At 68.1% G+C, this 115343-nt stretch carries 99 protein-coding genes, 6 tRNA genes and 2 pseudogenes (1 of these 107 running past the window's edge); 49 read left to right on the forward strand and 58 right to left on the reverse strand.

What is annotated here, in order from left to right; translation table 11 throughout:
* The 4 genes and pseudogenes from P3H15_RS21955 to P3H15_RS21970 form a co-directional block, all read left to right on the forward strand.
* A pseudogene (locus P3H15_RS21955) lies at positions 1 to 86 on the forward strand (methylmalonate-semialdehyde dehydrogenase); the annotation flags it as partial.
* A 66-nt stretch (positions 87 to 152) separates the two neighbouring features.
* Positions 153 to 1541, forward strand: a complete 1389-nt coding sequence (locus P3H15_RS21960) for an NAD(P)/FAD-dependent oxidoreductase (protein WP_276139193.1) — start codon at positions 153 to 155, stop codon at positions 1539 to 1541.
* A complete protein-coding gene (locus P3H15_RS21965) occupies positions 1538 to 2521 on the forward strand; it encodes an ROK family protein (RefSeq protein WP_124390122.1) in 984 nt (327 codons plus the stop codon). Before P3H15_RS21960 ends, P3H15_RS21965 begins: the two co-directional genes overlap by 4 nt.
* A gap of 86 nt (positions 2522 to 2607) precedes the next feature.
* On the forward strand, positions 2608 to 2898 hold the full coding sequence (locus tag P3H15_RS21970) for a hypothetical protein (protein WP_276139194.1): 291 nt from the start codon (positions 2608 to 2610) through the stop codon (positions 2896 to 2898).
* Positions 2899 to 2908: 10 nt separating this feature from the next.
* Here the strand turns inward: P3H15_RS21970 and P3H15_RS21975 are convergent, their stop codons facing one another.
* Both P3H15_RS21975 and P3H15_RS21980 read right to left on the reverse strand, forming a co-directional pair.
* Positions 2909 to 5953 carry a protein kinase gene (locus P3H15_RS21975; RefSeq protein ID WP_276139195.1) on the reverse strand — a complete coding sequence of 1015 codons (3045 nt, stop codon included), beginning with the start codon at positions 5951 to 5953 and terminating at the stop codon, positions 2909 to 2911.
* 284 nt (positions 5954 to 6237) lie between these two features.
* Entirely contained in the window at positions 6238 to 7704 is a 1467-nt protein-coding gene (locus P3H15_RS21980) for a sugar porter family MFS transporter (protein WP_276139196.1), read from the reverse strand.
* Between the two features lie 236 nt (positions 7705 to 7940).
* Between P3H15_RS21980 and P3H15_RS21985 the strand changes: the two genes are divergently transcribed.
* On the forward strand, positions 7941 to 8993 hold the full coding sequence (locus P3H15_RS21985) for a LacI family DNA-binding transcriptional regulator (protein ID WP_276139197.1): 1053 nt from the start codon (positions 7941 to 7943) through the stop codon (positions 8991 to 8993).
* 23 nt (positions 8994 to 9016) lie between these two features.
* Here P3H15_RS21985 and P3H15_RS21990 read toward each other — a convergent pair whose 3' ends face one another.
* The 10 genes from P3H15_RS21990 to P3H15_RS22035 all read right to left on the reverse strand — a co-directional run bounded on the left by P3H15_RS21990 (position 9017) and on the right by P3H15_RS22035 (position 19285).
* A complete protein-coding gene (locus P3H15_RS21990; RefSeq protein ID WP_276139198.1) occupies positions 9017 to 9883 on the reverse strand; it encodes a sugar phosphate isomerase/epimerase in 867 nt (288 codons plus the stop codon).
* Positions 9884 to 9962: 79 nt separating this feature from the next.
* Positions 9963 to 11150, reverse strand: a complete 1188-nt coding sequence (locus P3H15_RS21995; RefSeq protein WP_276139199.1) for a phytanoyl-CoA dioxygenase family protein — start codon at positions 11148 to 11150, stop codon at positions 9963 to 9965.
* Positions 11151 to 11230: 80 nt separating this feature from the next.
* A complete protein-coding gene (locus tag P3H15_RS22000) occupies positions 11231 to 12007 on the reverse strand; it encodes a M23 family metallopeptidase (protein WP_276139200.1) in 777 nt (258 codons plus the stop codon).
* 288 nt (positions 12008 to 12295) lie between these two features.
* The gene (locus P3H15_RS22005; protein WP_276139201.1) at positions 12296 to 14230 is read right to left on the reverse strand and encodes a bifunctional sugar phosphate isomerase/epimerase/4-hydroxyphenylpyruvate dioxygenase family protein; all 1935 of its coding nucleotides are present in this window, start codon (positions 14228 to 14230) and stop codon (positions 12296 to 12298) included.
* A gap of 7 nt (positions 14231 to 14237) precedes the next feature.
* Positions 14238 to 14678 carry a type II 3-dehydroquinate dehydratase gene (gene aroQ / locus P3H15_RS22010; RefSeq protein WP_219458877.1) on the reverse strand — a complete coding sequence of 147 codons (441 nt, stop codon included), beginning with the start codon at positions 14676 to 14678 and terminating at the stop codon, positions 14238 to 14240.
* Positions 14679 to 14746: 68 nt separating this feature from the next.
* Positions 14747 to 16027, reverse strand: a complete 1281-nt coding sequence (clpX, locus tag P3H15_RS22015; protein WP_005248181.1) for an ATP-dependent Clp protease ATP-binding subunit ClpX — start codon at positions 16025 to 16027, stop codon at positions 14747 to 14749.
* 241 nt (positions 16028 to 16268) lie between these two features.
* Positions 16269 to 16931, reverse strand: coding sequence for an ATP-dependent Clp protease proteolytic subunit (locus P3H15_RS22020; RefSeq protein WP_012688316.1), 663 nt, complete (start codon positions 16929 to 16931; stop codon positions 16269 to 16271).
* Between the two features lie 48 nt (positions 16932 to 16979).
* The gene (locus P3H15_RS22025) at positions 16980 to 17567 is read right to left on the reverse strand and encodes an ATP-dependent Clp protease proteolytic subunit (RefSeq protein WP_011594411.1); all 588 of its coding nucleotides are present in this window, start codon (positions 17565 to 17567) and stop codon (positions 16980 to 16982) included.
* 184 nt (positions 17568 to 17751) lie between these two features.
* Positions 17752 to 19146 (reverse strand): trigger factor, encoded by a 1395-nt coding sequence (tig, locus tag P3H15_RS22030; RefSeq protein ID WP_276139202.1) that lies wholly within the window; start codon positions 19144 to 19146, stop codon positions 17752 to 17754.
* 62 nt (positions 19147 to 19208) lie between these two features.
* Positions 19209 to 19285: transfer RNA gene (locus tag P3H15_RS22035), tRNA-Pro, on the reverse strand.
* Positions 19286 to 19424: 139 nt separating this feature from the next.
* Here P3H15_RS22035 and P3H15_RS22040 point away from each other — a divergent pair.
* Both P3H15_RS22040 and P3H15_RS22045 read left to right on the forward strand, forming a co-directional pair.
* Positions 19425 to 19498 (forward strand) — tRNA-Gly (locus P3H15_RS22040).
* A 245-nt stretch (positions 19499 to 19743) separates the two neighbouring features.
* The gene (locus tag P3H15_RS22045) at positions 19744 to 20553 is read left to right on the forward strand and encodes a DUF1542 domain-containing protein (protein WP_276139203.1); all 810 of its coding nucleotides are present in this window, start codon (positions 19744 to 19746) and stop codon (positions 20551 to 20553) included.
* Between the two features lie 8 nt (positions 20554 to 20561).
* Here P3H15_RS22045 and P3H15_RS22050 read toward each other — a convergent pair whose 3' ends face one another.
* Both P3H15_RS22050 and P3H15_RS22055 read right to left on the reverse strand, forming a co-directional pair.
* Positions 20562 to 21359 carry an Fpg/Nei family DNA glycosylase gene (locus P3H15_RS22050; RefSeq protein ID WP_276139204.1) on the reverse strand — a complete coding sequence of 266 codons (798 nt, stop codon included), beginning with the start codon at positions 21357 to 21359 and terminating at the stop codon, positions 20562 to 20564.
* 6 nt (positions 21360 to 21365) lie between these two features.
* Positions 21366 to 21839: a ribose-5-phosphate isomerase gene (locus P3H15_RS22055; RefSeq protein WP_005248193.1), complete on the reverse strand. Its 474-nt coding sequence runs from the start codon at positions 21837 to 21839 to the stop codon at positions 21366 to 21368.
* 58 nt (positions 21840 to 21897) lie between these two features.
* Between P3H15_RS22055 and P3H15_RS22060 the strand changes: the two genes are divergently transcribed.
* A complete protein-coding gene (locus P3H15_RS22060) occupies positions 21898 to 22881 on the forward strand; it encodes a M48 family metallopeptidase (RefSeq protein ID WP_276139205.1) in 984 nt (327 codons plus the stop codon).
* 12 nt (positions 22882 to 22893) lie between these two features.
* Here P3H15_RS22060 and P3H15_RS22065 read toward each other — a convergent pair whose 3' ends face one another.
* The gene (locus tag P3H15_RS22065; protein ID WP_276139206.1) at positions 22894 to 23523 is read right to left on the reverse strand and encodes a DsbA family protein; all 630 of its coding nucleotides are present in this window, start codon (positions 23521 to 23523) and stop codon (positions 22894 to 22896) included.
* Positions 23524 to 23650: 127 nt separating this feature from the next.
* Here P3H15_RS22065 and P3H15_RS22070 point away from each other — a divergent pair, with 127 nt between their 5' ends.
* Both P3H15_RS22070 and pepN read left to right on the forward strand, forming a co-directional pair.
* Positions 23651 to 24886, forward strand: coding sequence for an NAD(P)/FAD-dependent oxidoreductase (locus P3H15_RS22070; RefSeq protein ID WP_276139207.1), 1236 nt, complete (start codon positions 23651 to 23653; stop codon positions 24884 to 24886).
* A 72-nt stretch (positions 24887 to 24958) separates the two neighbouring features.
* On the forward strand, positions 24959 to 27538 hold the full coding sequence (gene pepN, locus P3H15_RS22075; protein ID WP_276139208.1) for an aminopeptidase N: 2580 nt from the start codon (positions 24959 to 24961) through the stop codon (positions 27536 to 27538).
* Between the two features lie 21 nt (positions 27539 to 27559).
* Here the strand turns inward: pepN and dinB are convergent, their stop codons facing one another.
* The 4 genes from dinB to P3H15_RS22095 form a co-directional block, all read right to left on the reverse strand.
* Positions 27560 to 28786 (reverse strand): DNA polymerase IV, encoded by a 1227-nt coding sequence (gene dinB / locus P3H15_RS22080; protein ID WP_276139209.1) that lies wholly within the window; start codon positions 28784 to 28786, stop codon positions 27560 to 27562.
* A 130-nt stretch (positions 28787 to 28916) separates the two neighbouring features.
* The gene (locus P3H15_RS22085) at positions 28917 to 29393 is read right to left on the reverse strand and encodes a DUF5130 domain-containing protein (protein ID WP_276139210.1); all 477 of its coding nucleotides are present in this window, start codon (positions 29391 to 29393) and stop codon (positions 28917 to 28919) included.
* On the reverse strand, positions 29380 to 29640 hold the full coding sequence (locus P3H15_RS22090; RefSeq protein WP_012688329.1) for a hypothetical protein: 261 nt from the start codon (positions 29638 to 29640) through the stop codon (positions 29380 to 29382). Before P3H15_RS22090 ends, P3H15_RS22085 begins: the two co-directional genes overlap by 14 nt.
* A gap of 75 nt (positions 29641 to 29715) precedes the next feature.
* Entirely contained in the window at positions 29716 to 30387 is a 672-nt protein-coding gene (locus tag P3H15_RS22095) for an HNH endonuclease (protein ID WP_167372212.1), read from the reverse strand.
* A gap of 140 nt (positions 30388 to 30527) precedes the next feature.
* Here P3H15_RS22095 and P3H15_RS22100 point away from each other — a divergent pair, with 140 nt between their 5' ends.
* A complete protein-coding gene (locus P3H15_RS22100; RefSeq protein WP_043824253.1) occupies positions 30528 to 30923 on the forward strand; it encodes a globin in 396 nt (131 codons plus the stop codon).
* 67 nt (positions 30924 to 30990) lie between these two features.
* Positions 30991 to 32586, forward strand: coding sequence for a glycoside hydrolase family 13 protein (locus P3H15_RS22105; protein WP_276139211.1), 1596 nt, complete (start codon positions 30991 to 30993; stop codon positions 32584 to 32586).
* Between the two features lie 33 nt (positions 32587 to 32619).
* Here the strand turns inward: P3H15_RS22105 and P3H15_RS22110 are convergent, their stop codons facing one another.
* From P3H15_RS22110 to P3H15_RS22140, 7 genes are all read right to left on the reverse strand, one after another.
* The gene (locus tag P3H15_RS22110; protein WP_276139212.1) at positions 32620 to 33306 is read right to left on the reverse strand and encodes a hypothetical protein; all 687 of its coding nucleotides are present in this window, start codon (positions 33304 to 33306) and stop codon (positions 32620 to 32622) included.
* Positions 33299 to 33724 carry a thioesterase family protein gene (locus tag P3H15_RS22115; protein WP_012688334.1) on the reverse strand — a complete coding sequence of 142 codons (426 nt, stop codon included), beginning with the start codon at positions 33722 to 33724 and terminating at the stop codon, positions 33299 to 33301. Before P3H15_RS22115 ends, P3H15_RS22110 begins: the two co-directional genes overlap by 8 nt.
* Positions 33721 to 38622: an NAD-glutamate dehydrogenase gene (locus P3H15_RS22120; RefSeq protein WP_276139213.1), complete on the reverse strand. Its 4902-nt coding sequence runs from the start codon at positions 38620 to 38622 to the stop codon at positions 33721 to 33723. The genes P3H15_RS22115 and P3H15_RS22120 overlap by 4 nt, the downstream gene beginning before the upstream one ends.
* 109 nt (positions 38623 to 38731) lie before the next feature.
* On the reverse strand, positions 38732 to 39154 hold the full coding sequence (locus tag P3H15_RS22125) for a thioesterase family protein (RefSeq protein WP_072947066.1): 423 nt from the start codon (positions 39152 to 39154) through the stop codon (positions 38732 to 38734).
* 4 nt (positions 39155 to 39158) lie between these two features.
* Positions 39159 to 40838 carry an energy-dependent translational throttle protein EttA gene (gene ettA, locus P3H15_RS22130; RefSeq protein ID WP_072947065.1) on the reverse strand — a complete coding sequence of 560 codons (1680 nt, stop codon included), beginning with the start codon at positions 40836 to 40838 and terminating at the stop codon, positions 39159 to 39161.
* Positions 40839 to 40970: 132 nt separating this feature from the next.
* Complete coding sequence (locus P3H15_RS22135) at positions 40971 to 41399, reverse strand: single-stranded DNA-binding protein (RefSeq protein WP_276139214.1); 429 nt, start codon at positions 41397 to 41399, stop codon at positions 40971 to 40973.
* Positions 41400 to 41567: 168 nt separating this feature from the next.
* On the reverse strand, positions 41568 to 43598 hold the full coding sequence (locus P3H15_RS22140) for a cytochrome c oxidase assembly protein (protein WP_276139215.1): 2031 nt from the start codon (positions 43596 to 43598) through the stop codon (positions 41568 to 41570).
* 103 nt (positions 43599 to 43701) lie between these two features.
* Between P3H15_RS22140 and P3H15_RS22145 the strand changes: the two genes are divergently transcribed.
* Entirely contained in the window at positions 43702 to 44079 is a 378-nt protein-coding gene (locus tag P3H15_RS22145) for a DUF4345 family protein (protein WP_276139216.1), read from the forward strand.
* 57 nt (positions 44080 to 44136) lie between these two features.
* Positions 44137 to 44209, forward strand: a tRNA-Arg gene (locus tag P3H15_RS22150).
* 87 nt (positions 44210 to 44296) lie between these two features.
* Here the strand turns inward: P3H15_RS22150 and P3H15_RS22155 are convergent.
* The 4 genes from P3H15_RS22155 to P3H15_RS22170 form a co-directional block, all read right to left on the reverse strand.
* Positions 44297 to 44884 (reverse strand): hypothetical protein, encoded by a 588-nt coding sequence (locus P3H15_RS22155; RefSeq protein WP_276139217.1) that lies wholly within the window; start codon positions 44882 to 44884, stop codon positions 44297 to 44299.
* A 19-nt stretch (positions 44885 to 44903) separates the two neighbouring features.
* Entirely contained in the window at positions 44904 to 45728 is an 825-nt protein-coding gene (locus P3H15_RS22160) for an alpha/beta fold hydrolase (protein WP_276139218.1), read from the reverse strand.
* 230 nt (positions 45729 to 45958) lie between these two features.
* Positions 45959 to 46522, reverse strand: coding sequence for a PaaI family thioesterase (locus P3H15_RS22165; RefSeq protein WP_276139219.1), 564 nt, complete (start codon positions 46520 to 46522; stop codon positions 45959 to 45961).
* The gene (locus P3H15_RS22170) at positions 46522 to 47238 is read right to left on the reverse strand and encodes an SDR family oxidoreductase (protein WP_276139220.1); all 717 of its coding nucleotides are present in this window, start codon (positions 47236 to 47238) and stop codon (positions 46522 to 46524) included. Before P3H15_RS22170 ends, P3H15_RS22165 begins: the two co-directional genes overlap by 1 nt.
* Positions 47239 to 47325: 87 nt before the next feature.
* Here P3H15_RS22170 and P3H15_RS22175 point away from each other — a divergent pair, with 87 nt between their 5' ends.
* Together P3H15_RS22175 and gdhA are read left to right on the forward strand one after the other, a co-directional pair.
* Positions 47326 to 47829, forward strand: a complete 504-nt coding sequence (locus P3H15_RS22175) for a helix-turn-helix domain-containing protein (RefSeq protein WP_276139221.1) — start codon at positions 47326 to 47328, stop codon at positions 47827 to 47829.
* A 101-nt stretch (positions 47830 to 47930) separates the two neighbouring features.
* A complete protein-coding gene (gene gdhA, locus P3H15_RS22180; RefSeq protein WP_276139222.1) occupies positions 47931 to 49274 on the forward strand; it encodes an NADP-specific glutamate dehydrogenase in 1344 nt (447 codons plus the stop codon).
* 59 nt (positions 49275 to 49333) lie between these two features.
* Here gdhA and P3H15_RS22185 read toward each other — a convergent pair whose 3' ends face one another.
* The 3 genes from P3H15_RS22185 to P3H15_RS22195 are packed head-to-tail and all read right to left on the reverse strand — an operon-like array spanning position 49334 to position 51868.
* A complete protein-coding gene (locus tag P3H15_RS22185; protein ID WP_276139223.1) occupies positions 49334 to 49543 on the reverse strand; it encodes a hypothetical protein in 210 nt (69 codons plus the stop codon).
* 12 nt (positions 49544 to 49555) lie between these two features.
* Positions 49556 to 50728 carry an acyl-CoA desaturase gene (locus P3H15_RS22190; protein WP_276139224.1) on the reverse strand — a complete coding sequence of 391 codons (1173 nt, stop codon included), beginning with the start codon at positions 50726 to 50728 and terminating at the stop codon, positions 49556 to 49558.
* Positions 50729 to 50758: 30 nt separating this feature from the next.
* Complete coding sequence (locus P3H15_RS22195; RefSeq protein ID WP_276139225.1) at positions 50759 to 51868, reverse strand: ferredoxin reductase; 1110 nt, start codon at positions 51866 to 51868, stop codon at positions 50759 to 50761.
* A gap of 118 nt (positions 51869 to 51986) precedes the next feature.
* Between P3H15_RS22195 and P3H15_RS22200 the strand changes: the two genes are divergently transcribed.
* The 3 genes from P3H15_RS22200 to P3H15_RS22210 all read left to right on the forward strand — a co-directional run bounded on the left by P3H15_RS22200 (position 51987) and on the right by P3H15_RS22210 (position 54225).
* Positions 51987 to 52697, forward strand: a complete 711-nt coding sequence (locus P3H15_RS22200) for a TetR family transcriptional regulator (protein WP_276139270.1) — start codon at positions 51987 to 51989, stop codon at positions 52695 to 52697.
* A gap of 23 nt (positions 52698 to 52720) precedes the next feature.
* A complete protein-coding gene (locus P3H15_RS22205; RefSeq protein ID WP_276139226.1) occupies positions 52721 to 53569 on the forward strand; it encodes an alpha/beta fold hydrolase in 849 nt (282 codons plus the stop codon).
* A gap of 77 nt (positions 53570 to 53646) precedes the next feature.
* The gene (locus tag P3H15_RS22210) at positions 53647 to 54225 is read left to right on the forward strand and encodes a DUF4203 domain-containing protein (protein ID WP_276139227.1); all 579 of its coding nucleotides are present in this window, start codon (positions 53647 to 53649) and stop codon (positions 54223 to 54225) included.
* Here P3H15_RS22210 and P3H15_RS22215 read toward each other — a convergent pair.
* A complete protein-coding gene (locus P3H15_RS22215; protein WP_276139228.1) occupies positions 54222 to 55547 on the reverse strand; it encodes an MFS transporter in 1326 nt (441 codons plus the stop codon). The two genes, P3H15_RS22210 and P3H15_RS22215, sit on opposite strands and share 4 nt — an antisense overlap.
* A 127-nt stretch (positions 55548 to 55674) precedes the next feature.
* Between P3H15_RS22215 and P3H15_RS22220 the strand changes: the two genes are divergently transcribed.
* From P3H15_RS22220 to cmrA, 3 genes are read left to right on the forward strand one after another with little or no spacing between them, the layout of a single operon-like run.
* Positions 55675 to 56208, forward strand: coding sequence for a PadR family transcriptional regulator (locus P3H15_RS22220; protein WP_276139229.1), 534 nt, complete (start codon positions 55675 to 55677; stop codon positions 56206 to 56208).
* Between the two features lie 13 nt (positions 56209 to 56221).
* The gene (locus P3H15_RS22225) at positions 56222 to 58246 is read left to right on the forward strand and encodes an NADPH-dependent 2,4-dienoyl-CoA reductase (protein ID WP_276139230.1); all 2025 of its coding nucleotides are present in this window, start codon (positions 56222 to 56224) and stop codon (positions 58244 to 58246) included.
* 18 nt (positions 58247 to 58264) lie between these two features.
* On the forward strand, positions 58265 to 59068 hold the full coding sequence (cmrA, locus tag P3H15_RS22230; protein ID WP_095865085.1) for a mycolate reductase: 804 nt from the start codon (positions 58265 to 58267) through the stop codon (positions 59066 to 59068).
* On the opposite strand, the gene P3H15_RS22235 is transcribed toward cmrA, so the two are convergent.
* A complete protein-coding gene (locus P3H15_RS22235; protein WP_276139231.1) occupies positions 59069 to 60805 on the reverse strand; it encodes a helicase HerA-like domain-containing protein in 1737 nt (578 codons plus the stop codon).
* An 85-nt stretch (positions 60806 to 60890) separates the two neighbouring features.
* Here P3H15_RS22235 and orn point away from each other — a divergent pair, with 85 nt between their 5' ends.
* Both orn and P3H15_RS22245 read left to right on the forward strand, forming a co-directional pair.
* The gene (gene orn, locus P3H15_RS22240) at positions 60891 to 61490 is read left to right on the forward strand and encodes an oligoribonuclease (RefSeq protein ID WP_276139271.1); all 600 of its coding nucleotides are present in this window, start codon (positions 60891 to 60893) and stop codon (positions 61488 to 61490) included.
* Positions 61491 to 61575: 85 nt separating this feature from the next.
* Positions 61576 to 61651, forward strand: a tRNA-His gene (locus tag P3H15_RS22245).
* 63 nt (positions 61652 to 61714) lie between these two features.
* Here the strand turns inward: P3H15_RS22245 and P3H15_RS22250 are convergent.
* The gene (locus tag P3H15_RS22250) at positions 61715 to 62953 is read right to left on the reverse strand and encodes an Ig-like domain-containing protein (RefSeq protein ID WP_276139232.1); all 1239 of its coding nucleotides are present in this window, start codon (positions 62951 to 62953) and stop codon (positions 61715 to 61717) included.
* 289 nt (positions 62954 to 63242) lie between these two features.
* On the opposite strand from P3H15_RS22250, the gene P3H15_RS22255 reads away from it, so the two are divergent.
* Positions 63243 to 63315: transfer RNA gene (locus P3H15_RS22255), tRNA-Lys, on the forward strand.
* A 156-nt stretch (positions 63316 to 63471) separates the two neighbouring features.
* Here P3H15_RS22255 and P3H15_RS22260 read toward each other — a convergent pair.
* Positions 63472 to 63693: a DUF3618 domain-containing protein gene (locus P3H15_RS22260; protein ID WP_206010578.1), complete on the reverse strand. Its 222-nt coding sequence runs from the start codon at positions 63691 to 63693 to the stop codon at positions 63472 to 63474.
* A 176-nt stretch (positions 63694 to 63869) separates the two neighbouring features.
* Between P3H15_RS22260 and bcp the strand changes: the two genes are divergently transcribed.
* On the forward strand, positions 63870 to 64343 hold the full coding sequence (gene bcp, locus P3H15_RS22265) for a thioredoxin-dependent thiol peroxidase (RefSeq protein ID WP_276139233.1): 474 nt from the start codon (positions 63870 to 63872) through the stop codon (positions 64341 to 64343).
* A gap of 26 nt (positions 64344 to 64369) precedes the next feature.
* Here bcp and P3H15_RS22270 read toward each other — a convergent pair whose 3' ends face one another.
* Entirely contained in the window at positions 64370 to 65125 is a 756-nt protein-coding gene (locus tag P3H15_RS22270; protein ID WP_276139234.1) for a TetR/AcrR family transcriptional regulator, read from the reverse strand.
* 59 nt (positions 65126 to 65184) lie between these two features.
* On the opposite strand from P3H15_RS22270, the gene P3H15_RS22275 reads away from it, so the two are divergent.
* The 3 genes from P3H15_RS22275 to P3H15_RS22285 all read left to right on the forward strand — a co-directional run bounded on the left by P3H15_RS22275 (position 65185) and on the right by P3H15_RS22285 (position 67703).
* A complete protein-coding gene (locus tag P3H15_RS22275) occupies positions 65185 to 66165 on the forward strand; it encodes an ATP-binding cassette domain-containing protein (protein ID WP_276139235.1) in 981 nt (326 codons plus the stop codon).
* Positions 66162 to 66932, forward strand: coding sequence for an ABC transporter permease (locus P3H15_RS22280; protein ID WP_276139236.1), 771 nt, complete (start codon positions 66162 to 66164; stop codon positions 66930 to 66932). Before P3H15_RS22275 ends, P3H15_RS22280 begins: the two co-directional genes overlap by 4 nt.
* Positions 66933 to 67013: 81 nt before the next feature.
* The gene (locus P3H15_RS22285) at positions 67014 to 67703 is read left to right on the forward strand and encodes a TetR family transcriptional regulator (protein WP_012688360.1); all 690 of its coding nucleotides are present in this window, start codon (positions 67014 to 67016) and stop codon (positions 67701 to 67703) included.
* Between the two features lie 68 nt (positions 67704 to 67771).
* Here P3H15_RS22285 and P3H15_RS22290 read toward each other — a convergent pair whose 3' ends face one another.
* Together P3H15_RS22290 and P3H15_RS22295 are read right to left on the reverse strand one after the other, a co-directional pair.
* Positions 67772 to 68164 carry a holo-ACP synthase gene (locus P3H15_RS22290; protein ID WP_009474123.1) on the reverse strand — a complete coding sequence of 131 codons (393 nt, stop codon included), beginning with the start codon at positions 68162 to 68164 and terminating at the stop codon, positions 67772 to 67774.
* A gap of 9 nt (positions 68165 to 68173) precedes the next feature.
* On the reverse strand, positions 68174 to 77497 hold the full coding sequence (locus tag P3H15_RS22295; RefSeq protein WP_276139237.1) for a type I polyketide synthase: 9324 nt from the start codon (positions 77495 to 77497) through the stop codon (positions 68174 to 68176).
* Positions 77498 to 77953: 456 nt separating this feature from the next.
* On the opposite strand from P3H15_RS22295, the gene P3H15_RS22300 reads away from it, so the two are divergent.
* From P3H15_RS22300 to P3H15_RS22320, 5 genes and pseudogenes are all read left to right on the forward strand, one after another.
* Positions 77954 to 78613, forward strand: a complete 660-nt coding sequence (locus P3H15_RS22300) for a hypothetical protein (protein WP_276139238.1) — start codon at positions 77954 to 77956, stop codon at positions 78611 to 78613.
* Positions 78610 to 79023 (forward strand): annotated as a pseudogene (locus P3H15_RS22305) (HNH endonuclease). Before P3H15_RS22300 ends, P3H15_RS22305 begins: the two are co-directional and overlap by 4 nt.
* Positions 79024 to 79070: 47 nt before the next feature.
* Positions 79071 to 79155 (forward strand) — tRNA-Leu (locus tag P3H15_RS22310).
* Between the two features lie 131 nt (positions 79156 to 79286).
* Positions 79287 to 79688 carry a transcriptional regulator gene (locus P3H15_RS22315; RefSeq protein WP_276139239.1) on the forward strand — a complete coding sequence of 134 codons (402 nt, stop codon included), beginning with the start codon at positions 79287 to 79289 and terminating at the stop codon, positions 79686 to 79688.
* Complete coding sequence (locus P3H15_RS22320) at positions 79685 to 80050, forward strand: DUF3817 domain-containing protein (RefSeq protein WP_095864954.1); 366 nt, start codon at positions 79685 to 79687, stop codon at positions 80048 to 80050. The genes P3H15_RS22315 and P3H15_RS22320 overlap by 4 nt, the downstream gene beginning before the upstream one ends.
* A gap of 156 nt (positions 80051 to 80206) precedes the next feature.
* Here the strand turns inward: P3H15_RS22320 and rdgB are convergent, their stop codons facing one another.
* The 11 genes from rdgB to clpS all read right to left on the reverse strand — a co-directional run bounded on the left by rdgB (position 80207) and on the right by clpS (position 88403).
* Positions 80207 to 80824 carry an RdgB/HAM1 family non-canonical purine NTP pyrophosphatase gene (gene rdgB / locus P3H15_RS22325; protein WP_276139240.1) on the reverse strand — a complete coding sequence of 206 codons (618 nt, stop codon included), beginning with the start codon at positions 80822 to 80824 and terminating at the stop codon, positions 80207 to 80209.
* Between the two features lie 4 nt (positions 80825 to 80828).
* Positions 80829 to 81617 (reverse strand): ribonuclease PH, encoded by a 789-nt coding sequence (gene rph / locus P3H15_RS22330; protein ID WP_072947017.1) that lies wholly within the window; start codon positions 81615 to 81617, stop codon positions 80829 to 80831.
* 43 nt (positions 81618 to 81660) lie between these two features.
* Entirely contained in the window at positions 81661 to 82419 is a 759-nt protein-coding gene (locus tag P3H15_RS22335) for a cyclic nucleotide-degrading phosphodiesterase (RefSeq protein WP_276139241.1), read from the reverse strand.
* 122 nt (positions 82420 to 82541) lie between these two features.
* Positions 82542 to 83492 (reverse strand): PLP-dependent cysteine synthase family protein, encoded by a 951-nt coding sequence (locus P3H15_RS22340; protein WP_276139242.1) that lies wholly within the window; start codon positions 83490 to 83492, stop codon positions 82542 to 82544.
* A gap of 342 nt (positions 83493 to 83834) precedes the next feature.
* On the reverse strand, positions 83835 to 84509 hold the full coding sequence (locus P3H15_RS22345) for a rhomboid family intramembrane serine protease (RefSeq protein ID WP_276139243.1): 675 nt from the start codon (positions 84507 to 84509) through the stop codon (positions 83835 to 83837).
* A 19-nt stretch (positions 84510 to 84528) separates the two neighbouring features.
* Positions 84529 to 85491 (reverse strand): PLP-dependent cysteine synthase family protein, encoded by a 963-nt coding sequence (locus P3H15_RS22350; protein WP_276139244.1) that lies wholly within the window; start codon positions 85489 to 85491, stop codon positions 84529 to 84531.
* 8 nt (positions 85492 to 85499) lie between these two features.
* Positions 85500 to 85772 (reverse strand): MoaD/ThiS family protein, encoded by a 273-nt coding sequence (locus tag P3H15_RS22355; protein WP_276139245.1) that lies wholly within the window; start codon positions 85770 to 85772, stop codon positions 85500 to 85502.
* Between the two features lie 61 nt (positions 85773 to 85833).
* The gene (locus tag P3H15_RS22360; protein ID WP_095864953.1) at positions 85834 to 86310 is read right to left on the reverse strand and encodes a Mov34/MPN/PAD-1 family protein; all 477 of its coding nucleotides are present in this window, start codon (positions 86308 to 86310) and stop codon (positions 85834 to 85836) included.
* Between the two features lie 63 nt (positions 86311 to 86373).
* Positions 86374 to 87444: a P1 family peptidase gene (locus tag P3H15_RS22365; protein ID WP_276139246.1), complete on the reverse strand. Its 1071-nt coding sequence runs from the start codon at positions 87442 to 87444 to the stop codon at positions 86374 to 86376.
* Entirely contained in the window at positions 87441 to 88028 is a 588-nt protein-coding gene (locus tag P3H15_RS22370; RefSeq protein ID WP_072947003.1) for a DUF2017 domain-containing protein, read from the reverse strand. Before P3H15_RS22370 ends, P3H15_RS22365 begins: the two co-directional genes overlap by 4 nt.
* Positions 88029 to 88064: 36 nt before the next feature.
* Entirely contained in the window at positions 88065 to 88403 is a 339-nt protein-coding gene (clpS, locus tag P3H15_RS22375) for an ATP-dependent Clp protease adapter ClpS (RefSeq protein WP_072947001.1), read from the reverse strand.
* Between clpS and P3H15_RS22380 the strand changes: the two genes are divergently transcribed.
* Genes P3H15_RS22380 through P3H15_RS22400 form a run of 5 tightly spaced genes read left to right on the forward strand, consistent with a single transcriptional unit; the run spans position 88402 to position 95033 of the window.
* A complete protein-coding gene (locus tag P3H15_RS22380; RefSeq protein WP_276139247.1) occupies positions 88402 to 89781 on the forward strand; it encodes a nicotinate phosphoribosyltransferase in 1380 nt (459 codons plus the stop codon). The two genes, clpS and P3H15_RS22380, sit on opposite strands and share 2 nt — an antisense overlap.
* Positions 89778 to 90410 (forward strand): isochorismatase family protein, encoded by a 633-nt coding sequence (locus tag P3H15_RS22385; protein WP_276139248.1) that lies wholly within the window; start codon positions 89778 to 89780, stop codon positions 90408 to 90410. Before P3H15_RS22380 ends, P3H15_RS22385 begins: the two co-directional genes overlap by 4 nt.
* 9 nt (positions 90411 to 90419) lie before the next feature.
* Complete coding sequence (locus P3H15_RS22390; protein WP_276139249.1) at positions 90420 to 92468, forward strand: ATP-dependent DNA helicase; 2049 nt, start codon at positions 90420 to 90422, stop codon at positions 92466 to 92468.
* 55 nt (positions 92469 to 92523) lie between these two features.
* The gene (locus tag P3H15_RS22395) at positions 92524 to 93444 is read left to right on the forward strand and encodes an ABC transporter ATP-binding protein (protein ID WP_276139250.1); all 921 of its coding nucleotides are present in this window, start codon (positions 92524 to 92526) and stop codon (positions 93442 to 93444) included.
* Complete coding sequence (locus P3H15_RS22400) at positions 93441 to 95033, forward strand: ABC transporter permease (RefSeq protein ID WP_276139251.1); 1593 nt, start codon at positions 93441 to 93443, stop codon at positions 95031 to 95033. The genes P3H15_RS22395 and P3H15_RS22400 overlap by 4 nt, the downstream gene beginning before the upstream one ends.
* Before the next feature lie 40 nt (positions 95034 to 95073).
* Here P3H15_RS22400 and glgP read toward each other — a convergent pair whose 3' ends face one another.
* The gene (gene glgP, locus P3H15_RS22405) at positions 95074 to 97671 is read right to left on the reverse strand and encodes an alpha-glucan family phosphorylase (RefSeq protein WP_276139252.1); all 2598 of its coding nucleotides are present in this window, start codon (positions 97669 to 97671) and stop codon (positions 95074 to 95076) included.
* A 160-nt stretch (positions 97672 to 97831) separates the two neighbouring features.
* Between glgP and P3H15_RS22410 the strand changes: the two genes are divergently transcribed.
* Genes P3H15_RS22410 through P3H15_RS22420 form a run of 3 tightly spaced genes read left to right on the forward strand, consistent with a single transcriptional unit; the run spans position 97832 to position 103516 of the window.
* Positions 97832 to 99850: an alpha-1,4-glucan--maltose-1-phosphate maltosyltransferase gene (locus P3H15_RS22410; protein ID WP_276139253.1), complete on the forward strand. Its 2019-nt coding sequence runs from the start codon at positions 97832 to 97834 to the stop codon at positions 99848 to 99850.
* Positions 99850 to 102048, forward strand: coding sequence for a 1,4-alpha-glucan branching protein GlgB (gene glgB / locus P3H15_RS22415; protein ID WP_276139254.1), 2199 nt, complete (start codon positions 99850 to 99852; stop codon positions 102046 to 102048). The genes P3H15_RS22410 and glgB overlap by 1 nt, the downstream gene beginning before the upstream one ends.
* Positions 102049 to 102094: 46 nt before the next feature.
* Complete coding sequence (locus tag P3H15_RS22420; protein ID WP_276139272.1) at positions 102095 to 103516, forward strand: neutral zinc metallopeptidase; 1422 nt, start codon at positions 102095 to 102097, stop codon at positions 103514 to 103516.
* 12 nt (positions 103517 to 103528) lie between these two features.
* Here P3H15_RS22420 and P3H15_RS22425 read toward each other — a convergent pair whose 3' ends face one another.
* Positions 103529 to 104320 carry an IclR family transcriptional regulator gene (locus tag P3H15_RS22425; protein ID WP_346348795.1) on the reverse strand — a complete coding sequence of 264 codons (792 nt, stop codon included), beginning with the start codon at positions 104318 to 104320 and terminating at the stop codon, positions 103529 to 103531.
* A 51-nt stretch (positions 104321 to 104371) separates the two neighbouring features.
* Here P3H15_RS22425 and P3H15_RS22430 point away from each other — a divergent pair, with 51 nt between their 5' ends.
* The 4 genes from P3H15_RS22430 to P3H15_RS22445 are packed head-to-tail and all read left to right on the forward strand — an operon-like array spanning position 104372 to position 108542.
* Positions 104372 to 105382, forward strand: a complete 1011-nt coding sequence (locus P3H15_RS22430; protein WP_276139256.1) for a 2-dehydro-3-deoxygalactonokinase — start codon at positions 104372 to 104374, stop codon at positions 105380 to 105382.
* Positions 105379 to 106005: a 2-dehydro-3-deoxy-6-phosphogalactonate aldolase gene (locus tag P3H15_RS22435; RefSeq protein WP_276139257.1), complete on the forward strand. Its 627-nt coding sequence runs from the start codon at positions 105379 to 105381 to the stop codon at positions 106003 to 106005. Before P3H15_RS22430 ends, P3H15_RS22435 begins: the two co-directional genes overlap by 4 nt.
* A 54-nt stretch (positions 106006 to 106059) precedes the next feature.
* Entirely contained in the window at positions 106060 to 107208 is a 1149-nt protein-coding gene (gene dgoD / locus P3H15_RS22440) for a galactonate dehydratase (protein WP_276139258.1), read from the forward strand.
* Between the two features lie 20 nt (positions 107209 to 107228).
* Entirely contained in the window at positions 107229 to 108542 is a 1314-nt protein-coding gene (locus P3H15_RS22445; RefSeq protein WP_276139259.1) for an MFS transporter, read from the forward strand.
* Between the two features lie 59 nt (positions 108543 to 108601).
* Here P3H15_RS22445 and P3H15_RS22450 read toward each other — a convergent pair whose 3' ends face one another.
* From P3H15_RS22450 to P3H15_RS22460, 3 genes are all read right to left on the reverse strand, one after another.
* On the reverse strand, positions 108602 to 109519 hold the full coding sequence (locus P3H15_RS22450) for a tetratricopeptide repeat protein (RefSeq protein ID WP_276139260.1): 918 nt from the start codon (positions 109517 to 109519) through the stop codon (positions 108602 to 108604).
* Positions 109520 to 109637: 118 nt separating this feature from the next.
* Positions 109638 to 110009: a DUF3817 domain-containing protein gene (locus P3H15_RS22455; protein ID WP_206012781.1), complete on the reverse strand. Its 372-nt coding sequence runs from the start codon at positions 110007 to 110009 to the stop codon at positions 109638 to 109640.
* A gap of 63 nt (positions 110010 to 110072) precedes the next feature.
* Positions 110073 to 111266 (reverse strand): acetyl-CoA C-acetyltransferase, encoded by a 1194-nt coding sequence (locus P3H15_RS22460; RefSeq protein ID WP_276139261.1) that lies wholly within the window; start codon positions 111264 to 111266, stop codon positions 110073 to 110075.
* Positions 111267 to 111360: 94 nt separating this feature from the next.
* On the opposite strand from P3H15_RS22460, the gene mce reads away from it, so the two are divergent.
* Complete coding sequence (mce, locus tag P3H15_RS22465; RefSeq protein ID WP_276139262.1) at positions 111361 to 111834, forward strand: methylmalonyl-CoA epimerase; 474 nt, start codon at positions 111361 to 111363, stop codon at positions 111832 to 111834.
* 68 nt (positions 111835 to 111902) lie between these two features.
* Positions 111903 to 113003, forward strand: coding sequence for a hypothetical protein (locus P3H15_RS22470; RefSeq protein ID WP_276139263.1), 1101 nt, complete (start codon positions 111903 to 111905; stop codon positions 113001 to 113003).
* On the opposite strand, the gene P3H15_RS22475 is transcribed toward P3H15_RS22470, so the two are convergent.
* Complete coding sequence (locus P3H15_RS22475; RefSeq protein WP_276139264.1) at positions 113000 to 113326, reverse strand: ATP/GTP-binding protein; 327 nt, start codon at positions 113324 to 113326, stop codon at positions 113000 to 113002. The two genes, P3H15_RS22470 and P3H15_RS22475, sit on opposite strands and share 4 nt — an antisense overlap.
* 17 nt (positions 113327 to 113343) lie before the next feature.
* Positions 113344 to 114018: an endonuclease NucS gene (gene nucS, locus P3H15_RS22480; protein WP_043824264.1), complete on the reverse strand. Its 675-nt coding sequence runs from the start codon at positions 114016 to 114018 to the stop codon at positions 113344 to 113346.
* A 36-nt stretch (positions 114019 to 114054) separates the two neighbouring features.
* Here nucS and P3H15_RS22485 point away from each other — a divergent pair, with 36 nt between their 5' ends.
* Positions 114055 to 115343: the 5' portion of an adenylate/guanylate cyclase domain-containing protein gene (locus P3H15_RS22485; protein WP_276139265.1), read on the forward strand. It continues 313 nt past the right edge of the window; the window shows 1289 of its 1602 coding nt (coding positions 1-1289); it begins with the start codon at positions 114055 to 114057; its stop codon lies off the right edge, out of view.

Genomic DNA, 115343 nt, shown 5'->3' on the forward strand with positions numbered 1-115343 from the left:
TCTTCACCCGCGGCAAGGTCGTCACCACCCGCTGGCTCGACCCCAGCCACGGCGGCCTCAACCTCGGATTCCCCCAGAACGCGTAAGTACTGGTTCTCCGCGCCGGACCGTCCGCGGTCCGGCGCGGCGTCCGTACGATCGAAAGGAACTTCATGAGCGACACCTCTCTCGCCCGCCGTCATCGGGTCGTGGTCATCGGATCGGGATTCGGCGGCCTCTTCGCCACCAAGGCCTTGAAACGGACGGACGTTGATGTCACTCTGATCGATCGAACGACGCATCACCTGTTCCAGCCGTTGCTGTACCAGGTGGCGACGGGAATCCTGTCCGAGGGCGAGATCGCACCCGCGACCCGGCTCGTCCTCGAAGACCAGCAGAACGCGTCCGTCCTCATCGGCGGAGTCGAGAAGATCGACGTCGCCGACCGGACCGTCACGTCCACCCACCGTGGCCGCACGACCGTCACCGAGTACGACAGTCTCGTCGTATCGGCGGGCGCCCGCCAATCCTATTTCGGCAACGACCATTTCGCCGAGCACGCACCCGGAATGAAGACGATCGACGACGCCCTCGAGCTGCGCGGCCGCATTCTGGGCGCCTTCGAGAGCGCTGAGGTGAGCACCGATCCCGCCGAGCGGGCGCGCCTGCTGACGTTCGTCGTGGTCGGCGCCGGACCCACCGGAGTCGAAATGGCCGGCGAGATCGCCCAGCTCGCGCATCGCACTCTCGCCGGCGCGTACCGCACCATCGATCCCCGTGACGCGCGCATCATCCTGCTCGACGCGGCGCCCACGGTTCTCCCGCCGTTCGACGACAAGCTGCGCCGGGCGGCCGCGGACACGTTGGAGAATCTCGGGGTCGAGATCCAGTTGGGCGCGATGGTGACCGACGTGGACGACGACGGACTCACCGTCCGCGACCAGGACGGAGCCGAGCGGCGGATCGAGGCCACCTGCAAGATCTGGTCTGCGGGCGTCGCAGCCAGCCCGCTGGGCAGGCAACTCGCCGAACAGACCGGCGCCGGCACCGACCGCGCGGGCCGGGTCCTCGTCGAACCCGACCTCACCCTGCCCGGCCACAGCAACGTCTTCGTCGTCGGGGACATGATGAACCGGGACGGTCTGCCCGGCGTCGCGCAGGTCGCGATCCAGGGCGGCCGCTACGCCGCGCAGCTGATCGCCGCCGAGGTGCGGGCCCACCGGAAGGGTCGCGACAAGCCCGAACGCGCCCCGTTCCGCTACACGGACAAGGGCAGCATGGCGATGATCTCCCGCTTCAATGCGGTCGCGAAGGTCGGCCGCCTCCAACTGACCGGGCTCCTCGCCTGGCTGCTGTGGCTCCTGATCCACCTGGTCTACATCGTCGGATTCAAGAGCCGGCTGGCGACCGCCATGTCCTGGACATGGTCGTTCCTGGGCCGGACCCGGGGACACCTCGCCGTCACGGAACAACAGGTGGTCGCCCGGACCGCGATCAGCCGGCTCGATGCCTGGGAGGATTCCCGGCCGGTACCCGAGGCGGCGACGGCCTCGGGGAGGTGAGTACCGTCGCCTCCGTGCCTGTCTCCGCTCTCACCGTCGGCATCGACGTCGGTGGTACCAGTATCCGGGCCTGCGTGGTCGACGACACCGGCGAGGTGCTCGACTCCGTCCAGGCGCCCACACCGCAATCGGCCAAGGCCCTCGAGGACGCGCTCGACCGTGCCGTTCGCGAACTCGCGGGCCGCCACCCGGTGTCCGCCGTCGGGCTTGCGGTGGCCGGCTTCATCACCCCCGACCTCACCACCGTGCGGTTCGCGCCGCACCTGCCGTGGAAGAACGTGCCGGTCGCCAACGACCTCAGCGAGCGGCTCGGACTGCCGGTGGTCCTCGAACACGACGCGAACGCGGCGGCGTGGGCGGAGCACCGGTTCGGGGCCGCCGCCGGCGGTCGCAATGTGGTGATGGTCGCGATCGGCACCGGCATCGGTGCAGCCCTGCTCATCGACGGGACGCTGTACCGCGGGAGCCACGGAGTCGCTCCCGAACTCGGCCACCTGCAGGTGGTTCCGGGCGGCAGACCCTGCGCCTGCGGCAAGCGCGGGTGCTGGGAACGGTATTGCAGCGGAACAGCACTCGTGGACACGGCCATCGAGCTTCTCGCCGCCGACCCCACGAGTTCGACGATCCTCGCACGCGAAGTGGCGAGCGATCCGGGATCGCTCACGGGCCGCCGGATCGCGAGCGCCGCGCGGGACGGCGACCCGCTGGCCATCCGCACGATGGAGGAGTTCGCACGGTGGCTGGGCGTCGGACTCGCCATGGTCGGTGACGTCTACGACCCCGACCTCGTCGTCATCGCCGGCGGTGTCAGCGGTTCGGCTCCGCTGTTCCTCGACCACGCGCGGGACGTCTACGCCTCTCTCGCAACCGGTTCCGGACACCGCCCCCTCGCCCGCATCCGCGAAACACAACTCGGCGAATCGGCACAGCGCATCGGCGCCGCCACCCTCGCGAGGCTCTCCGCGCCCGTGCGTGCCTGAGGAGTCCCCGGACTCGTCGGGCGTGCACGGGCACGGAGGCCTGAGGCAGGATCGAAGATGAATTCGATGCCGGGGGGTTGAAGACTATGGGGGACAACAGTTCCAGTGCGGCTTTACTCGATGCGACACCACCGGGAATCGTGGCGATCGAGGGGCTGCGGCTGGGCAAAACGATACTGACGCAAGCTCAGTACCGACAAGTGGTAGCGGTGACCGAGTTCTACGACCTCTGCTGCGACGAGCGCCAGGGGGCGACGTTCTCGATGAACGCCACGGCCGACAAGGTGATCCGGTCCGTGGTGATCTCATCATCGATGACGATGTCGAGTCCCGCCGGCCGAAATTGGTGGCAGCGGCCAGGCGCTGGCAGCCATTGACTACGAGCGATCAGGGTGCGTGTTGTTCGTCGAGCGCGTAGTCGACTGCCTCGAGCAGTGTCAGAGTGGCGCCTTCGGCATGGGCGGCGTCGAAGTCCGCCGCGCCGAGGGCTTGCCGCGTATCGTGCTCGCAGTCATCGTGGTGCGCGAGGAGGTTGGGCAGGTAGGCCGAGGAGCTTCCCACCGCGTGGCTGATGTTCTCGGCCGCCCCCATGAGCACTGCGGCACGGTGCGCATTCTGCTCGGCGTTCGCAATCCACGCGAGCGTCTCGAGGCCGGCGGTGACGCCGAGGCGGTCATCCGCGCTCTGGGCGAGCCGAAGCCCGTGCGTGAGGTGGTCGACGGCCCGGGTGTGTTCGTGCCTCTGCCACCAGGCGACTCCCAGCGCCCACTGAGCATAGCCCTGGAGCACTATTTCGCCGCGCGCACGGGTGATATCGAGAACTTCCTCGAAGGACGGGACGGCGCGGTCGAGATCACCACTCCACGCGTAAGCCAGTCCAAGCATCATGACGGCCTCGACCCGGACGGTGAGATCCTCCGGGGCACTCAACGCCGCGGCTGCAACCTCGAGGTGTTCGCACGCGCGGGCTAGATCGCCGCGGAACACGGCGTACGTCCCATCTGCAAGCGTGACATAGGAGTTCATCGCCTCGTCACCGGCCCGCGCCGCGATCGCGCGAGCCTGCTCGACGAGTTCGGCCGCCACAGTGAGGTCACCTTGCAGTTCCGCCAGAACACTGTCGGCGTAGAGAGCCTTGACTCGCTCGAGCGTCTGGCCGTGATCGTGCGCGAGAAGGCGATCCAACCAGTACCGTCCTTCGCCGAACATCGACCGCGCGTTCCAGAACTCCCACAGAGCATTTGCGATCCGCAACCCGGACTCCGCATCCGTTGTCACGCAAGCTTCGAGTGTGTCCCGTAGGTTGGACTGCTCCCGCTCGAGGCGTGAACTCCAATCGAGTTGTCGATCGCTCATCCAGCCGGCCTCTGCCGCGAGGGACAATCGCCGGTACCAATCGAGGTGTCGCTCTCGCAATTCGTCATAACAGCCCGCCTCCTGTGCTTTCTCCCGGCCGTAGTTCCGGAGCGTTTCGAGCAGCCGGAACCGCACCACGGTCTCGGACTCCTCGCGGATCAGGATCGACTTGTCCAGTAACGAGGTGATCACATCGAGCAGGCCGGGCGTGGTGAGGTCGTAGCCGCAGATACTCTCTGCAGCATCGAGTTCGAAGCTGCCCGCGAACACGGAGAGCCTGGACCACACGGTCTGTTCGAGGAGGGTGCACAGGTCGTAGCTCCAGTCCACGCACAGTCGCAGGGTCTGTTGTCTGGTTGGTGCGGTGCGGGCACCGCCGGTCAGCAGCGTCCAGCGGTCGTCGAGGCGCTCGAGGATCTGCTGCGGTGACATCGCCCGCAGCCGTGCTGCGGCCAGTTCGATCGGCAGCGGCATGCCGTCGAGTCGTCGGCAGATGCCGGCCACCGTTTCACGGTTGCCGTCGGTCAGAGCGAACCCCTGCAGGGTGGTTGTGGCGCGCTCGGTGAACAGTCTGACCGCGTCGAAATGTGCCAGATCTCGAAGCGAACACGCTCTACCGGACTCCGGGACGGTCAGTGGGGGTACCCGAAGCACGGTCTCGCCGGCGACGGCCAGAGCCTCCCGGCTTGTCGCAAGGATCCGCAGTTCGCGGCAGCTACGGAGCAGGAGTTCGACCAGGTTCGCAGCGCCGTCCACGACCTGCTCGCAGTTGTCCAACACGAGAAGCAATTGCTGCGCGTCCACGAAGTCGACGATCACGTCCTGCATGGTGCGGCCTGACTGATTTCGTAACCCCAACGCACCGCCCACCACGTCGGGTATCAGGGATCCGTCGCGGAGCTCACCGAGCTCGACCAGCCACACCCCATCGGGAAAACGTGGGCGTGTGTGTGCCGCCACCCGCAGTGCCAGTCGGGTTTTCCCGGCACCCCCGATCCCGGTCAGCGTCGTCAGCCGTGACGTCGCCAGAAGGTTCATCGTGGTCGCGAGTTCGCGGCCGCGGCCGACGAAACTGGTCAACTCCTCGGGAAGGTTGCCTGGTGGATCCGTCCTGGACGGTGCTGTTTTTGCGCGGGACTCTCGAGTGCGCAAGCGCGGACTGTACTCGTCGTGGTTGTCCGGCTGCAAGGTCAGGTCGTCGACCGCGAACCCGAGGACCGTCTGGGCGTATTGGAGTTGTCGGCCGAGCTCGGGAGCCGAGGGGCGGTCCTGCGGATCGGGAGCCATCGCGTGCTCGATGACAACGCTGACGTCCTCTGGGATGCCGTGCTCACGCAGGTCCGGTGCCGGCTGGGTGGTGATCCGCACGAACTGTGCCACCAACTGTTCACCGCTGTGCCGCTCGAACGGGGCGTGAGCGGTGATAGCACAAAAGAGGGTGGCGCCCAGACTGTAGACGTCAGCCGCTGGAGTGGGTGCCCCGCTGGTGAGGACCTCGGGGGCGGTGAACGCTGGGGATGCGGTAATGACACCGCTGGCTGTTTCGAACCCGCCGGCGATGTGCGCGATACCGAAGTCGGACAGTGCCGGTTCCCCGTAGTCGGTGATCAGAACGTTCGAGGGTTTGACGTCGCGGTGCACGACGCCTGCGCGATGCCCGGCGGCGAGCGCGGCGGACAATCTCACCCCGAGTGCCAGCACTTCGTCGACTGGAAGCGGCCCCCGTCGGCGGATGGCGGCATCCAGCGAATCGTTCGCGAAATAGGGCATCACCAGGTAGAGGCGGCCGTTGTCGGTGACGCCGACTTGCAGAATCGTGACGATGTTCGGGTGCCCGGTCAGCCGACCCATGGCGCGCTGCTCCCGCAGAAAGCGTGCGCGATTGTCCTCGTCGAGGTCCGCTGTCAGTACCTTCACGGCCACAACACGGTCCAGATCGGCTTGTCGGCAGCGGTACACCACGCCGAAACCGCCGCGACCTACCTCGACGGCGTTGTCGAAGCCGGCCGATGCCAAATCCACGGGCACCGAGACCTGGATGCCGCGCTGCGTCTCGAATGGGTCGACGCCGGTCATCGGCTACACCGTTACGGCCGGTCCGGTAGTTGACGACGAATCATCGTGCACCTCATCAAGGAGTCGCCGGAGCATCCACAAACAGGAACGCGGACCCGATCGCGGTGTCCGGAGAGATCCCATTTTGCCACCGCTCGGGCAGCACAAGCGATAGGGGCGAACCACAACGCGATCGAGGACCTCCACCACAGGGGTTCGTGCCGGGTCGGACGTCGAAATCGAGTGCTGCTCAGGAGCGGTACCACCACCTGCACGCGGTGGTACCGGCGCGTGAGAACCGTCGATCAGTGGGTGGCGACTGCGGCGGTGTTTCCCGCGGCGGACGTGGCGGGAGTGCCCGCACCGAGGCGGTCCTCCAGCTCTTCGAGGCTGCGGCCCTTGGTTTCCGGGACGAAGCGGTACACGAAGTACACCGACATCAGGTTCACGAGAACGAACAGGCCGAACGTTCCGGTCGATCCGAGAACCGAGTTGAGGATCGGGAAGACGAACGAGATGAACGCATTGGTCGTCCAGAGCACGAACACCGCGATGCCCATCGCGAACCCGCGGATGGCCATCGGGAAGATCTCCGACAGCAGCAACCACACGCAGGTGCCGATGAAGCACTGGACGAACGCGACGAACACCATCATCGCGGCGAGGATGATGTAGCTGCGGCCGGTCGACGAGGGCAGCAGGAACACCAGCGACAGCGCGGCCTGCGAGGACGCCACACCGATGAAACCGGTGAGTAGCATCTTGCGGCGATTCACGAAGCCCAGCAGAACGATTCCGAGGATCGTCATGACTACCGAAGTGACACCGACCGCGATGGTGGCCACCAGGGACGCGCTGACACCCAACCCGCTCTGCTCGAGGATCGTCGGCGCGTAATAGTTGACCGTGTTGATGCCCGTCGCCTGCTGCACGATGGCCAGACCGCAGCCGATCCAGAGGATCCGGCGCATCCAGGGGTAGTCACGCAGGTAGTGGACGGCGCCGCTGGTCTTCGACTTCCGGTCGCGGGCGGCGTGGAAGCTGATGCTGGCGTACTCGTCGGCGGCCTCGGACTCGCTGCGGCTCATTTCGAGGGTCCTGCGGGTTTCGGCGAGGCGGCCCTTCGACGCGTACCAGCGCGGTGAATCCGGGAGCACGAGCATGCCGAGCAGCAGGAGAACCGCCGGCACCGACGCGATGGCCAGCATGTACCGCCACACCGTCGGATCCTCGATCAGGTGATCGAGCAGGGCGTTGATCGAGAAGGCGAGCATCTGACCGGTGACGATCATCAGTTCGTTGATGGTGACCATCCGGCCGCGTCGCTCCACCGGAGCCATCTCGGCCAGGTACAGCGGGCAGGTGACGGCGGCGGCGCCCACACCGAGACCGAGGACGATCCTGGCCAGCACCATGATCTCCACGTTGGGAGCCATCGCACACCCGAGGGCACCGACGAGGAACAGGCCCGCACAGACGAGCAGCGTGCGCTTGCGGCCGAGGGCATCGGACAACCGGCCGCCCAGCAGCGCGCCGACGGCGGCACCCGGGAACAGCAGTGAACTCACGACGGTGGCTTCGCCGACCGCACTGAGGTTCAACTCGTCCTTCATGTAGAGCAGCGCACCGGAGATCACGCCGGTGTCGTAGCCGAACAGCAGGCCTCCGAGCGTGGAGATGACGGTGAGCTTGGTCAGGAAGCGGTTGTGACTGCGCTCGTTACGCCCAGCGCCGCCGCTTCCGCGTGCACTGGCAGCCTTGGTGGTCAACATCAGGTGTGGCCTTTCTGGGAATGCTCACGCATCACGACACGGAAGATCGGTTCACGTGTGTCGATATCGCCCGGGACGCGCTCGGCTCGATGCAGCCGAGAGGCGTACTTTCCTGAACTGAAGCGCTTCACTAACGCGCTTCAGTTGTCTACTATGAGGTGAATCACAGAAGGTGTCAAGGGCTGGGGTCGCGATCCGTGAGAATGTCCCTGACGACGCAACCGAGGGAGATCGAGATGCCCGACGACCGAGCCACCGCGCACGCGGATGCGGAACGGGCACCGGCCGGCCTGCACCGACGCCCCACGATGGCCGATGTCGCGACGCGGGCCGGGGTGTCACGCACCCTCGTGTCACTGATCTTCAGCAACAAACCGGGCGCGTCCGACGAGACCCGGGACCGCGTCCTGCAGGCCGCGGACGAACTCGGCTACCGCCTCGACCGGGCCGCCCGCATGCTCGCCCGCGGCCGCAGCCGCACCCTCGGGGTGCTCATGGACGTCCACCAGACCTTCCAGGCCGACCTGATCGGAACGATCTACGCGGAGGCCGAAGCCGCCGGATACGAGGTCCTGCTGTCCGCGAGCGCACCCACCCGCGACGAGCACAAGGCGATCGAAGCGCTCCTCAGCCACCGGTGCGAGGGCCTGATCCTGCTCGGCCCCCTCTCCACGGCGGACTATCTGCGCACGCTCGCGGACCGGGCCGTGGTCACCGTGGTCGGCCGCGCACTCCCCCACACCGCCGTCGACACCGTGCGGACCGCCGACGCCAAAGGCATCCGGCAGTCCGTGGACCACCTGGTCGAACTCGGACATCACGAGATCGCGCACGTCGACGGCGGCGCGGACCCGGGCTCACCCGAGCGGCGTCGCGCATATCTCGCGGCGATGCGCAGGCACGACCTCTCCGACCACATTCGCGTCATTCCCGGTCAGCACACCGAGGAGGCAGGCGTCGCCGCCGCGAACATCCTGCTGGCCGAGGACCGCCTGCCCACCGCCGTGCTCGCCGGCAACGACCGCTGCGCCATCGGCCTCATGGACGTGTTCACCCGCGCCCACGTCGACGTGCCTGGCGACATCTCTATCATCGGGTACGACGACAGCCACCTGTCGCAGTTGTCGCGGATCGACCTCACCACCGTGCGGCAGGACACGGAGGGCCTGGCACGGCACGCCGTGCAGTTCGCCGTCGGCCGACTCGAGGACGGGGACCTCCACCCGCAGGATTTCGTGATCGACCCCCACCTGATGGTGCGCGGCACGACCGGGCCTGCCCGGTCGTAGCCGCGCCCCGTCGGCACAAGGTCCTACTTCGCGATGCTTTTCAGGAATTCGACGCTTCGGACGACGTCGCGCACGGGACCTTCGCCCTCGGGTTCCGCCGCGAGAATGGTGTCCTGTTCGAGGACGTACAAACCGTCGTAGCCCTGATCCTGTAGCCGCTCGACCACCCCGGCGATGTCCACGTCGCCGGTACCGAGCGGCGTGTACATGCCCTGGGCGACGGCCTCGGTGTAGGTGAGTTCACCCGCCCGGACCCGGCCGAGGAGTGTCGCATCGACATCCTTCAGGTGTGCGTGGGCGATCCGCTCGGGGGCCGTGGAGACCAGGTCGAGCGGGTCGGTGCCGCCGATCAGGAGATGTCCGGTGTCCAGGCACAGCGGGATCGACGAGCCGTCGAGGATGCGGTCCACCTCGACGCGGTTCTCGATCATCGTCCCCACGTGCGGGTGGATCACCGCCCGCAGGCCCCGGTCGGCAGCAGCGGACGACAGCCGGTCGAGATTGCGCAGCAGCGTCTTCCATCCGGAGTCGTCGAGTTCGGGGCGCGAATCGTAACCGACCGCCCCCGTCACCGCCGCCAGGACGATGACCTCCGACCGCGACGCGACGAGCGAATCGAGCGCCCCGCCGATCGCAGCGACCGTGTCGTGATCCGGGTCGTGCAGGAGCACCGGCACGAATCCCCCGACCGCCGTCAGGTCGTACCGGGCGAGGGTGTCCGTCAGCTCGCATGGATCCGAGGGGAGGAATCCGTCCGGACCGAGTTCGGTGGCCGCGAGGCCCGCGTCGCGCATCTCGGTGAGCACCCGATCGGGTTCGAGCTGGTGACCCCAGCCCTCCACCTCACACACTCCCCACGAAATGGGCGCGCCTGCAAGTCGAATCGTCATCGTCGTGTCTCGTCCAATCGCACCGGACGGTGCTGTCGTCGTGAATCCGCGTGTCCGTCGATCACGCCTCGGAGCCCGTTCACGGTTGCCGCCGCGCGGTCTGCGCGGCCAGACGCTCCGCGAGCACCGCCGGATCGACGCTGTCCCGCAACGCTTCCCACACCGTGTCCACCTGGGTGGCCGGCGCGAGACTGTGTACCGGCTGATCGTGGTCGAGGTTGGTGGGGAACGGGTAGCACTCGGCGGTGGCGACGACGGCATTGCGGAGAGTCCGCTCGCTCGCCCCCGCACTCCGCCGGGCCAGCAACGTCGGATACACGGCGTTCGCCATGGCCTCACGGTCCAGCACTTCCATCGCCCGGCCGAACGGCGACGAGATCTGCAGCAGATTGGCCATCCGCCGGATCGACTCCGAACGGTTGTGGCCCGCACCGTGGTAGAGCGCCGGGTTGAAGAACACCGCATCGCCCTTGCGGAGCGGCAACTGGACGTGACGGTCGCGGAAGAACTCGACGAACTCCGGCCGCGCGAACGCCACATAGCCCGCCTCGAACAGCTGCGAGTACGGCAGATACAGGGTGGGTCCGCTCTCGACGGGCATGTCGCAGTGCGCCACCGCGCCCTGCAGCGTCAGCGCCGCCGACATCCGGTGCAGATGCGCCGGATACTCGGTCAGCTCGTGCGAAGGCACGATGCCGAGGTGGTAGTCCCGATGCGGAATCTGCGCGGCGCCACCGGGATTGACCACATTGACCTGGGACGTCACCTGGTACAGCGGCCCCAGCCAGCTCTGGCAGATCAGCGCGAGGATGTCGTTGGCGTAATAGTCGGCGAACACGTCCGGTGCGCCGAGAGCCAGCTTCTGCGCGGCGTTCCAAATGCGGTCGTTGGCGCCCGCCTTGCCGAAGTGGTCACCCACCACATCACCCGACGCATGCTGCTGCGCAATGAGGAGGTCGAACTGTTCGGTGGCACGATCCACCACGGCGGGGTCGCCGAAGGCGTTCTGGAATACCACGATTCCGGGACCGTCGGTGAGCGCGCGCACGAGTTCGGTCTGCACGGCACGGCGGGACTGCGCCTCGCCGAGGTGCGGACTCAGCGATTCGCTGCGGTACACCAGAACGTTCTGCTCCACGGAGTGGGCGAACGGATAGTCGGTCAGATTCGTCGAGCGGTCCACGGAGGCGCGAAACGCGTCGAGGTCGCAGTCCGAGTCGTGGATCCACTCACGCCGGCCGGTCGGCGGAGGAGAAATGAGGGTCATGGAGACAGTCTTGCGGTGATGGAACCGGCAAACAACACCAAAAACCCATCATTTTCACCTCAGCAGGCAGCGAGGTGCCGCTAGCTACCCTGTCCTCCGGGTACGGGGACGCCGCGCGAATTGAGCCAGCCCGCGGGATCGATCTTGGTTCCGTTCGCCGTCCACACCTCGTAGTGCAGGTGCGGACCGGTCGACTGCCCCCGGTTGCCCATGGTGGCGATCTGGTCGCCGGCCCGGACCTGCTGCCCGACCGAGACCAGCGAGGTGTCGATGTGGCCGTACACGCCGACGGTGCCGTCGTCCTGCTGCAGGCGGATCCACAGCCCGAAGCCCGACGCCGGACCGCTCTCGATCACGGTGCCGTTGGTGACGGCCTTGATCGGGGTGCCGATGGAGTTCGCGATGTCGATGCCGTTGTGGTTGGTACCCCAGCGCTGACCGAAGCCGGACGTGAACGTGCCGTCGGCCGGGAACAGGACCGCGGGTCGGCGAGCCGCTTCCTCGGCGGCAGCCTGACGTGCGGCCTGTTCGGCCGCCTCCCGGGCCAGGCGCTCGGTCTCGGCCTTCTGGGCCACCAGCTTCTCGACCTCACGCTGGGCGGCGCGCTGGATCTGCTCGGTGTGGTCGGTGAGTTCCGGGCGTTCGACCTGCAGGAACTGCGGCGGCGGAGTGAGCGACACACCCGCCTCGGTGGATGCGTGCGCCACCTCCCCGGTGGCGGCGGAGGCGATGGCGCCGGACACGAGCAGCGCGGTAGCCGCCAGCGAGGTCGCCACCACGTGCCGGCGGGCGGACTTCGCAGAATGGGTGCGCCGGGCGTGCCGGGCCTGCGGGACGGTGTTCGCGCGTAGAGCCAAGACCACATTCCTCCGTCGAGTTCGTGACTGATAACGAAACGGTCACGGTTTCGACACAGGTTAGTACGTATCGGCCAAAAACCCACGTGCCGCATCGACGCCTGTGTTTGCGGTCGCCGTCTCCGGTGGGATTTTTCGACCTCATCAGTCACATACACCCCGAGAGCGTGCATCGACGACAGTGGTCACGCTCCAGACGTGTCGGACGTCACTGTCACCGCGCTCGACGGAAAGACGACGGCGCCCGTGGTCGTGACCACGGGCGCCGTTATCGGTCGGGTCGGCCGCTCAGCCGGCCGCCCGCAATTGGGCAGCCAGGCGCATCGCGGAGTTCGCGTCCCCGTACCCCTCGTAACCGCCGACGCGTTGCACGACCTCGAAGAACAGGTCGGCGCCCACCGTCTGGGTGAACAGGTGGAAGAACTCGCCGTGGGCGTCGGCGTCGTACATGATGCCGGAACCGCTCATGCGGTCGAGGAGTTCGCGGGCGAGTCCGAAGCGGGCCTCGAGGTCGTCGTAGTAGTTCGGCGAGATGACGAGCGGCTCGAAGCCGTTCGACTGCATGGTCGCCGCGGCGGTGAAGATGTCCGTGCACGCGAACGCGACGTGGCTGATCCCACCGCGCCGGGCCGCGGCGATGTGGGAGCTCCCCGACACCGCACCCGGAACCATGTTCAGCGAGATGCGCAGCGGACGGTCGACGCCGTCGACGCCCGTCTGATCCATCGTCAGCGCCTGACTGCGCATCATCCCGACCGCGTCCGTGACGTCGAGGCCCTCGTGCGGCGCCATCGCGAACACCGAGCGGAGCAGCAGCATGATGCCGTCCCAGTTGTCCGACGGGACGGCGAGCGCCACGTGATCGACCCCGGTGAACACCGGCACCTCGTCCTGCCAGCGCGACTCCGTCGGGTACAGGTCGAACGCCGACTGCCACGACGCGGCGCTGCCCGGACCGCGCAGATCCAGCGACGTCGCATCGGTGATCTTCAGACGCACCACATCCGATTCGGGGGCCGTGTCCACACCGGGCAACAGGACCTCGTGCACCGGGACCTCGAGCGCCGCGGCGCGCTCCCCCCACGCGTCGGGATCACTCGACCGGATGCCGATCTGGGTGAGCACCGGAAGGTGCGCAGGCAGTCCCGGCGCCGTCCACACGGTGCCCGCGGTGGCGTCGACCACGATGGTCATCCGGCCGTGCCGCCACAACTGGAGGTCGTGACTGCGGTGCCGGCCGACCAGGCGGAATCCGATGTGCTGCAACGCCTGCCGGAGGTCGGAATCCTTACCGGGACCGGCGGCGAGCCGGAGCGACACGATGCCTTCGAGCGGTGCGCGCGGCGGCGGCTCGAACAGCGCCAGACCCCGACCGGTGTCCTCACCGTGCTCGGCCTGCACCCGGGCGACCTCCTCCTGGAGGTACAGCAGCGAGCGGTGCGCGTCGGCGGCCGTGCGACCCGTCGACGACTGCCGGAACGTGTCGTTGAAGATCTCCAGCGACCACGGCCCGGTGTATCCGGCCGCCTGGACGTGGGCACCGAACGTGGCGAGATCGAAGTTGCCCTGCCCCGGGAAGTTCCGGTGGTGCCGGCTCCACTGCAGGATGTCCATCGACATCCGGGGCGCATCGGCGAGCTGCAGGAAGAAGATCTTCTCCCCCGGGATGTCACGGATGCCGGACGGGTCGTCGCCGCGGGAGAGGATGTGGAAGCTGTCGAGGCAGGTACCGAGGGCGGGATGGTCGACGTCCTGCACGATCTTCCACGCGTGCCGGTACGTGTTGACGTGCGTGCCCCAGGCCAGCGCCTCGTAGGCGATGCGGAGCCCCCGGCTGTGTGCGTGCTCGGCGAGGGTGTGGAGTTGCTCGGTCAGGCGGGCGTCGTCGCGCACCGCCTCGGGCAGTGGCGACGAGCAGACCAGCAGGGTGTCGCAGCCGAGCTGCTCCATGATGTCGAACTTGCGCTCGGCCCGGATCAGGTTGCGCGCGAACGTCGCGTCGTCGGCCGAATCCAGATCGCGGAACGGCTGATACAGATCGAGGGTGAGCCCGAGATCCGCTGCGCGGGATGCCAATTCACGCGGCGACCACGGCGAGCTCACGAAATCGGGTTCGAACACCTCGAATCCGTCGAACCCGGCTGCCGCGATCGCGGTGACCTTCTCCTCCAGCGATCCACTCAGGGACACCGTGGCAACGCTCGTACGAACCTGTCGTCCCATGGCGCCGTCAGCCCTTGTTGCAGATGAAGTCGACGGCCAGCGAATAGCCGAGGATGCCGAGTCCGGCGATCACTCCCGTGGCGACCCCGGACACGTACGAGTGGTGCCGGAACTCCTCGCGGGCGTGCACGTTGCTGATGTGCACCTCGACGAGGGGCACCTCGAGCGTCACCAGGGCGTCGCGCAGCGCCACCGAAGTGTGCGTGAAACCACCGGGGTTGATCACGACGCCCGACGCCGTGGTGCGGGCCTCGTGCACCCAGTCGATCAGGTGGCCCTCGTGGTTGGACTGTCGCGCGACGATCTCACGTCCCGCCTTCGCGGCGGCGGCGCGGCACAACTCCACGACGTCGTCGAGCGTCTCCCGCCCGTACACCTCGGGCTGCCGTTGCCCCAGCAGGTTCAGGTTGGGGCCGTTGAGAACAAAGATCGGTCCGGGAGCGGTCATCGCGCGCATTACCTCCATTTGTACGAACTAGTGAGTTAGTTCGCACCCAGGATACAGCGCGCTCCCGCCTAGGCGGACTTGTCCCGGCGTTCTCCCCGCTCCGGCTTGCGCGGGACGATGGTCGGGAGCACGTTGTCGTTGACCGTCTCCGCGCTGACCACGACCTTCTCGACGTCGTCCCGGCTCGGGATGTCGTACATGACCGGAAGCAGGACTTCCTCCATGATCGCGCGCAGACCGCGAGCACCGGTGCCGCGGAGGATCGCCTGATCGGCGATGGCCTCGAGCGCGTCCGTGGTGAACTCCAACTCCACGCCATCCATATCGAACAACCGGTTGTACTGCTTGACCAGTGCGTTCTTCGGCTCCGACAGGATCTGGACGAGCGATTCCTTGTCGAGGTTGGTCACCGATGCCACGACAGGGAGACGGCCGATGAACTCGGGGATGAGCCCGAACTTGATCAGGTCTTCCGGCATGACCTCCGCGAAGTGGTCCTGCGTGTCGATCTCCGCCTTCGACCGCACCTCGGCACCGAAACCGATGCCGCGCTTGCCCACGCGATCGGACACGATCCGCTCGAGCCCCGCGAACGCGCCCGCCACGATGAACAGCACGTTCGTCGTGTCGATCTGGATGAACTCCTGATGCGGGTGCTTGCGACCACCCTGCGGCGGCACGCTGGCCTGCGTGCCCTCGAGAATCTTCAGCAGAGCCTGCTGCACACCCTCACCGGACACGTCCCGGGTGATCGACGGATTCTCGCTCTTGCGGGCGATCTTGTCGACCTCGTCGATGTAGATGATGCCGGTCTCGGCGCGCTTGACGTCGTAGTCCGCGGCCTGGATCAGTTTGAGGAGGATGTTCTCGACGTCCTCACCCACGTAGCCGGCCTCGGTGAGTGCCGTCGCATCGGCGATCGCGAAGGGAACGTTGAGCATCTTCGCCAGCGTCTGAGCCAGATACGTCTTGCCGCAGCCCGTCGGGCCGAGCATGAGGATGTTCGACTTCGCCAGCTCGACCGTCTCGCCGCGCGCATCACGGCCCTTGTCGCCGGCCTGGATACGCTTGTAGTGGTTGTAGACCGCGACAGCGAGAGTCCGCTTGGCGGCATCCTGGCCGATCACGTAGTTCTCGAGGAAGTCCCGGATCTCGGCCGGCTTCGGCAGCTCGTCGAGCTTCACCTCGCTGGACTCGGCCAGCTCCTCTTCGATGATCTCGTTGCACAGGTCGATGCACTCGTCGCAGATGTACACCCCAGGCCCAGCAATGAGCTTCTTGACCTGCTTCTGGCTCTTACCGCAGAAAGAGCACTTGAGCAGATCCCCGCCGTCACCGATGCGTGCCATCTCGTCAGGTCCCTACTTCCTTCGTCTACGTGCAACCATCGAACCGATCCCCACGCCGTGCGCGCATCGACCGAAAACGAAAGCCCGTTATGTGACCGTACCCGCAGATCGCGAGCGAGGTCGACTGGTTGTCGGTGATTCGCGCACCGATCTTCGGGGAAAGCCAGCCTTGCCGATCCCGCACCCGGCTCGCGGCAACCACGCCGTCACGGCGTGTCGCCCGAGCCGGGGCGGCAGGAAATCACTTCTGGGCGCTGAGTTTGCGGTACTCGAGCACGTCGTCGATGATTCCGTAGTCCTTGGCCTCGGCGGCCGTGAGGATCTTGTCGCGATCGGTGTCCTTGCGGATCACGTCGGCGTCCTTGCCGGTGTGCTTCGCGAGGGTGGTCTCCATCAGACGACGCATCCGCTCGATCTCGGCGGCCTGGATCTCGAGGTCCGAGACCTGACCCTGGATGCCGCCGGTGGCCGGCTGGTGGATGAGGACACGAGCGTTCGGCAGGGCCAGACGCTTGCCGGGGGTACCCGCCGCGAGCAGCACCGCGGCAGCGGAGGCCGCCTGACCTAGGCACACCGTGGTGATGTCGGCGCGCACGTACTGCATGGTGTCGTAGATCGCCATCAGCGAGGTGAACGAACCACCCGGCGAGTTGATGTACATGGTGATGTCGCGGTCGGGGTCCAGCGACTCGAGAACGAGCAGCTGAGCCATCACGTCGTTGGCCGACGCGTCGTCCACCTGCACACCGAGGAAGATGATGCGCTCCTCGAACAGCTTGTTGTACGGGTTGGACTCCTTCACGCCGTAGCTCGAGTGCTCGATGAACGACGGCAGGATGTAACGCGACTGGGGGCCTGCGGGCGCCTGGCCTCCCAGGCTGCGGGGATCGAACAGGTTGGTCATCAGTTCTCCAAAGGATGTGTGGGAGCGGTCAGTGAGGAAGCCGGGCTGCTACTGCCCGGTCCCGCCCGCCTGCGCCGCGCGGGAGACGACGTGGTCGACGAAACCGTATTCGAGAGCCTGCTGTGCGGTGAACCAGCGGTCGCGATCCGAATCGGCGGTGATCTGCTCGACCGTCTGACCGGTGTGCTCGGCGATCAGCTCGGCCATTTCGCGCTTGGTGTGCGCGAACTGCTCGGCCATGATCGCGATGTCACTGGCGGTACCACCGATTCCGGCGGACGGCTGGTGCATCATGATCCGCGCGTGCGGGAGGGCGTACCGCTTGCCCTTGGCCCCGGCGGAGAGCAGGAACTGGCCCATCGACGCGGCCAGACCCATTCCGAACGTCGCGACGTCGCACTCGGCGAACTGCATCGTGTCGAAGATAGCCATGCCGGCGCTGACCGATCCGCCGGGCGAGTTGATGTAGAGGGAGATGTCCCGGCTGGGATCTTCTGCCGACAGCAGCAGGATCTGGGCGCACAGCTTGTTCGCGATGTCGTCGTCGACCTGGGTACCGAGGAAGATGATGCGCTCGCGCAGCAGGCGCTCGTACACCGAGTCGCTGAGGTTCAACCCAGCGGTGGCTGAAGTCATGGCGGGACTCTGCAAAGTCTCCAGGTGATTGGAAGTCACGGTACCTGCCTTCTCCGTAAATCGTTGATTGCTGACACAGACACTAACGAAGGAGGGCGGCACCGGAGTCCCGGTGCCGCCCTACTTCGCTCAAAGCGGAAAACATCTCACAGCCGAACGCGAGGGAAACACCCCGCGACCAGCATTACTTCTGGTCTTCGCCCTCGGCGGAATCCGACGCGACCTCGTCCGTGGACGCGGTCTCTCCGGCTTCGGCCTCACCGTTGCCGAACAGTTCGGCGGTGTCGACGGCGGCACCCGAGGTGTCGGTGACGGTGGCCTGCTCGACGACACCGGCGAGAGCCTTGCCGCGACGCACGTCGGCGAACACGGCGCCGAGCTGACCGGCCTGCTGGATCTGCTGGATGAACTGCTCCGGCGCCATGCCGTAGCGCTGCGCCTGGAACAGGATGCGCTCGGTGAGCTCGTCCTGGCCGACGGTGACGTCGGAGGCGTCGGCGATGGCGTCCAGCAGGAGCTGGGTCTTCACCGAGCGCTCGGCGCTGTCCTTGGCGTCCTTGTCGAACTCTTCGCGGCTCGTGCCCTGCTCCTCGAGGAGCTTGTTCAGCGCTTCCTCGTCGTGGTCGAGTCCGTGCACGGCGTCGTGCAGCGCAGCGTCGACCTCGGCCTTGACGACGGCCTCGGGCAGCGGGACCTCGACGGTCTCGAGCAGGGTCTCCAGGACCTTGTCGCGGATCTGACCGGCCTGCTCGACCTTGCGGACGCGTCCGACGCGCTCACGCAGGTCGGCCTTCAGCTCGTCGAGGGTGTCGAACTCACTTGCCAGCTGAGCGAACTCGTCGTCCTCGGCAGGCAGCTCGCGCTCCTTGACGGTGCCGACGGTGACGGTGACGACAGCTTCCTTGCCTGCGTGGTCACCGGCGACGAGCGTCGAGGTGAACTCCTTGGACTCGCCGGCCTTGACGCCGACGACGGCCTCGTCGAGGCCCTCGATGAGCTGACCCGAACCGACCTCGTGCGACAGACCGCTCGCGGTGGCCTCGGGAACGGCCTCACCGTCGACGGTGGCCGACAGGTCGATGGAGATGAAGTCTCCGTCCTCGACCGCACGCTCGACACCGGTGAGGGTGCCGAACCGCTGACGCAGCGACAGCAGCTGCTCCTCGACGGCCTCGTCGGTGATCTCGATCGGATCGACGGTGACGCTCAGCTCGCTGTAGTCGGGCAGCGTGATCTCGGGACGGACGTCGACCTCTGCGGTGAACTCCAGGAGTTCACCGTCTTCGATCTTCGTGATCTCGATCTCGGGCTGACCGATCGCCTTCACCGAGGCGCTGGTGACGGCCTCGGAGTAGCGGGACGGGAGTGCGTCGTTGACGACCTGCTCCAGGACGGCGCCACGACCGACACGGGCTTCGAGCAACTTGGCCGGTGCCTTGCCCGGACGGAAGCCGGGGAGACGGATCTGTTGCGCGAGGGCCTTGTAGGCCTTGTCGAAATCAGGCTTGAGCTCCTCGAAGGGCACCTCAACGTTGATACGGACTCGCGTCGGGCTGAGCTGCTCGACGGTGCTCTTCACGGACTGGCTCCTTCGTGTGGTCGTGCTCTTTTACTGTGCGGCAGTTACCTGCCCTGTGGTTCTGGTCGGGGTGACAGGATTTGAACCTGCGACCCTCCGCTCCCAAAGCGGATGCGCTACCAAGCTGCGCTACACCCCGGTCGAAGCCGGCTCTCGCCAACCTCGCGAGGACCCGAGGAAGAATCCTACGGCCCCCCGATTATGAAATCCAAAGCGAGGTTGGGTACAGTCACTCATCGCAGACGACATGCATGGCGATCCCAGGTTGTCGTATGCACGGGGATGTAGCTCAATGGTAGAGCCTCAGTCTTCCAAACTGATTACGCGGGTTCGATTCCCGTCATCCCCTCCACGCAGGAGCGTTCCCACCCCGAGGGAACGCTCCTTTTTCTTGCGCACGGGCGGTCGCGCACATCCGATTCGCTATGACATGCGTCACAGGCGATCGAGCGAACCCCGGCCTCACCCCTCTCCTCCGTTCGCCGAGCGCGTAACCCCGATATCGATCAGTACTCTGGGAGATGTCCGATTTGTCCCCTACTCGTGGATGTTGCAGCCCCCGCAGCCGGCGGTCCGCGAGAACTCCGGAGGCCCACCGTGGAACTGCTACTCATTCTCGTGATCGTGGCGGCGGTCGCCTTCCTGGTGGTGAGGAGCCGCAACAACCGCGCCGGGCAGACCGCGAACCAGCTCGAGGACGCCAAGGCGGACGCCCGCCAGGCCATCGAACGACTCGGCGGACAGGTGTACAGCCTCACCGGCTCCGACACCGCCTCCCAGCAGGCACTGGCCGACGCGTCCGAGCGCTACACGGCGGCGGGCTCCCAGATCGATCAGGCCGCCACCCCCGTCCAGGCACGCCTCGCCAAGCAGACGGCACTCGAAGGCCTCTACTACATCCGTGCCGCCCGGACGGCCATGGGCATGGACCCCGGCCCCGAGATCCCGTCGATCGACGGGCAGAAGTCCGCGGGCGCGGTCACCGAGGACCGTGAGGTCGAGTTCGAAGGCAGGCAGGTCGCGGCGTCACCGAACCCGTCGTCGAAGACACCGAACTATTACCCGGGCGGTCGCGTCGCGGGACGCCCGGTTCCCGCAGGCTGGTACTCGGAGCCGTGGTGGAAGCCCGCCCTCGTCGCGGGCGCGTGGGGCCTCGGTTCGATGTTCCTGTTCTCGGCGATGTTCTCCGGGATGGACGGCGTGGGGTACGACGCGCAGGCCTTCGAGAGCGGCGCGGGCGACGCCTCGCAGGACGGCGGCGGTGACGCGGGCGCAGATGCCGGCGGCGACGGCGGCGACTCCGGTGGCGACATGGGCGGGGACGCCGGTGGCGACGGCGGCGGATTCGACTTCGGTGGCGGCGGAGACGGCGGCGGGTTCGACTTCGGTGGCGGCTTCGACTTCTGACGCGGCCGTCAGGACGGCTGGCAGCTCGGGCACCAGAAGAGGTTGCGGCCCTTCATGACCGAGTGGGCCACCGGGGTGCCGCAGATCCGGCACGGCGATCCCGCCCGCCGGTAGACGTACGTCCGGGGACGGTCCTTCGCATACGCCGGATCGCCGTGATCGTCCTCAGGGCGGACGACGTGCATCTTGCCGCGTCGCACCCCGACTTTCATGAGGGCGACCAGGTCGGCCCACAGCGCGTCCCACTCGTCGCGGGACAGTCCGCGGCCGGGCCGGTCCGGGTCGATGCCGTGCCGGAACAGGACCTCCGCCCGGTACACGTTGCCGACGCCCGCGATCACGGCCTGATCCATGAGCAGCGCCCCGATCGGGGTCTTCGACGCCGAGATGCGGTTCCACGCCTTGTCGGGGTCGGCGTCCTTGCGCAGCGGGTCCGGTCCGAGTCGCGCCTCGATGGCGGCGACCTGCGGCGGGTGGAGAACCTCACACGCCGTCGGTCCGCGCAGGTCGGTGCCGAATTCGGCGCCGACCATCCGCATCCGGACCTGCCCGACCGGCGGTTCCATGGGAACGGCCGCTTCGGTGAACGCTCCGTACAGGCCCAGGTGGACGTGCACGACCAGCCCGGACTCGTAGTGATGCCACAGGTGTTTACCCCAGGCCTCGGACTTGACGAGGACGCGGCCGTCGACGAGGGCCGCGTCCTCGGAGAATCGGCCCTGCGGGCTCAGCACCCGCACCGGCGAACCGGCGAACCGGCGCTGATGTAGCCGGGCCAGCCGGTGCAGGGTGTGACCTTCGGGCAAGGACGATCAGGCCTCGGGCAGGGCCGGCGCGACGCCGGTCTTCTCGAACTCGGACAGGATGTCGATACGGCGCTGGTGGCGCTCCTCGTTCGACCACTCGGCGGCGAGGAACGCGTCCACGATCGCAAGGGACTCCTCGAGGGAGTGCATGCGCCCGCCGAGTCCGATCAGCTGGGCGTTGTTGTGCTGGCGGGCCAGCTGCGCGGTTTCGACGCTCCACGCGAGGGCGCAACGCGCACCCTTCACCTTGTTCGCCGCGATCTGCTCGCCGTTGCCGCTGCCGCCCAGCACGATGCCGAGGCTGCCCTCGTCGGCGACGACACGACGGGCCGTCTCGATGCAGAAGGCGGGGTAGTCGTCGAGGGCGTCGTAGACGTGAGCGCCGCAGTCGACGGTCTCGTGGCCCGCGGCCTTCAGATGTTCGATGATCTCGTTCTTACGTTCGAATCCGGCATGGTCGGCACCCAGGTATACGCGCATGACTGGTGATTCTGTCAGGCGTCCTCGCGAATCGTGCCGGGGCCCCGGGACGCTTATCGTGATCAGCATGTATCCCGACCACGGACAGAACTGGGGACAGGCGTATCCGGGACATCGGCAGGCCCCCGCGCAGCAACAGTGGGGCGGTGGGACGGGGTGGAATCCCCCGGCCCCGTTGCCGGGCCTGATGCCGAACGACAGGCCCGCCCGGCACTCGTGGGAGATCCCGCTGCTCGTGGCCGCGGTCGTCCTCACCGTCGTCGCCTACGTGGCGGCCATCGCGGCGCTGTTCCTCGGGGTGGTGTCCACCTGGGTGCTCATCGTGCTGGTCGCGCCGATCCTCATCGCCGTCGGCCGCGGCCAGCTGTACGGCTCGCAGCAGGTGAACGGGATCAAGATGACGCCCACCCAGTTCCCCGACGGCTACCGGATGGTGGCGGAAGCGGCCGCACGGTTCGGGATGGCCGAGCCGCCCGACGCGTACGTCGTCCTCGGGAACGGCCGGATCAACGCGTTCGCGTCCGGGCACGGCTTCCGCCGCTTCGTCGTCGTGTACAGCGATCTGTTCGAGATCGGCGGCGAGGCCCGCGAGCCCGACGCCCTCGCCTTCATCATCGGCCACGAGGTCGGGCACATCGCCGCCGGCCATGCCTCGTACTGGCGGCAACTGGGACAGTTCGCCGCCAACTACATTCCCGTCGTCGGGTCCGCCCTGTTCCGGTCGATGGAATACACCGCCGACAATCACGGCTTCTGCGTGCGGCCCCAAGGCGCCCGCGGCGCGATGGGTGTGCTCGGCGCGGGCAAGTATCTGGTGAGCGTCGTCGGATTCGACGAACTCGCCGACCGGGCCACCACCGAACGCGGGTTCTTCCCGTGGTTCGTGAATCTGCTGTCGGGACATCCGGTGCTGACCTGGCGCGCCGCCGCCCTGCGGAACCGGACCCGGCACGGCCACCTGTTCGTCAAACCCGGCCAGATCTACCGCGATCCGCTGCAACTGCAGTACGCGGGCGATCCGGCCGGGCCCGTCACTCGGTGACCGGGACGGGACTCAGTCGAACTGAGGGTCCTCGGTGCGGGTGCGCTTGAGTTCGAAGAAGTGCGGGTAACCGGCGAGCGCCACCGCGCCGTCCCACACCTTGCCCGCGTCCTCCCCGCGCGGAATCCGCGACAGCACCGGGCCGAAGAAGGCGACACCGTTGACGTGGATGGTCGGGGTTCCGACGTCCGGTCCGACGGCGTCCATTCCCGCGGCGTGGCTCTCCCGCAGCGCGGCGTCGTACTCGTCGGATTCGGCGGCGTCGGCCAATTCGGACGGCAGCCCCACGTCGGCGAGCGACTTGACGATCACGTCGCCCAGGTCCTTGTTGCCCTCGTTGTGGATGAGCGTGCCCATCGCCGTGTACAGGGGCAGCAGGATCTCGTCGCCGTGCTTCTGTGCTGCCGCGATCAGCACCCGCACCGGCCCCCAGGCCTTGGTCATCAGCTCGCGGTATTCGTCCGACAGATCCCGGCCCTCGTTGAGCACGGCCAGGCTCATCACGTGGAAGTTCGCCTCCAGGTCCCGCACCTGTGTGGCCTCGAGGATCCATCGCGACGTGATCCAGCACCACGGGCAGAGGGGGTCGAACCAGAAATCAGCGACGTCCTTGGTGGTCCCGGTGTTCGTCCCAGCACTCACGTGATGCTCCTTCTCGGTGTTGTACACATTCCCGTCCAGTCAACACCTCGCTGCCGGGAATCCTTCCCGGAGACCCCGCCGACGGCAGTAGGGTCGGAAGTGGTCGACCGGAAGGGAGCATCCTCACATGTCCTCCACTCGCACGTTCGTCGTCGTCGGCGGTGGCCTCGCCGGAGCGAAAACGGCAGAAGCTTTGCGTGACAAGGATTTCGACGGATCGATCATTCTGCTCTCGGAAGAGGAACACCTCCCCTACGAGCGGCCCCCGCTCTCGAAGGAACACTTCGCCGGAAAGAAGGCTCTCGGCGACTTCACCGTCCACCACGGCGACTGGTACCGCGACCATCACGTGGACCTGCGGTACGGCACCACCGCCACCGCCCTCGACCTCGGCGCCCACACGGTGACGCTGCCGGACGGTTCCACGCTCGGGTACGACAAGCTCGCGCTGGCCACGGGTTCGCGCTCACGCCGCCCACCGATCACCGGTTCCGACGCCAAAGGCGTTTACTACCTGCGCACTGTCGACGAATCGGACCGGTTGATCGCCGCGGTCGGCGACGGCAGGCGGCTCGTGGTGATCGGCGCCGGCTGGATCGGTCTCGAAGTGGGAGCCTCCGCCCGGGAGAAGGGCGCCGACGTGACGGTCGTGGAAGCCGCCGAACTCCCGCTCCTCGGCTCGCTCGGCCCCGAGATGGGCACGGTGTTCGCGGAACTGCACCGCGAGCACGGTGTTCAGCTGCATCTCGGAGCCACGGTCGATCAGATCGTCGTCGAGGACGGCAAGGCCACCGGCGTACGACTCGGCGACGGGACGGTCCTGCCCGCCGACGCGGTCCTCGTCGCCGTCGGCGCCGCGCCCAATGTCGAGATCGCGGAACGGGCCGGGCTCGACGTCGACGGCGGAGTTCTCGTCGACGCCGGATTGCAGACCAGTGACCCCGACGTCGTCGCGGTCGGCGACATCGCGGCGCAACTGCATCCGCAACTCGGCACCCGGATCCGGGTCGAGCACTGGGCGAACGCCCTCAACCAGCCGGCGGTCGCCGCCGCGACCATGCTCGGCCAGGAGGCCGAATACACCCGGCTGCCGTACTTCTTCACCGACCAGTTCGACCTGGGCATGGAGTACACCGGGTACGCGCCGTCCGACGGGTACGAGCGGGTCGTGGTGCGCGGCAACCTTCCCGGACGGGAGTTCCTCGCGTTCTGGCTCGACGCGGACAACCATGTCCTCGCCGGCATGAACGTCAACATCTGGGACGCCACCGATCAGATCAAGCAACTGGTGTCCTCGTCCGCCCCGGTCGATCCCGACCGGCTGGCCGACCCCGCGGTGCCGTTGACCGACCTGTCCGGTTAACGCCCCGGGCCCACTCGTGATGGGATGGCAGCATCGAGTACGAGCACCGCCGCCGATCACGAGGAGACCTCTGTGGCCCCACCGAACCTGACCCGCGAACAGGCAGCCGAACGAGCCGGACTGCTGACCGTCGACAACTACCTGATCGAACTCGACCTCACCGACGGGACAGGTCAGCCCGGAGTGGAGACGTTCTCCTCGCGGACGACCGTCACGTTCGGGGCCACCCCCGGCGCGTCCACGTTCGTCGACATCGTCGCTGCGCGTGTGCATTCGGCAACGCTGAACGGCTCCGCCGTCGACGTCGCGGATTACGACGAGTCCACCGGCATCACGCTCACCGGTCTCGCGCAACGCAACGAACTGGTGGTCGAGGCGGACTGCGCGTACTCGCACACCGGCGAAGGTCTGCACCGCTTCGTGGACCCGACCGACGACGCCGTCTACCTGTACTCGCAGTTCGAGACGGCCGACGCCAAGCGCATGTTCGCCTGCTTCGACCAGCCCGACCTGAAGGCGACATTCGACGTGCACGTCACGTCCCCCGCCGACTGGAAGGTGATCTCCAACTCCGCGACCGTCGAGACGGTGGCGGCCGAACCCGGCAGGCACATCTTCCGCACCACACCGAAGATGAGCACCTACCTCGTCGCGCTGATCGCGGGCCCGTACGCGGAGTGGACCGACAACTACTCCGACGAGCACGGCGACATCCCCCTCGCGATCTACTGCCGCGCCTCCCTCGGGCAGCACATGGACGCCGAGCGCCTGTTCACGGAAACCAAGCAGGGCTTCGACTTCTACCACCGCAACTTCGGCACCCCCTACGCGTTCGGGAAGTACGACCAGCTGTTCGTCCCCGAATTCAACGCGGGCGCAATGGAGAACGCCGGCGCCGTGACGTTCCTCGAGGACTACGTATTCCGGTCCAAGGTGACGCGGGCGTCGTACGAACGGCGCGCCGAGACCGTGCTGCACGAGATGGCGCACATGTGGTTCGGCGACCTCGTCACCATGCGCTGGTGGGACGACCTGTGGCTCAACGAGTCCTTCGCGACATTCGCCTCCGTGCTCTGCCAGAGCGAGGCCACCGAATACACCAATGCCTGGACCACGTTCGCCAACGTCGAGAAGTCCTGGGCGTACCGGCAGGATCAGCTGCCGTCCACCCACCCCATCGCCGCCGACATCCCGGACCTCGCCGCCGTCGAGGTGAACTTCGACGGCATCACGTACGCGAAGGGCGCGTCCGTCCTCAAGCAACTCGTCGCGTACGTCGGGCTCGACCCCTTCCTGTCCGGTCTGCGGGACTACTTCCGCGACCACGCCTTCGACAACGCCACGTTCGACGACCTCCTCGGCGCGCTCGAGAAGTCCTCGGGCCGCGACCTGTCCGACTGGGGCACGCAGTGGCTCAAGACGACCGGGCTCAATATCCTGCGTCCCGAATTCGACGTCGACGCGGACGGCAAGTTCACCCGGTTCGCCGTTCTGCAGTCCGGCGCCGCACCGGGTGCCGGTGAGCACCGGGTGCACCGCATCGCGGTCGGCGTGTACGACGACCGGGACGGCAAGCTCGTCCGCACGAAGCGGGTGGAACTCGACGTCGACGCCACCGAACACACCGACGTCACCGAACTCGTCGGTGTCGAACGCGGTCAGCTGATCCTCGTCAACGACGACGACCTCACGTACTGCTCGCTGCGGCTCGACCCCGACTCGCTGGCCGCCGCCATCGAGCGGATCGGCGACATCGAGGAGCCGCTCCCCCGCACCCTGGTGTGGTCGGCGGCGTGGGAGATGACGCGGCAGGCAGAACTCAAGGCGCGGGACTTCGTTGCCCTCGTGCAGCGCGGCATCGGCGCCGAAACCGAGGTCGGCGTGGTCCAGCGACTGCTGATGCAGGCCCAGACCGCGCTGCACAGCTACGCCGAACCCGGGTGGTCCAAGGAACACGGCTGGCCCGATTTCGCGAACCGCCTGCTCGAACTGGCGCGGGAAGCCGAGGCCGGTTCGGATCATCAGCTGGCGTTCGTCAACGCGCTGGCGGGCGCGCAACTGTCGCCGTGGCACACCGAGGTCCTGCAGGAACTGCTGGACGCCGCACCGGAAACGGTCGGGCTGCCGGGGCTCGTCGTCGACACGGATCTGCGCTGGCGTCTCGTCACCGCACTCGCCGGGGCCGGTGAGATCGACGCCGACGGCATCGAGACGCCGTTCATCGACGCCGAAGCCGAACGCGACCCGACCGCGGCAGGGGCCCGCAACGCCGCCGCCGCGGCCACCGTCCGCCCGCAGGCCGCGGTGAAGGAATACGCCTGGAACCGGGTGGTCGGCGACGACTCGGTGCCGAACATCACCGCCCGCTCGATCATCGGCGCGTTTGCCGGTCACGGCCAGTCCGACATCCTCGAGCCGTATGTCGCCCGCTACTTCGCGGACATTCCCGCGGTGTGGGAGCGACGTTCGAGCGAAGTCGCACAGACCGTGGTGGTGGGCCTGTACCCGTCGTGGTCGATCAGCGAGGCGTCCGTGGCGGCAGCCGACGAGTTCCTGGCCGGCGACCGTCCGCCGGCCCTGCGCCGCCTGGTGGTCGAGGGCCGCGCGGGAATCGTCCGTTCGCTCGCGGCCCGGAAGTTCGACGCGAGCTGATCGGTGGCCGATCCTGCCGGCCTAGTCCGGCAGGATCGGCACGGTCACCCCCTGATCCCGGCCCAGCAGGACCGCGCGGGTGACCGCCGAGGAGCCGAACCGGTCGCGGAGGCTGTCGAGCGTGGTGTCGAGCGTGCTGCGCGTGTACGGATCGAACGGCAGCGCCAGTTGCTGCGGGCAGTCGTCCTCGAGGTTGGCCACCGCGACCCCGACGAGGGTGATGCCCTTGCTCTCGATCATCGGCATCGCGTTGCCGAGCAGACCCCGGGCCGTGGTGAGGATCGTCTGCGTCTGCGCCGACGGCTGCGCCAGGGTGTGCGACCGGGTGGCCCGGGTGAAGTCGTCGAACCGCAGCCGCAGCACCACCGTGCGCCCCACCCGCTTGCCTCGACGCAACCGGCCCGTCACCCGGTCGACCAGTGTCACCAGCGCCGCGTCCACGTCCTCTCTCGACGTGGGTCTGCGCCCCAGGGCGTGCTGGGCGCCGACGGATCTCCGTCTGCGTCCCACCTGCACGGGACGGGGATCCCGCGCCCAGGCGAGCGCGTGGAGGTGGTGGCCCGCAGCCGGTCCGACGATGGACACGAGCAACTCTTCCGGATAGTGGGCCAGCCGGCCGACGGTGGCAATCCCCGCGTCGCGGAGCTTGCGCGACGTCACCGCCCCGACTCCCCACAGCCGTTCGACCGGCAGCGGGTGCAGGAATTCGATCTCGCGGTCCGGCGGCACGTGCAGCAGTCCGTCGGGCTTGCCCACCGCGCTGGCGACCTTGGCGAGGAACTTCGTTCTCGCGACGCCGACGGTGATCGGCAGACCCACCTGCTCGCGCACGTCGCGGCGCAGTCGCGCCGCGATGTCGACCGGTGTGCCCGCGATCTTGCGCAGACCCGCGACGTCGAGGAACGCCTCGTCGATCGACAGACCCTCGACCAGCGGTGTCGTGTGCCCGAAGACCTCGAACACGGCCTTGCTCGCCGCCGCGTACGCCGACATCCGCGGGCGCACCACGACGGCGTGCGGACACAGGCGCAACGCCTGCGCACCGCTACTGGCCGTGCGCACCCCGTACGCCTTCGCCTCGTAGCTCGCGGCCAGCACGACACCACCGCCGACGATCACCGGACGACCCCGCAGTGCGGGGTCGTCCCGTTGCTCCACCGAGGCGTAGAACGCGTCGAGGTCGGCGTGCAGGATGGTCGCCTCGGCGCCACTCGAGATGCGCGGGCGCGGCGAATCGGACACGAACATATGTTCGCATCGACCACCGACAGAAAGTCGAGGACGGTTCAGCCCCCTCGGCCGCCGAGACACCGACGGCCCGCCACAGTTCAGCAGGACTGAACGGTGACGGGCCGTGCGGACGCCGATCTGTGCGGATCTACGGCGAGGCGATCGCCGCGCTCATCACGCGGATGGCGCTGACGAGACCGTCGATGAGGTCTCCGTCGCCGAACGACGACACCGCTGCCGTCGCCCCGAGCTGGGCGACCCGGTCGGTGACTCGGTCGGCCACGGCCCGGCCGCTGCGGATCTCGACCGTCCGCTGGTTGGGCGAGACCGCGATGAGGACGGATCGTTCCGCCTCGGGAGTCGTCGGGAAGAGCGCATCGGCGCCCGCCGCGGTGTTCTCACCGAGGTCGCCGACGTACGCGTTGAAGCGCACCTTCGTCTTGCGGGTGCCGTCGGTGAGGGCATCGTCGAGGCGGACGAGTTCGTCCGTCGTGAACGGCAGGTCGTCGGTGAAGGGCTCACCGACGCGGTGCACGCCCGAGATGCGACCGCTGGCGGTCACGACGCTGCCGACGGGCAGATTGTCTGCGGATACGGTCGCGGGGATCAGGTCACCACTTGCCACTTGCCGAGCCTCCAATCAGGTCTTCCGAACCGGCGTGCGCGCCGTGGTGCCCGCCGTGATGACCGTGCGTGGTCACCTCGTCGACGGCACTCCACAGCACCGGCGCATGCGTCCATTCCTCGCCGAGGTGGAACGCGGGCGGCACGGGGCCCGGCGTCTTCTTGCCGACGAACGACATCGCCGCGAAGAAGGCGGTGATCAACGCCGGAATTCCTACGAATATCAGCACTGTCTCGAGAATGCTCACAACGCAAACGGTAGCCCAGAACCGTGCGAAGGGAAGCGTCAGGGCCGAACTTCGCGGAGCGGTCGCGCGGAACGCTCAGGCGGCGCCTTCACCGAGGTAGGGCATCCACGACGGGTGCAGGTCCTTCGTCGACGCCAGCAGTCGCCAATGGGGGCCCGACGGCGGCACCAGGGAGGCCCGGAGCGTCCAGCCGAGTTCGCTGAGCAACTTGTCGGCCTTGCGATGGTTGCAGGGCGCGCAGCAGGCCACGCAGTTCTCCCACGAATGCTCGCCGCCACGACTGCGCGGAACCACGTGATCGACCGTCTCGGCCTTGGACCCGCAGTAGGCGCAGCGGAACCGGTCGCGGTGCATGAGGGCCGCGCGGGTCATCGGAACGCGCGCGCGATATGGGACGCGGACGTAGTTGCGGAGGCGGATCACGGACGGCACCTGAACGGACCACTGCTCGGAGTGGACGACCGGGGCCTGGGGATCCTCGTGGACGGTGTCGGCCTTACCGCAGGTCATCAACACCACGGCACGGCGGGCAGGAAGGGCGGTGAGCGGCTCGTAGGTGACGTTCAGGAGAAGCACCCGGCGCTTGATCCAGAGCGGAACCGCATTCTCGCCCGGGAAAGAAGGCTCGGCGCTGTGCGCGGAGCCTTCGGTGATCACTTGTAAAGCAAACGCCCCTGAAACCCCGGCACTCCGGGCATCAGTGGGCACGAGTTGTCGGTGCGCGCGGGCGCTGTGTCGATTCTTCATGCGACCTCCGGGAGATTGCCACCAAGTGCACCATGAATTGCCTGCGTGCGCACGCCCATTTCCGACAAAAATGCAGGACATTCGGTGAACAGACGGTGACGAAGACGGTTCCCGCCCGCACGTGCACAATGGAAGACGCCATGACTGACGTGCAGCAGACCTTCTATGAGGCGGTGGGCGGAGCGGAGACGTTCCGCAAGCTCACCGCGCGCTTCTACGAGGAAGTCGCCAAGGACGACATCGTCCGGCCCCTCTACCCCGAGGAAGATCTGGGTCCGGCCGAGCGCCGGATGCGGATGTTCCTCGAGCAGTACTGGGGCGGACCGCACACCTATTCGGACGAGCGCGGCCATCCGCGACTGCGGATGCGTCACCACCCGTTCAAGATCGGTCCGATCGAGCGCGACGCGTGGCTGCGGTGCATGCACACGGCGATCGCATCGATCGATTCCGGGACCCTCGACGACGCGCATCGCAAGGCTCTCCGGGAGTACATGGACATGGCCGCGGCGTCGATGGTGAACTCCGCCTTCTGAAGCCGACGCGCGCCGATTACGCCGGTCGAGTCGTGGCGGGGACGATCGTTTGGCACGATGGGCGATTGTGAGCACTCCCGCCGAAACATCCGCCGACGACACACAGCCGGCACCCTGGTGGTCCGACGCCGTCTTCTACCAGATCTATCCCCGCTCGTTCGCCGACGCGAACGGTGACGGTGTCGGCGATCTCCAGGGAGTGCGGGACAAACTCGGCTACCTCGAACTGCTCGGCGTCGACGCCCTCTGGCTGAGCCCGGTCATGCGTTCCCCGATGGCCGATCACGGCTACGACGTGTCCGATCCCCGCGACATCGACCCCTTGTTCGGCGACCTCGAGGTCATGGACGACCTGATCGAGGCGGCGCACGCGCGCCAGATCAAGGTGACGATGGACCTGGTGCCCAATCACACCAGCGTCGAGCACGCGTGGTTCCGCGCCGCCGTGGCGTCGCCGCCGGGCAGCCCGGAACGGAACCGGTACATCTTCCGCGACGGCCGCGGCGAGGACGGCGCGGAGCCGCCGAACAACTGGCCGAGCATCTTCGGCGGACCGGCGTGGACCCGGATCACCGAGGCCGACGGCACGCCCGGCCAGTGGTATCTGCACATCTTCGCGGCGGAACAGCCCGACCTGAACTGGGACAACCCGGAGGTCGTCGAGGATCTCACGAAGACGCTCCGGTTCTGGCTCGACCGCGGTGTCGACGGATTCCGCATCGACGTCGCGCACGGCATGGCGAAGCCGGAAGGTCTGCCGGATCACGACTGGTCCGCCAACGAACTGCTGCACAACGCGGACGACGACCCGCGGTTCGACAACCCCGCCGTCCACGACATCCACCGCGGCATCCGCAAGGTCCTCGACGAGTACCCGGGCACGGTGGCCGTCGGGGAGATCTGGGTCCGCGACAACGAACGCTTCGGCGAGTACATCCGGCCCGACGAACTGCACCTCGGGTTCAACTTCCGGCTGGCGGAGGCCGAGTTCTCGGCGGAGACGGTCCGGGAGGCGATCGAGAACTCCCTGACCGCCGTCGACCAGGTCGGCGGAACCCCCACCTGGACCCTGTCGAACCACGACGTCGAACGGGAGGTCACCCGGTACGGCGGCGGCGAGATCGGCACCGCACGCGCCCGGGCCATGATCCTCGTCGAACTGGCGCTGCCGGGTGCGGCGTTCCTGTACAACGGCGCCGAGCTCGGCCTGCCCAACGTCGTCCTGCCCGATTCGGCGTTGCAGGACCCGGTGTGGGAACGGTCCGGTCACACCGAACGCGGCCGCGACGGATGCCGGGTGCCCGTTCCGTGGGAGGGCACCGAACCGCCGTTCGGGTTCAGCACGGGCGAGCCCTGGCTGCCGATGCCTGCCGAGTGGGCCGGCCTGACCGTCGAGGCGCAGCTCGAGGACGTCACGTCGACGCTCTCGCTGTACCGGGCGGCACTCGAACTGCGCTCGTTCCGTCCGGAGTTCTCCGGTCCCGGAGTCGACTGGTACGGCAGCCCCGAGGGCTGCTTCGCCTTTCGCAGGCGCGGTGGTCTGATCTGCGCCCTGAACGCCACCGAGGCGCCGATCTCGCTGCCGCCCGGCGAGGTGCTGCTCAGCAGCGCGCCGCTCGTCGAGGGGCAGCTTCCGCCGAACGCGGCTGCGTGGCTCATCTGACCCGGACTCACCCAGCTGCGGTGTGCGCCCGGCCTACCGGGCCACCGACAGCGGAATCCCCCCACCGCGGTGCCGGTAGATCGACCCGAACCGGGCGTCCACCCGCAGCCACGAGGCGGTGGCCCGCACCCGGACCAGTTCCGAGGCGTCGATGCGGTCGAGGTCGATGTCGGCGGTCAACCGATCCGAGCCGGCGTGCGGGACGAATCCCATCGCGGTGAGCGCGAACACCACCCGCATCGGGATGCCGACCGTCTGCCCCGCGCCCTCCACCCGCAGGACCTCCTGGTCGAGCAGTGACGCGGGCGGGCCGTGGCTGCTGCCGTGCTCCTGCGCCAGCGCCGCACCGCGCTGCGCGAGGTCGACCAGGACGCGCGCCGGAACGTCGTCGACGTGGACGAAACCCTCCGTCGGAGGCAGGGCGCCCCGCCACGCCGAATCCATCGAGAACCCCGGATCGATGTCGGCTGCGGTCGCCGCTTCGAGCGCGGCGAGCAGTTGGTCACCGGCAGCCGACGTGTCGTCCGGGGTGATCCTCCCCGCGATCGTGCGCACCGCCAGCGCGTCGAAACCGGTTGCCGCCCAGGCCGTCAGACGGCCGGGCCCGCGTTGGCGGAGACGCACCACCGTCGCCTCGTCCAACCGGACCACCCGGGTGAGGAAGGTGGCGAGATCGCCGCGCTCCGTCGCGTCCGGGATCGACAGGACGCGCTCATGCACGCTGCCAGCTCTCCAGGTAACCGCGCTCGACGTCCGTGATCCTGCGGAGCCGCTGAGTGTCGATGTCGAACGCCGCGATCTGCGTCGACGCGATGATGGACGGCGCGACCGAGACGTCGACGCCCTTCGGCCGGACCTCGTAGTTGATCGTGAAATCGACGGCGCGAACCTTCTCGACCCACATCAGCACGTCCAACGGTGAATCGCTGTGCCGAAGCTGTCCGCGGTAACGCACGTGCAGGTCGGCGATGACCGCGCCGTCACGCAACGTGACCGTGGGCCGGTCGTCCTCGAACAGCCAGGGAATCCGCGCCTCCTCCAGCAGCGTCACCATCCGAGCGTGGTTGATGTGCTGGAAGACGTCCATGTCCGACCATCGAACTTCGACCTCCGCGTGAAAGCCCTCGCTCAACGTCATACCTCCGATCGGGTGCCCATACCGCGCACCATGCTGCGTACCTGACGCGCCGCCACCGAGAGCGTCGCGAGGTCAAGGGTCCCAGACTCGAAAATCTCGGTGAGAGCGGACCTCGCCCTGGCCAGCCGGGACGCGTTCGTCGACTCCCAGTCGTCGATCTTCTCCTGCGGGGTCTCGTGAGGTTCGCCACCGAGGAGCACTTCCATCGTGAGCTGGCGCAGCGAACTGTAGAGATCGTCGCGCAACGCGAGGCGGGCCAGCGAATGCCAGCGATCGCCGCGCGCGAGGGTGGACACCGCGCTGAGCAGCCAGTCGACGCCGAGGTGCGCGTCGAGTTCGTAGTACAGCTCGGCAACCTCGTCGATATCGCGCTCGGCGATGTCGGCGATGTCGATGATGTCGAGCAGACAGAACTTGTCCAGAAGCCGGAACACCTCGAACGCCAGATCTTCGGGCGCTCCGCGGACGACCAGCGGCCGCGCCCGCAGCTCCACGTCGGTGAGCTGATGCCCCCGCACGAGCTGCGGGACCTTCGGCGAGAGGGCCCGGAAGTCGGCCGAGTAGCGGGCGATCTCGGCGCCCACCGCGAGAGGCTGAGGCCGATTGGTCAGTAACCAGCGCGACGCCCGGTCGAGAACCCGGCCCGATTCGAGGATCAGGTCGTCCTCGATGTCCGCGGCGATGTTCGCCGACCGGATCCGCGACCACAGGTCGGGCAGTGCAAAGATCTCGGTGACCGCCGCATACGCGCGGATGGCGTCGGTGCTGCTCGCGCCCGCCTCGTCCGCCAGTCGGTACGCGAAGGTGATCCCGCCGTTGTCGATGGTCTCGTTCGCGAGCATCGTCGCCACGATTTGCCTGCGCAGGGGATGCGCCTTGATCGCCGTCCGGAACCGCTTGCGCAGCACCGTCGGGAAGTACCGCGGCAGGCGCGGCGCAAACGTCTCGCTGTCGGGCAGGTCCGTCGCGAGGAGATCGTCCTTGAGCGCCAGCTTCACGTGCGCGGTGAGGGTCGCGAGTTCCGGGGACGTCAGCCCCTGCCCGGCCTGCCTGCGACGGGCGATCTCCTCCTCGGTGGGCAGGGCCTCGAGTTTCCGGTCGAGGCCGCGGCGGGACGCAAGGTGCTCGATCTGGCGGCGGTGCACGCTCAGCATCGGGACCGCGCTCGTCCGGGAGACACCGAGGAGGTTGTTCTGGGCGATGTTGTTCGCGAGAACGAGGTGGGCCACCTCGTCGGTCATCGACGCCAGCAGCGGGTTGCGGTCCTCCCGCGGCAGACCGCCGCTGCTCACCAGCGAGTCCAGCAGGATCTTGATGTTCACCTCGTGATCGGAACAGTCGACGCCCGCGGAGTTGTCGATCGCGTCGGTGTTGATCCGGCCGCCGTTCTGGCTGTACTCGATACGGCCGAGCGCCGTCACCCCCAGGTTGCCGCCCTCACCGACCACCCTGGCCCGCACCTCGTTGCCGTCGACGCGCACGGAGTCGTTGCTCTTGTCGCCCACCATCGCGTTGGTCTCGGTGGACGCCTTGACGTACGTGCCGATGCCGCCGTTCCACAGCAGATCCACCGGGGCACACAGGATCGCCCGGACCAGTTCCGGTGGGGAGAGCTCGGTGACGGTGTCGTCGAGTCCGAGGGCGGCGCGCGCGGCCGCACTGATCGGGACCGATTTGCGGGTCCGGTCCCACACTCCGCCGCCCTCGCTGATGAGGCTGGTGTCGTAGTCGGCCCACGACGACCGGGGCAGCGCGAACATCCGGGACCGCTCATCGAACGACGTCGCGGCGTCGGGATCGGGGTCGAGGAAGACGTGCCGGTGGTCGAACGCCGCCACCAGCCGGATGTGCCTGCTCAGGAGCATGCCGTTCCCGAACACGTCGCCGCTCATGTCGCCGACACCGACCGTCGTGAAGTCCTCCGTCTGGGTGTTTATCCCCATCTCCCGGAAGTGCCGTTTCACGCTCTCCCAGGCGCCGCGGGCGGTGATGCCCATCCCCTTGTGGTCGTAGCCGGCCGACCCACCGGACGCGAACGCGTCGCCGAGCCAGAAGTTGTACTGCTCGGCAACCGAATTGGCGAGGTCGGAGAATTTCGCGGTGCCCTTGTCCGCGGCCACGACGAGGTACCGGTCGTCGCCGTCCCGCCGCACCACCCGGGTGGGAGGCACGATCTCGCCCGACACCTGATCGACGTTGTCGGTGAGATCCAGGAGTCCGGAGATGAACGTGCGGTAGCAGTCCTGGCCCGCCTCGAGCGCGGCGGCACGGTCGGCCGCCGCGTCCCCCGACGGCGTGGGCGGATTCTTGACGACGAAACCGCCCTTCGCCCCGACCGGGACGATCACCGCGTTCTTCACGGCCTGCGCCTTCGCCAATCCCAGGATCTCGGTGCGGAAGTCCTCACGCCGGTCGGACCAGCGCAATCCGCCACGGGCGACGGACCCGAACCGCAGGTGCACACCCTCGACGTCGGGTGAGTACACGAAGATCTCGTACTTCGGCCGGGGCTTCGGCAGTTCCTGGATCGAGGTCGGATCGAGCTTGATCGACAGATGAGCCGGCGGCTCCCCTGTCTCGCCGCTGACGAAGTAGTTGGTGCGCAGCGTCGACTTGATCAGCCCGAACAGACCGCGCAGGATGCGGTCCGCGTCGAGGCTGACCACGGAGTCGATGTACTCCCGCAGACGGGTGTCGAGTTCGGCCACCAGGTCGGGTGAGGGCGTTTCCGGGTCGAACATCGCCTCGAACAATTCGACGAGCGTGTACGCCGACCGGGGATTGGCCAGCGCAACCCCCTCGATGTGGAACTGGCTGTAGGGAAAACCCGCCTGGCGCAGATACTTTGCGTACGCACGCAGGATCACGGCCTGCCGCCACGACACTCCCGCGCGCAGGATCAGTTCGTTGAAGCGGTCGGCCTCCGCCCGCCCGAACCAGACCGCGGTGAACGCGTCCGTGAACCGTTCCTGAAGCTTCGGTTCGGCCGCGGATGCCTCCTCGGCGGCGAGTTCGGCATCGAGGTCGTCCTCCACCGAGGAGCGCAGCAACTCCGCGGGCACCGACAGCCCGAAATCGTAGATCCAGCACGTCAACCCGTCGGGCCGCGGAATCTGGTAGGGCCGTTCGTCGAGCACCTCCACACCCAGGCTCTGCAGCACCGGGAGCACCTGGCTCAGCGAAATACCGTCGCCGCCCACGTAGAGGGTGAACCGCCAGTGCCCGACCTCCGCCCCGCGGTCGCGGTACAGCAGCAGGTCGATGGAGCCGCCTTCGAGCGCCTCGAGCCTCGCGAGGTCCGACAACGCGCGGGTGGCGTCGAAATCCTCCTTGTATCCCTCGGGCAGCACGTCCGCATACCGCTGCGCCAGAATGGGATCCACACCGGCGGTGACCGGCAGGAGGTCCCCGAGGTGGTCGTCCCAGCTGCGGCTCGCCTCGGCCAGCATCGCCTGGACCCGTTCACGGTCGGCGTCCGACAGGTCGAGCCGCGACCCCATCTGTTCGGTGTTCTTGCGAATCGTCACGTGCAGCAACGCCAGATCGGACTCCGTGACACGTGCGGTGTATTCCAAAGTGCCGCCGCCGAATTCCCGCAACAGGATGTCCTGCATGGCGAGCCGGACCCGGGTGGTGTACCGATCCCGGGGCAGGTAGATCAGGCAGGAAACGAACCGTCCGAGAAAGTCCTCACGCACGAACAGGCGCACCTGGCGCCTGAGCCCGATGCTGTGCACGGCGGTCACCGTGTCGAACAGGGTGTCCGCGTCGCTGGAGAACAGTTCGGTGCGCGGGAACGACTGGATGACCTCCAGCATCGCCTGCCCCGAATACGAGTTCAACTGGAACCCGGCCCGGTCGATCACCTTGCGCACCCGGCGGGCGATCACGGGAATGTCGAGGACGTTCTCGTGCAGGGCCGTGACGGTGAAGACGCCGAGGAAGCGGTGCTCACCGGTGATGTTGCCGTTCGCGTCGAGGATGCTCACACCGACGAAGAACGGGTAGACCGAGCGGTGCACGGTCGCGGGGAACGAGCCCTGCGTGAGCACGAGCAGGGGGCGGTCGGGGATCTCGGCGGCAGGCGGCAGACTCAGCGGGCCCTCGGTGACCGTGTCGGAGCGCAGCAGCCCGAGACCGCTGCCCGGCACCACCTGCAGGCTCCGGGTGCCGGAAGCGTCCGGCTCCCCCAGTTCGAATCGCCGGTACCCGAGCGCCGCGTAATTGCCCTGCGACATCCACCGCAGCAGATCGGCGCAGTCCTCCAGGTCGTTCTTCGACACACCTGGACAGGTCGCGGAGGCCTCCAGTTCGTCGGCCAGCGTCCGCTCGAGCTTGCGCATGATGTCGGTGTCCCGGACCACCTGGCGCACGTCGGCGAGGACGGTGCCGACCTCCTTCTCGAGCGTGTCGAGAACCGCGGAGTCGGCACGCGGATCGAGTTGGACGTGGATCCACGACTCGGACACACCGTCCTCGCCGGCATCCTTGGCCTTGTCGCCCACGAGGATTCCGCGCAGTGCGCCGATCGGATCACGCCGCACCGAGACGATCGGGTGCACGAATTCGCTGATCCCGATGCCGAGACGGTTCAGCAGCGCGGTGATCGATTCGACGAGCAGCGGCATGTCGTCCGTGACGATCTGCAGCGACGCACCGAGTTCGCGCCCGTCGCCCGGCCGGTAGACCCGGGTGATCGCGCGCTCCGGAGGCCGATGCAGGGCCAGTGTCAGGTGCGCGCCGAGCACGGCGTCGGAGGCGCCGTTGACGGCGCTCTCGCTGTCACCGCGATCGACGTGCCGGAAGTACACGGCTGCGAGAGTCGGCACCTGAGACCGGAGACCTTCGGGCAGATTCCGCGCCCACTCCGCATCTTTCAGTGCTGCCGATTCCGTCATCGGGGCTCACTTCCTCTTCGTTCCGATCGCCGCGGGCAACTCTCTCGAGACTAGCCCGCGGCGATGGGAACAGAGGGTGAACTTCGGGCACCCCGCCGTGCCGGATCCGTCAGCCGGTGGTCACCGGCGCGAGGTACTTCTCGAGCCCGTCGCGTTCCGCCTCGGACAGCGGACGCGACCGTTCGGTCTTCACGTCGAACGCCACCAGCAGGGCGTCGCCCGTCGCACAGTGGACGCCGTCGCGGCTCGTGACGACGTGCCGGATCGTGTACGACGAATTGCCGACATGGAGCACCGACACGTCGATCGTCAGCGGACCGGAGGCGTCGGTGACGGGACGCAGGAATTCCACGTCCATCTTGCGCACCACCATCGCACCGGGCTGCGCGCCGGCGGCGCGCAACTCGGTGGTCAGGAACGCGATCCGCGCTTCCTGCATGTACTCCATGAAGCGGGTGTTGTTGACGTGACCCAGGCGGTCGGAGTCACCCCACCGGACCTGGATCTCGTACGTGAAGGCCTGCTGCCCCACCAGGTCAGTCCCTCGTCAGCTTGCGGTGCGTCACGCGGTGCGGACGGGCAGCATCCGGTCCGAGCCGCTCGACCTTGTTGGCCTCGTAGCCCTCGAAGTTGCCCTCGTACCAGTACCAGGCCGCCTCGTTGTCGCCGAAGCCGCCCTCCCACGCGAGGATGTGCGTGCAGGTGCGGTCGAGGAACCAGCGGTCGTGGGAGATCACGACGGCGCAGCCGGGGAACTGTTCGAGCGCGTTCTCCAGCGAACCGAGGGTTTCGACGTCGAGGTCGTTGGTCGGTTCGTCGAGCAGGATCAGGTTTCCGCCCTGCTTGAGCGTCATCGCGAGGTTCAGGCGGTTGCGCTCACCACCGGACAGGACGCCCGCCGGCTTCTGCTGATCGTGGCCCTTGAACCCGAACGAGCTGATGTAGGCGCGCGAGGGCATCTCCGTCTGGCCGACCACGATGTGATCGAGACCGTCGGAGACGACCTCCCACACCGTCTTGTCGGGATCGATGCCCGTGCGGTTCTGGTCGACGTAGCTGAGCTTGACGGTCTGACCGATCTTCACCTCGCCCGCGTCCGGCTCCTCGAGCCCGACGACGGTCTTGAACAGCGTCGTCTTACCGACACCGTTGGGTCCGATCACGCCGACGATGCCGTTCCGCGGCAGGGTGAACGACAGGTCCTTGATCAGGACCCGGCCGTCGAAGCCCTTGTCGAGGTTCGACACCTCCACCACGACGTCACCGAGGCGCGGCGGCGCGGGGATCTGGATCTCGTCGAAGTCGAGCTTGCGGGTCTTCTCGGCCTCGTTGGCCATTTCCTCGTAGCGGTCGAGGCGGGCCTTGTTCTTCGCCTGTCGGGCCTTCGCGCCCGACCGGACCCAGGCCAGCTCCTCCTTGAGACGCTTCTGCAGCTTCTGGTCCTTCTTGCCCTGGACCTCGAGCCGGGCGGCCTTCTGCTCCAGGTAGGTGGAGTAGTTGCCTTCGTACGGGTACAGGCGGCCGCGGTCGACCTCACAGATCCACTGGGCGACGTGGTCGAGGAAGTACCGGTCGTGGGTGACGGCCAGGATCGCACCCGGGTAGGCGGCGAGGTGCTGCTCCAGCCATAGGACGCTCTCCGCGTCGAGGTGGTTGGTCGGCTCGTCGAGCAGCAGCAGGTCGGGCTTGCTGAGCAGCAGCTTGCAGAGGGCGACGCGGCGCTTCTCACCACCGGAGAGGTGCGTGACCATGTCCTCCGGCGGCGGACAGCGCAGAGCGTCCATCGCCTGCTCGAGCTGGGAATCGATCTCCCACGCGTCGGCATGGTCGAGCTTCTCCTGGAGCTCGCCCATCTCCTCCATCAGCTCGTCGGAGTAGTCGGTGGCCATCAGCTCGGCGATCTCGTTGTACCGCTTGAGCTGGACCATGGTTTCACCCATGCCCTCTTCGACGTTCTCGCGAACGGTCTTCGTCTCGTCCAGGTGCGGTTCCTGCATGAGGATCCCGACGGTGGCACCCGGAGCGATGAACGCTTCACCGTTGCCCGGCTGATCCAGCCCCGCCATGATCTTGAGGATGCTGGACTTACCCGCGCCGTTCGGGCCGACCACACCGATCTTGGCGCCGGGGTAGAAGCTCATCGTGACGTCATCGAGGATGACCTTGTCACCGTGCGCCTTGCGCACCTTCTTCATCGTGTAAATGAACTCAGCCATGGGGCCAGCCTAATGGTGACGCGCGACGAACCCACATCGCGGAGGGTCGGGGACGTGATCGGGGCTTCCCGGGAAGATGCCGTGGGCACCGGCGCCGGGAACGCGAGGTCGGCGCCGATACCCGCAGGTGCGCTACGCGACGAGGGACCGGGTGGCCACCTCTTCGGTCGCCGGGTTCCCCGCACCGCCGTCGGTCGTTCTCGGCGCGCGCTCGAGCACGACCGTGCACCGGGCCAGATCCGGTCCGATCGCGGTGGCGCTCAACTCCAGGTCGGAGCGGGCGATGCCGTCCCGGGTGGTGTATTCGCTGGTGCGCAACTCGCCCGTCACGAGAACGGGATCGCCCTTCGTGATCGAGGCGACGACGCCGGCCATCAGCCGTCGCCTGCAGGTCACCGTGAGGTAGAGCGTGCTCCCGTCACGCCACTCCCCCGTCGCGTGGTCGCGGCGCCGGACCGTGCTCGCCATCCGGAAACTGAGGAACTCGTCACCGGCGGCGTTCGACCGGGTGACCGGGCTGGTGATGACCGTTCCGACGACGGTGCCGTGTGTTTCGTACATGACGTCTACCCCCTGTGAGTGCGGCAAGGTGCCTTCACTCACAGCGTGCCGTCCGGCGGCGCCGTTTTCGGCCTGCAGCGGACATCTGTGGAGTAATCGAGCGGTTGTGAATGGAACCGCGAAAACGGCCCCGGGAGCCCCGAACGTGTCGGGGCGGCGTGCTAACGGTCAGCGCCCGGCTTCGCGGTCCCGTCGCGCCAACTCCGCGAACATCGCGTTGTGCGCTGCCAGATCCGCGTCGTCGTCCCGGTCCGCGGCCCGGTCGACCCGCCGCGCCGTGCGGCCGTCGCTGCGGGACCACTGGATGAGCAGCGCCATCATCACCAGCACCAGCGGGATCTCACCGGTGGCCCAGGCGATGCTGCCGCCCAGTTGCTGGTCACCCACCAGGTCGGCGTTCCAGCCGAGTCCGAGCGATCGGTAGTACCACTCGCCCATCACGGCGCCCATGCTCATCAGCGCGACGCCGAAGAAGGCGTGGAACGGCAGGGAGCCGAACACCATCGCGAGCTTCGTCACCGGTTGCAGCTTGCGCGGCGAGGGGTCGATGCCGATCGCGACCCAGTAGAAGAGGTAGCCGCTCAGCAGGAAGTGCAGGTTCATCAGGACGTGCGCGGAGTGGGAGTCGACGGCGGCCTCGAAGATCCCGCCGAGGTACAGGGCGTAGAAACCGCCCACGAACAGCACCGCCGCGACGACGGGGTGCGTGATGAACCGGGAGAACGGGCTGTGCAGCGCGGTCAGGATCCATTCGCGCAGTCCCGGCACACCATTCTTGCCCGCGGGATCGAGGGCGCGCAGGGCGAGCGTGATCGGGGCACCGAGCACCAGGAGAACCGGCGCCAGCATGGACAGCGCCATGTGAGCGCCCATGTGCACGCTGAACACGGCCGGCGAGTAGCGACCGACACCCGACGACGTGGCGATCAGCAGCACCACGCACCCGCACATCCAGGCGACGGTCCGGCCGACGGGCCAGCTGTCGCCGCGCCGCCGAAGTTTGCGCAGCCCGAGCGCGTACACGACGGCCAGCACGATCGCGGCGGTGCCGTAGAGGAGGTCGAATCGCCAGTCCAGCATCAGGCGGGCGAACGTGGGCGGCCCCGCCAGGTTGTAGCCGAGTTCCACCTCCGTGAGGGTGGGCGCCGCGGTCGGGGGCGGCGGGGGCGTGCGGCCGAGTCCGACGGCGAGACCGATCGTCGCGGCGAAGACCATGACCTCCGCACCGGCGAAGCGGATCAGGTTGCCGCGTTTCGTCGGATCCTTCTGCAGTGCGGGCAGCGCCCGGCGACGCTGCGCCCACCCGAACACACCGAGGACGACGAGGGCCACGATCTTCGCGACCACCAGGCGCCCGTACGTGGTGTCGATCAGGTCGCCGATCTGGACGCGGACGAGCGCGTTCACCACACCGCTGACCGCCATGACGACGAAGCAGACGGTCGCGACCGCGGACAACCTGCGCGCGGCGACGTCGGTGTAGGCGCCGCGCCGACGCGCGTGGGCGAGGAGAGCGAACAGGCCGCCCGCCCACAGCGAGGCCGCCACGAGGTGCAGGATCAGGCTGTTCGTCGCCATGTCGTGCGAACCACCCGAGGACGAGTGCCCGGTCAACGCGAGCGGCATCAGTCCGAGGATGCCGACGACCAGCAGGATCGGCGTCCACCACCAGCGCAGCACGAGCCGGGAGGCGATCGCGAGGACGATGGCGATGATCGCGGTCCAGCGCCAGGCGCCGGCGAGTTCGACCTGATCGATCGAATTGACGATGTTGGCCGGCTTGACCGCTTCTGCGAAGGGTTGCCCGGACGTGTCGGACAGCGTCAACGGGACGAGGACGAGGGCGGTCGCCGCCCACACGATCGCGGCGTACGACGCGGTGCGGACGGCGCGGTAGCCGTCCACGTCGAGGACTCCGGATTTCTGCGGTGGCACGAAGAACGCGGCGAGCAGCAACGAGCCGATGGTGATGACGGCAGCGATCTCCGACACGGCCCGCATGGCGGGCAATCCGTAGGTGGTGATCGGTCCGGGGTCCGGAATTCCCAGCAGCACGAGCGCCTGAGCAGCGGAGAGTCCGACGACGATTGCCGCTACCAGGCCGGCGATGAGACCGCCGACGACGAACAGGGCGGTCGAATCGGCACGATTCGGGGGTTTCGAATCCGGGTCGGACGCCGCGAGCTGGGGTGTAGCCATACATCAAGGGTAGGACCTACGACAGGCCGTCGGAGACGCGAGGGTCCGTCTCGGTTCCGGCTACCGTCGACAGGGACGTGTCCCGGGGAAACGAGAGGCTGAGATGGCGGAGTTTCTGATCATCGTGGTGGCGCTGTTCTTCGCGGGCATGGGCGTCTACGGGCTCGCCCTGCCCGCCCGACTGATCGCACCGTTCGGTCTGACCGCAGATTCGGCGTCGGCCCGCGCCGAGGTGCGCGCGGTCTACGGCGGCTTCGGTGTCGCGGTGGCGGGCCTGCTCGTCTTCGCGGCCTTCGACTCCTACGGCATCCGATCCGTCGCCGCGGTGACGGTGGCCGTCGCTCTGCTGGGGATGGCGTTCGGCCGGATCGTGGCCGCTTTCACCGACCGGCCGACCCGCTTCTACCCCGTGTGGTTCTATTTCGTCGTCGAGATCGTTCTGGCGGGACTCCTGCTCTGCGCGGCGGTCCTGGGCTCGTGACGCACACACCCCAGCCCCGGTCGGAGCACTCGGGGCGGCAGGTAATATTTGCTGCGCGCCTCCGTAGCTCAGGGGATAGAGCAAGAGCCTTCTAATCTCTTGGTCGCAGGTTCGAATCCTGCCGGGGGCACTCGTTCAACGGAGCCTCAGACGGCGAAAACCCCCGATCACCTGCACAGTCAGGGATCGGGGCTGCCCGTCCGCCCGAGCCCGGCCCTCACGAACCGGGGCAACTCGTTGCCGGGGCGATCACGGAGCAGATCTGCTCGACCACGAGGGCGGGATTCTCGTTCTCGATGAAGTGACCGCTACCGGTCTGCGTGATGTGGGTGGCATCGAGGGCGGTCGAGAGGAGCGCGGCGGCGTCGAGCCACTGCGGCCAGTACGTGTCGGCGTCGCCGATCCCGAGATAGTCGAACGGCTCGTCCGAAGTCAGGACGGCGGCGGGCATCGCAGGCAGCGGGGGCATCGTCTCGAGCGCAGCGAGCGTGGCGGGATAGTCGGGTGTCTCCGCACCGGGATGGTTCCGGCCGTTCGTCTCGATGTCCCGCGCGACCCCGGCCCCGGCGACGAGCACGACCGTGGGCGAACCGGAACCGCGGCACTCGAGGTAGATGTGGCGGCCCCCACCGATATCGACCAACCCGGAACGGTCACCGGCACCGGGAACGAATCTGCCCGCAGTCGCCGTCGGAGTTGTCGTGGGCGCGGGGTCGTCCGCCGCGGTGCCACAACCGGACACCACGACGCACCCGAGCGCCGCGACGCATCCGGTACGGCGAGCGAGGCGGGACGCGCGTCTCACGACGATCGGAACACCGGCGTCAGCCCTTCAGGAAGGCCAGCAGATCGGCGTTGATCGTCTCCGCCTGCGTGGTGGGCATGCCGTGGGGGAAGTCCTTATACGTCTTCAACGTCCCGTTGACGAGAAGTTTCGCGGACAGGGGTCCGGCGTCGGCGTAGGGAACGATCTGGTCGTCCTCGCTGTGCATCACGAGCACCGGTACCGTGATCTTCTTCAGGTCTTCGGTGAAATCGGTCTGCGAGAAGGCGACGATGCCGTCGTAGTGGGCCTTGGCCCCGCCCATCATCCCTTGCCGCCACCAGTTCTCGATGATCGCCTCCGAGGACTCCACGCCCGGCCGGTTGAATCCGTAGAACGGCCCCGACGGCAGGTCGCGGTAGAAGACGGAACGGTTGGCCGCGAGTTGCGCCTGCAGATCGTCGAACACGGCCTTGGGCAGGCCGCCCGGGTTCGCCTCCGTCTTCACCATCAGCGGCGGCACCGCGCTGATCAGTGCGGCCTTCGACACTCGGCTCTCGCCGTGTCGCGCGAGGTAGTGCGCGACCTCGCCGCCGCCGGTCGAGTGGCCGACGTGGATGGCGTCGTGGAGGTCGAGGTGTGCGGTCAACTCCGCGAGGTCGTCGGCGTAGTGGTCCATGTCGTGGCCGTCGCCGGTCTGCGTGGAGCGTCCGTGCCCGCGCCGGTCGTGGGCGATGACTCGATAGCCGTGCTGGAGGAAGAACAGCATCTGGGCGTCCCAGTCGTCGGCCGACAGCGGCCAGCCGTGGCTGAACACGATGGGTTGACCGGTTCCCCAGTCCTTGTAGAAGATCTCCGTGCCGTCCTGCGTGGTGATCGTGCCCATGGGTGTGCCTTCCGTGACCGCTCCGGGAATGACGCTGATGAGGACGGAATTCAGTACATCAAACTTCGGTATGTCGTAGGGCCGCTTCGACCGGCGGCGGTGTCCCGTACTCGCGCGTAGCAAACCGACTGATTAGTCTTGTTCACGCATCGCCCCAACCCGACGGGGCAACGGTGCATCGGGACCCGCCACCCCCCTCCGCGGGTGGCGGGTTTCCCGACCGTCCTGCGTCAACCCTGTGGTGGAACCTCGAACACCAGCAGCGTGCTGGTGGCGGTGGCCACCAGGCGGCCCTGCGAGTCGGTGACCTCCCCTTCCGCGAAGGCGATGCGGCGGCCCGCCTTCTTCACGACACCAGTGGCGGTGAGCGCCCCGGAGTCGCGGGTCGCCCCGCGGATGTAGTTGACCTTGATCTCGACCGAGGTGTACCCCCACCCGGCGGGCAACGTGGTGTGCACGGCGCAGCCGGCGACCGAATCGAGCAGCGTGCACACGGCGCCGCCGTGGATGGCGCCGATCGGGTTGTACTGCGACTCGTCGGGATCGAGCGCGAAGACCACCCTCCCGGGTTCGGCGTCGAGGAACCGCAGGTTCATCAGGCTGGCGATGGGCGGCGCCGGAACGCTGCCGTCGAGGATTGCCCGCAGGTAGGTGAGGCCGTCGAGTTTCCGGGCCGTGCGCGCCGGACCCACCGGGTCGTGCCATTCGACGATCTTCGACCGGATCTCACCCCACTCACCGGCGTCCGGCAGGCTCTCGACCGTCGACACCTCACCGTTTCCGAATGCGTTCACTATGCGGCTCCCCTCTGCGCGGGCTGCGGATAGAGGACGTCGAGGTCGCCGGACAGCGCCGCCTTGACGGTGCGGGTGGTGTCGTCGGCGAGCACCTCGTGGGCGCCGGACTCGATACCGTCGAAGGCCAGTCGCGCAACCTCGGCCGCGGAGATCTTCTCCACGTCCAGACCACTGGTCATGTCGGTGTCCATGTAGCCGAGATGCAGCCCGACCACCTGAATGTTCTGCGCCGAGAGTTCGGCGCGCATGGCGTTGGTGGCACTCCACAGGGCGGCCTTCGAGACGCTGTAGGAGCCGCCGATCGCCAGCCACGACAGCACGGAATGCACGTTGAGGATCGCGCCACCGCCGTTGGCGGCGATGATCGGCGCGAGCGCGCGCGTCACGTTGAGCGGGCCGTAGAGGTTGGTTTCGAGTTCACGGCGCATCCCGTCGAGATCGCCCGTGAGCGGCGACTCGCCGACGAGGATCCCGGCGTTGTTGATCAGCACGCCGAGATCCCCTACGAGTTCCGCTGCGGCATAAACCGATTCGGGGTTCGTGACATCCAGCTGGACCGGCACGACCCGCGGATGCCCGTCGATCGTGGACGTGTCGCGCGCCGACGCGTAGACCGTGCGCGCTCCTCGTGCGAGCGCCTCGGCGACGAAGGCCCGGCCGAGCCCGCGATTGGCCCCGGTGACCAGCACCGTTCGATCGTGAATCGTGGTCATGACGACCCCTTCGAGTGAGTAAGTCTGATTTTCCAACTAACAATGCCGACGACAGTAATCCCTATTAGTTGGAAAACACAACCCTCTATGATGGGAAGCATGAGCAACGGCGACACCCAGCCAGCAACACCCGAGATCGTCATGGACCGCATGCCCCTGGCGCCGAGGCCGTGCGCCATCGCCGCCACCATGGAATTGATCGGCGACCGCTGGTCGATGCTGGTGATCCGCGAACTGTCCTACGGCGTGCACCGCTTCGACCGGATCGCGGGCTACATCGGCGTCTCCCGCGACATCCTCACCGCGCGACTGCGCAAGCTGGAGGAGGTCGGCGTCATCGAACGCAGGCAGTACTCCGAGCACCCACCCCGCTTCGAGTACCACCTCACCCCCGCGGGCGAGGACCTGCGGCCACTACTGCTCTCCCTGTTCCAGTGGGGCAGCAAATGGGCCGTCGACGAGGCCCCGTCGGTGCTCGTGCACGAGTGCGGGCACTCGCTGGAACTGGAACACCGCTGCGCGCACTGCGGCGAGGCCGTCGAGAACACCACTGTCGCAATGCATTCCCGCACACCCCGACGGGAGCCCTGACCTCCCCCGCACGGCCCGATACAGGACCTCCTGACAGCGGTCTATAGTCTCCGATGTAAACGTCAGGTAAAGAATTCCTCACACGTCAGGCAGGTGAATCGGTGTCAACGCGCGACCGGGTAGCAGAGATCTACGAGCAGGTCCGCCTGCGGAACGCCGGAGAACCCGAGTTCCACCAGGCAGCCGCGGAGGTCTTCGAATCGCTCCAGGTCGTGCTCGAGCACCGTCCCCACTACGCCGATTCCGGACTGATCGAGCGACTGTGCGAGCCCGAACGCCAGATCATCTTCCGGGTGCCGTGGGTCGACGATTCCGGCAACGTGCACGTCAACCGCGGTTTCCGCGTGCAATACAACAGTGTGCTCGGCCCCTACAAGGGTGGCCTGCGGTTTCACCCCAGCGTGAACCTGGGAATCGTGAAGTTCCTCGGGTTCGAGCAGATCTTCAAGAACGCCCTCACCGGACTCCCGATCGGCGGCGGCAAGGGCGGCTCCGACTTCGACCCCAAGGGCCGTTCCGAGGCCGAGATCATGCGCTTCTGCCAGTCGTTCATGACCGAACTGCATCGCCACATCGGTGAATACACCGACGTGCCCGCAGGTGACATCGGGGTCGGCGGGCGCGAGATCGGTTACCTGTTCGGCCAGTACAAGCGCCTCACCAACTCCTACGAGTCGGGCGTCCTCACCGGCAAGGGACTCACCTGGGGCGGCTCGCAGGTGCGTCGCGAGGCCACCGGGTACGGCGTCGCCTACTTCGTCGCCGAGATGCTGAAGACCGCGAACAGTTCACTCGACGGCAAGACCGTCGTCGTCTCCGGTTCCGGGAACGTCGCGATCTACGCAATCGAGAAGGTGCACCAACTCGGCGGAATCGCGATCGCGGCCTCCGATTCCGCCGGATACGTCGTCGACGAGAAGGGCATCGACCTCGACCTCCTGAAAGAGATCAAGGAGGTGCGGCGCGGACGGATCAGCGAATACGCGGACACCGTGCCGCACGCCCGGTTCGTGCCGAACGGTTCCATCTGGGACGTGCCGTGCGACGTCGCGCTCCCCTGTGCCACCCAGAACGAACTCGACGAAGCAGCAGCCAAGACCCTGGTCACGAATGGTGTGCAGGCGGTGGCCGAGGGCGCGAACATGCCGACCACCCCGCAGGGCGTCCAGGTGTTCCGCGATGCCGCCGTGGCATTCGCGCCGGGCAAGGCGGCCAACGCGGGCGGGGTCGCGACATCGGCACTCGAGATGCAGCAGAACGCATCCCGCGACTCGTGGGGCTTCGAATACACCGACGAGCGATTGGCCGGGATCATGCGCGGCATCCACGAACGGACCGTCGCCACGGCCGCAGAGTACGGCATGCCGGGCGATTACGTGCACGGCGCGAACATCGCCGGTTTCGTGAAGGTCGCCGACGCCATGATCTCGCTGGGCGTCATCTGACAGAAGCTACAAGGTGGGGCGCGCCCGTCGCCGGCCGCGCCCCACCCCGGACAACGACGTCAGTCGACCGTCTCGCCCTCGTCCTCGTCTTCGCGGGCCTTCTTCGCGGCCTCGCGCATCTCGATACCGTCGGACACCCAGTCGCCGATCTCCCGGGTGACGTCCCGGACGGCGCCCGCGATGATCGTCGCGATCTGGCCCACGTGCGTGGCCGCCGACTCCGTCAACTCCTGCACGGTGTCCTTGCGCCGCTCGAACTTCCCCACCATGTGTTACGCCTCTCAGGCTGCAGTCTTCTGCCGCTCGACGATAACACCGGGAGGGGCGTCGGACGAGACGAGACCGGGCGGCAGTGCGAACCTGAAGATCTTCGCCCACACGGAGCCGATCTGCTTGAAGAAGCCGCCGGTGTTGTAGGGCAGGCCGTGCTTCTCGCACAGCGCCTTCACGACGGGAGCCATCTCCGGGTACCGGTGAGCGGGCAGATCCGGGAACAGGTGATGCTCGATCTGGTGTGACAGGTTGCCGGACATGATGTGGAACAGCGGGCTTCCCTCGATGTTCGCGCTGCCGAGCATCTGCCGGACGTACCATTCGCCGCGGGTTTCCTCCGCGGTCTCGTCTTCGGTGAAACTCTGCACGCCGGTGGGGAAATGGCCGCAGAAGATGATGGAGTACGCCCACACGTTGCGGATCAGGTTGGCGGTCACGTTGCCGAGCAGGGTGGGGACGAACAGCGGCCCGGTGAGCGCCGGGAAGATCACATAGTCCTTGAGCACCTGCCTGCCCGCCTTGCGCCACCAGCCCTTCAGCAGCGGCTTGACGTCGTGCCACTTCCGCTTGCCCTGGATCACGTTCTCCGCTTCCAGGTCGTGCATCATGACGCCCCACTCGAACAGCATCATCAGCAGGAACGCGTAGACCGGGTTCCCCAGGTAGTAGGGGTTCCACTTCTGCGCCTCGTCGATCCGCAGGATGCCGTAGCCGATGTCCCGGTCGCGGCCCAGGATGTTGGTGTACGTGTGGTGCATGTAGTTGTGGGAGTGCTTCCACTGATCGGCCGGGCAGACGGTGTCCCATTCGAACACCCGGGAGTTCAGGCCGGGTTCACGCATCCAGTCGTACTGACCGTGCATGACGTTGTGGCCGATCTCCATGTTGTCGAGAATCTTCGACACGCCGAGGGCGCCGACGCCGGCGATCCAGGCCGGCGGGAAGAAGCCGAGGTACATCAAACCGCGGCCTGCGACCTCGAATCCCCTCTGGGCCTTGATGATCTTGTAGATGTACTCGCGATCCTCGGCGCCGAGGTCCGCGACCGTCCGGTCGCGGAGGGCGTCCAGTTCCCTGCCGATCTCTTCGACCTGGTCGTGGCTGAGCACCACCGGGGCGGCGTTACGGGAACCGTCGGTGCCGCCGACGAACGGGAGGAACGAGAGTGAGAGTCCAAACATGTCGGTCTCCAAACGTTGATGTCGTGAAAGTCAGATGTCGAGGGCGACGTCGCCCACCGGAACCGAGACGCACAGTTGGATCGCCTTGTCCGAGTCGGTGTCGGTGTCGCCGGTGCGGACGTTCCTGGTGCACCCCGAGGTCTTCACCGTGGTGCAGGAGAAGCAGATGCCCATCCGGCAGCCGTACTCCGGATGAAGTCCGGCGGCCTCCGCCTGTTCGAGCAGCGTCGCGCCGGAGTTGTCCGCGGTGATGCCGCTGGCGGTGAAGGACACCGCGCCGCCGGCCTCCCCTTCCGCCGGGGCTGCGGCGGGAGCGAACTCCTCGGTGTGCAGACGGTCCTCGATGCCGAGTTCGCGGTACACCTCCCGGACGCCGCGCATCAGTCCGGGCGGGCCGCACAGGAACGTCTCCGCGTCGGCGTACCAGGGCGCCACCGCGTCGAGGTGCTCCAGACCGAAGAACCCGTGCAGGTGCCCGCCGGCCTCCTGATCGGTGCACGCCAGTACGAGGGAGACGTTGGCGTTCGCGTCCGCGAGTGCCCGCAACTCGTCGAGGTACGCGACGTCGTTTTCGGTGTACGCGTAGTGCAGAAAAGTGATGCTTCCGACGTGCTCCTCGTCGACGAGGGTGCGCAGCATCGACAGAACCGGGGTGATTCCGCTGCCTCCGCTCACCAGCAGCAGCCGGCGCGGACGAGGAGACGGAAGGGTGAATTCGCCCGCGGCCTGAGACAGGTCGAGCACGAGTCCGGGGCGCGCCTGCGCGTGCAGGTACTGCGAGACGAGCCCGTCGGGATGCGCCTTGATCGTCAACTCGACGTGTCCGTCGGTGGACGACTGTGCATTGGCAGGCGAGTAGCAGCGGGTGTGCCGAACCCCGTCGATCACGACCCCCACCTGCACGAACTGCCCCGCGCGGAATCCACGCCACTGGCGGGTGGGGCGCAGCGTGAGAGTGACGGTGTCGGCGGTGGACCGCCGGACCTCGACGACTTCGGCGCGGAGGTCGCGCACGGTGACCATCGGCGTGACGAGTTCGAGGTAGCGGTCGAGCTGGTGCGGAGTGGCCATCGCCTCGAACAACGACAGCAGCGAGAACCTGCGTCCCTCCGCCGGACGACCGGTGTGGGCAACTGACACGTCAGCCTCCTCCATTTGAGTGCACGCTTGTACACTGACAATAGTGTGACAGAGGGAGACAGGAACTTGTCAATCACAATGTGACCGCACGCACACCCGAGGCGGGGATCGGATGCGCATGCCGGACGACGAACGCGAACACCCGGAGGTGGTGGCGGCGCTCTCCCCCGCGAATACACTCACTGCCGTGAGTCAGTCGACCGGCGCCGAACCCGAGAGCAGGGCAGCGCGGAAGGAGCGCACGAGGAAGGCCCTCCTCGACGGCACGCTCGACCTGATGGCGGACCGCAGTTTCGCCGGCGTGAGCCTGCGCGAGATCGCCCGCACCGCGGGAATCGTGCCCACCGCGTTCTACCGCCATTTCGCGTCCATCGAGGAACTCGGCGTGGTGCTCGTCGAGGAGGGCATGCGGATTCTGCGGCAGATGCTGCGCGACGCCCGCCGCACCCCGAGTACCAAGAGTGCAGGCGCGTCGCTCGACATCCTCGTGCGGCAGGTCCGCACCCACGAGGCGCAGTTCCGGTTCCTCAGCCGCGAACGCTACGGCGGCGTCCCGGAAATTCGCCGTGCGATCGCAACCGAGATGAAGCTGTTCGTCAGCGAACTCACAGTCGACCTGTCCCGCATCGACGGCCTGCAGAACTGGGACCACGACGACCTGGAGATGGCGGCCGACCTCATCGTGTCCACCATGTTCGCCGTCGTCGTCGATCTCCTCGAGGCCGATCGTCCCGGAAGCCGAAGCGAGGCCGAGGTCGTCGCGCGCGCCGAGCGGAAACTACGCCTGATCATGCTCGGCATGAGCGGGTGGAATCCCGGAAAGAAGTAGGTCGCCCGCCGTACGGTGGGGGCATGTTGCCAACCTCGGAACACGCGCACGTCACCCTCGGAGATCTGACGATCGACGTCACGACCAGCGGTCCGGACGACGGGACCCCCGTCGTTCTGCTGCACGGGTTCCCGGAGAGCGCCGCGTCCTGGGCCCCCGTGAGCGCTCTGCTGAACGAATCCGGTCTGCGGACGTATGCGCCGAACCAGCGTGGCTACTCGCCCGATGCGCGACCCGACGGAGTCGACGCCTACCGGATCGACCACCTCGTCGCGGACGTCGTCGGGCTCCTCGACGCGCTCGGCCTCGACACGGCGCATCTCGTCGGCCACGACTGGGGCGCCGCCGTGGCGTGGATCGTCGCGGCGCGGCACCCCGACCGGATCACCTCGCTCACCACCGTCTCGGTGCCCCATCCCGCCGCGTTCGGCTGGGCGTTGCGCGAGGACGCCGATCAAAAGGAACGCTCCTCCTACATCCGCCTCCTGAGAACCGAGGGCAAGGCCGAACGGGTCCTGCTCCGCGACGACGCGCAGGCGCTGCGCGCGATGTTCGGCGACGTCGTCGCGCCGGCACTCGTCGACGAGCATGTCGCACTGCTCGGCGAACCGGGAGCGCTGACCGCCGCGCTGAACTGGTACCGGGCGATGACGAGCGACTTCGCGGAGACACCCGCCGTCACCGTTCCCACGACGTACGTCTGGAGCACCGGCGACATCGCAATGGGTCGCGCGGCGGCCGAGCGGTGCGGTGAGTTCGTCGATGCGCCGTACGAATTCGTCGTCCTGGACGGCGCCACGCACTGGATCCCCGAGGAGTGCCCGGAGGCACTCGCGAAGGCGATCCTCGATCGCGCTCGGGCGACTGGATAATCGGCAGTTCCCCTCCCTCGGCGGCGACACGTCTGGTGTGATGGCACTACTCGTCTCGTGCACCCTGGGAGGGCACCATGAGTGGCATCGCAATCCTTGTGGTCGGCGCGGTTCTGTGCTTCGCCGGTGTCGGTTCACTGCACGTCGCCGTTCTCGCCTCCGGGTTCGGCCTCGGCTGGCTCGTGTCCGACCTGCTGTCGCTGTCGCTCGGAACGACGTTCCTGGTCGCGGCGATCGGTGCGGTCGTGGTGTGGGCGGCCACCACTCTGGTCTTCAAGTTCGCGGCATTCTTCATCGGGATCATCGCGGGCGCGGTGATCGGAGCGAAGCTCAGTCGCGTTCTGCAACCCGATGACGCCAGCTGGATCCTGAGCGGAATCGTGATCGTCGCGCTCGCCGTCGCCTGCGGGTTCGTCGCCGACCGGTACCGGGCGCGGGCGCTGCTGTGGCTCACGGCACTCGGCGGCGCCAGCTTGGTGCTGACCGGGCTCGGCCTGGCCATCCCCCCGCTACGTTTCTTGGAGGATCCGAACGAGGGCACCCAGCAGTTCTTCGCCACGCTGATCTGGATTGCCGTGGCGGCGGGGGGCTGGCTGACGCAGCGGCGGCTGTTCCCGGAGAAGCTCCGGATCGACGACAATCGCGCGCGGCGCTAGTCGCGCTCGGGCGCCTTCACCACGGTCAGCGCGGCGAGCCCGATCCCGAGCACGATCACCAGGCCGATGATTCCGGCCCGATCCGCCGCGAACCACCAGGCGAACAACCCGAACAGGGTGGGCGAGAGGAACGACACCGCGCGACCGGTGGTCGCGTAGAGACCGAACATCTGGCCCTCCCGGCCGGGCGGTGTGATCCGGGCCAGGAATGTGCGCGCCGACGACTGCGCGGGACCGACGAACAGGCACAGCAGCAGTCCGAAGATCCAGAACAGAACCGGTCCCGACACCGCCGTGAGGACGACACCGACGACGATCATCGCGATGAGGGACGTCATGATCACGGTCTTGGGGCCGATCCGGTCGTCGAATCGGCCTGCGGTGAGCGCGCCGAGCGCGGAGACGACGTTGGCGGCGACACCGAACAGCAGCACGTCCCCGGCGCTGATGCCGTAGACGTTGACGGCGAGGACGGCGCCGAACGTGAAGACACCGGCCAGTCCGTCGCGGAACAGCGCACTCGCCACCAGGAAGTACACGGTGCGCCGGTCGGCGGACCAGAGGTCGCGCAGATCCCGCCACAACACTCGGTACGACTCGACGAAGCCGGCCTTGTCCGCGCCCGGGTCCGCGTGCGGACGGGCCAGCTCGGGGACCTTCAGCAGGACGGGAATCGCGAAGACCGCGAACCAGACGGCGGCCAGCAGCGCCACCATCCGGATGTTCAGGCCGCCGTCGGTGGTGAGTCCGAGGAATCCCCGAGTGTCGCCGTCACCGGCGATGAATCCGAAGTAGCACAGCAGCAGGAGCACGATTCCACCGAAATAGCCCATCGCCCAGCCGAACCCGGACACCCGGCCGATGTTCGCCGGCGTGGACACCTGCCTGAGCATCGCGTTGTACGGGACGCCGGCCAGTTCGAAGATCACCGAACCCGCGGCCAGTAGCACCAGTCCGAGCCACAGGTACTGATAGGAGTCGCGGACGAGGAACATCGCCGCCATGCACCCGACCGTCGCGAAGGTGAGAACGCCGAGCGCCCATTTACGTCGTCCCGCAGCGTCGAATCGCTGCCCGGTGACGGGGGCGAGCACGGCGATGAGGAAGCCCGCGATGCCCAGCGACCATCCCAGCCACGTGCTCGCGGAGATCGACCCCGGCAGGTCCTCCCCCACGGCGTCCGTCAGGTACACGGAGAAGACGAACGTGAGGATCACGGCGTTGAAGGCCGCCGAACCCCAGTCCCACAGCCCCCACGCGACGACCTGTCTACGCGTCGCGGCCTCGCCGATCCCGGCCGGCGGACGAACGTCGGTGCTCATGCCCGCGAGCCTATGCGAGTGAACGGAGAGTTCGTGCGGTCTGACGCGACGAGCGTCCCGTTCGGACGGGAGGAACTAAGTGTGCACTCAGTTGCATACGCACCTCGTTGCATACATACTTCGGTTCGTGGCACTCGAACATGCGCTCCTCGTCTCCCTGACCGAGCACTCCGGCTCGGGTTACGAATTGGCGCGCCGGTTCGACAGGTCCATCGGCTTCTTCCAGAGCGCCACCCACCAGCAGATCTACCGCGTCCTCAAACGCATGGACGAGGCGGGATGGGTCGACGCCGAGGTGGTGGCGCAGGACGGTCGACCCGACAAGAAGGTGTACCGGGTCAGTGCGGCCGGAAGCGCGGAACTCGCGCGATGGATCGCCGAACCCACCGAGCCCAACCACCTGCGCAACGAGCTGGCAGTGAAGATCCGCGCCACTCGACACGGTGACGTCGCCGCACTCACGGCCGAGGTCGCCCGCCACCGCGACGGCCACGCCGCCCGGCTCGAGGTCTACCGCATGATCGAAAAACGCGACTTTCCCGCACCGGACCAGCTCTCCGGCGCAGCCCTGCACCAGTACCTCGTCCTGCGCGGCGGAATCCGCGTCGAGGAGGGGTTCGCCGACTGGTGTCAAGAAGTACTCGACGCGCTCTCACAATAAGGACACGCCGCCAATGACACAGTTTCCCCAGCTGCTCGCCCCTCTCGACCTCGGCTTCACGACGCTGAAGAACCGGGTGATCATGGGCTCCATCCACACCGGACTCGAGGACCGCGCCAAGGACGTCCCCCGGCTGGCGGAGTACTTCGCCGAGCGCGCCCGCGGAGGGGTCGCGCTGATCGTCACCGGCGGTTACGCGCCCAACCGGACGGGCTGGCTGTTGCCGTTCGGCGCGAAGCTCACCAACCGTGCCGAGGCCCGCAGGCACCGCGCGATCACGAAGGCGGTGCACGACGAGGGCGGCAAGATCGCCCTGCAGATCCTGCACGCAGGCCGGTACAGCTACCAGCCGTTCAGTGTCTCCGCCTCGTCGATCAAGGCCCCGATCAACCCGTTCCGGCCCCGCAAACTCACCGGCCGCGGCGTCCGCCGGCAGATCCGCAACTTCGTTCGCTGCGCACGGCTCGCGCAGCAGGCGAATTACGACGGCGTCGAGATCATGGGCGGCGAAGGCTACTTCGTCAACCAGTTCCTGTGCGAGCGCACCAACAAGCGCACCGACGAGTGGGGTGGGACTCCCGAGAACCGCCGCCGGATGGCCGTCGAGATCGTCCGCCGCACGCGCGAGGCGGTCGGCCCCGACTTCATCATCATCTTCCGCCTGTCGATGGCCGACCTCGTGGAAGGCGGTCAGACCTGGGACGAGATCGTCGCGCTGGCACAGGAAGTGGAGACGGCGGGCGCAACCATCATCAACACCGACATCGGCTGGCACGAATCGCGCGTCCCCACGATCGTGACGTCGGTACCGCGGGCCGCGTTCGCCGACATCACCGGCAAACTCGAGAAGCACGTGACCATCCCCGTCGCCGCGTCGAACCGGATCAACATGCCCGAGGTCGCCGAGGAGATCCTGACCCGCGGTGACGCACAGCTGATCTCGATGGCACGCCCGATGCTCGCCGACCCCGACTGGGTGCGGAAGGCGGAGGCGGGCACCCCCGACCAGATCAACACGTGCATCGCGTGCAACCAGGCGTGCCTCGACCACGCCTTCGTCCGCAAGCACGTGTCGTGCCTGCTGAATCCACGCGCAGGCAGGGAGACGGAACTGACGCTCTCCCCCACCCGGACCGCGAAGCGGGTCGCCGTCGTCGGCGCAGGCCCCGCGGGACTGTCCGCGGCGCTCGGTCTGGCCCAGCGCGGCCACTCGGTGACCCTGTTCGAGGCGGATTCGGAGATCGGCGGCCAGTTCGGCATCGCCCGCAAGATTCCCGGCAAGGAGGAGTTCGCGGAGACCATCCGGTACTACACCCGCCAGCTGCCGCTCGCCGGTGTCGACGTCCGGCTCGACACCCGCGTCACCGCGGCCGAGCTGGTCGGCACGTACGACGAGGTGATCGTCGCGACCGGCGTCACGCCCCGCGTCCCGTCCATTCCGGGGATCGACCACCCGAAGGTGCTCACGTATCCGGAGGTCGTCCGGGGCGGCAAGCCCGTCGGACGGTCGGTCGCCGTGATCGGGGCCGGCGGGATCGGCGTCGACGTCAGCGAGTTCCTCACCCACGAGCACTCCCCGACGCTCGATCTGAAGGAATGGAAGCAGGAGTGGGGTGTCACCGAACCCGAGGCCGCGGCGGGCGCTCTCACCACACCCATTCCCGAACCGTCGCCGCGTGAGGTGTACCTGCTGCAACGCAAGAGCGGCCGGATCGGCGCGGGACTCGCGAAGACCACCGGCTGGGTCCACCGGGCGGCGCTGAAGAGCAAGGGCGTCCAGGAACTGTCCGGGGTCAACTACGAGCGCATCGACGACGACGGCCTGCACATCACGTTCGGCGCCAAGCGGGAGAAGCCCCGCACCCTCGCCGTCGACAACGTCGTGATCTGCGCGGGCCAGGAATCGGTGCGTGACCTCGTCGACGACCTGACCGTCGCAGGCGTCACCACCCACGTCATCGGCGGCGCGGACGTCGCCGCCGAACTCGACGCCAAGCGCGCCATCGAGCAGGGCACCCGGCTCGCGGCCCGCATCTGACGCACTACGCTGCTGACCGTGAGCTTGCCGAACCCCACCCCCAGTGCCCGCGCCGTCGTGACCGGCGCCTCGTCCGGAATCGGCGAGGCGCTGGCCGCCGATCTGGCCTCCCGGGGCCACTCCCTGATCCTCGTCGCGCGCCGCGGCGAGGTGATGGAGTCCCTCGCCGGGACCCTGCGCGACCAGTACGGCGTCGAGGTCGACGTGCGCGCGTGCGACCTGTCCGATCGGGACGCGCGGGCCGCACTCGTCACCGAACTGGCGGGCCGTGAGGTCAGCGTCCTGTGCAACAACGCGGGTATCGCCACGTTCGGGCCCGTCGCCGGACTCGACCCCGCGTACGAGCGGGCCCAGGTGGAACTCAACGCCGTTGCGGTGCACGACCTCACCCTCGCGGTGCTGCCCGGGATGATCGAACGCGGGTCCGGGGCGATCCTGATGGTCGGCTCGGCGGCGGGCAACATGCCCATCCCCCACAACGCCACCTACGCGGCCAGCAAGGCGTTCGTCAACACGTTCTCCGAATCGCTGCGCGGCGAACTCAAGGGGACGGGCGTGAATGTCACCCTGCTCGCCCCCGGCCCGGTGCGCACCGAGGAGCCCGATCCGGCGGATGCGTCGATCGTGGACAGGCTGGTGCCCGACTTCCTGTGGATCTCCAGCGAATACACCGCCAAGGTGTCGCTCGACGGCCTGGCCGACAACAAGATGCGCGTCGTGCCCGGCATCATCAGCAAGGCGATGTCCGTTGCCGGGCAGTACAGCCCGCGCGCGGTGGTCGCACCGATCGTCGGGACGTTCTACAAGAAGCTGGGCAGTTAGTCACCGCCTGCGACGTCGCCCCGTGCCGAAGATGCTGCGGGAGATCTCGCGGCCTGCGGCCGACGCGGCCGAGCGGAGGAAACTCTTCACCGCGGAGTTCCCGAGGATCTGCTCGGCCATGTTCGGCCCCTCCGGCTGCGCGGGCACCGGCGGCGGCAGGTCGGGCAGCGGGGGCAGGTCGAGGCCCGGTTCCGCGGCCGGCGCCCCGGCGACCTTGGCCGTCAGCTTCTCGTACGCCGACTCCCGGTCGACGGTCTGCCCGTACTTCGCATACAGCGGGCTCGACGACGCCGCAGCCGTGATCGCGTCGGTGCCGATGGTGTCCATCAGCGAGCGGGGAGGCCGAATCCTCGTCCATGCCACCGGCGTCGGCGCGCCCCGTTCCGACAGGACCGTCACGATCGCCTCGCCGATACCCAATGACGTGAGGGCCTTCCCGAGGTCGTAGTTCTCCGTGGTCGGGTACGTTCGTACCGTTTTGGTCAGCGCCTTCTGGTCGTCGGGCGTGAATGCGCGCAGCGCGTGCTGGATGCGGGCACCGAGTTGCGACAGCACCGCGTTCGGGACGTCCGTCGGCAACTGCGTGCAGAAGAACACCCCCACGCCCTTGGAGCGGATGAGCTTCACGGTCTGTTCCACTTGCTGCAGGAACGCTTTCGACGCGTCTGCGAACAGCAGGTGTGCCTCGTCGAAGATGAAGACGAGCTTGGGTTTGTCGAGATCGCCTTCCTCGGGCAGGGTCTGGAACAGATCCGCCAGCACCCACATCAGGAAGGTGGAGAACAGTGCCGGGCGCGCGGCCTGGGCACCCAACTCGAACAACGTGATCACACCCGTGCCGTCGATCACCCGGAGCAGATCCTCGGTCTCGAGTTCGGGTTCTCCGAAGAACGTGTCGCCGCCGTCGGCTTCGAGAGTGACGAGGGCCCTGAGGATCACACCGGCCGTGGCCGGGGACACGCCGCCGATGCCCTTCAGATCCGCCTTGCCCTCGTCGCTCGTGAGGTGCGCGATGACCGATCGCAGATCCTTCAGATCGAGCAACGCGAGCCCCTGGACGTCGGCCCAGTGGAAGATCAGCCCCAGCGTGGACTCCTGAGTCTCGTTGAGCCCGAGCACCTTGGCGAGCAGGATCGGCCCGAACGCGGTGATGGTCGCGCGGACGGGGATACCCAGGCCTTCCGTTCCCAGCGAGAGGAATTCGACGGGGGATCCCGCGGGCCGCCACTGGTCGTCGCCGGTCTCGGCCGCCCGGGCGGTGATCTTGCCGGTGGCCTCGCCCGGCTGTGACAGACCCGACAGGTCGCCCTTCACGTCGGCCATCACCACGGGAACCCCTGCAGCCGACAACTGCTCGGCAATACCCTGCAGCGTCTTCGTCTTTCCCGTCCCGGTGGCGCCGGCGACGAGTCCGTGCCGGTTGATCGTCGCGAGAGGGATGCGCACGCGGGCCGCCGGATCCACGGCGCCGCCCAGAACCACGGCTCCCAGTTCCAGCGCCGCACCCTCCGAGGAGTACCCGGCCGCGATGTCCGCCGCGGCACCGGACGGGGCGGCGACGCCTGCAGGAGCACGGTTCTCCGCCGCCTCCGCGTCCCTGGCCTCCTGCTCCGCCGCGTCCGCTGCTGCCGCCGCCTCCTCCGCCACCCTGGCTGCCTCGGCGGCTGCCGCCCTCGCCGCCGCCGCCCTTTCCGCCGGGGTCGAGGTCGCGTCGCCGTCCTGCGATTGCCGGGTCATCCAAGCCCTCCTCGGATCGCACACATCGGGAGAAAGTGTCCACCGCAGACCTTATCCCGTCACACACGTGACTACTGTGTTCCTGGTGCAGGACAAACTTGTGTGGATCGATTGTGAAATGACCGGGCTCCGCCTCGGTACCGACAAGCTGATCGAGATCGCGGCTCTGGTCACGGACAGCGAGTTGAACGTACTCGGTGAGGGTGTCGACATCGTCATCCACGCCGACGACGACGCGCTCGCGGCGATGCCCGACGTGGTGACCAAGATGCATGAGAACTCGGGGCTGACCGACGAGGTCCGGAAATCCACGGTCACCCTCGCCGAGGCCGAGCAGCAGGTGCTCGCCTACATCCGCGAACACGTACCCGTCGCAGGCACGGCGCCGCTCGCCGGCAACTCGATCGCCACCGACCGTGGGTTCATCGCCCGCGACATGCCGGACCTCGACACCTACCTGCACTACCGCATGATCGACGTCAGCTCCATCAAGGAACTGTCCCGGCGCTGGTACCCGCGGATCTACTTCGGTCAGCCCGAAAAAGGTCTCGCCCACCGCGCCCTGGCCGACATCAAGGAGTCGATCCGGGAGTTGAAGTACTACCGGAAGACGGCGTTCGTGTCCGAGCCCGGACCGTCTACCAGCGATATCGCCGCAGTTGTCGAGGAACTCGGGCCCGCCTGAGATACCGATTGGCTTCTCGGGCACCGGACGCGCTAGTATCTTCCTCGCCGAAGTTACTGCCCCCGGGCGGTGCCTGAAGCGCATGGTGAGTGTAGTTCAGTTGGTAGAGCACCAGGTTGTGATCCTGGCTGTCGCGGGTTCGAGTCCCGTCACTCACCCCACACGGAAAGCCCCCGGCCTCGGCCGGGGGCTTTCCTCTTTGCGATTGGTCTTCGCGCCTGCGCTCAGGCGTTGGCGTTGCCCGCCTTCCACACATCCCACGGGATGTTCCAGTCACCGAGGCCGTCCGTGCCCGACAGGGTGCCGCCCAGCGTGTTCTTGACGACGACGATGTCGCCGCGCTTCGTGTTGTCGTACACCCACTTCGCGTTGGACGGGCTGAGGTTCAGGCAGCCGTGGCTCGCGTTCGAGTAGCCCTGCTGCCCCACCGACCACGGCGCCGAGTGGAAGAAGATGCCGCTGTACGACATTCGTGTGGCCCAGTCGACGGGAGTCTTGTATCCCTGCGGGGAGTTGACGGGCACACCGTACGTGGACGAATCCATGACGAGGTTCGCGAACCGGTCGCCGATGATGTAGACGCCGTTGTCGGTGGGCGTGTCGTCCTTACCCATCGACGTGGGCATCGTCATGATGACTTCGCCGTTGCGCTCGAACGTCACCTGCTTGGTGTTGTCGTCCGCCGTCGCGACGAGGGCGTCGCCGATGGTGAACGCCGTGTGGACGTCCTCCTGACCGAACAGGCCGTCACCGAGATCCCGGCCGTACACGGCGACCTTCACGTCCACGGCGGTGCCGGGTGCCCAGTAGTTCTGCGGACGCCACCGCACCTCGCGGTTGTTCACCCAGTAGAACGCACCCTCGACGGGCGGATTCGTCGTCACCGTGATCGCCGACTCCGCCGACTTGCGGTCGGGGATGTTCTCGTCGAACTGGACGGCGATCGGCTGACCGATGCCCACGACGTCGCCCTCCGACGGCAGCACGTACGGCTTGGTGACGTTTCCGGGCGCGCTGGTGGTGAATTCGGACGTCGAGACGGTGCCGCCACCGAGCCCGTTCGCCTTCACCTCGAGCCGGTACTCCTTGTCGTAGCCCAGCGGCTCCGTGTTGACCCAGGACAACCCGTCGGGGGCGATGGCGCCGTCGACCGGTTCACCCTCCGGGTTGAGCATGGTGACCTTCGCCAGCGTGCCGTCGGCAACCGTCACCGTCACCGGCTGTCCCGGCGAGAATCCCACTGCACCATCGACTGCCGACGCCGTCAGCTTCGGCTTGATGAGTTCGGTGACCGGATTGGAATCGATCGGCGCCTCACCTTCCGACGTGACGCTGTCGGCACCGGAGACGGTGCACCCTGCGATCGACACTGCGAATACGAGTGATGCCGCCACAATCGTCGCCGTCTTCGAGACGGATCTCACCGATTGCGCCCGCATGCGCCCGCCACGCCCCACACCCATGGATAACCCCACTTCACGTCCTCGCTCCGAATTCACGTTCAAGCCGGCACGTCCCTCGCCTTCGCAAGACGAATCGGCACGTCGAGACCGTGTGGTCTCCAATGATGCCAGCCACTGGAGACCGGTTCCAACCACCCGCCGGGCCGCTCAATAACGTTCGAATATCAATCGTGACCAGCGGCGCTCTTGTTACGCACCCCCCTGCGGACGGGGTCGTCACGGGGAGTCGCGACCAGGCGATTTGCATTCCCGAGAAGCGACCCGCTAATGTTCTGTCTCGCAAGAGCGAGCGCCTATAGCTCAGTTGGTAGAGCAAGTGACTCTTAATCACTGGGTCCGGGGTTCGAGTCCCTGTGGGCGCACTTGCACGAAGGCCCCCATCCTCTCACGAGGATGGGGGCCTTTCTTGTTGTCACCATCTCACCGGACCGTGCAGGCGGTCAGATGACGAACGGGCCGCCGGAACGTGAAGTCACTGCGAACTTCACCTCCGACGGCCCGTTGTCACCGGGGGTCGTTCAGCGCAACGCCCTGCGGAGCACCAGGAGCCCTGCCACCGCACCCACGGCGATCAGTCCGTACTTGACCGCCGGCTCGTTCAGCTTCGCGATCAGCGTCCGCTTCGTGTTCTCCACGAGCCGCTTCGGGTTGGTGCGGACCGTCAATTCGTCGAGAGTGCTCGCGAGCTGATTACGCGCGTTCTCGATCTCGCGCTCGATACTCTCGGTGTCCCTGGGCACGTGTCCTCCAACTTGTTCGACTTGTTCGATCAGCGAGAGCGACGCTACCGCGACGTTCCCACACTTGAGTCAACCGTAGACGAGAACTCCCGGCCTGCGACCCCGTCTCCCCAGTCGCCATCTCCCCCAATCGCCCTTCGGCCCACTGTCGCCCCTGCCCGGTAGCCTCACTTCTCGTGACCGACAACAGCAGACTCACCCCCGGAGACACCGCCCCCGCCTTCACGCTGCCCGACGCCGACGGCAACGACGTGTCGCTCGCCGACTTCCGTGGCCGCAAGGTCGTCGTGTACTTCTACCCGGCGGCGAGCACGCCGGGCTGCACCAAACAGGCCTGCGACTTCCGCGACAATCTCGCCGACCTCAACGGCGCAGGCCTGGACGTGATCGGCATCTCCCCCGACAAGCCGGCCAAGCTCGCCAAGTTCCGCGACAACGAGGAACTGACGTTCCCGCTCCTGTCCGACCCCGAGAAGACCACCCTCGAGGCGTGGGGCGCGTTCGGCGAGAAGAAGATGTACGGCAAGACGGTGCAGGGCGTCATCCGGTCCACGTTCCTCGTCGACGAGGACGGGAAGATCGAGGTGGCCCAGTACAACGTCCGGGCCACCGGCCACGTCGCGAAACTGCGGCGGGACCTGTCCGTCTGATCGGCGCGACGGGCGGCTGCGCCTCGTCAGCCGCCCGTGAATCGTTCGATGCCGTCGAGCATCCGATCGAGACCGAACCGGAAGTCGTGTTCGAGCCAGTGCGCATCGTCGGCATCCCCCGAATCGAAGGCACCGCCCTCGATCGCCGCCCGCAGCGCGGGAAACCGCGTCTCGTCGAGCAGTAGGGGAAGCATGCGGGAGTAATCGACCTGTTCCACTCCCGCCGAGCGTTCGAGATCGAGCGCAAATCGCGCTCGCCCGATCACGAACAGCGAAACATTCAGCACCACTTGAAGTTTCCGGTCCTCGGCGAGTCCGGTGTCGGACACCGCCCGCAGTCCGGCTTCCAACCAGGCCAGGTTGTTGGGACCCGTCGGGGGCGCGGAGATGGTCACCTCCGGCCACCAGGTATGCGCCCGGACCGCCCGATACTCGCCCAGCGCCCAGGATTCGAGCCGGTCCCGCCATCCACCCGATACAACGAGCCCACTGGGCTGACCGATGGCCCGATCGGCCATCAGCTCCACCAGATCGTCCTTGCTGTCGACGTACCGGTACAGCGACATCGTGGTGAACCCGAGTTGCTTCGCGACCCGGCTCATGGACAGGCCCGCAAGACCTTCGGCGTCCGCCACCTCGATGGCCGCATCGACCACCCGTTCGAGGCTGAGCCCTTTCCGCGGTCCGCGAGTCCCCGGTTCCTCGATCCCCCATGCCAGCCGGACCGCCTTGGGCAGAGTGGCGGTGGAGCGGTCGTCGGGAAGGTCGTTCGGTGAGCGCATGCACGGGTCCACTTCGTCGGGGTCTTGCGCTCATCCTAAAACTGCGTACGCTGCACACCATGAATATACGAGATACACAGTTTTCGGAGTCGGCCATTTCAGTCCGGGGATTGCGCAAGAGCTACGGAAACGTCGCCGTCCTGAACGGCATCGACCTCGACGTGCCACGCGGCAGCGTGTTCGCCCTCCTCGGCGCCAACGGGGCGGGTAAGACGACGATGGTCCGCATCCTGTCCACGCTGACACCGCCGGATGCCGGCACGGTGACCGTCGCCGGCCACGACCTCCGGCGCGACCCGCAGGGAGTCCGGCGAAAGATCAGCCTCACCGGACAGTACGCGGCGGTCGACGACCTCCTCACCGGCGAGGAGAATCTCCGGCTCATGGCCCGGCTGAGCCACCTCGGCCGGGCGGACGGCCGGAGACGCACGCGCGAACTGCTCGAACAGTTCGACCTGGTGGACGCGGGAGCCCGCCGCGCAGGAACGTACTCGGGCGGCACGACCAGGCGCCTCGACCTGGCGATGAGCCTGATCTCCGGTCCCGACATCATCTTCCTGGACGAACCGACCACCGGACTCGACCCCCGCAGCCGTCAGAGCATGTGGGAGATGGTCCGGCGCCTCGTCGACGACGGCGTCACCGTCTTTCTCACCACCCAGTACCTCGAGGAAGCCGACCGCCTGGCAGACCGGGTCGCCGTTCTCCACGGAGGCGGGGTCGTCGCCGAGGGCACCCCCGCCGAACTGAAACGCCTCGTTCCCGGCGGCCACCTCGAGCTGACGCTCACGCAGCCGTCCGAACTGCACCACGTCGCGCGCGCCTTCGGCGACGCCGTCCTCGACACCGAGCGTCTGGCGATCCAGGTGCCCACCGACGGGAGCATCGGCCAATTGAAGTCACTCCTCGGACGGATCGACGACCAGAGTGTCACCGTCGACACGCTCTCGCTCCACGCCCCCGATCTCGACGACGTCTTCTTCGCGCTCACCGACACGTCGAACCCGTCCCTTACCCGGAACGAGGTGACAGCCCGATGACCACCGGCATACGGTCCGCCGTGGACGACGCCGCGGCCATGACCGGTCGCAGCCTCACCCGCATGCTCCGCACTCCCGAGACGATGATCATGGGCGTCGCTCTTCCGGTGATGCTGCTGCTGTTGTTCGTGTACGTCTTCGGCGGGGCCATGCAGACCCGGACCGGGTACCTCGACTACGTGGTGCCCGGAATAATCCTGCTCTGCGCCGGTTTCGGCTCCTCGCAGACCGCAGTGAGCGTCACCGGAGACATGGTGCACGGCATAGTCGACCGTTTCCGGTCCATGCCGGTCGCGCGCTCGGCCTTCCTCTTCGGTCATGTCGTGTCGAGCGTCGCACGGAACCTCGTCACGTCGCTCGTCGTGATCGGCGTCGCCGTGATCATGGGATTCCGCCCCACGGCGGGACCGATGCAGTGGCTCGCCGCGCTCGCGCTCATCGCACTGTTCATCCTCGCGATCTCCTGGCTCGCCGCCGCGCTCGGACTCGTCGCCGACAGCGAAGAAGCCGCCAACGGATTCACATTCCTCCTACTGTTCCTGCCATACGTCAGCAGCGCGTTCGTTCCCACCGACACCATGCCGAGCTGGTTGCACGGTTTCGCCGAGAACCAGCCCGTCACCCCGGTGATCGAAACGGTCCGTGGCCTGCTGCTGGGCACACCTGTCGGCGACACGGCGTTACCGGCGGTGTCGTGGTGCGCCGGAATCGCCGCCGTCGGCGCTGTGTGGGCGATCACATCGTTCACCCGCAAGACGGCCCGCTGAGTCTCTCCCGCCCAGGTGAAACCCGACGCGTCACCGGGAGGGATCTTCGGAATCCGGACGAAAGACGGATAGCCTGGGGCGGTGGAGTCTTCAGTCAGCAAGCAAGCGCCGCGCCGTGTGGATCCGGCGTTGGAGCTGCAGTCGGACCCGCAGGAACTCCTGCCGCGCAGACGTCCGACCCAGGAACGTAGCCGCCGCAAGTTCGACGCACTGCTCGCGGCATCGCGGGAGTTGCTGGTGGACGTGGGATTCGAATCGTTCACGTGCGAGGAGGTCGCCGCCCGCGCGGACGTCCCGATCGGCACGCTCTACCAGTTCTTCGCGAACAAATACGTGATCGTCTGCGAGCTCAACCGGCAGGACCTCGTCGGCGTGCAGCACGAGATCGCCCAGTTCAACGGCGAGGTCCCGTCCCTCGACTGGCTGCGGTTCCTCAATTCGTTCGTCGACCACATGGCTGGGCTGTGGACATCTGATCCGTCGAGGCGCGAGGTGTGGCTGGCGATGCAGTCGACGCCCTCGACGCGCGCCACCGGCGCCATCCACGAGAAGGCGTTCGCGGAGCAGGTCTCGCGGATGCTGGCACCGCTCACCCCGCAGACGTCGCGGGAGCGGCGCACGATGATGGCCGAGGTGCTCGTCCACGTCGTGTACTCGATGCTCAACTTCTCGGTGCAGGACAATCAGAGCCATGCGGACGCCGTCGCCGAACTGAAACGGCTGATGGTGGCGTACCTGCTGGTCGCCGAAAAGGAATCGCGCACCACCTAGGCGCTACGCACTCGTGCGCCTTTCCGGTTGCCGGAGCTACCAGAAAGGCGCACGAGCGCCGGAGGCGCCTACACGGATTCGATGACGGCGAACGCGCCGGCCATGTCTCCGTCGTGGGTGAGCGAGATGTGAATCTTCACATCGGTCAGATGCTTGGCGACGTCCCCGCGCAAGCGGATGCTCGGTCGCCCCCACGCATCCGTCACCACCTCGATCAGGTGGTGGATCATCTCGGGCAGCACCGGCGGGCTGGCGAAGAGAGACGTGGACCAGGCCTTGATCACTGCCTCCTTCGCAGCCCACCGGGCGGCGAAATGTCTAGCCGGATCGGAGCTCCGGGTCACGGCGTCCCGACGCTCGCCCGGTGTGAAGTTGTCGAGCATGGCCGTCCCTGGCCGGTCCAGCTGCTCGGCGAACTCCGACACCGTCACGAGATCGAAGCCGATCCCCAGAACTCCCATCCGTCGTTCCTACTTGCAGCCGGGCAGACCCGAGCTGTACACGTCGTCCGCACCCAGGCGCGCGGCCTCGGTGAGCAGGACGTCCGCCTCGAGCTGACGGGACGCGGCGGCCGGGACGCTGTCGCCGCCGAAGCGACGATCCGCCGGACGCTCGTACAGGCTGCCGCCGCCGACCATGGCCTTCGCCAGACGACGCTGACCCTCGACGGTGCGCTTGCGTGCCTGCTCGAGGTACGCCTCACGCCGGTCGGCCGGGATGGCCTCGACGAACGCCTGCGAGTGGACGACCGCGACCATGCCCGACACGTGCCCGAAGCCGAGGCTGGTCAGCAGACCGGCCTTCAGCGGGAACTGCTCGCCGAAGCGGAGCGCCTCCCGGGCCCACACGAGGTGTTCGAACTCGGCCATCTTCTCGTCGACGCAGTCGAGGCTGCGGTTCGGCGGCACGATGCCCTGGTCCAGCACCTGGCAGAGACCGATCAGCTGGAATGCTGCGGCACCACCCTTGGCGTGTCCGGTGAGGCTCTTCTGCGAGATCACGAACAGCGGTGCACCTTCACTGCGACCGAGTGCCCCGGCGAGGCGCTCGTGCAGCTCCGCCTCATTGGGGTCGTTGGCCGCGGTGGACGTGTCGTGCTTGGAGATCACCGAGATGTCGTCGGCACTGACACCGAGCTTGCCGAGGGACTGGGCGAGCTGCGAATCCGCTCCCCCACGACCCGCGCCGAGCGCACCGATTCCGGGAGCCGGGATCGACGTGTGGACACCGTCCGCGAACGACCCGGCGTAGGCGACCACACCGAGGACGGGCAGGCCCATCTCGAGTGCCAGGTCACCACGGGCCAGCAGGATGGTGCCACCACCCTGCGACTCGACGAAGCCGCCGCGACGACGGTCGTTGGCCCGCGAGAATCGACGGTCGTCGATGCCCTTGGCCCGCATGTCCTCGGTCTTGGCCGTGGCGGACATGTCACCGAATCCGATGATGCCCTCCGCGCTGAGGTCGTCGAAACCGCCGGCGACCACGAGCTGTGCCTTGCCGAGCTTGATCTTGTCGACGCCCTCCTCGACGGACACCGCAGCCGTGGCGCACGCCGCAACCGGGTGGACCATGGCGCCGTAACCGCCGACGTAGGACTGGACCACGTGCGCCGCAATCACATTCGGCAGGGCTTCCTGCAGGATGTCGTTCGGCCGGTTCTCACCGAGCAGCGTGTCGATGTATAGCGACCTCATGGAGGTCATGCCGCCCATGCCGGTGCCCTGGGTGTTGGCGACCAGCGAGGGGTGCACCCACCGCAGCAGTTCGCTGGGCGTGAACCCACCGGTGAGGAACGCGTCCACCGTGGCGACGATGTTCCACAGGCCCACCCGGTCGACGGAGTCGGCCATGTCGGCGGGGATGCCCCACTTGGTGACGTCGAAGCCGGTCGGGATCTGGCCACCCACGCTGCGCGTGAGCTTCATCTTGCGGGGGACGCGGATCTCGGTGCCCGCACGGCGGGTGACCTGCCAGTCACCGCTGTCCGGAACCGGTGCCGCGACCGTGTTCTCCGGGTCGGCCTCGACGAAGGCGAGTGCCTCCGCCTCGGTGCTGACCACGAAGCTCAGGTCCTTGTCGAGGAAGACCGACGTGAGCAGCGGTGCGGTGTTCTCGATCATGGCGCCGTCGTCGACGTAGCGACGGATGCCGCAGTTCTCGACGACCGTGTCGTGGTACCGGTCTGCGATCTCGGCCTCCGGAACCAGTTCCCCGGTCTCGGCGTCGTACCAGCCTGCGGACGGCGTGGTCTCCCACACGACGAGTCCGGTGTTCCAGGCGAGTTCGAGAACGCCTGCCGCCGAAAGCTCTTCGTCGACCTCCATCTCGAAGCGGGTGCGCGAGGAACCGAACGGTCCGAGCTCACCGGCGCCGACGATGACGACGAGGTCCTCCGGAGCCGCAGTGACGCCGGACCAGGCCGGAGTCACCGACGCGGAGACCCGCGGCGGGGCGGGCAGGGCCGCGATGGTGTCGAGCGCCTCCGCGACCTCGTCGGCCTCGGCGGCGGCAGCCGCAGCGTCCTGAGCCTGCTTCGCCAGAGCGGGCAGATCCAGGTTCGCCTGGGCGAGCCCACCGGTCAGATCGGCCGCGAGCGGCTCGGTGGAGGCGAGGCGACGTGCCTCGGGCTCGCACCACTGCAGCAGCTCGGTGGCCATTTCCTGGGTGGACCAGGTACGGACTCCGGCGCCTTCGACGGCCTCGACCAGCGGGTCGTTGCCGCCCATCAGGCCGGTTCCGCGGACCCAGCCGATGAGAGCGTGCACCAGGGTGACGCGCTCGGCCCAGTTCCGCTCGGCCTTCCAGCGGCCGACCACTGCGTCCAGCGCGGCCTTGGCCTCGCCGTACGCGCCGTCGCCACCGAACAGACCGCGGTTCGGGGAACCGGGCAGCACGACGTGCAGGTGGGTGTCGACGTCACGGTCGTAACCGATCTTCGACAGTCCGCCGATCAGGCGCTCCACCGACCACAGGAGTACACGCATCTCCATTTCGGCGCGGGCGCCGGCGTCGGCGAGGTCGCCTGCCACGCGGGGCGCGGCGAACGGGAACAGCAGCGTCGGGGTGACCGCTTCCTTGACCAGCTTCTTCGATCCACCGGCCGTCTCGTACTGGGCTTCACCGATCCACTCGATGAGTGCGTCGATGTCCGTGTAGGACGCCATGTTCGCGGGAACCACCCACAGGGCGGCACCGGCGCGGGCATTGCGGCGGTACAGGTCGCGGTAGAAGCCGAGACGCTTGTCGTCGAGACGCGAGGTGGTCACGAAGACCGTCGCGCCGCCGGCGAGGAGCTTCCCTGCGACCGAGGCCGCGATGGAGCCCTTGCTGGCGCCGGTGACGACGGCGACCTGGTCTGCCCATTCCGGGGTCTCGTCGGTGACGACGACTGCCGCCTCCGCGATGCGTCCGTACTTCTCGGCCAGAGCCGTGCGACCCTCGTCGGTTGCGCGGGCCTGCCACCATGCGGCCTGCGCCGCAACGGACTTGCCTGCACCGGCGAAGCCTTCGATCTCGAGGGACTCGGAGCCTGCCGCGTCGATCCACAGACGAGCCAGGTCCTCACGTGCGCTGGCCCAGCGGTCGTCGAGGAGCACCGCCCGCTTGGCGTCGAACGCGGGAGCGACCAGTCGCGGCCAGTCGGAACCGAGTTCCGCCGACACCAGGTCGACGAGTTCGGTGTCCGTCGGCTGCGCTGCAGCCGCCGTGTCACCGGCGAAGCCGAGCTGCTCGAGCACGAGGCGGGCAGCCGAGGCCAGCACGCCGTCGCGGCCCGTGATGTGCTCGGTGAACTCACCCAGCGCCGCTGCGTCGACGGTGCCACCGGCTCCGCCGCCCGAGGACGGGAGGGAGACGCTGATTCCGCGGCGCGAGGCCACTGCGGCCACTGCGCTGTCGATGACGGCGTCCACTGCGGCACCGTCGGCGAGACCGCCGCCGGCCAGGCCGCCGAGGTCACCACCACGGATGCTGGAACCGTCGCGGGTTCCGAGCGCCACCTCGGCGGTGACGTGGTACGCCCAGCCGTCGCCGAGTTCCCAGACCTTCTTCACACGGTCCGCGATGGCCGCGGGACGACGACCCGAGGGGCCGAAGACCTTGCGGAGGTGGTCGTTGATCGAGTCGGACAGCACCGGGCCGAACGGCTTGTACGTGCGGGCCAGGGAGTCGACCGTGCCGGCGAGCGAGCCCATGTCGGCGTCCGCGGCACCGTCGATCGCGCCGAGCGAGAGCTCGGAGCCGAGGTCGACGAGCAGCTGGTTACGCCGCGAGGACACGCCGTCGCACAGCGCCTCGATCGTGTCGACGGGGCCGACCTGGTCGGGGCGGAGCTTCGTCCACAGGCTGATCAGGACCTTGGTGGCGTCGGCGGCCTTGAACGCGATGTCGTCGGGACGCGGTCCACCGGACGGTGCGGCTGCCGGGGCCGGAGCCGCGGCGGGTGCGGCCGATGCGGCGGGAGCCTCGGCTGCGGGTGCGGCCGGCTCGTCGTCCTCGACCGGCGCCGGATCGACGTCGGTGGAGTACACGATCGCGGCTTCACGCTCGATGTTGAGGACCTCGACCGGGTAGCCGAAGCGGCCCGGCAGCTTGAGGGTCTGCGACGCGAGGTTCGCGACGGTCGGGACCGAGCCCAGACCGATCTCGACGAACCGCTCGACACCCAGTCCACCCTCGGACTCGTCGGCGAACAGCAGGTCCTGCGTCTCGATCCAGCGCACCGGGCTGGCGAATTGCCAGGCCAGGAGCTCGGTGAGGACGACGCGGGTGAGCTGAACCGGCTTCTTCGCCCAGGAGTCGAAGTCCTTCAGCACCTTGTCGAGGGGCTTCGACGGCACCAGGTCGGCGATCTCCTGCACGAACTCCTTCTCCAGGGAGAACGGCTTGGGCACCAGGTTCGGGATGTAGCGCCCGATCAGGATGGCCGGGTCGATGTCCTGCGGAAGCAGTTCCTCGAGACGTCCACGGAAGTCGTCGACACCGCCACGCAGCACCGTCGAGTGGAACGGGACGTCGATGCCCGGGACCATGATGTACGCGCGCTTGCCGCCGAAAGCCTCACGGCGGATGTCGATCTGCGTCTCCAGCGCGTTGAGCCCGGCGACCGTGCCCGCGATGGCGTACTGCGAGCCACGCAGGTTCAGGTTCACGATCTGCAGGAACTCACCGGTCTCCTCGGCGACACCGGCGACGAACGCCTCGACGTCGTCGTCGGCCAGACCGATCTGCGACGGGCGGATGGCAGCCATCCGGTAGTCGGAGCGGCCTGCCTCGTCGCGGGGAACGAGTGCGTGCATCGCGGAGCCACGCTGGAAGACCACCTCGAGAACGGCTTCCAGAGGCAGCACACCGGCGACGGCGGCGAGAGCGTTGTACTCACCGACCGAGTGGCCTGCGAGCAGGGCACCCTCGACGAACGCGCCGGACTCACGGAGCTCGGCGACCTGAGCCACACCGAGAGTCGCCATCGCGACCTGGGTGAACTGGGTCAGGTGCAGGACACCGTCCGGGTGCTTGTGCTCGATGCCACGCGCCTTGACGACCGTCGGGTTGTCGCGGACCACGGCGAGGATCGAGAAGCCGAGGGCCTTGCGGGTGTGCTTGTCGGCGCGGTCCCAGATCTCGCGGGCGGCCTTGGAGCGGGCGCGGGCGTCGAGGCCCATGCCCGGACGCTGGATGCCCTGTCCGGGGAACGCGTAGACGGTCTTCGGGGCGGACGTGCGACCGGTGGCGACCATCACGAGGTCACCGTCGATGCGGCAGCCGACCTCGACGATCTCGGCACCGCGGTCGGTGGCGATGCGGTCGACGCGGACGTCGATCTCGGCGCCGGGGCGGACCATGCCGAGGAAGCGTGCGGTCCACGCGGTGAGGCGACGCGGCGGCGTCTTGGTCTCGGCCGGGTCCACGGCGGTGACGACCTGCTGGGCGGCGGCGGAGAGCCACATGCCGTGCACGATCGGGCTGCCGAGGCCGGCGAGCAGTGCCGCGTTGTCGGAGGTGTGGATCGGGTTGTGGTCGCCCGACACCTGGGCGAAGGAGCCCATGTTGCGGGGAGCCACGATCGTGGTGTCGCGGCGACGACGACGCGGGGTGTCGACGGCCGCGTCACTGAGCGAGCCACCGGCGCGGGCCGGGTCGGACAGTTCGCCCTTGCCGGTGCGGCCGCGGATCGCGAAGCGCTCCGACAGGGTGACGACGGCAGGCGCGTCCAGGCCCTCGCCGAGCATGGCGCCGACCTCGACCTTGACCTCGACGACGCGGCCCAGATCGGTGTCGAGAACCGAGGCGACCTCGGCCTTGACGACGAGAATGCTGGTCTCCGAGGGCAGTTCGCCGACGAAGTCGACGCTGTGGTCCAGGTGGACCAGGTCGAGCATGCCCTCGATGACGGAGAGCGAGTCCTCGGTCTTGGCGGCACCGAGCACGGCGAACACGGCCGGCCAGCAGGCGCCGACGACCACGTCCGGAACGGCCTTGCCGCTCACACTCAGCGTCGTGGGCAGACCCGAACCGGTGACACCGGCGTGGTCGGCGACCAGGTCGGGGGTCCACGCCAGGTTGAGCCGTGCGACACCGTTCTTGACGGCGGGCAGTTCCTGACCGGCCGCGACCGCGAGGAGAGCCGTCATGGACTTCTCGGCGTCGGCCTCGGTGACCACGGGGGCGCCACCGTCGACGACGGACGCGGGAACGGTGATGGTGATCTCGACCGACTTGCCTGCGACCAGCGGGACGGTGAGGAGCACCTGGCGGTCCTCGATCACGGACAGCTCGGCACCGGTGGTCTCGTGGACCGCGCGGGTGTCGGACTCGACCGACCACTTGTCGAGGTCACCGAGCCGGCGAACCGGGTTGAGGGTCAGGCGCGAGGCCCACTGGATGTCGGGAGCCGAGAGAACGGTGTCGAGGAGGCCGCGGGCGATGTCCGCGTGACGACGTGCGGGCAGCGACTGCGGCTCGGCGCCGGCGGTGACCAGCTCGTCGTAGGTGGCCTTCTCGAAGCGGTCCAGCAGCTCGCCGACGGGCTCGTCGGCCCGCGTGATGCCTGCGACGGCGACGGTGCCGGGGATGACGCAGACCTGGTCCGCGGTGTAGCGGGGATCGTGCGCCTGCCACAGCGAGTCGGAACGCCACCAGCGGCGGACGTCACCGTCGACGACGGGCACGAAGTTGACCGGCTTGCCGGGGGTCTTGCACAGCGAGACGAAGAACGACACGTCCGCGGGGTGCAGAACCGTGGTCGCGTAGTCGGGGTACTGGGCCTGCAGGGCGCAGATTGCCGCCTCGGGACGCTCGAGGATCGCCTCGTCGGCGAACAGGGTGGGGATGGGTCCGCGGTCGACCGGGTGCAGACGCGACTCGGTGCGCTGCAGCATCTCACCGAAGCGCGCACGCCAGGTGATGTCGAGCCACGGGCTCTCGGTGGCCTCGACGATGGCGTCCTGGAGGTCGGTGCCGCAGTCGAATGCCTTCGCCGCGTCGATGCCGACGGCCAGCTCGAGGTAGCGGCGCAGCCACTGCTCGTACGTCATCGTCGCGACGTCGCCGAAGAACGGCTTCGCCGTGACGTTCAGGGCCTCGATGATCTCGTCGCGACGCTCGGCGACGGCGTCGGCGTCGCCGGCGACCTCGTCGAGCAGGCGGCCGGTGCGGGACGCGGCGTTGTCGATCTCGTGGATGTCGGCGCCGAGCTGGCTACGGCCGGAGGCCATGCCGCCCTCGGCGGTGCCCGCACCGACCCAGTCCGGGGTGCCGGGGGTGTCGACGAGGAGCTGCTTGACATCGGGAGACGTGGTCGCCTCGAGGGTGGCCATGGCGGCGGTGCCGACCAGGATGCCGTCCAGCGGCATCGCCGGGAAACCGTGCGCGACGGACCAGCGGCCGGTCAGGTAGTCGGCAGCCTGCTCGGGCGTGCCGATGCCGCCACCGACGCACAGGACCAGGTTCGGCCGGGTACGCAGCTCGGCGTAGGTGTCGAGGAGCAGGTCGTCCAGGTCCTCCCACGAGTGGTGGCCACCGGCGCGGCCGCCCTCGATGTGGGCGATGACGGGGAACGAGGGAACCTCGTTGGCGATGCGGATGACGGAGCGGATCTGCGCGACCGTGCCCGGCTTGAACGCGACGTAGCTGAATCCACCCTCGACCAGGTCGTCGATGATCGAGACGGCGTCCTCGAGCTCGGGGATGCCTGCGGTGACGACGACGCCGTCGAAGGGGGCACCGGCTGCGCGGGCCTTCGGGACGAGGCGCTTGCCACCGACGTGGAGCTTCCACAGGTAGGGGTCGAGGAACATCGAGTTGAACTGCACGGCGCGGCCCGGCTCGAGCAGCCCGGTGAGCTTCTCGACGTTGTCGGCGAAGATCTGCTCGGTGACCTGGCCACCGCCGGCGAGCTCGGCCCAGTGGCCTGCGTTGGCGGCAGCGGCGACGATCTTCGGGTCGACCGTGGTCGGGGTCATGCCCGCGAGCAGGATCGGCGAACGACCGGTCAGCTTCGTGAAGGCGGTCTCGACGCCGATGCGTCCGCCCGGCAGCGACACCGGCTTCGGGAGAAACTCGGTCCACGCGGCGGGAACCTCGGGGGTTGCGCCCGGGGTCAGCAGGTTGCGGTGACCGCCACGGGTCGCGGCGGCGACGATCCCGACGCCCTGGCCGCGAACACTGGCCGACGTCATGCGGGTGAGGAGGTCACCGGGTCCGAGGTCGAGGATCCATCCGGCACCGGCTTCGATGGTGCTGTCGACGGCCGCGACCCAGTCGACGGGATCGACGAGGCAGGCGCTCGTGAGGGCACGGGCCTTCTCCTCGTCGAGACCGCAGCGCACGGCCCACTGGCCGACGATGTCGATCGTCTCCGCGAGTGCGGGGTGGTGGAAGCCGATCTCGACCGCAAGGGGCTCGAAGACGGGCGCGAAGATGGAGCCGCCACGCTTCTTGGCGTCGCGCTCACGGGCCTCGTCGGCCTCGATCTGCTCGCACCGCTGCTGGACGCGTGCCAGCTGGGCGGGCGGGCCGGACAGGACGACGCGGCGACGGGCGTTGCGGATGCCGAGAACCGCTGCGCGCTCGGGCTCGAGGCCCTCGGCGAGCTCCTCGACGATCTGACGGAGCCGTTCCGGATCGACATTGGAGACGGCCAGCATCGGGGTGGCGTCGGCGGCGGAGATGACTCCGCGACGACGGCCGACCAGACCGGCGGCAGCACCGATGAGCTGAGCGAGGGCGAGGAGTTCGCCGTCCTTCTGACCGGAGGAGGCGACGGCCTCAGCGGCGAGGAGTCCCTGGGAGTGGCCGATCACCGACACGGGAGCCGTAACCGCGGGATCGAGGCCCTGAGCTGCCAGCGCACGCAGCGCTGCGATCTGGGTGAGGAAGACGCCGGGGAGGGACACCGCCGCCGAGGTGAGCGCTGCCGCGGAAGGTCCGGACGCCTGGGCGTCGTCCTCTTCGTCGGCGAGTTCCTGCTCGAGGATCCATGCGATGGGGTCGAATCCGACCGGGCGCACGACGAGCAGCTCCTGCGCCACGGGGGCGAGGAAGTCGGCCGCGTCGTTGACGAGGGTGGTGAGTGCCGGCTCGAGTCCGTTGTCGCGGCTCAGTTCCTCGAGCGAGCTCAGCCAGGGTGCGCCCTGACCGCCGAAGGCGAGCGCGTACGGCTCACCTCCGAGCAGACGATCCACCAGGGTGCCCTTGCTCGACGACCGAGTGTCGTCCCGGTCTACGCCGATGCGCCGCGAACCCTTCGAGTTGCTTCCGTTTCCTGCGGGTGTCGTGTCGTCAATCGTCACGCGTATGTCCTCTCCTGGTCCCCTCTGGGGGGAGGTGGGGATTGCTGTCTGCTGCCCTCGGCATCGTGTGCCTGCTGTATCGGCTCTGATCAGCTCTTCCGGGCTGCTCAAGGTTGACACAGAATCATGAGGATTTCCTCACGTTCACGAGCCGCAGCGGCGTCACAGCCGCACATCGGAGAAATATCGCGTGATGTCCCTCACAGACCTACCGCGAAGTGACTGACGGGTAGATCACGTCCGCGCTGGACGTAGGCGGTGCAAGGACGTCCAAGAACCTGAGGAAAGCCTCACATTAATCGTTATCAATTCGTTACTACCTTGACGAAGTCCCAGGTTCATGCACGTATGCGCCCTCGAAACCGGGTCCGGAGCGCGACGAAAGCGAACCTGTCGGACCCTCGCACTAATGTTCGATTCCGGGAACAGCCGACAGCCATTCTCCGGGGGGAAGAAATGACCACAGCCCACGTCCGCGCCCTACTCGATCACATCGACGCCGAACTACCGCGAGAGTCGTGGCCGCACTGGACGGACGGCTGGCCGCACGAGATCGAAGCCGCCCTCCTCGACGCCGCCTTCTCCGCCCGCGCGACGTACGGCACGCCCACCACCGGAGTCCGCGCCGTCATCACCCGCTGGCGCGATCACCGCGGCGCGCCCCTCGACGACCTCACCGCACTCGCCGCGCACGCCGACGAACCCGAGGGCCTCCCGGCGGTCCTGAACAACCGGCAGCGGGTACCGGGGAACTACACCACCAAGGCCCAAGCCGTCGCCACGGCCGCACACTCGCTCACCGAACTGGGCTGCTCTACCTCCGCGGATCTCCGCAGCGACGACGCGCAGCGGTACGCCGTCGTCACCGTGCCCGGGTTCGGGGCGGCCACCTGGGAATGCTTCGCCATGCAACTCGGCGTCCGCACGGCCGCATCTCACCAGTTGGTGTGCGATTTCCTCGTCGAGACACTCGCGCTCGAATCACCCCCATCGACTGCAGACGCCGAAGACCTCGTCGCCGCCGCGGCGGCGCGGCTCGAGATCACGCCCGCCACCTTCACCCATGCGATCTGGCGATACCAGCGCCGGCAGCGGCGGGCCGCAGGTGCGAGATGAAGTACACGAAGGATGTTCTGCAACGGGCAGTCGATGAATCGACGAGCGTGGCAGGCGTCATGCACTACCTCGGACTGAAACCCGCGGGTGGGACGCACGGGCACCTGCGGCCCCGAAACTGAATGACGTGGCAGGAGATCCTGGTCCGGCGCCCGGCCGACAGCAGGCGCGTTGCACCTCACCTGTTGCGCGGCGCCCTGATCGAGGCCGGCGTCGAGTACAAATGCGTTCTCTGCGGACTCGGTGACGACTGGTGCGGACTCCCACTGATCCTGCACGTAGATCACATAAGGGGTGACCCGTCCGATTCCCGGTTGGAGGAAGTTCGCTTCCTGTGCCCCAACTGCCACAGCCAGACTGCAACCTGGGCGGGGCGAAATATCGGGAACGGCGGCGAACGCACCGGCTGACGTGGGTGCGCCGGAGCGTCGCGCCCATGGCGTAGTCTGTGCTTCGCGCGCGAGTGGCGTAATTTGGCAGCCGCGTCAGGTTTAGGTCCTGGTGTCCGAAAGGACGTGGGGGTTCGAGTCCCCCCTCGCGCACTTCTCGGCTGTGTGCCGATTCGGTGGCCGTGTGCCCCGGCCAGCTCGACCGTCGCGGGCGAGCCTGTGACCGCCGCCATAGCGGCAACCTCTCCTAGCAGCGCATTCAGCGATTCAGGTACCGTCGTTACGTGTCCGGTAACCGTAAGCAACGCCGCCCCGCGCTGATCCTGTTGGTGGTCGTCGGGGCTGTCGGGTGCCTCGCACTCGGCTGGTGGCAGTGGACACGGTTCGAAGCGGTGGGCGGAACGGGCCAGAATCTCGGGTACGCATTCCAGTGGCCGCTGTTCGCGGCGTTCCTCGTCTACGCCTACCGGCGCTTCGTGCAGCTCGAGGACGCCGAGCCGGCAGACACCACGGACGTCCCGGCCGCGTCCGCCGAACTGCGGGAAATCCCGGCCGACGTCTTGCCCCCGCGCCCCGCGGCGGCCGAGGACGACGATCCGGACGACCTCGAGAGCCTGCAGATTTCGCAGTACAACCAGTACCTCGCCGAGCTGTCCGCTCGCGAGACCGATAGGAGCACCACGTGAGCACGGGCCAAGACGAGACGACTGCCGGTTCGGTCGCAGATACCGCGAAGCAGAAGAAGATCGCCCCCGCGCTCCTGCGCTACCGCGTCCTCGCCTACGCCACCGGTGTGTGGCTGCTGGTCCTCACCGCAGAGATGGTCGCCAAGTACATCTTCAAGGTCGACAACCTGCCCACCTGGATCGCCGTGGTCCACGGCTGGGTGTACTTCGTCTACCTGCTGGTGACTCTGGACCTGGCGGTCAAGGTGCGCTGGCCCGCGGGCCGGACGGTCGGGACGCTCCTGGCGGGCACCATTCCGTTCCTGTCGTTCTATGTGGAACATCAGCGGACCAAGCAGGTCCGCCGCGACTTCGATCTCTGATCGGGCCGCTGGGCTCCGTCACATGACGACCGGCTGACCGGTGATCATCGCGATCACGTAGGTCAGCCAGCCGAGCCGTGTCTGCGGCACCATCGTCGGGGACATACGACCCTCCTGCCCTGCAGCGGAATGTGTGCCCCTGCAGGGTAGCGAGTGTCAGCGTCCGGAGAGCGCCGCCAGGGCGGGGACGAGTTGGACGAGCGCCCGCCCCCGGTGCGAGGAGGCATCCTTCTCCTCGGGTGAGAGCTGGGCGGCCGATCGAGTGTCCCCTTCGGGCACGAACACCGGGTCGTAGCCGAATCCACCGTCGCCGACCGGCTCACCGGCGACGCTGCCCCGCCATTCGCCCCGGACCACCGTTTCCTCGCCGCCGGGTACCACGAGCGCGCACGCCGAGACGAACGCCGCACCCCTGCGGTCTTCGGGAACGTCGGCAAGCTGAGCCAGAACCAGTGCGGTGTTCGCCGGATCGTTGCCGTGCGTGCCCGACCACCGGGCGGACAGGATTCCGGGCATACCGTTCAGCGCGTCCACCTCGATTCCGGAATCGTCTGCGACGCAGGGCAATCCGGTGGCGGCGGCACCGTCGCGCGCTTTCGCGAGGGCGTTCTCCTCGAACGTCGCACCGGTTTCGGGGGCCTCGGGGTACTCGGGCACGGCGTCGAGCCCCACCAGTTCGATCCCGTCGACACCGGCCGCCGCGAGCACGCGATGCAGCTCCCGGAGCTTCTTCGCGTTGCGGCTGGCCACCAGCACCCGTGTGGTTTCCGGCACCGGTCTAACTCCCGAACTTCTTCTTCGACGTCTCCGGGACCTTCGGCTCGGGAAGCTCACCAGGATAGGGCAGTTCGAGTGCCGCCTTCTGGATCTCGAACAACTGCTCGCAGCCTGCGAGTGCGGAATCCAGCAGTTTGTCGAGCGTGCTCCGCGGGAAGGTTGCGCCTTCGCCGGTGCCCTGGATCTCGACGAGAGTACCGGTGTCGGTGGCCACCACGTTCATGTCGACCTCGGCGCGCGAGTCCTCCTCGTACGGCAGGTCGAGGCGCACACGGCCGTCGACGACGCCCACACTCACCGCGGCGATGCCACAGGAGATGGGCTGAGGGTCGGCGAGGCGGCCTGCGGCACGGAGGTAGGTCACCGCGTCGACGAGGGCCACGTAGGCGCCGGTGATGGCGGCGGTGCGGGTTCCGCCGTCGGCCTGCAGGACGTCGCAGTCGAGGGCGATGGTGTTCTCACCGATGGCGGCGAGATCGATGCACGCGCGGAGGGAGCGTCCGACGAGACGGCTGATCTCCTGGGTGCGTCCCCCGACCTTGCCCTTGACGGACTCTCGGCCGCTGCGGGTGTGGGTGGCGGCGGGCAGCATGGCGTATTCGGCGGTCAGCCAGCCGAGCCCGGAGCCCTGACGCCAGCGGGGAACGCCGTCCTCGACGCTGGCGGTGCACATCACCCGGGTGTTTCCGAATTCCACCAGCACCGATCCCGCGGGATGAGTGGTGAAGCCTCGGGTGATCTTGACCTCGCGGAGTTCGTCGTCCGCCCTGCCGTCTTCTCGTGTGGTCACAGCGGAGAGCCTAGTCGTCCCCGGGTGGGGCGCGGACACGGCGTCAGACGGTGTAGACGCCGCCCGCGGACACTGCGTGCACGGGACCGGAGAATTCGGCCTTGGCCTCGGCGATGACGTCTTCGCGGGACGTCCACGGCGGGATGTGGGTGAGTAGCAGTTCGGCGACACCCGCGCGGTGCGCGACCTGGCCGGCCTCGGTGCCCGAGAGGTGGATTCCTTCGGGCCGGTCCGGGCCGTGTGTCCACGACGCCTCGGCGAGCAGCACATCGGCGTCGCGGGCGAGTTCGATCACTTCTTCGCACATGCCGGTGTCGCCGGTGTAGACGAGGGTCCGTCCGGCACCGTTGGTCAGGCGGAACCCGTAGGCCTCGGGCGGGTGGTTGACCCGCCGGGCCGTGATGGTGAGATCGCCGACCGTGACCGGTTCGCCGTCGGCCCAGTGGCGCAGATCGATCGTGTCGGAGATGTCGTCGATGTCGCCGCCGCACTCGGCGGACGCGACGCCGATCCGGCGAGCGGTGTCGGACGGGCCGTAGACGAGGGCGCGCCCCTTCGGCGGGTTCGGATGATAGCGACGCCAGACGAGGAGTCCGGGGAGGTCCAGGCAGTGGTCCGCGTGCAGATGACTGAGAAGGACGGACACCTCGCCGGGATCGGCGAACCGCTGGAGCGCACCGAGGACACCGGGTCCGAAGTCGAGTACGAGCGGCGGTGTGTCCGGCGCGGTCAACAGATAACCCGATGCAGGTGAGTCTGGTCCGGAGACGCTCCCTGAACATCCCAGGACGGTAATGCGCATACCCGCCATGCTGCCACGACGACCCGTTTCGGAAAAAGCTTCCGACGGAATTGGCGCGTCGACCTCACAACCGATGGGGAAATGTGACCTGACCATGCTGATCTACCGTGGATCCGGCCCCGTTACCGTTCCCACGCCTCTTCGAGGACCTGGACCTGCGGGTCGTAGGTTCCGGTCGAGAGGTATTTCCATCCGCCGTCGGCGACCACGAAGGCGATGTCGGCGCGCCGCCCCGACTCGACGGCGGACGACGCCACGTCGAGTGCGGCATGGAGATTGGCGCCGGTGGACGTGCCTGCGAAGATTCCCTCGACGTCGATCAGCTCGCGGGTGCGCTGGATCGCCTCGGCGTGGCGCACCCGGAATCGGCGGGTGAGCACCGACTCGTCGTACAACTCCGGGACGAATCCCTCTTCGATGTTGCGGAGACCGCAGACCATCTCCCCGAAGCGCGGTTCCGCGGCGACGATCTCGACACCGTCGACGTGTTCGCGGAGGAACCGGCCCGTCCCCATCAGGGTTCCGGTGGTGCCGAGCCCCGCCACGAAATGGGTGATCTCGGGCAGGTCCCGCAAGATCTCCGGGCCCGTCGTCTCGTAGTGCGCCATCGCGTTGGCCGGGTTGCCGTACTGGTAGAGCAGTACCCAGTCCGGATTCTCGTCCGACAGTCGCATCGCGACCGCGACCGCCTCGTTGGAACCACCGGCGGCCGGGGAGTCGATGATCCGGGCGCCGAACATCGTCAGGAGCTGGCGGCGTTCCATCGACGTGTTCTCGGGCATCACGCAGATCAGCTGGTAGCCCTTCAATTTGGCGGCCATGGCCAGGGAGATGCCGGTGTTTCCGCTGGTCGATTCGAGAATCGTCGACCCCGGGGTCAGACGGCCGTCCCGTTCGGCCTGCTCGATCATGCGCAGCGCCGGGCGATCCTTGATCGAACCGGTGGGATTGTAATCCTCGAGCTTGGCCCACAACCGCACCGGATTGCTGCCGTTCCAGCGTGGCGACAGCCGGGGCAGGCCGACGAGTGGAGTGTTCCCGAGAGTGTCGATGTACGAATCGAACCTTGCCACGTCAGCGATCAGCCTTCCGTGACTACACGGCGTACGGACGGACACTCGCTGTCGACGTCGGGGGTCGAATCTGTGACAGCCATGATCAACTCCTGAGGGTGCGGTGGGGTGCGGCGACGGAGGTCCGCCGCTGGGGACGCCCGGACATCGGCGACACGGCATGTGCGCGAATCCGCGAGCTCGACCCCCTCGACCGACCCTCCGTGACGACACTGTCGATGGCCTGAACTACGCAGTGGTGGTGTGCCCGGATCTCGCGAGGAGCCTACCAGCAGGGCATACGCTCAGCCGCCGGAAGCGGCGTACACGCCGGTAGACCACCTGTTCGCCGCCGCGGGCCACTCATCCGAACGAGTGCGGCCCTACCGTTTTCCGGGCCCGCTGCTTCCTGGCGTCGGCGGAGAGCAGCCACGCGGCGAGGACACCACCGACGGCGCCGAACAGATGCCCCTGCCAGGACACACCGGGCGCGCTCGGCAGCACACCCCACAGCAGACTGCCGTACACGACGAACACCACCACGCCGACGAGGATCTGGCCGAGGTTGCGGGCGAAGACTCCCCGGACCAGCAGGTAGGCCAGCCAGCCGAAGATCAGGACGGAGGCGCCGATGTGGTTGGAATAGGACCCGCCGGTCAACCAGGTGCCCAGACCGCCGACCACCCAGACGATCCCGGTGGCGGCGAGGCCGCGGGCGATGCCCGACAGCAGCACGAGGAACCCGAGGACCAGCAGTGGGACGGTGTTCGCGAACAGGTGCGCCCAGTCGTCGTGGAGGACCGGGGCGAACAGAATTCCCCACAGTCCGTCGATCGTGCGCGGCTGTACGCCGTTGTCTTCGAGTCGCTCGTCGGACGCCACGTCGGCGATCTCGATGACGTACAGCAACATCGTGAACGCGCCGACGACGATCGCGGACTGCAACCACAGCGGCTTCGACTTGCGCGCGGGCACCGGCGACGCGCCACCCCTCGGCGCCGGCGAGCCGAATCGCGAGGAGTCGAACGGCGAAGTCATGATCCGCACACCCTTGTCGTCATGCCCACAACTGCCCTTCCAGTGCTTCTTCCGCTTCCTCGACCGTACCGCCGTACGCGCCGGTCGACAGATATTTCCATCCGCCGTCGGCGACGATGAACGCGATGTCGGCGGCGCGCTCGGCCTTGACCGCTTTGCGCGCGACTCCCAGCGCGGCGTGGAGGATCGCGCCGGTGGAGATGCCCGCGAAGATGCCTTCGTTGTCGATCAGTTGCCGGGTGCGGCGGACGGCGTCGGCGGGACCGACGGAGAACCTCGAGGTGAGGACGGATTCGTCGTACAGTTCGGGAACGAAGCCCTCGTCGATGTTGCGGAGGCCGTACACGAGTTCCCCGTAGCGGGGTTCCGCCGCGACGATCTCGATGCCGTCGACGTGTTCGCGGAGGTAGCGACCGACGCCCATCAGGGTTCCGGTGGTGCCGAGTCCGGCCACGAAGTGGGTGATCTCGGGCAGGTCCCGCAGGATCTCCGGCCCCGTCGTCTCGTAGTGCGCGAGCGCATTCGCGGGATTGCCGTACTGGTACAGCATCACCCAGTCGGGATGTTCCGCGGACAGTTCCTTGGCCACGGCCACAGCCTGATTCGAGCCGCCGCGCGCAGGTGAGTCGATGATCTCGGCGCCGAACATCGTGAGCAGTTGCCTGCGTTCGACGGACGTGTTCTCGGGCATCACGCAGATGAGGTGGTAGCCCTTGAGTTTCGCGGCCATCGCCAGGGAGATGCCGGTGTTGCCGCTGGTCGGTTCGAGGATCGTGGCGCCGGGTGTCAGGGTGCCGTCGTTCTCGGCCTGTTCGATCATGCGGAGAGCCGGCCGGTCCTTCACCGAACCGGTCGGATTGCGGTCCTCGAGTTTCGCCCACAGGCGGACCGGTGAGGTGCCGTTCCAGCTCGGCGACAGGCGCGGCAGCCCGACGAGGGGTGTGTCGCCGAGGGTGTCGATGAGCGAATCGAACCGCGCCACGGCCGCGATCAGCCTCCGGCGACGGCGGGCAGGATCGTCACGGAATCCCCGTCGGCCACCTCGGTGTCGAGTCCGCCCGAGAATCGGACGTCCTCGTCGTTGACGTACACGTTGACGAACCGGTGCAGTCGGCCGCCGTCGATCAGGCGGTCCTTGATGCCGCCGTAGTGGCCGTCGAGGTCGTCGATGACGGCGGAAAGCGTGGGACCTGTTGCTTCCACCCGCTTTTCGCCGCCGGTGTGGGAACGCAGGATGGTGGGGATCGAAACTGTGACAGCCATGGTCGGCTCCTCGGGATGTGGGTGTCTTTCTGCCGCGGGACCGTCGCGAGGGACGGAGTCGTCACTTGTCGGGGACGTCCGCGACCGATGTGTGGGCGAACTTGTAGCTCTGCACCACGTCGACGGGTTCCTCGGTGACGACGCCGTCGACGATGCGGTAGCTGCGCAGTTCGTGGGCGTCGGGGTCTCGGGTGGAGATCAGCACGTAGTGAGCGTCCGGTTCGGATGCGAAGGAGATGTCGGTCCGGCTGGGGTACGCCTCGGTGGCGGTGTGCGAGTGGTAGATCACGACGGGCACCTCGTCGGCGTCGTCCATCGCCCGCCACACCTTCAACTGCTCACCGGAGTCGAATCGGTAGAACGTCGGCGACCGTTCGGCGTTGATCATCGGGATGTGCCGTTCGGGGCGGTCGGAGCCCTCGGGCCCGGCGATGACCCCGCACGCTTCGTCCGGGTGGTCGGCGCGCGCGTGCGCGACCATCGCCTCGACGAAGTCCGATCGAATCACCAGCACGTCAACCACCTCCGTGAGCGCCATCCTAGGTGCGGACCGTCGTCTCGGCCACCGATCAGGCCGGGACCGCGTCAGGAACGCAGTGCCTCAGGAACGCAGTGCCGAGGGGAACAGTTCGCGGTACGTGGGAATTCCCGCGACGGGGGTCGCGCTGAGGACGGCGTCGACGACGGCCTTCTCGACCACTTCGGCCGCAGCCGTGCAGACGGCGTCGACGACGGGCAGATCGGGCGGGAACGCGTCGGGCACCCCGGCCGGGTGGTGCACCGGGTGGATGCCGGTGGCGAGCGCGAAGATCGTGTCGCCGTCGAGCGGCGAATGCGCGGGCCGGATCGCGCGGGCGAGCCCGTCGTGTCCGGCGACGGCGACGCGGCGCAGCGCCGCCTTACCCAGGGCGGCGTCGGTCGCGACGACCCCGATGGTCGTGTTGAGGACGGTGGCCTTGGCCATCAGTTCGCGTGCCGCCGACACCTCCGCTGCGGCGGGCGGCCGGAGCCCGAACGCGGCTGCGCCCACGGTGGCGACACCCCACGGCAGTCCGGTCGCCGGATCGAATACGGTTCCGACGGGATTGGCCACCATCAGCGCGGACACGGTGATGCCCTTCGCCGGACCGTCCGTGATGACGACGCTCGCCGTTCCGACCCCGCCCTTGATCGCGCCCGCGCGCGCCCCGACACCGGCGCCCACCGAACCGGAGAGCACCGTGTGCGACGCAGAATCCGCTGCTCGGTAACCGAATTCGGCCGTGGGACGGGTGCGCCAGTCGCCGACCGGGAGATCGAAGATGACTGCGGCGGGGACGATCGGGACCACCTGATCGGGCTCCCCCATGGCGATTCCGTGCCCGTGCTCCTCCAGCCATCGCATGACGCCGTCCGCAGCGGCGAGCCCGTACGCGCTGCCGCCGGTCAGGACGATCGCATGCACCTTCCGGACGCTGTGGCTGGGGTCGAGGAGGTCGGTTTCCCGGGTGCCCGGCCCGCCGCCGCGGACGTCGACCGCGGCGGTCGCGCCGTGCGGGGCGAGGACGACCGTGCATCCGGTGGCGGCGCCGCTGCCGAGTGCGGCATCCGCATCGAGTCGGTGGTGGTGCCCGACGCTCAGGCCGACCACATCGACGAGCGAATCGGTGCGGCCCGGCGTCGTGCCCGTCACGGCGCCAGTGCCTGAACGAGCGAGTCCTGCATCCAGGTCAGCCAGTGGTAGATGTCGAGGTGCGGTGCGCGGGGATCACCCGGATCGAGTTCGTCGGGCGTGTCGGCGTCGATGCCCAGGTTGGTCCCCAGCGCCAGCCGGACGTCGTTGAGACCGCTGAGCCAGGCGTCGGCCTGCTCCGGCGTGAGCAGAACCTTGCCGCCGTTCTCCGGGACGGTGTGCAGGATGACCGAGCCCGCGGCCAGCTTGGCGTCGATGATCTCCGGTTCGTGGAGTCCGCGCAGCGCACCGTTGACGTCGGCCTTCGATTCGGCGCGAATCTCGTCGTCGTCCGGCGCGTCCACGTCGGGGCGGTGGAAGTCGGGCAGCAGCCGGGCGAGGACCTCCTCGTCGGGTGCCGTCGTGTTGCCCGTCCGCATCCCGGTGAGCGCGGCGAGTTCGTCGGCCGGGGCCGACGCCGCCCGCTCCTCGAGGAGGCCGAGGACGGAGGCGACCAGCGATCGCAGCACCGTCGCCTCGTGCGCGTCCATCTCCGAGCGCAGCTTCATGCCCCCGAGCGAGTTCTTCCTGCTCCACATCCGCACGTCGTGTACCGAGTTCCTTACTGTCCGAACGGAAAGTTAGCTGCTGTCCCGCTGCATCGTGGCCCACAGGCCCGCCGCGTGCAGCTTGCGTACATCGTTTTCGACCTTGTCGCGGGAGCCGCTCGACACCACGGCCTTCCCCTCGGAATGCACCTGCATCATCAGTTCCGTCGCCTTCGCTTTGCTGTACCCGAAGAGCTTCTGGAAAATGTAGGTGACGTAGTGCATCAAATTCACCGGATCGTCCCACACGACGGTGACCCAGGGACGATCATTGGCTTCATCGACCTCGACGACCTCCGACTCTGCAGGGGTGACCTGCGGCGATGCCGGCATGGCATCCACGAATGGAGCTGTCGTCGAGCAATGAGCCATGACACAAGGGTACGACGCTCCACCGCCCGGCGACACCGCGGCTTACAGTGGCCGGGTGTCCAGAGACAGCACCGCCTTGTTCACCGACCAGTACGAGTTGACGATGCTGTCGGCGGCCCTCGCCGACGGTTCCGCCCACCGTCACTGCAGCTTCGAGGTGTTCGCCCGCCGCCTTCCGGACGGTCGCCGCTACGGAGTCGTCGCCGGCACCGCCCGCCTGGTCGCGGCGCTGTCGAACTTCCGCTTCGGCGATCCGGAACTCGAGATCGTCTCCCGCTTCCTCGACGACGCAACCGTCGAATGGCTGCGTGACCATCGGTTCAGCGGCGACATCGACGGCTACCGCGAGGGCGACTTCTACTTTCCCGGTTCCCCGATCCTGTCCGTCCGCGGAACGTTCGCCGAGTGCGTGCTGCTCGAGACGCTGATCCTGTCGATCCTCAACCACGACAGCGCCATCGCGTCCGCCGCCGCACGGATGGTCAGCGCCGCCGACGGACGCCCGATGATCGAGATGGGTTCGCGGCGCACCCACGAGGAATCGGCAGTCGCGGCCTCGCGCGCCGCGTACCTGGCGGGTTTCACGGCCACGTCGAACCTGGAGGCGGTCCGCAGGCACGGCGTTCCCGGTGCGGGCACCAGTGCGCACGCGTTCACCCTGTTGCACACCACCCCGGACGGGCCGGACGAGGCGGCGGCGTTCCGCGCACAGGTCGCGGCACTCGGAGTCGGAACCACGCTCCTCGTCGACACGTACGACATCACCGCGGGCGTCGAGACGGCCGTCGAGGTCGCGGGCCCCGGTCTCGGGGGTGTCCGGATCGACTCCGGCGACCTGGGTGTTCTCGCCCGGCAGGTGCGCGGGCAACTCGACGGCCTCGGGGCGACCGGCACGAAGATCGTGGTGTCCGGCGACCTCGACGAGTACGCCATCGCCGCGTTGCGGGCCGAACCGGTCGACGTCTACGGGGTCGGCACGTCCGTCGTCGTCGGGTCGGGTGCACCGACCGCGGGAATGGTCTACAAACTCGTCGAGGTGGACGGCATCCCCGTCGAGAAGCGGAGCAGCCACAAGGCGTCGCGGGGCGGCGTCAAGAAGGCGGTGCGGTTCGCCCGCGACACCGGAACCCTGGTGGAGGAGGTGGTGTACCCGGCCCACTCCGACGCACCCGGCGCGGCAGGCCTCGAGGTGACAGAACTGCTGGTCCCGCTGGTGCGGGGCGGTGAGAACGCCTGCGAGGCGACTACTCTGGAGGACAGCAGATCCCTCTTGGCGGCGGGCCTCGTCAGTCTCCCGTGGGAGGGTTTGAAGCTCTCCCACGGCGAGCCCGCGATCCCCGTGCGCTTCGCCGAACCCGAATCCAGGAGGGCACCATGACCGACATCGAGAACACCGACGCACGGCGGGCGCTGCTCGTGGTCGACGTCCAGAACGACTTCTGCGAGGGCGGCTCCCTCGCCGTCGAGGGCGGTTCCGCGGTCGCGGCGGCGATCAGCCGCTTCCTGGCCGGAGCCGTCTACGACGCGATCGCGGCCACCATCGACCACCACATCGACCCGGGCCACCACTTCTCCGAAGAACCGGACTACGTCGACACCTGGCCGGTGCACTGCAAATCGGGAACCCACGGCGCGGAGTTCCACCCGGACCTCGATCGGAGCGGCATCGAGTCGGTGTTCTCCAAGGGCGAGTTCTCGGCGGCGTACTCGGGCTTCGAGGGCACGAACTCCGACGGCCAGACCCTGGAGAAATGGCTGCGTGCGGCCGGGGTCACCGAGGTCGACATCGTGGGGATCGCCACCGATCACTGCGTGGTCGCGACGGCACTCGACGCCGTGGCCGCCGGCTTCCCGACGCGCGTGCTGCTCCCCCTCACCGCGGGTGTGGCGCCCGCGACCGTCGAGGCCGCGATCACCGCGATGCGGGCCGCCGGGGTGCGCCTCGTGGGGCGCGACGCGGACGTCCCCTCGGACCGCGTGACGATTTCTGACGTAGGTCCCGAGTAACCTGCTCGGGTGCCTGAAAACCTCCCCAACGTCCCCGAGCTGTTGCGCACGGCGGTGCGGTCGCTGGGCGGTGCCGAGCGGTCCAACCAGCTGACCATGGCTTCCGCCGTCGCGCATTCGATCGACACCGGGGAGCATCTGGCCGTCCAGGCCGGTACGGGTACCGGCAAGTCGCTCGCCTACCTCGTGCCGAGCGTCCGGCACGCCGTGCAGAGCGGCAAGACGGTCATCGTCTCGACGGCCACCATCGCGCTGCAGCGTCAGCTGATCGACCGCGACATGCCGCGGCTCGCGGACGCGCTGCAGGGTTCACTCGGCCGCAGGCCGCATTTCGCGATCCTCAAGGGCCGCAACAACTATCTGTGCATGAACAAGATCCACACCGGGACTGCGGAGGAGCCGCAGGCCGACGAGCTGTTCGACCCGTTCGCGGTGTCCCGGCTCGGCCGTGAGGTCCAGCGCCTCACCGAGTGGTCCTCGGACACCGAGACCGGCGACCGCGACGACCTGGCCCCCGGAGTCAGCGACAAGGCGTGGCGCCAGGTCAGCGTCACGGCCCGGGAGTGCCTCGGCAAGTCCCGCTGCCCGGTCGGCGAGGACTGCTTCGCGGAGCGGGCCCGCGCGGAGGCGTCGCAGGTCGACGTCGTGGTCACCAACCACGCCCTGCTCGCCATCGACGCCATCACCGGAATCGCGATTCTCCCCGAACACGACGTCGTGGTCATCGACGAGGCGCACGAACTGGTCGACCGCGTCACCAACGTCGCCACCGCGGAGTTGGCGGCGTCGACGATCAGTGCCGCGGCGCGGCGCTGCGCGAAGCTCGTCGAGGAGCAGGACGCCGATCGTCTCGAGGCGGCGGGCGAGGGCTGGGCGGCGCTGCTCGAGGAGTTGCGGCCCGAGCGGTGGGAGGCATTGCCGCCCGGTGCGGCACCCGCGCTCGCCGCCGTCCGCGACGCCGCCTGGGCGCTGCGCACGGCCATCGGCCCGTCCCGTCCGGGCATGGTGTTGAGCGACCCGGAGGCGGCCGCCGCCCGCAACACCGCACTCGCGTCGGTCGAGGAGGTTCACGACAGCGCCGTCCGGGTTCTCAGCGCGTTCGACGAGCCGGATCCGGCGAAGCGCCGCGACGTGGTGTGGCTGGCCGCCGACGACAACCGCGGTTCGATTCGCCGGGTGGTGCGGATGGCGCCGCTGTCGGTCGGCGGGCTGCTGCGTTCCCGGCTGTTCGCGGAATCGACGGTGGTCCTCACGTCCGCCACGCTGACCGTCGGCGGGTCCTTCGACGGCCTCGCGGTCAACTGGGGACTTCCCGCGGAGTCGTCCGTCGTGATCGATCCGGCGATGGCCACCGGGTCCGAGGCGCCGTCCGACACGGGCACGCTCAAGTGGAACGCCCTCGACGTCGGGTCGCCGTTCGACCACGCCCGCGCCGGCATCATCTACATCGCGAAGCAACTGCCGCCGCCGGGGCGGGACGGCCTGTCCCCCGCGTATCTCGACGAGATCGCCGAACTCGTCGAGGCGGCGGGCGGGCGGACGCTGGGGTTGTTCTCGTCGATGCGGGCCGCGAAGGCCGCGTCGGAGGCGATGCGCGACCGGCTCGACACCCCGATCCTGTGCCAGGGCGACGACTCGACGGGCGCCCTCGTCCGGGCGTTCGCCGGCGACGAGCCGACGTCGCTGTTCGGCACGTTGTCGCTGTGGCAGGGCGTCGACGTGCCGGGTCCGTCCCTGAGCCTGGTGATCCTCGACCGCATCCCGTTCCCCCGCCCCGACGACCCGTTGCTGGTCGCCCGGCAGAAGGCGGTCGAGTCGCGCGGCGGCAACGGGTTCCTTTCCGTCGCAGCCAATCACGCGGCGCTGCTGCTCGCGCAGGGTGTGGGACGTCTGCTGCGCAGCGTCGACGACAAGGGTGTGGTGGCGGTCCTCGATCCGCGGCTCGCCACCGCCCGGTACGCCGGGTATCTGCGAGCATCTCTGCCGCCGTTCTGGGAGACGTCGGATCCGGAGGTCGTGCGCAAGGCGCTGGGACGGATCCGCGACTCACGCCCCTGAAACGCTGTTCCGCACTGAGTCGGACAGCGGATCGGTGCGCACCTATGCTCGACCGATGGACCTTGCGATCTCAGTCCGCGGACTCACCAAGAAGTTCGGTGAAGTGCTCGCCCTCGACGGCCTCGACCTGGAGGTGAAGCCGGGCGAGGTGCACGGATTCCTCGGACCCAACGGCGCGGGCAAGTCCACGACCATCCGGGTGCTCCTCGGTCTGCTGCGCGCCGACGGGGGTTCGGCGTCCGTTCTCGGTTCCGATCCGTGGCGTGATTCCGTACCCGTGCATCGGCGGCTCGCCTATGTGCCTGGCGAAGTGAACTTGTGGCCCAACCTGTCCGGCGGCGAGGCGATCGACCTTCTCGGGCGACTGCGCGGCGGACTCGACCCGGCGCGGCGCGCGTCGCTGATCGAGCGGTTCGAACTCGACCCCACCCGGAAGGGCCGCACCTATTCGAAAGGCAACCGGCAGAAGGTCGCCCTCGTGGCCGCGCTCGCCGCCGACACCGAACTCCTCATCCTCGACGAGCCGACGTCGGGCCTGGACCCGTTGATGGAGGCGGTGTTTCAGGAGTGCATCACGGAATTCGCGCGCGGCGGACGCACGGTGCTGCTGTCCAGCCACATCCTCGCCGAGGTGGATGCGCTGTGCCACGCCGTGACCATCATCCGGGCGGGCAGGACGGTGCAGGCGGGAACATTGTCCGAGCTGCGGCATCTCACCCGGACGACGGTGACGGCGACCACCCGGATCAAGCCCAATCCGATCGGGAACGTCCCCGGTGTGCACAACCTGCAGAAGGGTGAGGACGCGAACACGGTGACGTTCGACGTCGATTCCGATCAGATCGACCCGGTCATGACCACGTTGACGGGGCTGGGCATCGTCTCGATCACCGCCAACCCGCCGACGTTGGAGGACCTGTTCCTCCGCGAGTACCGCGACGAGGTCGAGGCGCTCGGGATCGGACGGCCGCAGTGAGTCAGCTGAGTGGGACGGGTGTGCTCGCCGAACTGGCGGTGCGCACCGACCGGGTCCGGATTCCGGTGTGGACGGTCGCGGTGGCCGGTCTCACCGTCCTGCTCGCGTCGAGCTATTCCACCATCTACCCGACCGCCGAATCCCGGCAGGCCCGTGCCGAACTCATCTCGTCCCCGGCCGCCACCGCCCTTGCCGGGCCGGGCTACGGCCTGGACGACTACACGCTGGGTGCGATGGTCGCCAACGAGATCGCCGGCATGACGATGGTGGCCGTGGCGGTCATGTCGGTGCTGCTGGTGACGCGGCATCTGCGGACGGAGGAGGAGACCGGGCGCGCGGAATTGGTGCGCGCCGGCGTCGTCGGGCGGTACGCGGGAATCACGGCGGGACTGATCTCGGCGGCCCTCGCCACTGTGTTCGTCGCGCTGCTGCTGGTCATCGGGTTGCTCGCCGTGGGTCTCCCTCCGGTGGGTTCGCTGAACATGTCGGCGGGTGTGCTGGTCGTGGGTCTGGTGTTCACGGCGCTGTCGGCGCTGGCATCGCAGCTCACCGAACACGCCCGCGCGGCAAGCGGTGCCGGAATCTGCGCGGTCGTCGTCGCGTACCTGCTGCGGGCGGTGGGCGACGTGCAGCAGGGGCACAGCGGGAGCCTCCTGACGTGGGTGTCGCCGATCGGCTGGTCGCAGGCCACCCGCGCGTACGTCGACGAACGATGGTGGCCGTTGCTGATCGGCGTCGTCGCGGCGGCGCTGACCGTCATGTGCGCGTATGGCGCCATCGGCCGCCGGGACGTCGGGGCGGGACTCCTTCCGCCGCGGGGCGGGCGCGCCGAGGCGTCCCCCCGCCTCACCGGAGTCACTGCGCTCGCGGCGCGCCAGCAGCGCGGCCAGATCCTCGCCTGGGGTGTCGGTGTGTTCGCTCTGTCGCTGCCCATCGGTTCCCTCGGCAGGCAGATCAGCGATTTCATCGGGCAGGATCCCGATCTCGCACAGCTGCTGCCGGGTGGCGCCGCGGCGGCCGCCGACGGCGCGTTCGCCCTGTATCTGGTGTTCCTGGTGGTGATGGCCGCGATGTACGCCGTCGGTGCCGTCGTGTCGATCCGCTCGGAGGAATCGTCCGGTCGCGCCGAGGAGGCACTGGCCACCCCCGTGTCGCGGGCGCGGTGGCTCGGTGGCCAACTGGCAGTGATCGCGGGTGCCGCCGTCGCGATCGCGGTGATGGCCGGGGTCGGCATGGGGATCACCGCGGCGTTCACGCTGTCCGATGCGGGCACGCTCGGCCGGTTGACCGGCGCGGCCCTGAACACGGTGCCGGCAGTGCTCGTGATCGTCGGAGCGTGCGCGGCCGTCTACGGTCTGATACCTCGCGCGCTGCCGGCTGTGTGGGCGTTCGTGGGCTACGTTCTCGTCGCCGGAATGTTCGGGGAGGTCCTCCCGGACTGGTTCGGGATTCTCTCCCCCTTCCACTACACGCCGGCGCTGCCTGCCGAAAGCTTCGCCGCCGCTCCCCTCGTCGGTCTGCTGATTCTGGCGGCGGCCCTGTTCCTCGCCGCCGGCGCCGGCTTCCGGCGCCGGGACGTCGGCCCGTGAACCGTGCCGGGACGAACCCGGGCCGGCTCGGTGGGGCCGGTCAGGGGTTCGGCACCGTCACCAGGCCCAGTTCCGACGGATCGACGAGCAGATCGTGGTGCGGAAGCACCCGCACCGTGTACCCGACCGAGCCGGACAGCGGCAGCGCCAGGTCGGCGACGAACAACTCCCCCGACTCGTCCGACGCCGAGTGCGTCATCGGCACCGTGACGATGTCGGTGAGCTCCTCGTCCGGTCCGGCCTTGCCGATCACGGCCTGCACGGTGACGTCGTCGACGGACAGTTCACCGAGGCGGATACGGGCGCGGAGCACCAGATTCGCTCCGATCTCGGGAGTGTCGGGCAGCCCCGCGCCGTCGACCTGCAGGACCGTCACCGCGGGCCACGCCGCCTCGACGCGTCGACGGAACGCGGCGAGTTCGCGGGCGCCGGCGAAGTTCTCCGCCGCCACCGTCCGGGCCGATGCGGCGGCCGGCGCGTAGTACTGGACGGCGTAGTCGCGCACCATCCGTGATGCCAGCACCTTGGGCCCGAGGTTCTGCAGCGTGTGACGCACCATCTCCACCCAGCGCACCGGCAGTCCGTCCGCGCGGTCGTAGAACCTCGGCAGGACGGCGCGCTCGAGCAGTTCGTACAGTGCGCTGGCCTCGAGGTCGTCGCGCCGGGTCTCGTCGACGACGCCGTCCGCGGTCGGGATGGCCCAGCCGTTCTCGCCGTCGAACATCTCGTCCCACCAGCCGTCGCGGATCGACAGGTTCAGTCCGCCGTTGAGGGCCGACTTCATCCCCGACGTTCCGCACGCCTCGAGCGGGCGCAGCGGGTTGTTGAGCCACACGTCGCAACCCCAGTACAGGTACCGCGCCATCGACATGTCGTAGTCGGGGAGGAACGTGATGCGGTGCCGGACGTCGGCGGCGTCGGCGAACCGCACGACCTGCTGGATGAGCGCCTTCCCGCCGTCGTCGGCGGGGTGACTCTTCCCGGCGACCACGAGCTGTACCGGACGGTTCTCGTCGAGGAGCAGGGCCCGCAGCCGTTCGGGGTCGCGCAGCATCAGCGTCAGACGCTTGTAGGTGGGTACGCGCCGGGCGAAGCCGACGGTGAGCACGTTCGGGTCGAACACCTCGTTCGTCCAGCCGAGTTCGGCGGACGTCGCGCCGCGTTCGATCCAGGACGCCCGGACCCGCCGGCGCACCTCCTCGACGAGTTTTCCGCGCAGCGCGTTGCGGGTCGCCCACAGCTCCTCGGCGGACAGATCCTGCAGCCGCTCCCAGCCGCGGGCCTCCTCGACCAGTTCGGGGCCGAGGATGCGGGTGGCGAGATCGATCCATTCGGGTGCGGCCCAGGTGGGCGCGTGGACACCGTTGGTGACCGAGCCGATGGGCACCTCTCCGGCGTCGAAGCCCTGCCACAGCGGCTGGAACATCTCCCGGCTGACGATGCCGTGCAGCTTGGACACACCGTTCGCTCGCTGCCCGAGACGCAGGCCCATGTGGGCCATGTTGAACACGGACGGATCCGATTCACGGCCGAGTCCGAGGATCCGGTCGATCGTCAGCCCCGGCAGCAGGGACGATTCGTTCGCCCCGTTGTCGCCGCCGAAGTAGTGCCGCACGAGGTCGGCCGGGAACCGGTCGATTCCCGCGGGAACGGGGGTGTGGGTCGTGAAGACGGTGCCGGCGCGGACCGTGGCCAGCGCCTCGTCGAAGTCGAGCCCGCCGCTGGTGACCAGTTCGCGGATCCGCTCGATGCCGAGGAAACCGGCATGACCTTCGTTCATGTGGAAGACGGCGGGATCGGGCAGGCCGTAGGCGTGGGTGTAGGCGCGCACCGCGCGGACGCCGCCGATGCCGGCGAGGATCTCCTGTTTGATGCGGTGGTCCTGGTCGCCTCCGTACAGGCGGTCGGTGACGCCCCGCATCTCGGCGTCGTTCTCCGCGATGTCGGAGTCGAGCAGCAGCAGCGGGACGCGCCCCACCTGGGCGATCCACACGCGGGCGCGCAGCACCCGCCCGCCGGGTACCGCGACGTGCACGAGGACGGGCGCCCCGTCGGACGACTGCGGCCCGGACTCGGTGAGCAGGCGCAGCGGCAGGCCCTGCGGGTCGTGCGGCGGGTAGTGCTCGGCCTGCCAGCCGTCCGCGGTCAGCGACTGCCGGAAATATCCCGAGCGGTACAGCAACCCGACACCGATCAGCGGCAGTCCCAGATCGGATGCCGCCTTCAGGTGGTCGCCTGCGAGAATCCCGAGGCCGCCGGAGTAGTTGGGCAGCACTTCGCTGACCCCGAACTCCATTGAGAAGTATGCGATCCCGCCGTCCAGCGACACTCCCTTGGCCTGCTGGTTCTGATACCAGCGGGGCCGGGACAGGTAGTCGTCGAGGTCGGCGGACGCGGCGTCGAGCCGGGCCAGGAACGCGACGTCCTCGGCCAGTTCGTCCAGGCGGGCGGGATCGACCTCTCCGAGCATCCGGACCGGGTCGAACTGCACCTGGCGCCACAGGTCCTCGTCCAGCAATCCGAACAGTTCCTGCGTGGCCGGATGCCACGACCAGCGAAGATTGGTGGACAGCGGACCGAGGGCAGCGAGCCGCTCCGGAAGGTGGGCTCGGACAGTGAACCGACGCAAGGCTTTCACCTCGCGAACGATAACGCACTGCGGGCGTCGTCGCGCCGTGTCGGGCCGGGTGGGCGTCAGATCTCCAATACGGACAGGAACCGGTCGACTCCATTACGGTTGAACGGGCGGCCCAGCCCACGAGCCGCCGGCAACTTCCGGCTATGGAACGGAGCCCAGTGTGACAGGTCGACTCGGAATCGACGACGTGGAACCGAACGTCGGGTGCGGCCGCTTTCCCGCCAAGGCCGTTGTGGGTGAGGTGTTTCCCGTCCGGGCAACCGTGTGGCGCGAAGGTCACGACGCCGTGGCCGCCACACTGGCGGTGCGGGGGCCGCGCAGTGCTTCTTCGGGCGGCTCGGCGACGTTCCGGATTCCCATGACCAGCGGTCCGGTGCCCGACACTGTCGACGGTTCCTTCACCCCGACCGGCGAGGGTCTCTGGACGTTCCGGATCGAGGCCTGGAGCGATCCGGTCACCACGTGGAAGCACGCGGTCGAGGCGAAGCTGGCGGTGGGGCAGGGTCCGGCCGAACTGGCCAACGACCTCGAGATCGGTGCGCGGTTGTTCGAGCGGGCCGCGAAGGGCGTCCCGCGCGCGGACCGTTCACGGCTGACCGGGGTCGCGGCGTCGCTGCGTTCCGACCGTCACCTCTCCGAGCGGGTGGCTCCGGCGTTCGGATCGGACGTGACCGAACTGCTGCGCGCACATCCGCTGCGCGAACTGGTCACGAAGAGCGAGGCGCACACCGTGCTCGTCGACCGCACGCGAGCGCTGTTCGGGTCGTGGTACGAGTTCTTCCCGCGCTCCACCGGCGGCCGGGACGAGAACGGCAGGCCCCGGCACGGCACGTTCGCAACGTCCGCGGCGGCGCTTCCCCGGATCGCGTCGATGGGTTTCGACGTCGTATACCTGCCGCCAATCCACCCAGTGGGAAAGATCAACCGGAAGGGCCCCAACAACACGCTGACCCCGGGCCCCGAGGACGTCGGTTCGCCGTGGGCGATCGGCTCGGACGAAGGCGGCCACGACGCGATCCACCCCGAACTCGGGACGATGCGCGATTTCAAGGCGTTCGTCGCCGCCGCCCGGAAGCTGAACCTGGAGGTGGCGATCGACCTGGCCCTGCAGGCCGCACCGGACCATCCCTGGGCGAAGAAGCACCCGGAATGGTTCACCGTCCTTCCCGACGGCACCATCGCCTACGCCGAGAACCCGCCGAAGAAGTATCAGGACATCTACCCGGTCAACTTCGACGACGACCGCGACGGCATCTACGCGGAGGTCCTGCGGGTCGTGCGGCACTGGGTTGCGGCGGGCGTCAAGATCTTCCGGGTCGACAACCCGCACACCAAACCGGCGGACTTCTGGGAGTGGCTGATCGCCGAGGTCAAAAAGTCGGATCCGGACGTCCTGTTCCTGTCCGAGGCGTTCACCCGTCCGGCGCGACTGTACGGTCTCGCCCGCCGCGGGTTCACGCAGTCCTACACGTATTTCACGTGGCGGACGGCCAAGTGGGAGTTGACGGAGTTCGGCAAGGAGATCGCCGCCAAGGCCGACGAGGCGCGCCCCAACCTCTTCGTCAACACCCCGGACATCCTGCACGAGAGCCTGCAGACCGGCGGTCCGGGAATGTTCGCGCTGCGTGCCGCGCTGGCGGCGACCCTGTCGCCCACGTGGGGCGTGTACTCGGGTTACGAACTGTACGAACATGTTCCGGTGCGTCCGGGCAGTGAGGAGTACCTCGACTCGGAGAAGTACCAGCTGCGCCCCCGCGACTTCGAGGGAGCGGCCGCCCGCGGCGAGTCCCTGGAACCGTGGATCACCGCGCTCAACCGGATCCGCAGGCAGCATCCGGCGCTGCAGCAGTTGCGCAACATCCATTTCCACCACGTCGACAACGACGCCCTGATCGCGTACTCCAAGTTCGATGCCACCACAGGCGACGCCGTGCTGACGGTGATCAACCTCAACCCGTACGGCGCCGAGCAGGGCAACGTGTGGCTGGACATGCCGGCGCTCGGCCGCGACTGGCACGACCACCTGACCGTGCTCGACGAGGTCACCGGGGAGCAGTATCACTGGGGGCAGACCAACTTCGTGCGCCTCGAACCGTGGCGGGCCGTGGCCCATATCCTGGCATTGCCGTCGATTCCCTATCCGGCCAGAACGAAGCTGGCCTACCGCGGAGGTACATAGTGACCGTCGAACCGCCTGTCGCCATCGCACCCGACGCCGCCGACCTCGACCTGCTGGCCCGGGGCGAGCACCACGACCCGCACTCGATCCTGGGCGCGCACCCACATCCCGAGGGCACGGTGATCCGCGCGCTGCGCCCCTACGCCGAGGCCGTCGACGCCGTCATCGGCGGGACGAGTTTCTCGCTGGAACACCTCGCGCACGGTGTGTGGGGCGCGCTGGTGCCGTACCGGGATCTGATGGACTACCGGCTGTCCACGACGTGGCCGGGTGGTCACAACGACGTCTCCGCCGACGGCTACCGGTTCCTGCCGACGCTCGGCGAACTCGACCTGCACCTGTTCGGTGAGGGCAGGCACGAGCGGCTGTGGGAGATCCTCGGCGCACACCGCCGCCGCTACGACACCCCCGACGGCACCGTCACCGGCACGTCGTTCGCCGTGTGGGCTCCCAATGCCCGCGGGGTGAGCGTCATCGGCGATTTCGACGGGTGGAGCGGCCGGAACTTCCCGATGCGGGTGCTCGGGTCGACCGGGGTGTGGGAGTTGTTCGTCCCCGGTATCGAGGTCGGCGACCTGTACAAGTTCCGGGTCCACGGCCCCGACGGCAGTGTGCGCGACAAGGCCGACCCCATGGCCTTCGCGACGGAGGTCCCTCCCGCGACCGCGTCCCGGGTGTCGGTGAGCACGTACGAATGGAACGACGCCGACTGGCTGGCCCAGCGGGCGGCCACCGAGCCCGCGCAGTCCCCGATGAGCGTGTACGAGGTGCATCTCGGTTCGTGGCGTCCGGGGCTGAACTACCGCGAGATGGCCGAGCAACTCGCCGCCCACGTCACGGAGACGGGGTTCACGCACGTCGAACTGCTGCCGGTCGCCGAGCACCCGTTCGGCGGGTCCTGGGGGTACCAGGTGACGTCGTACTACGCGCCCACCTCACGGTTCGGCTCGCCCGACGACTTCCGGTGGTTCGTCGACCACCTGCACGCCGCCGGCATCGGCGTCATCGTCGACTGGGTGCCTGCCCACTTCCCCAAGGACGAGTGGGCGCTGGCCCGGTTCGACGGCACACCGCTCTACGAGCACAGCGATCCCCAGCGCGGCGAGCAACTCGACTGGGGAACGTACGTGTTCGATTTCGGGCGTCGCGAGGTCCGCAACTTCCTCGTCGCCAACGCGCTGTACTGGCTCGACGAGTTCCACGTGGACGGTCTGCGCGTCGACGCGGTCGCGTCGATGCTGTACCTCGACTATTCGCGGCCGGAGGGCGGCTGGATGCCGAACATCCACGGCGGCCGGGAGAACCTCGAGGCGGTCGCCTTCCTGCAGGAGACCAACGCCACGGTCCACAAGCAGCACCGCGGGGTCGTCACCATCGCCGAGGAATCGACGGCGTGGCCGGGTGTCACCCGCGCGACCAACGTCGGCGGACTCGGATTCAACATGAAATGGAACATGGGGTGGATGCACGACACCCTCGGGTTCCTGGCGCACGATCCCGTCCACCGCAGCTACCACCATCACGAGATCACGTTCTCCCTGATGTACGCGTGGAGCGAGAACTATCTACTCCCCATCAGCCACGACGAGGTGGTGCACGGAAAGGGCACGCTGTGGACGCGGATGCCCGGCGACGACTGGTCGAAGGCCGCCGGCGTGCGGGCCCTGCTGGCGTACATGTGGTCGCACCCCGGCAAGCAACTGCTGTTCATGGGTCAGGAGTTCGGGCAGACCGCGGAGTGGTCCGAGGAACGCGGACTCGACTGGTATCAGCTCGACGACCCGTATACGGGCGGCTTCCACCGCGGTCTGCTCCGGCTCGTCCACGACCTCAACGCCACGTACCGCGAGCACCCGGCGTTGTGGACGCTCGACACGTCACCGGGCGGGTTCTCCTGGATCGACGCCAACGACACGTCGAACAACGTCCTGAGCTTCCTGCGTTACGGCACCGACGGGTCGATTCTGGCGTGCCTGTTCAATTTCTCGGGTTCCGCGCACGCGAATTATCGTGTGGGCTTGCCAGAACGGGGCGAATGGCGTGAAATTCTCAACACCGACGCCGAGGTCTACGCAGGATCGGGTTGGGGAAATCTCGGTGCGGTGACGGCAACTTCGCAGCCGTGGCACGGCCGTCCCGCCTCCGCGGAGGTGGCACTGCCCGCGAACGGCGCGATCTGGATGAGTCTGGAGCGTTGATGAAGGCACGGCCTTGCTGACCCGACGTCGGCTGTGGGCTGCGAGCTTGGGCGTTCTGGCCACGACTGCCGTCGTGCTGTCGGGGTGCACGCGTTCGGTGGACGGTGAGGCCGCGTCCATCTACGACGATCCGTTCAAGGTGGCGGGCCTCGATGCCACGTCGGGTCCGAGCGGTGCCCGCAAGGGCGCGCCCGACGCCGACCTCCCGGTCACCGGCACCGACGGCGGTGAGATCGACACGATGGCGGCCAACGCGGTGAGCGACATCGAGAGTTACTGGCGCACCGAGTTCCCGGCACTGTTCCAGCGCAAGTTCGAGCCGGTGGAGGAGCTGATCTCCTGGGATCCGCGGGATTCCGACGGCCCCCGGTTCTGCGGGGACAGCACCGAGGAACTCCTCAACGCCGGCTACTGCAGCACCGACCACACCATCGGCTGGGACCGGGCGCTGCTGCTGCCGGAGGTCGTGGAGAAATTCGGCATCGTCGCCGCCGTCTTCGTGCTGGCTCACGAGTACGGGCACGCCGTCCAGACGAAGGCGGGAATCGCCGACGAGAACGTGGGCGGCGGCATCGTGCGGGAACAGCAGGCCGACTGTTTCGCGGGGGCATTCATGCGGCACATCGCGGAAGACAAGGCGCCCCATTTCACGCTGAACACGTCGGACGGCCTCAACAAGGTACTGGCGTCGGCGGTGGCGATCGGTGACACCGACCCGAACGATCCGGACAACGTGCACGGCTCGGCGTTCGAACGAGTCACCGCCACCCAGATCGGATTCACGGACGGCCCGGCAGCGTGCACGCGCATCGACGAGAAGGAGATCGACTCGCGGCGCGCGGATCTGCCGCAGCGCTTCGCCGACGACACCGACGACGGTGAACTTCCCGTCACCGACGAGTCCGTCGAGGCGTTCTTCACGTCGTTCCAGCAGATCTTCGATCTCAGCGATCCGCCCACACTGCAACTCGACGGCGCCGACCTCGGCTGCGCGGACGCCGACGCGACGGAACCGGTGTCGTACTGCCCGGCCACCAACACGATCGGGGTCAGTGTCGACGCCCTCGCCGAACGCGGCACACCGGGACGCCCGGGCCGTCGTGAACTGTTCCAGACCAAGCTCACCGGCGACTACAACGCGTACGTCCTGCTCGCCTCGCGGTACACCCTGGCGTTGCAGCGGGACCGGGGCGACGATCTGCACTCGCCGCAGACCGCGCTGCGGGCCGCCTGCCTGTCCGGTGTCGTCACCAGCGCGCTGAGCCCGGCCAGTCCGGCCACCCTGGCGGAGGGCAGCGTGTGGTTGTCGCCCGGCGACCTCGACGAGGCGGTCTCGGGACTGCTCACCGACGGACTCGCCGCCAGTGACGTGAACGGGGAGACCGTGCCGAGCGGGTTCTCCCGGGTCGACGCCTTCCGCACCGGAGTGCTCGGAGGCGAGCAGGCTTGCGAGGGCCGGTACCGCTGACCGGTCGCCGGCTCAGATCTCCCGGTAGCCGAGCGCCGCGGAGATCCGTCCGGCGGCCCGGCACACGACCGGCACGAGCCCGCGCATCCGCTCGTCGGGCATGTACGGGCTCGTGGCCGACACGCTGATCGCGCCGACGATCGCGCACGACGCGTCCCGCACCGGGGCCGCGACACAGCGGATTCCGGGTTCGTTGTCCTCGAGGTCCATGGCCGCTCCGATCCGCGCGTAGTCCTCCATCCGCTTGCGGAAGCCGGCCTGCCCTCCGTGTCCGCGCGCCAGTGGTCGCGGAGCCTGCGCGGCGTCGCTCTCGTACAGCGCATCCCAGCGCTCGGCCGAGTCGAGCAGCAGGGCCTTCCCGACCCCTGCGCGGGTCAGCGGCATGCGGTGACCGATGCGCGAGCGCATCTCGGCGCCGCGCGATCCGGGCAGCTTGTCCAGGTACAGCACCGAGCCACCGTCCTCGACCGCCAGGTGCACCGTGTCGTGCACGTGCGCCGACAACTCCTCGAGGATCGGGCGCGCGACCACGGGAAGCGGGTTGCCGTGGAGGGCCTTGAAACCGAGTTCGATCAGCGTCGGGCCGAGGGTGTAGCCGCGGCTTCCGCTGCGCAGATAGCCCTCGTGGACCAGCAACTGCACGAGCCGGTGCGCGGTGCTGCGCCCCAGCCCGGTGTGGTCGACGACCGCGCGGAGATCCTGCGCGCCGTCGGAGACGGCACGGATTACTGCGAGCCCCCGGGCCAGCGTCTGGGTGCCGGGGGGAATGTCGTTCGTCGGTTCGGCCACACCCCACTGTCCCACATATAGGGACCATGTTCGTCATTATGGGATTTGCATCCGATAGTAGTTCGCGTGATCCAGAACACCCCCGACACATCACCACCGCGCCTGATCGCCCTCGACTGGGGCACGTCTTCGCAGCGCGCCTGGCTCCTCGGCGACGGCGGCCGCATTCTGGACGTTCGCAGGCCCGATTTCGGACTGCTCGGCACCACCGGAGACGACCCGGAATCGCGCACCCGCGCCTACGAGGCCGCGTTCGCCGAGGCCTGTGGCGACTGGATCGCGGCCACCCCCGATCTCCCCGCGATCGCGTGCGGCATGGTGGGCAGCGCCCAGGGCTGGCGTGAAGCCGGCTACCTGACGACTCCGACCGATCTCGCCATCGGCGCCGGCGACCTGACGGCGGTCCCCCACCCCCGCGGAGTTCTGCACCTCGTGCCCGGCCTGCGCGTCGCGTCCGCCGCCGACGGTTCGGTGCCCGGCGACGTGATGAGGGGCGAGGAGACGCAGATCATCGGGGCCCTGGGCCTGCTCCCGCCGACCGACGGTCCGCGGACCGTCGTGCTCCCCGGAACGCACAGCAAGTGGGCACGCGTCGAGGATCGCAAGATCGTCTCGTTCGCCACGGCGATGTCCGGCGAGTTGTACGGCCTGGTGATGCAGCACGGCATCCTCGGCCGCACCGCAACCACCGGGGTGCGGGACGACGCCGCCTTCGGTCGCGGCCTCGCCTCGGGAACGTCGGCACCCTCGCGCGGATTGCCCGCGGAACTGTTCGGGGCACGGGCGCTGGTGCTCGACGGACTCCTCGATCCGGCGTCGCTTCCCGACTACGTCTCCGGCGTGATCATCGCCGACGAGGTCCGGCACCTCCTGCCCCACTACGACGCCGGACACCGGATCCTGCTGTGCGGAAACGCCGATCTCTGCCGACGCTATGCGGCGGGACTGCGCGTCCACGGCGTGGCCGCCGACATCGTCGCGGAGGAGGCGGCCGCGCAGGGTTTGTGGCGCGTGGCGATCGATGCGGGACTGCTCGACCCGGAACCATCCACGAATCCCGAGAAGGAGACCCTGTGAGTGCCTCTGCCACCACGACGACCACCGGATTGATCGCCATTCTGCGTGGCATCACCCCGGAGGAGGTCGTCGCAGTCGGTTCCGCCCTCGTCGACGCCGGTTTCACGACGATCGAGGTCCCCCTGAACTCCCCGCGGCCGTTCGACTCGATCGAGCGGTTGGCGACGGCCGTCGGCGACGTCTGCGTCGTGGGCGCCGGCACCGTCCTCAGCGTCGACGACGTGATCCGCTCCGAGGCGGCCGGTTCCCGGATCATCGTCTCCCCCAACAGCGACGTCGAGGTCATCAGCGCTGCCGTCGCCCGGAACCTGCACCCGTACCCGGGGGCGGCCACCCCCACCGAGGCGTTCAGCGCAGTGGGGGCGGGCGCGCGCAGCATCAAACTGTTCCCCGCCGACTCGGTCGGGACGGCCGGGATGCGGGCGTGGCGGGCCGTCCTGCCCGCGGACGTCGAACTGCTGCCCGTCGGCGGCGTCGACCGGACCAACCTCGCCGACTGGGCCGCCGCAGGCGCGGGCGGCGCGGGACTCGGCACCTGCCTCTACCGGCCCGGCGACAGCGCCGGCACCGTCCGCGACCGCGCCATCGCCTTGATGAACATCTGGTCGGCCGACGCCGCCTGAACCGACACCGACGACGACCGGGGCCACCACCACGGCCCCGCACAGGAGGACTCCATGAAGATCAAGTCACTCACCACGTACGCCGTGCCCCCGCGGTGGCTGTTCCTGCGGATCGAGACGGACGACGGCGTGGTCGGCTGGGGCGAGCCGGTGCTCGAGGGCAGGGCGGCGTCCGTCGCCGCCACGGTGGAGGAACTGTCCGACTACCTGATCGGGCAGGATCCGACGCAGATCGAGGATCTGTGGACGGTCATGTACCGGGCCGGGTTCTACCGCGGCGGCGGTATCCACATGAGTGCGCTGGCCGGCATCGACCAGGCCCTGTGGGACATCAAGGGCAAGGCCCTCGGCGTGCCGGCCTACGAACTCCTCGGCGGCCGGGTCCGGGACCGGATCAAGGTCTACTCCTGGATCGGCGGCGACCGCCCCGCGGACACCGCGAAGGCGGCGCGGGAGGTCGTCGACCGCGGGTTCACCGCGGTGAAGATGAACGGCACGGAGGAACTGCAGTACCTGGACTCCTGGGACAAGGTGGACCGGTGTCTCGCCAACGTCGCCGCCGTGCGCGACGCCGTGGGACCGAACATCGGCATCGGCGTCGATTTCCACGGCCGGGTGCACAAGCCGATGGCGAAGGTGCTGCTGAAGGAACTCGAACCGTACCGGCTGATGTTCGTCGAGGAGCCCGTGCTCTCCGAGCACGTGGACGGTTTCGTCGACGTGCTCCGGCAGTCGCCGATCCCGATCGCACTGGGTGAGAGATTGTTCTCCCGCTGGGATTTCAAGTCGGTTCTCGCTTCCGGGGCCGTCGACATCATCCAGCCCGACCCGTCGCATTGCGGCGGCATCACCGAGGCTCGGAAGATCGCGCACATGGCCGAGGCGTACGACGTGGCGCTCGCCCTGCACTGCCCGCTCGGGCCGATCGCACTGGCCACGTGCCTGCAGATCGACGCGGGCTGTTACAACGCGACCATCCAGGAACAGAGCCTCGGCATCCACTACAACACGTCGAACGATCTCCTCGACTACCTCGTCGACCCGTCCGTGTTCACGTACGCGGACGGTCAGGTCCGCATCCCGACCGGACCGGGCCTGGGCATCGAGGTGAACGAGGAGTACGTGATCGAACGAGCGGCCGAGGGCCACCGCTGGCGCAACCCGGTGTGGCGTCACAGCGACGGATCCTTCGCGGAGTGGTGAGGGCAGGAGTGGTGAGAGAGATGGTGCAGACCCAGAAGATCGGCCGCTCCACGTCGGTCGCGGCGCAGGCGTCGAAGGCGCGCGTCCTCATCGCGGTCATGCTGTTCGTGACCGTGGTCATCAACTACATGGACCGGGCGAATCTGTCGATCGCGATGCCCGCGATCGCGGACGAGATGGATCTCTCCAAGGCTCAGCAGGGTCTGCTGCTGTCCGCCTTCGGCTGGACGTACGCGGCGCTGCAGATCCCCGGCGGCTGGCTCGTCGACCGGATACCCCCGAGAGTGCTCTACCCCGCGTGCCTCATCCTGTGGTCGGTGGCGACCGCGTTCATGGGCGTCATCGGCGGATTCGTGGCGCTCATCGCGTTGCGACTGCTGGTCGGCGTGTTCGAGGCGCCCGCGTATCCGATCAACAACCGCGTCGCGACGGCCTGGTACCCCGAGCGCGAACGGGCGACGGTGATCGGCTTCTACACGTCCGGACAGTTCATCGGACTGGCCCTGCTCACCCCGTTCCTGTCCTGGCTGCAGTCCGTGCTGTCCTGGCACTGGGTGTTCATCGTGACCGGAACGGTCGGCGCGGTGTGGGGCGCCATCTGGTACGCGTTCTACCGCGAACCACGCGACTCCCGCGCGAACGACGCCGAGATCGACCTGATCCGAGACGGCGGCGGACTCGTCGACCTCGTGGACGAGCAGCAACCGGAACGGCCGGCCGTGACCCGCAACGACGTCGCGACGGTCCTCGGCAGGCGCAAGCTGTGGGGCATCTACCTGGGGCAGTTCTGCCTCACGTCGACGCTGTGGTTCTTCCTCACCTGGTTCCCCACCTACCTCGTCGAGTACCGGGGCATGGATTACATCAAGTCCGGATTCCTCGCGTCGCTGCCGTTCGTCGCGGCGCTCGTCGGTGTGCTGTTCTCCGGGGTGTTCTCGGACTTCCTGCTGCGCAAGGGGGTCTCTCTCGGAGTCGCCCGGAAGGGTCCGATCATCGTCGGACTGCTCTTGACCGTCGCGATGATCGGCGCGAACTTCACCGACTCGACCGCGATGGTGATCGTGTTCCTGTCCATCGCCTTCTTCGGCAACGGACTCGCGTCGATCACGTGGTCGCTGGTGTCGGCACTTGCACCGGAACGGCTGCTCGGGCTGACCGGCGGAATGTTCAACTTCATCGGCAACCTGTCGTCGATCGCCACGCCCATCGTCATCGGGTTGCTCGTCACCGACGACAGTTTCGCTCCGGGATTCGTCTACATGACCGTGGTGACCGCGGTCGGGATCGCGTCCTACGTCCTTCTGGTCGGACGGGTGGAGCGCGTTCGCAGCTGATCGCCGTCGGGGTCGGGGCGACCGGGGTGAGCGCCGGAAGCACTCACCCCGGTTCCTCGTCAGTACAGTGCCGCGGCGAGTTTACGGCGCGCGGTCATGACGACCGGCTCGGCCGGGTCGAACAGTTCGAACAATTCCAGCAGACGCGTCCGAACCCGGGTCTTGTCGTCGCCGGCACTGCGGGCAACGACACCGATGAGGCGGGCGAACGCGGCGTCGGGCGCCTGGGAGTAGAGCTCCACGTCCGCCGCCTGCAACTGGGCGTCGATGTCGGCGGGGGCGGCGTCCGCCGCGGCGACGGCACCGGGATCGACGGACTGCACGCGGGCGAGGAAACGTACCTGGCGGATCGCGCCCTGCGCCTCCGCGTTGCCCGGTTCCGCGTCGAGGATCTTCTGGAACTCGGCTTCGGCTGCGACCAGGTCGCCCCCGTCGAGTGCCGCCTCGGCCGCGACGAAGCGCGGGTCCTCCGGCTCGGGCTCGTCCGCGTCGCCGTTGCCGGCAGGGGGTCCGGACAGTTTTCCAGCGGTCGCCTGCTGGACCGCGGCGAGCCACTGACGCAGTTGCGGTTCGGGCTGTGCACCCTGGAAGTCGGCGAGCGGTTGGCCGCCGGCGATGGCGACGACGGTCGGGACGGACTGGACGCCGAAGGCCTGCGCGATGCGCGGGTTGGCGTCGACGTCGACCTTGGCGAGCACCCAGGTGCCACCGGCCTCGTGTGCCAGCTTCTCGAGCAGGGGTGAGAGTTGTTTGCACGGCTCGCACCAGGTGGCCCACAGGTCCACGACGACCGGGACCTGCTGGGACCGGACGAGGACCTCCGCCTCGAACGTCGCCTCGGTGACGTCGATGACGGGTGCGAGGCCGGTGCCGCCGGGGGCGGCCGGGGCGGCGCCGTCCCCGGCGGGTGCGGGCGCAGGCGGGGGCGGAGCGGCCGCACGCTCCTTGAGGGCGGAGAGATCGACTGCTCCGCTCATGGCTGCGGCCACTGCTGAGGAACGCGCTGACGGACGAGAACCTGGTCGAGTCACGTCCACCAGTTTGTCACGATTCGAGCGCGCGCCGGAATGCGGGCCGTGCCTACCGCGGACTCGGTCAGACGAGCGACGGTTCGCTCTTCGCCTCGCCGGTCCGGGACAGTTCGGCCATGCGGCCGGTGCGGGCCGCCCAGACCTCGAACACGACGGTGCCGAACGGCGGGACGCTGGCGACGAGCGCCCAGAAGACGGTGACCAGGTTCCAGCTCAGCTTGCGCGCGGTCCACAGCGAGACGAGCAGGTACAGGACGAAGACGCCGCCGTGGATCGGGCCGAAGATCTTCACGCCGATCTCGTTGCCGTCGGCGGGCAGGTACTTGAAGGCCATGCCGATGAGGAGGCCGAGCCAGGTGAATGCCTCCAGAATTGCGACAAATCGGAAGCGCTTGGCCGTGGTGCTGAGATCGAAGACGTTCGCCATGCCGACCATTGTGCCCGACCATCTACGACGGTCCGTAGTGGTGTGAGGCACACCACCACGGACCGTCGTCTGTCAAGCCTTGGGGACGCGGACGATCAGGGCGTCACCCTGACCGCCTCCACCGCACAGTGCCGCCGCGCCCACGCCGCCGCCGCGACGGCGCAACTCGAGTGCCAGATGTAGTGCGATCCGCGCACCCGACATCCCCAGCGGATGCCCCATCGCGATCGCGCCGCCGTTGACGTTCACGATTTCCGGATCCAGGCCCAGCTCACGCGTCGACGCGATCCCGACGGCAGCGAAGGCCTCGTTGATCTCCACCAGGTCCAGGTCCTTCGGGTCGATCCCTTCCTTGGCGCACGCCTTCGCGATGGCCCGCGCCGGCTGGGACTGGAGCGTCGAATCCGGGCCCGCCACCACCCCGTGCGCCCCGATCTCCGCAATCCAGGACAGCCCCAGCTCCTGAGCCTTCGCCTTGCTCATCACGACGACGGCGGCCGCGCCGTCCGAGATCTGCGACGCCGACCCGGCGGTGACGGTGCCGTCCTTGCTGAACGCCGGCCGCAACCTGGCCAGCGACTCGGCGGTCGTATCGCCCCGCACGCCCTCGTCGGAGCCGACGAGCACGGGATCGCCCTTGCGCTGCGGCACCGGAACCGGCACGACCTCGTCGTCGAAGACACCGTCCTTCCAGGCGCGCGCCGCCTTCTGGTGCGACGCCGCCGCGAACGCGTCCTGCTCCTCCCGGCTGATCCGCTGCCCGTCCTCCGCGTTCTTCGCCTCCGTCAGGCTGCCCATCGCCTGATCGGTGAAGATGTCGTACAACCCGTCGAACGCCATGTGGTCGCGCATCGTGACGTCGCCGTACTTGAACCCCTCCCGCGACTTCTCCAGCAGGTGCGGGGCACGCGACATCGACTCCTGGCCGCCGGCGACGACGACGTCGAACTCGCCGGCCCGGATCAGCTGGTCCGCCAACGCGATCGCGTCGATCCCCGACAGGCACACCTTGTTGATCGTCAGCGCAGGCACGTCCATCCCGATCCCGGCGGCCACGGCGGCCTGCCGCGCCGGGATCTGACCGGCCCCCGCCGTGAGCACCTGGCCCATGATCACGTACTCGACCTGTTCGGGGGCGACGCCCGCCTTCTCCAGCGCACCGCGAATCGCCACCCCACCCAGATCGGAACCCGACACATCCTTCAACGAACCCAGCAACCGGCCCATCGGGGTCCGGGCTCCGGCGACGATCACAGAACTGGTCACGATTTCCTCCGTGTGAGACGAATGGGCGGGTGCCGGGCGACGGAAGTCACATCCCGACGAGAACTACCGAAACGGTAGCGCTAACGTCGGGACCATGACACAGTCCTCCCCCACCCAGTCCACGTCGCCGCTGTCCTCGGATCTGGTGACCGCCATCGACCACGTCGGCATCGCCGTTCCCGACCTCGACGCCGCCATCGCGTGGTACTCCGAGCACCTCGGCATGGTGTCGACACACGAAGAGGTGAACGAGGAGCAGGGCGTGCGCGAAGCGATGCTGAGCGTCGTCGGCGCTCCCGCGGGCAGCACCGCGCTACAGCTTCTCGCGCCGTTGAACGAGAACTCGACCATCGCCAAGTTCATCGATCGCAGCGGTCCCGGTCTCCAGCAGTTGGCGTACCGCGTCACCGACATCGACGCCATCTCCGCGCAGTTGCGCGAGCGCGGCGTCCGGCTGCTGTACGACGCACCCCGCCGCGGAACCGCCGACTCGCGCATCAACTTCGTCCACCCGAAGGACGCGGGCGGAGTTCTCGTCGAGCTGGTCGAACCGTCGGCGGCCCACTAGAGCTGTGACCGGCCGCCGGGTACCAGGCGCAGAGACAAGTTCTACTTTGCCCAGGTAGATTGGCGGCCATGGTAAACGAGCAGGACCGTGGTTCGATCCCCCTTCCCTTCTCCACCGTGCGTAAGGGATTCGACCGGGACGAGGTACGCAACTACTTCGAGCGATTCGACGCCGAGCTCCGCGTCACTGCCGCCGACCGCGACGCCGCGGCGGCGCAGGCGCGGGACCTCGCCAAGCAACTCGACGACGCGCGGGACGAGATCGACGATCTCCGCAAGGACGTCGACCGCCTGTCGGTTCCGCCGACCACCGCGGAGGGAATGAGCGACCGCATCTCGCGCATGCTCCGGCTCGCGTCGGACGAGGCGTCCGAGGTGCGCGCGAAGGCCGAGGCCGACGCCGCCGAGACGATCTCCGTCGCCGAGCAGGAGGGCGCGCAGCTCCGCGGCCAGTACGAGTCGCTGGTCGCGGAACTCGAAGACCGCCGCAGCGCGCTCGAGATTCAGCACGAGCAGACCATGGCGAAGGCCCGCACGGAGGCGGCGAAGATCGTCGAGGCCGCGCAGTCCGAGCGCGATCGCCTCGCCGCCGAGGCCGAACTGCGTCGCTCGCAGGTTCAGGAAGACTTCGACCTCTCGATGTCCGAGCGCCGCCAGAAGACGATCACGGCGGTGAACGAGCTCGAGTCCACCAGCAAGGCCGAGGCACAGCGCCGTCTCGCGGACGCCACGCACGAGGCGGAGCGCAGGCTGCAGGCGGCCACCGACCAGTCGGAGCGCAAGATCGCCCACGCCAAGGAACTCGCGGAAGAGCTTCGCGTGCTCCGCGGCCGGATCCTGGCGCAGCTCTTGGGCATTCGAGGGCAGCTCGATTCGGTTCCCGCCATGTTGGCGTCGGTCAACCGGGAGAGTGAACTCCTGGACGCGCAGCCCGACACCGCGGCGTCGAATTCCGAGAAGCGCCCGAACGAGAACCCGAACAGCCAGTCGGCACCGAACGGCGCAGCGGACCGCAAGACCGAGTCGGGCGAGTCCGGGTCGAACGCGTCAGGGAAGAAGTCCGGGGACGAGACGGACAACTCGGACGAGGACACCGCGGTGCTCTCCACCGTCGAGAAGACCCCGGCGAACCGGCCTGCGGGTCAGCGAACGGTGAAGACCGGAAGCTAGGACCACCTGCGGGTGAGGCCCCGGGTGCTGCGTCCCGACCAGCACCCGGTGTGCCAGTGCCGCCGGTCCTCGGCTCCGCCGTAGTCGGCGGGCCAGGTGACGAGGTGGGCGACACCGGGCCGGATGTCGTGATCGCAGCCCGGGCACCGGTACGACTTGGTCGCCCGGGCCCCGGGGATGGTGCGGACGATGTAGCTCTCGTCCGCGTCGCCCGCGGGACCGGATTCCTGACGCATCAGCGCACTGCCGAACAGCGAGCCCTCGGAATTGTCCGGGGGCGCACTGCGGCGCGGGTTCTTCCGCTGCGGTTTACGACGGGGCACGGGTTCAGCCTAGGCCTTCAGAAGAGCCGGAACTCGGTGCTCTCGGTGCCGCGCAGCGCTTCGTAGTCGAGCACCAGGCACCGGATTCCGCGGTCGGTGGCAAGGGTTTTGGCCTGCGGCTTGATCTGCTGGGCGGCGAAGACGCCGCTCACCGGCGCGAGCAGCGGATCGCGGTTGAGCAGTTCGAGGTACCGCGTGAGTTGCTCGACACCGTCGATGTCGCCGCGGCGCTTGATCTCCACGGCGACGGACGCGCCGTCAGCGTTCCGGCACAGCAGGTCGACCGGACCGATCGCCGTCATGTATTCACGCCGGACCAATGTGTAGCCGTTGCCGAGCGTTTCCACGTGTTCGGCGAGCAACTCCTGCAGGTGCGCTTCGACACCGTCCTTGACGAGCCCGGGATCGACGCCGAGTTCGTGCCGGGAGTCGTGCTCGATCTCCTCGATCGTGATCCGCAGTTCCTCACCGGCCTTGTTGGTCACGACCCACAGGGCTTCGGCGTCCTCGACCGAGTCCTCGACGAGCCAGCAGGGCGGGCTCATCCAGTTCAGGGGTTTATAGGCGCGGTCGTCGGCGTGGATGCTCACGGAACCGTCGGCCTTGATCAACAACAGGCGACGAGCGGTGGGCAGATGTGCCGTCAAACGGCCTACGTAGTCGACTCGGCATCTGGCAATCACTAGGCGCACCCGCCCACCCTAAGGGATCGTGCCGACTAGTCTCGAATGACTATGCTCAGCCCTCGCCGATCCGTCGCCCCGCTGGGGTCGTGGTTGCTGGGATCGCCGGACGAGAGTCCCCGCCGGCGCCGCATCCGTGTCCAGTTGCTGCTGACCGCGCCGCTGGTGTTCACGAATCTCGTCGGTGCGGTGATCACCTGCCTGCTCATCAGCGTCGTCGTCCCCGGGCCGAGTGTGTGGGCGAGCGAGTTCGCGATCGCCAACTTCGTCGCAGTGCCGGTGTTCGTGCTGTCCGCGGTGCTGATCGGCGTGACCTGGGGCACCAAGCGCCTGGTGTCGGATCTGCGATGGGCAACGGAGGACGACGTGCCCACCGAACACGACCGGTCGGCGGCGTTCCGCGCCCCGTGGCGCCTGACCCGGGTCCAGGCGGCACTGTGGGGCATCGGGTTGGTCTTCTTCACGACGCTGTACGGCCTCATCGATCCCCAGACCATCCCGAAGGTCGCGTTCACGATCGCGATGGCCGGCATCACGGTGTGTGCGTTCTGCTACCTGCTGACGGAGTTCGCGCTCCGTCCCATCGCCGCCCGCGCACTCGGATCGGACGGACCGCAACCCCGCCGCACGCTCGGCATCACCGGCCGCACGGCGCTGGCGTGGATCCTCGGGACGGGCGTTCCCGTGCTGGGCCTGATGCTCATCGCGATCTTCAGCTTCCTCCGTCCGGCGAGCCCGACCAGCCTCGCGGTGTCGATCCTCGCGCTCGGTGGTGTGATCCTGCTGTTCGGTCTGCTGCTGGTGGTGATCAGTGTGCGCGCCACCGAGGCGCCCATCCGCTCGGTGGCGCAGGGCATGGCGAAGGTGGCCGACGGCGATCTCGATGCCGAGGTCGTCGTGTACGACGGCACCGAACTCGGCGCGCTGCAGACCGGGTTCAACCGCATGGTCGAGGGACTGCGCGAACGTGAGCGGATCCGCGACCTCTTCGGGCGGCACGTCGGGCAGGACGTGGCGTCGCAGGCGCTTCGGCACAACCCCGAACTCGGCGGGGAGGAACGCGACGTGGCGGTGCTGTTCGTCGACATCATCGGGTCCACCACGATCGCGGCCACCCGGTCTCCGGCGGAGGTCGTGGATCTGCTCAACCGGTTCTTCAACGTCGTCGTCGACGAGGTCGACCGGCGGGGCGGGTTCGTCAACAAGTTCGAAGGCGACGCCGCGCTGGCCATCTTCGGGGCACCGATGGCGCTCGACGACCACACCGGTGCGGCCCTGTCCGCCGCTCGGGTCCTGCGCGGACGGCTCACCGCCGAGGTACCGGAATGCGACGC

This window comes from Rhodococcus sp. T2V, assembly GCF_029269925.1.
GTDB lineage: Bacteria > Actinomycetota > Actinomycetes > Mycobacteriales > Mycobacteriaceae > Rhodococcus_F > Rhodococcus_F koreensis.

What these genes read in the sequence shown, in the direction of transcription:
- P3H15_RS21960 (WP_276139193.1), top strand. Translation starts at nt 153, where the DNA reads ATGAGCGACACCTCTCTCGCCCGCCGTCATCGGGTCGTGGTCATCGGA.
- P3H15_RS21970 (WP_276139194.1), top strand. Translation starts at nt 2,608, where the DNA reads ATGGGGGACAACAGTTCCAGTGCGGCTTTACTCGATGCGACACCACCG.
- P3H15_RS21975 (WP_276139195.1), bottom strand. Translation starts at nt 5,953, where the DNA reads ATGACCGGCGTCGACCCATTCGAGACGCAGCGCGGCATCCAGGTCTCG.
- P3H15_RS21980 (WP_276139196.1), bottom strand. Translation starts at nt 7,704, where the DNA reads ATGTTGACCACCAAGGCTGCCAGTGCACGCGGAAGCGGCGGCGCTGGG.
- P3H15_RS21985 (WP_276139197.1), top strand. Translation starts at nt 7,941, where the DNA reads ATGCCCGACGACCGAGCCACCGCGCACGCGGATGCGGAACGGGCACCG.
- P3H15_RS21990 (WP_276139198.1), bottom strand. Translation starts at nt 9,883, where the DNA reads ATGACGATTCGACTTGCAGGCGCGCCCATTTCGTGGGGAGTGTGTGAG.
- P3H15_RS21995 (WP_276139199.1), bottom strand. Translation starts at nt 11,150, where the DNA reads ATGACCCTCATTTCTCCTCCGCCGACCGGCCGGCGTGAGTGGATCCAC.
- P3H15_RS22005 (WP_276139201.1), bottom strand. Translation starts at nt 14,230, where the DNA reads ATGGGACGACAGGTTCGTACGAGCGTTGCCACGGTGTCCCTGAGTGGA.
- aroQ (WP_219458877.1), bottom strand. Translation starts at nt 14,678, where the DNA reads ATGACCGCTCCCGGACCGATCTTTGTTCTCAACGGCCCCAACCTGAAC.
- clpX (WP_005248181.1), bottom strand. Translation starts at nt 16,027, where the DNA reads ATGGCACGCATCGGTGACGGCGGGGATCTGCTCAAGTGCTCTTTCTGC.
- P3H15_RS22020 (WP_012688316.1), bottom strand. Translation starts at nt 16,931, where the DNA reads ATGACCAACCTGTTCGATCCCCGCAGCCTGGGAGGCCAGGCGCCCGCA.
- P3H15_RS22025 (WP_011594411.1), bottom strand. Translation starts at nt 17,567, where the DNA reads ATGACTTCAGCCACCGCTGGGTTGAACCTCAGCGACTCGGTGTACGAG.
- P3H15_RS22055 (WP_005248193.1), bottom strand. Translation starts at nt 21,839, where the DNA reads ATGCGCGTATACCTGGGTGCCGACCATGCCGGATTCGAACGTAAGAAC.
- P3H15_RS22070 (WP_276139207.1), top strand. Translation starts at nt 23,651, where the DNA reads ATGTCCTCCACTCGCACGTTCGTCGTCGTCGGCGGTGGCCTCGCCGGA.
- dinB (WP_276139209.1), bottom strand. Translation starts at nt 28,786, where the DNA reads ATGTTCGTGTCCGATTCGCCGCGCCCGCGCATCTCGAGTGGCGCCGAG.
- P3H15_RS22095 (WP_167372212.1), bottom strand. Translation starts at nt 30,387, where the DNA reads ATGAAGAATCGACACAGCGCCCGCGCGCACCGACAACTCGTGCCCACT.
- P3H15_RS22100 (WP_043824253.1), top strand. Translation starts at nt 30,528, where the DNA reads ATGACTGACGTGCAGCAGACCTTCTATGAGGCGGTGGGCGGAGCGGAG.
- P3H15_RS22115 (WP_012688334.1), bottom strand. Translation starts at nt 33,724, where the DNA reads ATGACGTTGAGCGAGGGCTTTCACGCGGAGGTCGAAGTTCGATGGTCG.
- P3H15_RS22120 (WP_276139213.1), bottom strand. Translation starts at nt 38,622, where the DNA reads ATGACGGAATCGGCAGCACTGAAAGATGCGGAGTGGGCGCGGAATCTG.
- ettA (WP_072947065.1), bottom strand. Translation starts at nt 40,838, where the DNA reads ATGGCTGAGTTCATTTACACGATGAAGAAGGTGCGCAAGGCGCACGGT.
- P3H15_RS22135 (WP_276139214.1), bottom strand. Translation starts at nt 41,399, where the DNA reads ATGTACGAAACACACGGCACCGTCGTCGGAACGGTCATCACCAGCCCG.
- P3H15_RS22140 (WP_276139215.1), bottom strand. Translation starts at nt 43,598, where the DNA reads ATGGCTACACCCCAGCTCGCGGCGTCCGACCCGGATTCGAAACCCCCG.
- P3H15_RS22145 (WP_276139216.1), top strand. Translation starts at nt 43,702, where the DNA reads ATGGCGGAGTTTCTGATCATCGTGGTGGCGCTGTTCTTCGCGGGCATG.
- P3H15_RS22160 (WP_276139218.1), bottom strand. Translation starts at nt 45,728, where the DNA reads ATGGGCACGATCACCACGCAGGACGGCACGGAGATCTTCTACAAGGAC.
- P3H15_RS22170 (WP_276139220.1), bottom strand. Translation starts at nt 47,238, where the DNA reads ATGACCACGATTCACGATCGAACGGTGCTGGTCACCGGGGCCAATCGC.
- P3H15_RS22175 (WP_276139221.1), top strand. Translation starts at nt 47,326, where the DNA reads ATGATGGGAAGCATGAGCAACGGCGACACCCAGCCAGCAACACCCGAG.
- P3H15_RS22185 (WP_276139223.1), bottom strand. Translation starts at nt 49,543, where the DNA reads ATGGTGGGGAAGTTCGAGCGGCGCAAGGACACCGTGCAGGAGTTGACG.
- P3H15_RS22190 (WP_276139224.1), bottom strand. Translation starts at nt 50,728, where the DNA reads ATGTTTGGACTCTCACTCTCGTTCCTCCCGTTCGTCGGCGGCACCGAC.
- P3H15_RS22200 (WP_276139270.1), top strand. Translation starts at nt 51,987, where the DNA reads ATGCCGGACGACGAACGCGAACACCCGGAGGTGGTGGCGGCGCTCTCC.
- P3H15_RS22205 (WP_276139226.1), top strand. Translation starts at nt 52,721, where the DNA reads ATGTTGCCAACCTCGGAACACGCGCACGTCACCCTCGGAGATCTGACG.
- P3H15_RS22210 (WP_276139227.1), top strand. Translation starts at nt 53,647, where the DNA reads ATGAGTGGCATCGCAATCCTTGTGGTCGGCGCGGTTCTGTGCTTCGCC.
- P3H15_RS22215 (WP_276139228.1), bottom strand. Translation starts at nt 55,547, where the DNA reads ATGAGCACCGACGTTCGTCCGCCGGCCGGGATCGGCGAGGCCGCGACG.
- P3H15_RS22225 (WP_276139230.1), top strand. Translation starts at nt 56,222, where the DNA reads ATGACACAGTTTCCCCAGCTGCTCGCCCCTCTCGACCTCGGCTTCACG.
- P3H15_RS22235 (WP_276139231.1), bottom strand. Translation starts at nt 60,805, where the DNA reads ATGACCCGGCAATCGCAGGACGGCGACGCGACCTCGACCCCGGCGGAA.
- P3H15_RS22250 (WP_276139232.1), bottom strand. Translation starts at nt 62,953, where the DNA reads ATGGGTGTGGGGCGTGGCGGGCGCATGCGGGCGCAATCGGTGAGATCC.
- P3H15_RS22270 (WP_276139234.1), bottom strand. Translation starts at nt 65,125, where the DNA reads ATGCGCTCACCGAACGACCTTCCCGACGACCGCTCCACCGCCACTCTG.
- P3H15_RS22275 (WP_276139235.1), top strand. Translation starts at nt 65,185, where the DNA reads ATGAATATACGAGATACACAGTTTTCGGAGTCGGCCATTTCAGTCCGG.
- P3H15_RS22280 (WP_276139236.1), top strand. Translation starts at nt 66,162, where the DNA reads ATGACCACCGGCATACGGTCCGCCGTGGACGACGCCGCGGCCATGACC.
- P3H15_RS22290 (WP_009474123.1), bottom strand. Translation starts at nt 68,164, where the DNA reads ATGGGAGTTCTGGGGATCGGCTTCGATCTCGTGACGGTGTCGGAGTTC.
- P3H15_RS22300 (WP_276139238.1), top strand. Translation starts at nt 77,954, where the DNA reads ATGACCACAGCCCACGTCCGCGCCCTACTCGATCACATCGACGCCGAA.
- P3H15_RS22335 (WP_276139241.1), bottom strand. Translation starts at nt 82,419, where the DNA reads ATGCGCATTACCGTCCTGGGATGTTCAGGGAGCGTCTCCGGACCAGAC.
- P3H15_RS22345 (WP_276139243.1), bottom strand. Translation starts at nt 84,509, where the DNA reads ATGACTTCGCCGTTCGACTCCTCGCGATTCGGCTCGCCGGCGCCGAGG.
- P3H15_RS22355 (WP_276139245.1), bottom strand. Translation starts at nt 85,772, where the DNA reads ATGGCTGTCACAGTTTCGATCCCCACCATCCTGCGTTCCCACACCGGC.
- P3H15_RS22360 (WP_095864953.1), bottom strand. Translation starts at nt 86,310, where the DNA reads ATGGCGCTCACGGAGGTGGTTGACGTGCTGGTGATTCGATCGGACTTC.
- P3H15_RS22380 (WP_276139247.1), top strand. Translation starts at nt 88,402, where the DNA reads ATGACACAAGGGTACGACGCTCCACCGCCCGGCGACACCGCGGCTTAC.
- clpS (WP_072947001.1), bottom strand. Translation starts at nt 88,403, where the DNA reads ATGGCTCATTGCTCGACGACAGCTCCATTCGTGGATGCCATGCCGGCA.
- P3H15_RS22385 (WP_276139248.1), top strand. Translation starts at nt 89,778, where the DNA reads ATGACCGACATCGAGAACACCGACGCACGGCGGGCGCTGCTCGTGGTC.
- P3H15_RS22395 (WP_276139250.1), top strand. Translation starts at nt 92,524, where the DNA reads ATGGACCTTGCGATCTCAGTCCGCGGACTCACCAAGAAGTTCGGTGAA.
- dgoD (WP_276139258.1), top strand. Translation starts at nt 106,060, where the DNA reads ATGAAGATCAAGTCACTCACCACGTACGCCGTGCCCCCGCGGTGGCTG.
- P3H15_RS22445 (WP_276139259.1), top strand. Translation starts at nt 107,229, where the DNA reads ATGGTGCAGACCCAGAAGATCGGCCGCTCCACGTCGGTCGCGGCGCAG.
- P3H15_RS22450 (WP_276139260.1), bottom strand. Translation starts at nt 109,519, where the DNA reads ATGAGCGGAGCAGTCGATCTCTCCGCCCTCAAGGAGCGTGCGGCCGCT.
- P3H15_RS22455 (WP_206012781.1), bottom strand. Translation starts at nt 110,009, where the DNA reads ATGGTCGGCATGGCGAACGTCTTCGATCTCAGCACCACGGCCAAGCGC.
- mce (WP_276139262.1), top strand. Translation starts at nt 111,361, where the DNA reads ATGACACAGTCCTCCCCCACCCAGTCCACGTCGCCGCTGTCCTCGGAT.
- P3H15_RS22470 (WP_276139263.1), top strand. Translation starts at nt 111,903, where the DNA reads ATGGTAAACGAGCAGGACCGTGGTTCGATCCCCCTTCCCTTCTCCACC.